Origin of the sequence: Shinella sumterensis (assembly GCF_004514425.2) — a bacterium.
Classification (GTDB): Bacteria; Pseudomonadota; Alphaproteobacteria; order Rhizobiales; family Rhizobiaceae; genus Shinella; species Shinella sumterensis.
This window is the reverse complement of the sequence record NZ_MYFN02000007.1, coordinates 221,681-332,937: the sequence shown is the minus strand read 5'-3', so window position 1 is coordinate 332,937 and position 111,257 is coordinate 221,681. Positions and strand designations below refer to the sequence as shown.

General features: G+C 66.0%; 109 protein-coding genes and 3 tRNA genes (1 of these 112 cut by a window edge). 53 read left to right on the top strand and 59 right to left on the bottom strand.

The features are described 5' to 3' along the window. Positions 1-170: 170 nt before the first annotated feature. From B5M41_RS15625 to B5M41_RS15610, 4 genes are all read left to right on the top strand, one after another. A tRNA-Met gene (locus B5M41_RS15625) sits at positions 171-247 on the top strand. Between the two features lie 181 nt (positions 248-428). Continuing rightward, entirely contained in the window at positions 429-1,829 is a 1,401-nt protein-coding gene (locus tag B5M41_RS15620; protein WP_134650501.1) for a DUF2793 domain-containing protein, read from the top strand. A gap of 73 nt (positions 1,830-1,902) precedes the next feature. Next, entirely contained in the window at positions 1,903-2,361 is a 459-nt protein-coding gene (locus B5M41_RS15615; RefSeq protein WP_134650500.1) for a YbaK/EbsC family protein, read from the top strand. Positions 2,362-2,625: 264 nt separating this feature from the next. Next, on the top strand, positions 2,626-3,918 hold the full coding sequence (locus B5M41_RS15610) for an NCS2 family permease (protein WP_134650499.1): 1,293 nt from the start codon (positions 2,626-2,628) through the stop codon (positions 3,916-3,918). 69 nt (positions 3,919-3,987) lie between these two features. Here the strand turns inward: B5M41_RS15610 and B5M41_RS15605 are convergent, their stop codons facing one another. Both B5M41_RS15605 and puuE read right to left on the bottom strand, forming a co-directional pair. Then, a complete protein-coding gene (locus tag B5M41_RS15605; RefSeq protein ID WP_134650498.1) occupies positions 3,988-4,473 on the bottom strand; it encodes an ureidoglycolate lyase in 486 nt (161 codons plus the stop codon). A gap of 112 nt (positions 4,474-4,585) precedes the next feature. Continuing rightward, the gene (gene puuE, locus B5M41_RS15600) at positions 4,586-6,004 is read right to left on the bottom strand and encodes an allantoinase PuuE (protein WP_134650497.1); all 1,419 of its coding nucleotides are present in this window, start codon (positions 6,002-6,004) and stop codon (positions 4,586-4,588) included. Positions 6,005-6,160: 156 nt separating this feature from the next. Between puuE and uraH the strand changes: the two genes are divergently transcribed. The 4 genes from uraH to xdhC are packed head-to-tail and all read left to right on the top strand — an operon-like array spanning position 6,161 to position 11,280. Beyond that, entirely contained in the window at positions 6,161-6,526 is a 366-nt protein-coding gene (uraH, locus tag B5M41_RS15595) for a hydroxyisourate hydrolase (RefSeq protein WP_134650496.1), read from the top strand. Between the two features lie 4 nt (positions 6,527-6,530). Beyond that, the gene (gene xdhA, locus B5M41_RS15590) at positions 6,531-8,015 is read left to right on the top strand and encodes a xanthine dehydrogenase small subunit (RefSeq protein WP_134650495.1); all 1,485 of its coding nucleotides are present in this window, start codon (positions 6,531-6,533) and stop codon (positions 8,013-8,015) included. A 4-nt stretch (positions 8,016-8,019) separates the two neighbouring features. Next, positions 8,020-10,386, top strand: a complete 2,367-nt coding sequence (gene xdhB, locus B5M41_RS15585) for a xanthine dehydrogenase molybdopterin binding subunit (protein ID WP_134650494.1) — start codon at positions 8,020-8,022, stop codon at positions 10,384-10,386. 12 nt (positions 10,387-10,398) lie between these two features. Next, positions 10,399-11,280 carry a xanthine dehydrogenase accessory protein XdhC gene (gene xdhC, locus B5M41_RS15580; protein WP_134650493.1) on the top strand — a complete coding sequence of 294 codons (882 nt, stop codon included), beginning with the start codon at positions 10,399-10,401 and terminating at the stop codon, positions 11,278-11,280. On the opposite strand, the gene B5M41_RS15575 is transcribed toward xdhC, so the two are convergent. Continuing rightward, positions 11,220-12,164, bottom strand: coding sequence for a LysR family transcriptional regulator (locus B5M41_RS15575; protein ID WP_134650492.1), 945 nt, complete (start codon positions 12,162-12,164; stop codon positions 11,220-11,222). The genes xdhC and B5M41_RS15575 overlap by 61 nt on opposite strands. Positions 12,165-12,304: 140 nt before the next feature. Between B5M41_RS15575 and B5M41_RS15570 the strand changes: the two genes are divergently transcribed. Together B5M41_RS15570 and guaD are read left to right on the top strand one after the other, a co-directional pair. Continuing rightward, complete coding sequence (locus tag B5M41_RS15570; protein ID WP_134650491.1) at positions 12,305-13,546, top strand: urate hydroxylase PuuD; 1,242 nt, start codon at positions 12,305-12,307, stop codon at positions 13,544-13,546. Beyond that, positions 13,543-14,877: a guanine deaminase gene (gene guaD, locus B5M41_RS15565; RefSeq protein ID WP_134650490.1), complete on the top strand. Its 1,335-nt coding sequence runs from the start codon at positions 13,543-13,545 to the stop codon at positions 14,875-14,877. The genes B5M41_RS15570 and guaD overlap by 4 nt, the downstream gene beginning before the upstream one ends. A 343-nt stretch (positions 14,878-15,220) precedes the next feature. Here the strand turns inward: guaD and bhcR are convergent, their stop codons facing one another. After that, positions 15,221-16,051, bottom strand: coding sequence for an HTH-type transcriptional regulator BhcR (gene bhcR / locus B5M41_RS15560; protein ID WP_134650489.1), 831 nt, complete (start codon positions 16,049-16,051; stop codon positions 15,221-15,223). 309 nt (positions 16,052-16,360) lie between these two features. Between bhcR and gcl the strand changes: the two genes are divergently transcribed. From gcl to B5M41_RS15540, 4 genes are all read left to right on the top strand, one after another. Further along, positions 16,361-18,148, top strand: a complete 1,788-nt coding sequence (gene gcl / locus B5M41_RS15555) for a glyoxylate carboligase (RefSeq protein ID WP_134650488.1) — start codon at positions 16,361-16,363, stop codon at positions 18,146-18,148. 34 nt (positions 18,149-18,182) lie between these two features. Then, a complete protein-coding gene (gene hyi, locus B5M41_RS15550) occupies positions 18,183-18,962 on the top strand; it encodes a hydroxypyruvate isomerase (RefSeq protein WP_134650487.1) in 780 nt (259 codons plus the stop codon). Positions 18,963-18,995: 33 nt separating this feature from the next. Next, positions 18,996-19,880 (top strand): 2-hydroxy-3-oxopropionate reductase, encoded by an 885-nt coding sequence (locus tag B5M41_RS15545; RefSeq protein WP_134650486.1) that lies wholly within the window; start codon positions 18,996-18,998, stop codon positions 19,878-19,880. Positions 19,881-20,254: 374 nt separating this feature from the next. After that, positions 20,255-21,523, top strand: a complete 1,269-nt coding sequence (locus tag B5M41_RS15540; protein WP_134650485.1) for a glycerate kinase type-2 family protein — start codon at positions 20,255-20,257, stop codon at positions 21,521-21,523. 61 nt (positions 21,524-21,584) lie between these two features. Here B5M41_RS15540 and B5M41_RS15535 read toward each other — a convergent pair whose 3' ends face one another. The 6 genes from B5M41_RS15535 to mepA all read right to left on the bottom strand — a co-directional run bounded on the left by B5M41_RS15535 (position 21,585) and on the right by mepA (position 27,628). After that, entirely contained in the window at positions 21,585-22,220 is a 636-nt protein-coding gene (locus tag B5M41_RS15535) for a 2,3-bisphosphoglycerate-dependent phosphoglycerate mutase (protein WP_134650484.1), read from the bottom strand. 64 nt (positions 22,221-22,284) lie between these two features. After that, positions 22,285-23,103 (bottom strand): 4-hydroxy-tetrahydrodipicolinate reductase, encoded by an 819-nt coding sequence (gene dapB, locus B5M41_RS15530; RefSeq protein ID WP_134650483.1) that lies wholly within the window; start codon positions 23,101-23,103, stop codon positions 22,285-22,287. Then, complete coding sequence (locus B5M41_RS15525; RefSeq protein WP_134650482.1) at positions 23,100-24,920, bottom strand: ABC transporter ATP-binding protein; 1,821 nt, start codon at positions 24,918-24,920, stop codon at positions 23,100-23,102. Before B5M41_RS15525 ends, dapB begins: the two co-directional genes overlap by 4 nt. A 120-nt stretch (positions 24,921-25,040) precedes the next feature. Next, on the bottom strand, positions 25,041-26,066 hold the full coding sequence (locus B5M41_RS15520; protein ID WP_134650481.1) for a glucokinase: 1,026 nt from the start codon (positions 26,064-26,066) through the stop codon (positions 25,041-25,043). Between the two features lie 60 nt (positions 26,067-26,126). Then, entirely contained in the window at positions 26,127-26,510 is a 384-nt protein-coding gene (locus tag B5M41_RS15515; protein ID WP_134650480.1) for a methylglyoxal synthase, read from the bottom strand. Between the two features lie 107 nt (positions 26,511-26,617). Beyond that, positions 26,618-27,628 (bottom strand): penicillin-insensitive murein endopeptidase, encoded by a 1,011-nt coding sequence (gene mepA, locus B5M41_RS15510; protein ID WP_230640117.1) that lies wholly within the window; start codon positions 27,626-27,628, stop codon positions 26,618-26,620. A gap of 224 nt (positions 27,629-27,852) precedes the next feature. Here mepA and B5M41_RS15505 point away from each other — a divergent pair, with 224 nt between their 5' ends. From B5M41_RS15505 to B5M41_RS15485, 5 genes are all read left to right on the top strand, one after another. Further along, positions 27,853-29,700: an extracellular solute-binding protein gene (locus B5M41_RS15505; protein ID WP_134650478.1), complete on the top strand. Its 1,848-nt coding sequence runs from the start codon at positions 27,853-27,855 to the stop codon at positions 29,698-29,700. 137 nt (positions 29,701-29,837) lie between these two features. After that, on the top strand, positions 29,838-30,914 hold the full coding sequence (locus tag B5M41_RS15500) for a microcin C ABC transporter permease YejB (RefSeq protein WP_134650477.1): 1,077 nt from the start codon (positions 29,838-29,840) through the stop codon (positions 30,912-30,914). Further along, positions 30,914-32,053 (top strand): ABC transporter permease, encoded by a 1,140-nt coding sequence (locus tag B5M41_RS15495; protein WP_134650476.1) that lies wholly within the window; start codon positions 30,914-30,916, stop codon positions 32,051-32,053. The genes B5M41_RS15500 and B5M41_RS15495 overlap by 1 nt, the downstream gene beginning before the upstream one ends. Next, the gene (locus B5M41_RS15490; protein WP_134650475.1) at positions 32,050-33,684 is read left to right on the top strand and encodes an ABC transporter ATP-binding protein; all 1,635 of its coding nucleotides are present in this window, start codon (positions 32,050-32,052) and stop codon (positions 33,682-33,684) included. Before B5M41_RS15495 ends, B5M41_RS15490 begins: the two co-directional genes overlap by 4 nt. 22 nt (positions 33,685-33,706) lie before the next feature. Beyond that, positions 33,707-34,666, top strand: coding sequence for a 2-hydroxyacid dehydrogenase (locus B5M41_RS15485; RefSeq protein WP_134650474.1), 960 nt, complete (start codon positions 33,707-33,709; stop codon positions 34,664-34,666). Between the two features lie 13 nt (positions 34,667-34,679). Here B5M41_RS15485 and B5M41_RS15480 read toward each other — a convergent pair whose 3' ends face one another. The 3 genes from B5M41_RS15480 to B5M41_RS15470 all read right to left on the bottom strand — a co-directional run bounded on the left by B5M41_RS15480 (position 34,680) and on the right by B5M41_RS15470 (position 37,362). Beyond that, on the bottom strand, positions 34,680-35,534 hold the full coding sequence (locus B5M41_RS15480; RefSeq protein ID WP_134650473.1) for a C40 family peptidase: 855 nt from the start codon (positions 35,532-35,534) through the stop codon (positions 34,680-34,682). Between the two features lie 7 nt (positions 35,535-35,541). After that, complete coding sequence (locus B5M41_RS15475; protein ID WP_134650472.1) at positions 35,542-35,892, bottom strand: MarR family transcriptional regulator; 351 nt, start codon at positions 35,890-35,892, stop codon at positions 35,542-35,544. Positions 35,893-35,970: 78 nt separating this feature from the next. After that, positions 35,971-37,362: a leucyl aminopeptidase family protein gene (locus tag B5M41_RS15470; RefSeq protein WP_134650471.1), complete on the bottom strand. Its 1,392-nt coding sequence runs from the start codon at positions 37,360-37,362 to the stop codon at positions 35,971-35,973. A 136-nt stretch (positions 37,363-37,498) separates the two neighbouring features. Here B5M41_RS15470 and B5M41_RS15465 point away from each other — a divergent pair, with 136 nt between their 5' ends. Further along, positions 37,499-38,314 carry a tetratricopeptide repeat protein gene (locus B5M41_RS15465; RefSeq protein ID WP_134650470.1) on the top strand — a complete coding sequence of 272 codons (816 nt, stop codon included), beginning with the start codon at positions 37,499-37,501 and terminating at the stop codon, positions 38,312-38,314. 80 nt (positions 38,315-38,394) lie between these two features. On the opposite strand, the gene B5M41_RS15460 is transcribed toward B5M41_RS15465, so the two are convergent. From B5M41_RS15460 to B5M41_RS15420, 9 genes are all read right to left on the bottom strand, one after another. Beyond that, positions 38,395-39,369 (bottom strand): type II secretion system F family protein, encoded by a 975-nt coding sequence (locus B5M41_RS15460; RefSeq protein WP_134650469.1) that lies wholly within the window; start codon positions 39,367-39,369, stop codon positions 38,395-38,397. Between the two features lie 11 nt (positions 39,370-39,380). Beyond that, positions 39,381-40,391: a type II secretion system F family protein gene (locus tag B5M41_RS15455; protein WP_134650468.1), complete on the bottom strand. Its 1,011-nt coding sequence runs from the start codon at positions 40,389-40,391 to the stop codon at positions 39,381-39,383. A 16-nt stretch (positions 40,392-40,407) separates the two neighbouring features. Further along, the gene (locus B5M41_RS15450; RefSeq protein ID WP_134650467.1) at positions 40,408-41,886 is read right to left on the bottom strand and encodes a CpaF family protein; all 1,479 of its coding nucleotides are present in this window, start codon (positions 41,884-41,886) and stop codon (positions 40,408-40,410) included. 37 nt (positions 41,887-41,923) lie between these two features. Continuing rightward, positions 41,924-43,207 (bottom strand): AAA family ATPase, encoded by a 1,284-nt coding sequence (locus B5M41_RS15445; RefSeq protein WP_134650466.1) that lies wholly within the window; start codon positions 43,205-43,207, stop codon positions 41,924-41,926. Between the two features lie 31 nt (positions 43,208-43,238). After that, positions 43,239-43,943: a CpaD family pilus assembly protein gene (locus tag B5M41_RS15440; RefSeq protein ID WP_230640108.1), complete on the bottom strand. Its 705-nt coding sequence runs from the start codon at positions 43,941-43,943 to the stop codon at positions 43,239-43,241. 35 nt (positions 43,944-43,978) lie between these two features. Beyond that, complete coding sequence (locus B5M41_RS15435; RefSeq protein ID WP_134650465.1) at positions 43,979-45,454, bottom strand: type II and III secretion system protein family protein; 1,476 nt, start codon at positions 45,452-45,454, stop codon at positions 43,979-43,981. Between the two features lie 18 nt (positions 45,455-45,472). Continuing rightward, positions 45,473-46,282: a Flp pilus assembly protein CpaB gene (gene cpaB, locus B5M41_RS15430; RefSeq protein ID WP_134650464.1), complete on the bottom strand. Its 810-nt coding sequence runs from the start codon at positions 46,280-46,282 to the stop codon at positions 45,473-45,475. Between the two features lie 117 nt (positions 46,283-46,399). Beyond that, positions 46,400-46,906, bottom strand: coding sequence for an A24 family peptidase (locus B5M41_RS15425; protein WP_134650463.1), 507 nt, complete (start codon positions 46,904-46,906; stop codon positions 46,400-46,402). 113 nt (positions 46,907-47,019) lie between these two features. Further along, positions 47,020-47,208 (bottom strand): Flp family type IVb pilin, encoded by a 189-nt coding sequence (locus B5M41_RS15420; protein ID WP_134650462.1) that lies wholly within the window; start codon positions 47,206-47,208, stop codon positions 47,020-47,022. 364 nt (positions 47,209-47,572) lie between these two features. Here B5M41_RS15420 and B5M41_RS15415 point away from each other — a divergent pair, with 364 nt between their 5' ends. The 7 genes from B5M41_RS15415 (at position 47,573) to B5M41_RS15385 (ending at position 52,937) form a co-directional block, all read left to right on the top strand. After that, positions 47,573-47,944, top strand: coding sequence for a pilus assembly protein N-terminal domain-containing protein (locus B5M41_RS15415; RefSeq protein ID WP_134650504.1), 372 nt, complete (start codon positions 47,573-47,575; stop codon positions 47,942-47,944). Between the two features lie 122 nt (positions 47,945-48,066). Next, entirely contained in the window at positions 48,067-48,654 is a 588-nt protein-coding gene (locus tag B5M41_RS15410; protein WP_134650461.1) for a TadE/TadG family type IV pilus assembly protein, read from the top strand. Beyond that, complete coding sequence (locus tag B5M41_RS15405) at positions 48,654-49,259, top strand: TadE/TadG family type IV pilus assembly protein (RefSeq protein WP_134650460.1); 606 nt, start codon at positions 48,654-48,656, stop codon at positions 49,257-49,259. The genes B5M41_RS15410 and B5M41_RS15405 overlap by 1 nt, the downstream gene beginning before the upstream one ends. Before the next feature lie 86 nt (positions 49,260-49,345). Further along, positions 49,346-50,575, top strand: a complete 1,230-nt coding sequence (locus tag B5M41_RS15400; protein WP_134650459.1) for a phosphopentomutase — start codon at positions 49,346-49,348, stop codon at positions 50,573-50,575. Between the two features lie 8 nt (positions 50,576-50,583). Further along, complete coding sequence (locus B5M41_RS15395; RefSeq protein ID WP_268998356.1) at positions 50,584-51,540, top strand: adenosine deaminase; 957 nt, start codon at positions 50,584-50,586, stop codon at positions 51,538-51,540. A 103-nt stretch (positions 51,541-51,643) separates the two neighbouring features. Continuing rightward, positions 51,644-52,273: a uracil phosphoribosyltransferase gene (gene upp, locus B5M41_RS15390; RefSeq protein ID WP_134650457.1), complete on the top strand. Its 630-nt coding sequence runs from the start codon at positions 51,644-51,646 to the stop codon at positions 52,271-52,273. A 124-nt stretch (positions 52,274-52,397) separates the two neighbouring features. Next, on the top strand, positions 52,398-52,937 hold the full coding sequence (locus B5M41_RS15385) for a TIGR02281 family clan AA aspartic protease (RefSeq protein WP_134650456.1): 540 nt from the start codon (positions 52,398-52,400) through the stop codon (positions 52,935-52,937). Here the strand turns inward: B5M41_RS15385 and deoA are convergent. From deoA to B5M41_RS15355, 6 genes are read right to left on the bottom strand one after another with little or no spacing between them, the layout of a single operon-like run. Further along, positions 52,927-54,240, bottom strand: coding sequence for a thymidine phosphorylase (gene deoA, locus B5M41_RS15380; RefSeq protein ID WP_134650455.1), 1,314 nt, complete (start codon positions 54,238-54,240; stop codon positions 52,927-52,929). The two genes, B5M41_RS15385 and deoA, sit on opposite strands and share 11 nt — an antisense overlap. Position 54,241: 1 nt before the next feature. After that, positions 54,242-55,042: a purine-nucleoside phosphorylase gene (locus B5M41_RS15375; RefSeq protein WP_134650454.1), complete on the bottom strand. Its 801-nt coding sequence runs from the start codon at positions 55,040-55,042 to the stop codon at positions 54,242-54,244. Beyond that, positions 55,039-55,431 carry a cytidine deaminase gene (locus B5M41_RS15370; RefSeq protein ID WP_134650453.1) on the bottom strand — a complete coding sequence of 131 codons (393 nt, stop codon included), beginning with the start codon at positions 55,429-55,431 and terminating at the stop codon, positions 55,039-55,041. Before B5M41_RS15370 ends, B5M41_RS15375 begins: the two co-directional genes overlap by 4 nt. Position 55,432: 1 nt before the next feature. Next, a complete protein-coding gene (locus B5M41_RS15365) occupies positions 55,433-56,404 on the bottom strand; it encodes an ABC transporter permease (RefSeq protein WP_134650452.1) in 972 nt (323 codons plus the stop codon). Position 56,405: 1 nt separating this feature from the next. Next, positions 56,406-57,539 (bottom strand): ABC transporter permease, encoded by a 1,134-nt coding sequence (locus B5M41_RS15360; protein ID WP_134650451.1) that lies wholly within the window; start codon positions 57,537-57,539, stop codon positions 56,406-56,408. After that, positions 57,536-59,071, bottom strand: coding sequence for an ABC transporter ATP-binding protein (locus tag B5M41_RS15355; protein WP_134650450.1), 1,536 nt, complete (start codon positions 59,069-59,071; stop codon positions 57,536-57,538). Before B5M41_RS15355 ends, B5M41_RS15360 begins: the two co-directional genes overlap by 4 nt. A gap of 158 nt (positions 59,072-59,229) precedes the next feature. On the opposite strand from B5M41_RS15355, the gene B5M41_RS15350 reads away from it, so the two are divergent. Beyond that, a complete protein-coding gene (locus tag B5M41_RS15350; protein ID WP_134650449.1) occupies positions 59,230-59,454 on the top strand; it encodes a SlyX family protein in 225 nt (74 codons plus the stop codon). A 92-nt stretch (positions 59,455-59,546) separates the two neighbouring features. On the opposite strand, the gene B5M41_RS15345 is transcribed toward B5M41_RS15350, so the two are convergent. The 3 genes from B5M41_RS15345 to B5M41_RS15335 form a co-directional block, all read right to left on the bottom strand. Further along, complete coding sequence (locus B5M41_RS15345; RefSeq protein WP_134650448.1) at positions 59,547-60,539, bottom strand: BMP family lipoprotein; 993 nt, start codon at positions 60,537-60,539, stop codon at positions 59,547-59,549. A 227-nt stretch (positions 60,540-60,766) separates the two neighbouring features. Next, the gene (gene msrA / locus B5M41_RS15340; RefSeq protein WP_134650447.1) at positions 60,767-61,417 is read right to left on the bottom strand and encodes a peptide-methionine (S)-S-oxide reductase MsrA; all 651 of its coding nucleotides are present in this window, start codon (positions 61,415-61,417) and stop codon (positions 60,767-60,769) included. Between the two features lie 42 nt (positions 61,418-61,459). Then, complete coding sequence (locus tag B5M41_RS15335) at positions 61,460-61,780, bottom strand: hypothetical protein (protein ID WP_202402406.1); 321 nt, start codon at positions 61,778-61,780, stop codon at positions 61,460-61,462. 220 nt (positions 61,781-62,000) lie between these two features. On the opposite strand from B5M41_RS15335, the gene B5M41_RS15330 reads away from it, so the two are divergent. Beyond that, positions 62,001-62,090 (top strand) — tRNA-Ser (locus B5M41_RS15330). Positions 62,091-62,201: 111 nt separating this feature from the next. Here the strand turns inward: B5M41_RS15330 and B5M41_RS15325 are convergent. After that, positions 62,202-63,104, bottom strand: coding sequence for a hypothetical protein (locus B5M41_RS15325; protein WP_134650446.1), 903 nt, complete (start codon positions 63,102-63,104; stop codon positions 62,202-62,204). Positions 63,105-63,334: 230 nt separating this feature from the next. Between B5M41_RS15325 and B5M41_RS15320 the strand changes: the two genes are divergently transcribed. Next, positions 63,335-63,799 (top strand): DUF3597 domain-containing protein, encoded by a 465-nt coding sequence (locus B5M41_RS15320; protein WP_134650445.1) that lies wholly within the window; start codon positions 63,335-63,337, stop codon positions 63,797-63,799. A 133-nt stretch (positions 63,800-63,932) separates the two neighbouring features. Here B5M41_RS15320 and B5M41_RS15315 read toward each other — a convergent pair whose 3' ends face one another. Beyond that, positions 63,933-64,136 carry a CsbD family protein gene (locus tag B5M41_RS15315; RefSeq protein ID WP_134650444.1) on the bottom strand — a complete coding sequence of 68 codons (204 nt, stop codon included), beginning with the start codon at positions 64,134-64,136 and terminating at the stop codon, positions 63,933-63,935. Positions 64,137-64,314: 178 nt separating this feature from the next. On the opposite strand from B5M41_RS15315, the gene B5M41_RS15310 reads away from it, so the two are divergent. Further along, entirely contained in the window at positions 64,315-65,484 is a 1,170-nt protein-coding gene (locus B5M41_RS15310; RefSeq protein ID WP_134650443.1) for a nucleotide sugar dehydrogenase, read from the top strand. 49 nt (positions 65,485-65,533) lie between these two features. Here the strand turns inward: B5M41_RS15310 and B5M41_RS15305 are convergent, their stop codons facing one another. Further along, positions 65,534-67,051 carry an aldehyde dehydrogenase (NADP(+)) gene (locus B5M41_RS15305; protein ID WP_134650442.1) on the bottom strand — a complete coding sequence of 506 codons (1,518 nt, stop codon included), beginning with the start codon at positions 67,049-67,051 and terminating at the stop codon, positions 65,534-65,536. 142 nt (positions 67,052-67,193) lie between these two features. Here B5M41_RS15305 and B5M41_RS15300 point away from each other — a divergent pair, with 142 nt between their 5' ends. After that, positions 67,194-68,231, top strand: a complete 1,038-nt coding sequence (locus B5M41_RS15300; protein ID WP_134650441.1) for an Ldh family oxidoreductase — start codon at positions 67,194-67,196, stop codon at positions 68,229-68,231. 108 nt (positions 68,232-68,339) lie between these two features. Here the strand turns inward: B5M41_RS15300 and B5M41_RS15295 are convergent, their stop codons facing one another. Both B5M41_RS15295 and B5M41_RS15290 read right to left on the bottom strand, forming a co-directional pair. Further along, positions 68,340-69,302 (bottom strand): dihydrodipicolinate synthase family protein, encoded by a 963-nt coding sequence (locus B5M41_RS15295; protein ID WP_134650440.1) that lies wholly within the window; start codon positions 69,300-69,302, stop codon positions 68,340-68,342. 116 nt (positions 69,303-69,418) lie between these two features. Beyond that, positions 69,419-70,111, bottom strand: coding sequence for a GntR family transcriptional regulator (locus tag B5M41_RS15290; protein ID WP_134650439.1), 693 nt, complete (start codon positions 70,109-70,111; stop codon positions 69,419-69,421). Between the two features lie 336 nt (positions 70,112-70,447). On the opposite strand from B5M41_RS15290, the gene B5M41_RS15285 reads away from it, so the two are divergent. Both B5M41_RS15285 and B5M41_RS15280 read left to right on the top strand, forming a co-directional pair. Then, complete coding sequence (locus B5M41_RS15285) at positions 70,448-71,116, top strand: FadR/GntR family transcriptional regulator (RefSeq protein WP_134650438.1); 669 nt, start codon at positions 70,448-70,450, stop codon at positions 71,114-71,116. Beyond that, positions 71,113-72,366, top strand: a complete 1,254-nt coding sequence (locus tag B5M41_RS15280; protein ID WP_134650437.1) for a CynX/NimT family MFS transporter — start codon at positions 71,113-71,115, stop codon at positions 72,364-72,366. Before B5M41_RS15285 ends, B5M41_RS15280 begins: the two co-directional genes overlap by 4 nt. Here B5M41_RS15280 and B5M41_RS15275 read toward each other — a convergent pair. Further along, positions 72,336-73,034: a 5-formyltetrahydrofolate cyclo-ligase gene (locus tag B5M41_RS15275; protein ID WP_134650436.1), complete on the bottom strand. Its 699-nt coding sequence runs from the start codon at positions 73,032-73,034 to the stop codon at positions 72,336-72,338. The genes B5M41_RS15280 and B5M41_RS15275 overlap by 31 nt on opposite strands. A 393-nt stretch (positions 73,035-73,427) precedes the next feature. On the opposite strand from B5M41_RS15275, the gene rnk reads away from it, so the two are divergent. Both rnk and B5M41_RS15265 read left to right on the top strand, forming a co-directional pair. Then, positions 73,428-73,850: a nucleoside diphosphate kinase regulator gene (gene rnk, locus B5M41_RS15270; RefSeq protein ID WP_134650435.1), complete on the top strand. Its 423-nt coding sequence runs from the start codon at positions 73,428-73,430 to the stop codon at positions 73,848-73,850. 158 nt (positions 73,851-74,008) lie between these two features. Further along, positions 74,009-74,518, top strand: coding sequence for a hypothetical protein (locus B5M41_RS15265; RefSeq protein WP_134650434.1), 510 nt, complete (start codon positions 74,009-74,011; stop codon positions 74,516-74,518). A 14-nt stretch (positions 74,519-74,532) separates the two neighbouring features. Here the strand turns inward: B5M41_RS15265 and gdhA are convergent, their stop codons facing one another. The 4 genes from gdhA to B5M41_RS15245 form a co-directional block, all read right to left on the bottom strand. Beyond that, positions 74,533-75,885, bottom strand: a complete 1,353-nt coding sequence (gene gdhA, locus B5M41_RS15260) for an NADP-specific glutamate dehydrogenase (protein ID WP_134650433.1) — start codon at positions 75,883-75,885, stop codon at positions 74,533-74,535. 84 nt (positions 75,886-75,969) lie between these two features. Further along, positions 75,970-77,121: an HPP family protein gene (locus tag B5M41_RS15255; RefSeq protein WP_413713174.1), complete on the bottom strand. Its 1,152-nt coding sequence runs from the start codon at positions 77,119-77,121 to the stop codon at positions 75,970-75,972. A 218-nt stretch (positions 77,122-77,339) separates the two neighbouring features. Then, positions 77,340-77,426 (bottom strand) — tRNA-Leu (locus tag B5M41_RS15250). Between the two features lie 106 nt (positions 77,427-77,532). Beyond that, positions 77,533-78,963, bottom strand: coding sequence for a phosphomannomutase (locus B5M41_RS15245; RefSeq protein ID WP_134650432.1), 1,431 nt, complete (start codon positions 78,961-78,963; stop codon positions 77,533-77,535). A gap of 143 nt (positions 78,964-79,106) precedes the next feature. Between B5M41_RS15245 and B5M41_RS15240 the strand changes: the two genes are divergently transcribed. Then, complete coding sequence (locus tag B5M41_RS15240) at positions 79,107-79,484, top strand: BA14K family protein (protein WP_134650431.1); 378 nt, start codon at positions 79,107-79,109, stop codon at positions 79,482-79,484. A gap of 50 nt (positions 79,485-79,534) precedes the next feature. Here B5M41_RS15240 and B5M41_RS15235 read toward each other — a convergent pair whose 3' ends face one another. After that, the gene (locus B5M41_RS15235; protein ID WP_134650430.1) at positions 79,535-79,834 is read right to left on the bottom strand and encodes an Rdx family protein; all 300 of its coding nucleotides are present in this window, start codon (positions 79,832-79,834) and stop codon (positions 79,535-79,537) included. Positions 79,835-80,013: 179 nt separating this feature from the next. Here B5M41_RS15235 and B5M41_RS15230 point away from each other — a divergent pair, with 179 nt between their 5' ends. Next, positions 80,014-80,463 (top strand): DoxX family protein, encoded by a 450-nt coding sequence (locus B5M41_RS15230; protein ID WP_134650429.1) that lies wholly within the window; start codon positions 80,014-80,016, stop codon positions 80,461-80,463. On the opposite strand, the gene B5M41_RS15225 is transcribed toward B5M41_RS15230, so the two are convergent. Beyond that, positions 80,454-80,852: a hypothetical protein gene (locus B5M41_RS15225; RefSeq protein ID WP_134650428.1), complete on the bottom strand. Its 399-nt coding sequence runs from the start codon at positions 80,850-80,852 to the stop codon at positions 80,454-80,456. The genes B5M41_RS15230 and B5M41_RS15225 overlap by 10 nt on opposite strands. A gap of 169 nt (positions 80,853-81,021) precedes the next feature. Between B5M41_RS15225 and B5M41_RS15220 the strand changes: the two genes are divergently transcribed. Then, the gene (locus B5M41_RS15220; protein ID WP_134650427.1) at positions 81,022-81,783 is read left to right on the top strand and encodes a Crp/Fnr family transcriptional regulator; all 762 of its coding nucleotides are present in this window, start codon (positions 81,022-81,024) and stop codon (positions 81,781-81,783) included. A gap of 9 nt (positions 81,784-81,792) precedes the next feature. On the opposite strand, the gene pyrC is transcribed toward B5M41_RS15220, so the two are convergent. The 5 genes from pyrC to B5M41_RS15195 form a co-directional block, all read right to left on the bottom strand. Beyond that, on the bottom strand, positions 81,793-82,833 hold the full coding sequence (gene pyrC / locus B5M41_RS15215) for a dihydroorotase (RefSeq protein ID WP_134650426.1): 1,041 nt from the start codon (positions 82,831-82,833) through the stop codon (positions 81,793-81,795). A 58-nt stretch (positions 82,834-82,891) separates the two neighbouring features. Then, positions 82,892-83,515 (bottom strand): nucleoside triphosphate hydrolase, encoded by a 624-nt coding sequence (locus tag B5M41_RS15210; RefSeq protein ID WP_134650425.1) that lies wholly within the window; start codon positions 83,513-83,515, stop codon positions 82,892-82,894. Continuing rightward, complete coding sequence (locus B5M41_RS15205; protein ID WP_134650424.1) at positions 83,512-84,291, bottom strand: ATP-binding cassette domain-containing protein; 780 nt, start codon at positions 84,289-84,291, stop codon at positions 83,512-83,514. Before B5M41_RS15205 ends, B5M41_RS15210 begins: the two co-directional genes overlap by 4 nt. Further along, positions 84,291-85,391 carry an ABC transporter permease gene (locus B5M41_RS15200; RefSeq protein WP_134650423.1) on the bottom strand — a complete coding sequence of 367 codons (1,101 nt, stop codon included), beginning with the start codon at positions 85,389-85,391 and terminating at the stop codon, positions 84,291-84,293. Before B5M41_RS15200 ends, B5M41_RS15205 begins: the two co-directional genes overlap by 1 nt. A 257-nt stretch (positions 85,392-85,648) precedes the next feature. Further along, on the bottom strand, positions 85,649-86,674 hold the full coding sequence (locus B5M41_RS15195; RefSeq protein ID WP_134650422.1) for a sugar ABC transporter substrate-binding protein: 1,026 nt from the start codon (positions 86,672-86,674) through the stop codon (positions 85,649-85,651). A 284-nt stretch (positions 86,675-86,958) separates the two neighbouring features. Between B5M41_RS15195 and B5M41_RS15190 the strand changes: the two genes are divergently transcribed. From B5M41_RS15190 to B5M41_RS15180, 3 genes are all read left to right on the top strand, one after another. Continuing rightward, positions 86,959-88,188 carry an ROK family transcriptional regulator gene (locus B5M41_RS15190; protein WP_134650421.1) on the top strand — a complete coding sequence of 410 codons (1,230 nt, stop codon included), beginning with the start codon at positions 86,959-86,961 and terminating at the stop codon, positions 88,186-88,188. Beyond that, complete coding sequence (locus B5M41_RS15185; RefSeq protein WP_134650420.1) at positions 88,189-88,617, top strand: RbsD/FucU family protein; 429 nt, start codon at positions 88,189-88,191, stop codon at positions 88,615-88,617. A 97-nt stretch (positions 88,618-88,714) separates the two neighbouring features. Further along, positions 88,715-89,440: a type 1 glutamine amidotransferase gene (locus tag B5M41_RS15180; protein ID WP_134650419.1), complete on the top strand. Its 726-nt coding sequence runs from the start codon at positions 88,715-88,717 to the stop codon at positions 89,438-89,440. Here B5M41_RS15180 and pdxR read toward each other — a convergent pair. Continuing rightward, positions 89,437-90,870, bottom strand: a complete 1,434-nt coding sequence (gene pdxR, locus B5M41_RS15175; protein ID WP_134650418.1) for a MocR-like pyridoxine biosynthesis transcription factor PdxR — start codon at positions 90,868-90,870, stop codon at positions 89,437-89,439. The genes B5M41_RS15180 and pdxR overlap by 4 nt on opposite strands. A gap of 40 nt (positions 90,871-90,910) precedes the next feature. Between pdxR and B5M41_RS15170 the strand changes: the two genes are divergently transcribed. Continuing rightward, positions 90,911-91,684: a pyridoxamine 5'-phosphate oxidase family protein gene (locus B5M41_RS15170; RefSeq protein WP_230640104.1), complete on the top strand. Its 774-nt coding sequence runs from the start codon at positions 90,911-90,913 to the stop codon at positions 91,682-91,684. A gap of 824 nt (positions 91,685-92,508) precedes the next feature. Here the strand turns inward: B5M41_RS15170 and B5M41_RS15165 are convergent. After that, positions 92,509-93,036, bottom strand: coding sequence for a GNAT family N-acetyltransferase (locus B5M41_RS15165; RefSeq protein ID WP_134648206.1), 528 nt, complete (start codon positions 93,034-93,036; stop codon positions 92,509-92,511). A 7-nt stretch (positions 93,037-93,043) separates the two neighbouring features. Next, on the bottom strand, positions 93,044-93,628 hold the full coding sequence (locus B5M41_RS15160) for a helix-turn-helix domain-containing protein (protein WP_413713171.1): 585 nt from the start codon (positions 93,626-93,628) through the stop codon (positions 93,044-93,046). Positions 93,629-93,764: 136 nt separating this feature from the next. Between B5M41_RS15160 and B5M41_RS15155 the strand changes: the two genes are divergently transcribed. Together B5M41_RS15155 and lepA are read left to right on the top strand one after the other, a co-directional pair. Beyond that, positions 93,765-95,015: an MFS transporter gene (locus B5M41_RS15155; RefSeq protein WP_134648204.1), complete on the top strand. Its 1,251-nt coding sequence runs from the start codon at positions 93,765-93,767 to the stop codon at positions 95,013-95,015. 61 nt (positions 95,016-95,076) lie between these two features. Continuing rightward, positions 95,077-96,909: a translation elongation factor 4 gene (lepA, locus tag B5M41_RS15150; protein WP_134648202.1), complete on the top strand. Its 1,833-nt coding sequence runs from the start codon at positions 95,077-95,079 to the stop codon at positions 96,907-96,909. A 91-nt stretch (positions 96,910-97,000) separates the two neighbouring features. Here the strand turns inward: lepA and B5M41_RS15145 are convergent, their stop codons facing one another. After that, positions 97,001-97,987, bottom strand: coding sequence for a Gfo/Idh/MocA family protein (locus tag B5M41_RS15145; RefSeq protein WP_134648200.1), 987 nt, complete (start codon positions 97,985-97,987; stop codon positions 97,001-97,003). Between the two features lie 144 nt (positions 97,988-98,131). Between B5M41_RS15145 and B5M41_RS15140 the strand changes: the two genes are divergently transcribed. Then, the gene (locus tag B5M41_RS15140) at positions 98,132-99,082 is read left to right on the top strand and encodes an aldo/keto reductase (protein ID WP_134648198.1); all 951 of its coding nucleotides are present in this window, start codon (positions 98,132-98,134) and stop codon (positions 99,080-99,082) included. After that, entirely contained in the window at positions 99,079-99,528 is a 450-nt protein-coding gene (locus B5M41_RS15135; protein WP_230640102.1) for a GNAT family N-acetyltransferase, read from the top strand. Before B5M41_RS15140 ends, B5M41_RS15135 begins: the two co-directional genes overlap by 4 nt. A 43-nt stretch (positions 99,529-99,571) precedes the next feature. Here B5M41_RS15135 and B5M41_RS15130 read toward each other — a convergent pair whose 3' ends face one another. Both B5M41_RS15130 and B5M41_RS15125 read right to left on the bottom strand, forming a co-directional pair. Beyond that, the gene (locus tag B5M41_RS15130) at positions 99,572-100,597 is read right to left on the bottom strand and encodes a histone deacetylase family protein (RefSeq protein ID WP_134648196.1); all 1,026 of its coding nucleotides are present in this window, start codon (positions 100,595-100,597) and stop codon (positions 99,572-99,574) included. Positions 100,598-100,707: 110 nt separating this feature from the next. After that, positions 100,708-101,118, bottom strand: a complete 411-nt coding sequence (locus B5M41_RS15125) for a hypothetical protein (protein ID WP_134648194.1) — start codon at positions 101,116-101,118, stop codon at positions 100,708-100,710. A 123-nt stretch (positions 101,119-101,241) separates the two neighbouring features. On the opposite strand from B5M41_RS15125, the gene B5M41_RS15120 reads away from it, so the two are divergent. Beyond that, the gene (locus tag B5M41_RS15120) at positions 101,242-102,042 is read left to right on the top strand and encodes a helix-turn-helix domain-containing protein (RefSeq protein ID WP_134648192.1); all 801 of its coding nucleotides are present in this window, start codon (positions 101,242-101,244) and stop codon (positions 102,040-102,042) included. Here B5M41_RS15120 and B5M41_RS15115 read toward each other — a convergent pair. Then, a complete protein-coding gene (locus tag B5M41_RS15115) occupies positions 102,000-102,389 on the bottom strand; it encodes a GtrA family protein (protein ID WP_134648190.1) in 390 nt (129 codons plus the stop codon). The genes B5M41_RS15120 and B5M41_RS15115 overlap by 43 nt on opposite strands. After that, the gene (locus B5M41_RS15110) at positions 102,386-103,384 is read right to left on the bottom strand and encodes a glycosyltransferase (RefSeq protein WP_134648188.1); all 999 of its coding nucleotides are present in this window, start codon (positions 103,382-103,384) and stop codon (positions 102,386-102,388) included. The genes B5M41_RS15115 and B5M41_RS15110 overlap by 4 nt, the downstream gene beginning before the upstream one ends. A 178-nt stretch (positions 103,385-103,562) precedes the next feature. Here B5M41_RS15110 and B5M41_RS15105 point away from each other — a divergent pair, with 178 nt between their 5' ends. The 3 genes from B5M41_RS15105 (at position 103,563) to B5M41_RS15095 (ending at position 107,601) form a co-directional block, all read left to right on the top strand. Beyond that, positions 103,563-105,329, top strand: coding sequence for a hypothetical protein (locus tag B5M41_RS15105; RefSeq protein WP_413713173.1), 1,767 nt, complete (start codon positions 103,563-103,565; stop codon positions 105,327-105,329). A gap of 69 nt (positions 105,330-105,398) precedes the next feature. Beyond that, entirely contained in the window at positions 105,399-107,003 is a 1,605-nt protein-coding gene (xseA, locus tag B5M41_RS15100; RefSeq protein WP_134648184.1) for an exodeoxyribonuclease VII large subunit, read from the top strand. Between the two features lie 7 nt (positions 107,004-107,010). After that, a complete protein-coding gene (locus B5M41_RS15095) occupies positions 107,011-107,601 on the top strand; it encodes an NAD(P)H-dependent oxidoreductase (protein WP_134648182.1) in 591 nt (196 codons plus the stop codon). Here the strand turns inward: B5M41_RS15095 and B5M41_RS15090 are convergent, their stop codons facing one another. Further along, positions 107,602-108,084, bottom strand: a complete 483-nt coding sequence (locus B5M41_RS15090) for a MarR family winged helix-turn-helix transcriptional regulator (RefSeq protein WP_134648180.1) — start codon at positions 108,082-108,084, stop codon at positions 107,602-107,604. Positions 108,085-108,169: 85 nt separating this feature from the next. Here B5M41_RS15090 and B5M41_RS15085 point away from each other — a divergent pair, with 85 nt between their 5' ends. Next, on the top strand, positions 108,170-109,054 hold the full coding sequence (locus B5M41_RS15085; protein ID WP_134648178.1) for an EamA family transporter: 885 nt from the start codon (positions 108,170-108,172) through the stop codon (positions 109,052-109,054). Positions 109,055-109,102: 48 nt separating this feature from the next. Here B5M41_RS15085 and B5M41_RS15080 read toward each other — a convergent pair whose 3' ends face one another. Together B5M41_RS15080 and ybaK are read right to left on the bottom strand one after the other, a co-directional pair. Continuing rightward, on the bottom strand, positions 109,103-110,347 hold the full coding sequence (locus B5M41_RS15080; protein WP_134648176.1) for an aminopeptidase: 1,245 nt from the start codon (positions 110,345-110,347) through the stop codon (positions 109,103-109,105). A gap of 82 nt (positions 110,348-110,429) precedes the next feature. After that, positions 110,430-110,903 carry a Cys-tRNA(Pro) deacylase gene (ybaK, locus tag B5M41_RS15075; protein WP_134648174.1) on the bottom strand — a complete coding sequence of 158 codons (474 nt, stop codon included), beginning with the start codon at positions 110,901-110,903 and terminating at the stop codon, positions 110,430-110,432. A gap of 145 nt (positions 110,904-111,048) precedes the next feature. Between ybaK and B5M41_RS15070 the strand changes: the two genes are divergently transcribed. Next, positions 111,049-111,257: the 5' end (the start) of a sulfite oxidase-like oxidoreductase gene (locus tag B5M41_RS15070; protein WP_134648172.1), read on the top strand. It continues 445 nt past the right edge of the window; the window shows 209 of its 654 coding nt (coding positions 1-209); it begins with the start codon at positions 111,049-111,051; its stop codon lies beyond the right edge, outside the window.

The window sequence follows — 111,257 nt, the reverse complement described above, 5'->3', positions numbered from 1 at the left end:
TGCCGAAACCAAAGGGCCGCTTCAAGCGGCCTTTATGCTTTCCAGGCAGCGGATGTGTGGTTGCTGAAATACAACGGTATTTTGCCTCCGGCAAAAACCGGACCGGAAATACGATCTTTGCCTCCGGCAAAAATCGGTCGGTATTTTGCCTAACGGCAAAAACCGGGTAACGCGGGGTGGAGCAGCCCGGTAGCTCGTCAGGCTCATAACCTGAAGGCCGCAGGTTCAAATCCTGCCCCCGCAACCAAATCAAAAAACCCCGCACGGAGAAATCCTGCGGGGTTTTGTCGTTTTGGGCCGGAAAGCGCCCACGCATGTCGCCACCAGGCAAGGCAGCCGTTTCTTTCCTGTAACGTAAAAAGCCCCGTATCGTCCCCGTGTTCGGCAGCAGCCCCATAATCGTCCTCCCCGAAACAGGAACCGACGACATGGACAAAACCGATAACCTCAACCTCCCCTATATCCTGCCCTCCCAGGCACAGAAACACGTAACGCATAACGAGGCGATCCGCGCGCTCGACGCCATGCTGCATCTGGCGGTGCTGAGCCGCGCCGTTACGGCCCCGCCTGAAAACCCTACCGGCGGGGACCGCTACATTGTGCCCGCAGGTGCGACGGGTGTCTGGAGCGGAAAGGAGACCCAAGTGGCGGCGTGGCAGGACGACGCCTGGGCCTTCTATGCGCCGCGCGAGGGCTGGCTCGCCCATGTCCTTGACGAGAACCGCATGCTCGTCTTCAAGGCGGGCGGCTGGATGGTGGCCGCCTTTGCCGTCGCCATTCCCGACCAGGTCGGCATCAACACGTCTGCGGACGCGACCAACCGGCTGGCCGTCGCCGCGCCCGCCTCCCTCTTCACCAATACCGGCGCAGGACACCAGCTCAAGATCAACAAGGCGGCGGTCGGCGACACGGCCTCGCTTCTCTATCAGACCGCCTGGTCCGGCCGCGCCGAGATGGGCCTGGCCGGCAACGATGCCTTCAGCATCAAGGTCAGCGCCGACGGCGCCACGTTCCGCCAGGCGATCGTCATCGATCCCGCGACGGGACGGCCTGCCTTCCCGTCCGGCGCGCAGGGCCTGCGCGAGCAGCTGACGGCCGACCGCACCTACCACGTCGCACCGGCCGGCAGCGACGGCAATGACGGCCTGTCGACCAGCGCGCCCTTCGCCACGCTGCAGAAGGCGATCGACACCGCGCTGGCGCTCGATTGCGCCCGCCATGACGTGACGATCCAGCTGGCGGACGGCACCCATGCGGGCGCGAGCGTTTCCCGCCCGCTTCTCGGCAACGGCCGGCTGACGATCCGGGGGAACGAGACGACGCCCGCTTCCGTCGTGCTGACAGGCGGCCTGTCCTTCGCCAATGGTGTCCATGCCAAGGTCTCGGGCCTCAGGATCACCATCACCACGGATCTCATCCATGCGCTTTCCGTGGGCAATGGCGTGACGCTGCGCATCGGCAGGATGGAGTTCGGCGCCGTCGGCGCCAATGCCGACCACATCTTCTGCGACAATCCCTGCAAGATCCTTCTGGAGGACAATTACACGATCACCGGCGGCGCGCGGCGTCACATGAATATCGGCGGCGGCGGTTCTCTCTCGGGTACGGGGCGCACCTTCACGCTGACGGGCACGCCCGCCTTCACCCAGTTCGCCGCCACGAGCCATTGCGGCACGATCGCGCTGTCGAGCGCCACCGTCGTCGGCAGCGCCACGGGAAGCCGGTACATCGCCGACACCAACGGGGTGATCAACACCTTCGGCAAGGCGACGACCTTTCTGCCGGGCTCGACCGCCGGCACGAACCCCGCGGGCGGCATTTATGCCTGATCCCGAAACATAGCCTGCACTGCAACCCGGCGGCCTCTTGCCTTGAGGCCGCCGGGCTGGCTATGAATTGGCCATGTCACTCGAATCCGTCCGCGCCTTCTTCGCCGAAAAAGCCCCCGATATCGCCGTCATCGTCACCGAGCAGAGTTCGGCGACCGTGGCGCTCGCCGCAGAGGCGCATGGCGTCGAGCCGGCGCAGATCGCCAAGACGATCTGTGCGCGGGTCGGCGAGGACATCGTGCTGATCGTCGCGGCGGGAACGGCGCGGCTCTCGAACCGGAAGTTCAAGGACCGCTTCGCCGCCAAGCCGCGCATGCTGGATGCCGAGCAGGTGGTGGCGGCGACCTCCCATCCGGTGGGCGGCGTGTGCCCCTTTGGCCTGCCGACGGACCTGCCCGTTTACTGCGACAGGTCGCTCAGCGCCTTCGCGGAGGTCGTGCCGGCCGCCGGCGCCACCAATGCGGCGGTGCGCATCGCGCCCGAGCGCATGGCCGCACTCGTCAACGCCGAATGGGTCGACGTTTGCGAGTGAAACGGCGCGGCCTTGCCGGCCGGCCGTGAAAGAGTTTCGCTCAAATCCGGGGAAATCGCCGGCTAGCATCGGGGCGCGGGACATCGCAATATGACACAATCGTGATCCTGGTGCCCGCCTTCGGCCGGACGCCGTTCACGGGCGCGGAATGGTCGCGCGCCCGGGCTGCGCTGTCGCGCGGCTTGGGCTGGAGCCGGGGTGCTGGAGGAGCTTGGACCCGGAAATGTTCTTACGGTGACGCCGGAGGCGTCAGGGGGAAACAGCATGTTTGAGAAGTTCTTCAAACTGAAAGAGCACGGGACGACCGTGCGCACAGAGGTGATCGCGGGTCTGACGACCTTCCTCACCATGTCCTATATCATCTTCGTTAACCCGGACATCCTGTCGACCACGGGCATGGACCGGGATGCCGTCTTCGTCGCGACCTGTCTGGCGGCGGCACTCGGCTCCATGGTCATGGCGCTCGTCGCCAACTGGCCGATCGGCATGGCGCCCGGCATGGGCCTCAACGCCTTCTTCGCCTTCACCGTGGTCGCAGCCCTGGGCTTCACCTGGCAGCAGGCGCTCGGCGCGGTCTTCATTTCCGGCATCATCTTCGTCATCCTGACGGTAACGGGCGTGCGCAGCTGGCTGATCGCCGGCATACCGCATTCGCTGCGCAGCGCCATCGCCGCCGGTATCGGCCTCTTCCTCGGCATCATCGCGCTGAAGAGCTCCGGCATCGTGGTCGACAATCCCGCGACGCTGGTCGGCCTCGGCGATCTCAAGCAGACCGGCCCGCTGCTGGCGATCTTCGGTTTCTTCGTCATCGCCGTCCTGGACGCGCTGCGCGTCAAGGGCGCAATCCTGATCGGCATCCTCGCGGTGACCGTGCTGTCCTGGATCTTCGGCGTCAGCGAATTCCGCGGCGTCGTCTCCGCCCCGCCGTCGATCATGCCGACCTTCCTGCAGCTCGATATCATGGGTGCGCTGCATGGCGGCCTGCTGCATGTCATCCTCGTCTTCGTGCTCGTCGAGGTGTTCGACGCCACGGGCACGCTGATCGGCGTCGCCAAGCGCGCCAATCTCATCCAGGAGGGCAAGCCGAACCGGCTTGGCCGCGCGCTTCTCGCCGACAGCACGGCGATCGTCGCCGGCTCGATGATCGGCACGAGCAGCACCACCGCCTATGTCGAAAGCGCCTCGGGCGTACAGGCCGGCGGCCGCACGGGTCTCACCGCCTTCGTCGTCGCCATCCTGTTCCTCGCCGCCCTCTTCATCTCGCCGCTCGCCGGTTCCGTGCCGACCTACGCGACGGCGCCGGCGCTGCTTTACGTGGCCGGCCTGATGATGCGCGAACTGACCGAGGTGGAATGGGAAGACCTGACGGAAGCGGCCCCGGCCGCGATCACCGCGCTCGTCATGCCCTTCACCTATTCCATCGCCAACGGCCTTGCCTTCGGCTTCATCAGCTATGCGGTGCTGAAGCTCTTCACCGGCAAGTGGCGGCAGATCCACCCGGCAACGGCCATCGTCGCCGTGCTCTTCATCATCCGCTTCGCCTTCTTCGCGGAGTAGGCGAACAGCCAAAATGAAAAGGGCCGCGTCATCGACGCGGCCCTTTTTCGTTTCCGGTTGGTGCCGATGTCAGCGGATGAGGAACGGCTCGGCGTAGAAATGCTCTTCCAGGTTCACGCCCTCGCCGCCGCGGTCGATGACGGCGAAATCGGAGACGGCGTCGAGCGGCGTCAGGATGCCGTGCCAGACATTGCGGCCGATATTGACGCCCTGTCCGGGCGCCGTGCGGAAGGCGATGGGATCGGCCGGGCCATGAACGGTTTCGTGCGCCACCACCACGAGGAAGGACGCATCGCCGAGCGGGATGAAGGCCTGGCTGCCGAGCGGATGGCGCTCGACCATGGCCAGCTCCAGCGGCAGCGGATAGGGTTCGCCACGCAGCAGGCTGATCATCGGGCGGGCCTTCTCGCCCGTCGTCTCGATATGGGCGAGGTCATGGTAGCGCGTGCACTTGCCCGCATTGATGGGGAACCGGTGCGCGCCCTGTTGCTCGATGACCTGCCCGAAGGGCGCGAAGGCCTCCCGGGTCAGCGGCTGGATATCGATGGTCTTCATGTTTTTCCTCCCACGGCGCAATGGCCAGATGCGGACGGGCACGATTGCCGTCCGGATGTGATGGCGACGGGGTGGGGAGGTGCCCCGTCGCCCTATGGATACCAGACCTTCGTCAGCCTGGCAGCAGGGCTTGCAGCCGCAGCAGCGCGATCCGCTCGACCTGTTTGCAGGCGGTGGCGAATTCGGTGTCGCGGTCGTTGGCGATGCGCTTTTCGAAGGCGGCGAGAATGCTCGCCTTGGTGTTGTCGCGCACGGCGATGATGAAGGGGAAGCCGAACTTCGCCACATAGGCATCGTTGAGCGCGGTGAAGCGGTCGCGCTCCGCATCGGTGAGCGCATCGAGCCCGGCGGAGGCCTGCTCCTCGGTCGAGCTTGCCGTCAGCCGCTTCGCCAGCGCCAGCTTGCCGGCGAGATCGGGATGCGCGACGAGCACGCCCAGCCGTTCCTCGTCGCTCGCGGCGCGGAACTGGAAGGTGAGGGCTGCGGCAAGGCCGATGGCCGTGTCGTTGGCCGGCGAAAGCTCACCGGCAAAGGCGCGGCGCGCGATCCACGGCGAATGCTCGAAAATATCGCCGAAACGCGCCACGAAGGTCGCCTCGTCCATGCGCGACGGACGCTCGGCCGCGGGCTGCGGCGGATGGGTCCTCGCCCAGTGCTCGGCGATATCCACGCGCCGGGCAATCCAGACCTTGTCGTGGCTCTGCACATAGTCGATGAAGCGGGCGAGCGCCATGACGCGGCCGGGGCGGCCGATCAGCCGGCAGTGCAGGCCGATCGACATCATCTTCGGGCTGCCGGCCGCGCCTTCGGCATAGAGCGCGTCGAAACTGTCCTTGAGATAGCTGAAGAACTGGTCGCCGCTGTTGAAACCCTGCGGCGTGGCAAACCGCATGTCGTTGGCATCGAGCGTATAGGGAATGATGAGCTGCTGGCGGCCGGCGTGCTCGTACCAGTAGGGCAGGTCGTCGGCATAGGTGTCGGAGATATAGTCGAAGCCGCCGGCCTCCGCGACGAGGTCGACGGTGTTGACCGAACAGCGGCCGGTATACCAGCCGCGCGGCCGCTCGCCCGTCACCAGCGTGTGCAGGCGGATCGCCTCGGCGATCGCCTGGCGCTCCTCGTCGGCCGGCATGTCCTTGTGCTCGACCCATTTCAGGCCGTGCGAGGCGATTTCCCAGCCCGCACCGAGCATGGCCGCGACCTGGGCCGGAGACCGCTGCAGGGCGGTTGCCACGCCGTAGACCGTGACGGGCACGTCCTTTTCCGTCAAAAGCCGGTGCAGGCGCCATAAGCCGGCGCGCGCGCCGTATTCGTAGATCGATTCCATGTTCCAGTGGCGCTGGCCGGGCCATTGCGCCGCGCCGACGATCTCCGACAGGAAGGCTTCCGAGGCCGCATCGCCATGCAGCACGCAGTTTTCGCCGCCTTCCTCGTAGTTCAGCACGAATTGCACGGCGATGCGCGCATCATTGGGCCATTGCGCTGCCGGCGGGGTCTCGCCGTGGCCATGCATGTCGCGGCAATATCGCATGAACGCTCCTCCAAGGTTGGTATGGCGCATGTCTAGCCGAAAACCGCGCGCGTAATTTCCCCGGAAATTTTGAAAGTCTCGAACGATCTCGCTGCTTTTCAGCGGATTGGGGCTGACAGATAGTGAATGCAGGCGCATTGTGTTCGGGAGGGTAACATGCAGTCTCATCGCCAAGGAGCCGGCCGGCTCACGACCCATGTTCTGGACACGGCGCGCGGCAGGCCGGCAGAGGGCCTGCGCATCGATCTCTATCGGGTGGACGGCGACGCGTTGCAGCTCATCGGCACGACGAAGACCAACGACGACGGGCGCTGCGATGCACCGCTGCTTTCGGGCGAGACGATGAAGGCCGGCACCTACGAACTGCGCTTCCATGCCGGCGATTATCTCGGCCGCAGCGCAGACGGGCCGCTGTTCCTCGACATCATCCCGATCCGTTTCGGGCTTGCCGACGAGGACGCACATTACCATGTCCCTCTTCTCGTTTCGCCTTTCAGCTATTCCACCTATCGCGGGAGCTAGAGCCATGACAGCCGCAACGATCCGCTCCGAACTGCGCTTCGTCCTCAACGGGCAGGATGTGACGCTGCGCGATGTCGCGCCCGACCAGACGCTGCTCGACTGGCTGCGCGTCTCGCGCCTGCTCAAGGGCACCAAGGAAGGCTGCGCGGAAGGCGATTGCGGCGCCTGCACGGTGCTGGTGGGACGGCTCACTCCCTCCGGCGGCCTCGTTTATGAGGGCGTCAATGCCTGCATCCGCTTCATGGGCTCGCTCGATGGCTGTCACGTCGTGACGGTGGAGCATGTCGCCGCCGGCGACGGCACGTTGCATCCCGTGCAGCAGGCCATGGTGGATTACCACGGTTCGCAATGCGGCTTCTGCACGCCGGGCTTCGTCATGTCGCTCTATGCGCTTTGGATGGAGGCGCCCAATCCGAGCGACCAGCAGATCGAGACGGCGCTGCAAGGCAATCTCTGTCGCTGCACCGGCTACGAGCCGATCCTGCGCGCCGCCCGCGCCATTTCCAGCTATGGCGGTACGGACAGGGATCCGCTGCTTGCCGAGCGCGCCGCGATGATCGAAAGGCTCAAGGCGTTGAAGGACGGCGCGCGTGTCGAGATGGGCGCCGGCCGGAACCGCTTCGTGGTGCCGGCAAACCTTGACGACTTCGCCGCCCTGCTGGCCGCCGAACCCACCGCGACCGTGGTCGCCGGCTCCACCGATGTCGGCCTGTGGGTGACGAAGCAGATGCGCGACATCACGCCCGTCGTGTTCATTGCCGGGCTCGACGAGCTCAGGTCGATCGCGGTGCAGGACGGCACGGTGTCGATCGGCGCCGGCGTCACCTACAGCGAGGCCTTCGAGACATTGTCCGCGCAGATCCCGGCACTCGGCCCGCTGATTGCGCGCATCGGCGGCCAGCAGGTGCGCAATATGGGCACGATCGGCGGCAACATCGCCAACGGCTCTCCCATCGGCGACACGCCGCCCGCGCTGATCGCGCTCGGCGCCACGCTGACCTTGCGCAGGGGTGCCGATCGGCGCACCATCCGCCTTGAAGATTACTTCATCGCCTATGGCAAACAGGACCGCCGGCCGGGCGAATTCGTCGAGGCCGTGCATGTGCCCGTGCCGAAGGCGGCGGAGCGGTTTGCCGTCTACAAGGTGACCAAGCGGCGCGACGAGGACATCACGGCCACGCTCGGGGCGTTCAGGCTTTCGCTCGCCGCCGATGGCACGGTCGAGGATATCTGTATCGCCTATGGCGGCATGGCGGCCACGCCGAAGCGCGCCTTCGCCGTGGAGACGGCGCTGACCGGCCAGCCGTGGAACGAGGCCACCGTCGAGGCAGCCATGGCGAAATATGCCGAGGACTACCAGCCGCTGACCGACATGCGCGCCACCGCCGAATACCGGGCGCTGGTCGCAAGGAACCTGCTGATGCGGTTCTTCCTAGAAACGACATCCGCCGCGGCGCCCGCCCAGGTGTCCAGATACGAGGCTGCGTGAGGCCATGAACAAGCACACCCCCGACCTCAAGGCTGAGAAGATCGATGGCGGCGTTCATGCGAGCGTACGCCACGATTCCGCACACAAGCATGTCGCCGGCAGTGCCGTCTATATCGACGACATCACCGAGCCCGCCGGTACGCTGCATGCCGGGCTTGGCCTTTCCACCGTCGCGCATGGCATAATCCGGTTGATCGATCTTTCGGCCGTGCGCGCCGCGCCCGGCGTCGTCGACGTGCTGACCCATGCGGACATTCCCGGCGAAAACGACATCTCGCCGTCGGGCATGCATGACGATCCCGTGCTCGCCGCCGGCAAGGTGCAGTTTCATGGCCAGCCGGTGTTCTGCGTGATCGCCGAGACGCGCGAACAGGCCCGCCGCGCCGCGCGCCTCGCGAAAATCGACTATGAGGAAATGCCTGCCGATATCGACATCTGGCATCTCGATGCCACGACCCATCCGCAGGTCTTCCCGCCGCTGACGCTGAAGCGCGGCGAGGCGGCCAGCGCGCTCGAAAGCGCCCCGCGCCGCATCAAGGGCCGCATGCGGCTCGGCGGGCAGGATCATTTCTACCTTGAAGGACAGGTGTCGCTCGCCGTGCCCGGCGAGGATGACGAGGTGCTCGTCTATTGCTCGACCCAGGGCCCGAGCGAGACGCAGCACATGGTCGCCCATGCGCTGGGCGTGCCGAGCCATGCCGTGACCATCGAAGTGCGCCGCATGGGCGGCGGCTTCGGCGGCAAGGAAACCCAGGCCAACCAGTGCGCGGCGCTCGCCGCCATCGCCGCCAAGCGCCTGAACCGCGCGGTAAAACTCCGGCTCGACCGCGACGAGGACATGGTGGCGACCGGCAAGCGGCACGACTTCGCCATCGACTACGATATCGGTTTCGACGAGGAGGGCCGCATCCACGCGGTCGACTACACGTTCGCGCTCAGGGCCGGCTTTTCGGCCGATCTCTCAGGCCCGGTCGGCGACCGCGCGCTGTTCCACTGCGACAACGCCTATTTCTTCCCCCATGTGCATGCCAAGACCGCGCTCTTGCGCACCAACACGGTTTCCAACACCGCGTTTCGCGGCTTCGGCGGCCCGCAGGGCATGGTGGGCGCGGAGCGTGTCATCGACGAGATCGCTTTTGCAACGGGCAAGGACCCGCTGGACATCCGCAAGCTGAATTTCTACGACGCGATGGGCGTGGAGGGGGAACGCAACCTCACGCCCTATCACCAGAAGGTCGAGGACTGCATCATCCAGCGCATCGTCGCGGAACTGGAGGAAAGCGCCGACTATGCCGGCCGCCGCAAGGCGATCGCCGAGTTCAACGCGACGAGCCGCATCGTCAAGCGCGGCATCGCGCTGACGCCGGTCAAGTTCGGCATATCCTTCACCAAGACGGAATCCAACCAGGCCGGCGCGCTGGTGCATGTCTATACGGATGGCTCCGTGCACATGAACCATGGCGGCACGGAAATGGGCCAGGGCCTGCACCTGAAGGTGGCGCAGGTGGTGGCCGAGGAGTTCCAGATCGATCTCGACCGGGTGAAGATCACGGCGACGACCACGGCCAAGGTGCCGAACACATCGCCGACCGCGGCCTCCTCGGGCGCGGACCTGAACGGCATGGCCGCGCAGGACGCGGCGCGCCAGATCAAGAACCGGTTGATCGATTTCGCCGCCGAAAGCCATCAGGTCCCGCGCGACCAGGTGGTGTTCCTGCCCAACCGGGTGCGCATCGGAAATGCGGAAATAGCCTTCAACGATCTCGTGAGGAAGGCCTACATCGCCCGCGTGCAGCTCTCGGCCGCCGGCTTCTACAAGACGCCGAAGATCCACTGGGACCGCTCCAAGGGGCGCGGCCACGCCTTCTATTACTACGCCTATGGCGCGGCCTGCTCGGAGGTCTCCGTCGATACGCTGACCGGCGAATATGTCGTCGAGCGCACCGATATCCTGCACGATACGGGCCGGTCGCTGAACCGGATCATCGATATCGGCCAGGTCGAAGGCGGCTTCATCCAGGGCATGGGCTGGCTGACGACGGAGGAACTGTGGTGGGACGGCAAGGGCCGGCTGCGCACGCATGCGCCCTCCACCTACAAGATCCCGCTCGCCTCCGATCGCCCGAAGATCTTCAACGTCGCGTTGACCGACTGGTCGGAGGCCTATGAGCCGACGATCCACCGCTCCAAGGCGGTGGGCGAGCCGCCGCTGCCGCTCGGCCTGTCCGTGCTGCATGCGCTGTCGGATGCCGTGGCGAGCGTCGCTGGCCACGCGATCTGCCCGCGCCTCGATGCGCCCGCCACGCCCGAGCGCGTGCTGATGGCCATCGAGCGGCTGAAGGCGGCGCGCGCGACGTCAGGAAACGTGTGAGGGGATAGGGCGATGACCGGCGCGCGCGAAGACATCCGCGATTTCCTGCGCCGCGTGCCCGCCGCCGTGCTGGTCGAGGTGACGGGGGCGGCGGGCTCGACCCCGCGTGACACCGATGCCTGGATGCTGGTGTCGGAACGGGCGATCTTCGCCACGATCGGCGGCGGCCAGCTCGAATATATGGCGATCGATCAGGCCCGCCGGGCCCTGCGCTCGGGGCTTGCCGCCGCGCCGATGACCGTGCCGCTCGGCCCCGAGATCGGCCAGTGCTGCGGCGGGCGCGTCGGCCTGTCCTTTGCTGCCGTCACGCCCGATCTTGCCGCGCGGCTGATCGCGCGCTGCGACCAAGAGATGGCGTCGCGCCCGCATGTCTATGTCTTCGGTGCCGGCCATGTCGGCGATGCGCTGGCGCTGGCGCTGTCGCTCGCGCCGCTGCGCGTCGTGCTGGTGGATACCCGCGAGGATGCGCTGGAGGCATCGACCGTTCCGCGCATCGAGACCTGCCTGACGCCCATGCCCGAGGCCGTGGTGCGCGATGCGCCCGCTGGCAGCAGCTTCGTCATCCTCACCCACGATCACGCGCTGGATTTCCTGATCGCCGCCGAGGCGTTGAAACGGCCGGACGCCGCCTATGTCGGCATGATCGGATCGAAAACCAAGCGCGCCACCTTCCGCAACTGGCTGTCGCGCGAAAGCGGAAACCCCGCGCTCAGCGAAAATCTCGTCTGTCCCATCGGCGGTACCACGATCAAGGACAAGCGCCCCGCCGTCATCGCCACCCTCGCCGCCGCGGAAATCCTGACAGCGGCGCTGGCGTGGCGGGCGCGAAGCCCTCAATCCGTTGCAGATACGCTGGCCGGCTCCTCGCCGAGCAGCTTGCCGATCAGGCGCTGACAGCGTTCGGCCATGAAGTCGATCATCAGGCGGACCTTGGGGTCCTGGAAGCGCTTGTGCGGGTAGATGGCGGCGAGCTGGGCGGAGGCGGGCGGGGCGTCCTTGAGGATCTCCACCAGCCGGCCTTCCGCAAGATGCGCCTTCACCTCGAAGAGCGGCTTGTTGATGATGCCGCGGCCCTCCAGCGCCCATTGCGTCAGCACGTCGCCGTCGTCGCTGTCATAGGGCCCGGCCACCTCGAACTTGCGCGGACCCTCCGCCGTCACCAGCGTCCAGTAATATTCCTTCGAGCCGGGATAGCGCAGCAGAAGACAGTCATGCTTGTCGGAAATCAGCGCATCGGCGTTCGCCGGCGTGCCGCGGCGCGCAAGGTATTCGGGCGCGGCGCACAGCACGCGCTCGCATTTGAGGATGCCGCGCATGCGCAGGTTGGAATCCTCGAGCACGCCGAGCTTGAAGGCGATATCGACGCCTTCCGCGAGGATATCGACATTGTGGTCGGACAGGCGCAGGCGCACCTCGATATCGGGATACTTGTCGTGGAATTCGGGAATGCCCGGCGCGATGAGGCGGCGGCCGATGCCGAGCGGCGCGGTGATCCTCAGCGAGCCCTTGGGGTTGCGCGACAGGTCGGCGATGGCGCCTTCGGCCTCGTTCACCGCCTCGATGATCTTGACCGCACCGTCGTAGAAGACGCGGCCGTGCTCGGTGGGCGAGAGCTTGCGCGTCGTGCGGTTGAACAGCCGCACGCCGAGATGGCGCTCCAGTTCCTTGATGCGATTGCTGGCGACGGCCGGGGTCACGCGCTGGTCGCGCCCTGCCGCCGAGAGCGTACCGAGTTCGACCACGCGAACGAAGACGCGCACATTATCGAGATAGGACATGCGTCTTTCTACCACATCGGCGTGCAGTGCAAAGAGCTGTCCATCTTATAGATTTTTTTGAAAGTGTTCGGGACTTCCCGGGATTTCCGCGAAAATCACTTGATGGCACACAAGCCGGTGAAGATCGGGAGGAGGCCCCCATGTACGAATACGCCATCGCCTGGGACTGGCTGATGTTCGCCGTCCGCTGGCTGCATGTCATCACCGCCATCGCCTGGATCGGCTCGTCGTTCTACTTCGTCGCGCTCGATCTCGGCCTGAAGAAGCATCCGGCACTGCCGCCGGGCGCGCATGGCGAGGAGTGGCAGGTGCATGGCGGCGGCTTCTACCACATCCAGAAATACCTGGTGGCGCCGGCCAACATGCCCGAGCACCTCGTCTGGTTCAAATGGGAGAGCTACGTCACCTGGCTGTCCGGCTTCGGCATGCTCTGTCTGGTCTACTATGCCGGCGCGGACCTCTATCTGATCGATCCGAACGTGCTCGACGTCTCCAAGCCCGTGGCCATCGCCATCTCGCTGGCCTCGCTCGGCATTGGCTGGATCCTCTACGACCTCATCTGCAAGTCGCCCTTCGGCAACGACAACACACGGCTGATGGTGGCGCTCTATTTCATCCTCGTCTTCGTGGCCTGGGGCTACACGCAGCTGTTCACCGGGCGTGCCGCGCTGCTGCATCTCGGTGCCTTCACGGCCACCATCATGTCGGCCAACGTGTTCTTCATCATCATCCCCAACCAGAAGATCGTCGTCGCCGACCTCATTGCCGGCCGCACGCCCGATCCGAAATACGGCAAGATCGCCAAGCAGCGTTCCACGCACAACAACTACCTGACGCTGCCCGTGCTCTTCCTGATGCTGTCCAATCATTATCCGCTGGCCTTCGGCACGGAATTCAACTGGATCATCGCCTCGCTGGTCTTCCTGATGGGCGTCACCATCCGCCACTATTTCAACACCCGCCACGCGGATGCCGGCAACCCGACCTGGACCTGGTTGGTCACCGCGCTTCTCTTCGTCGCCATCATGTGGCTCTCCACGGTGCCGAAGGTGCTGACGGGCGCGGCCGAGGACGCCAGGGTATCCGCCGCCCAGCAACCCTTCGTGACGGCGGAAGCCTTCCCCAGGGTGCGCGACACGGTGCTGGGGCGCTGCGCCATGTGCCATGCGAAGGAGCCGGGCTGGGAGGGCATGGTCGCGCCGCCCAAGGGCGTGGTGCTGGAAACCGACGGCGAGATCGCCGCCCATGCCCGCGAAATCTACCTGCAGGCCGGCCGCTCGCATGCCATGCCGCCCGCCAATGTGACCCAGGTATCCGACGAGGAGCGCCGCCTCTTCGTCGCCTGGTATGAAAGCGCCGTGAACGGGGAGAAGACCCAATGACCGAACGTCTCATTCGTGGCCGCGTGCTGAGCTTCGTGGCCGAACCGCAGGGCATCGACGACACCGCTTCCTATCGCTACTTCGAGGACGGTGCCGTTCTGGTGCGCGATGGACGGATCGTCGAGACGGGCGATCATGCGGATGTGCGCCGGCGCGCCGGCGCGGATGTCGAGATTTGCGATCACCGGCCGAACCTCGTCCTGCCGGGGCTGATCGACACGCACCTGCATTTTCCGCAGACGCAGGCCATCGCGTCTTATGGCGCGCAGCTTCTCGAATGGCTGAACACCTATATCTTCGTCGAGGAGCAGAAATTCGCCGAAGCGGCCCATGCAGGGGCGGTGGCGGATCGCTTCATGGACGAGCTTTTGTCGAACGGCACGACGACGGCCGTCGCCTATTGCTCGGTGCATCCCGAAAGCGTCGACGCCTATTTCACGGCCGCCGAGGCGCGCGGCATGCGCATGATCGGCGGCAAGGTGATGATGGACCGCAACGCGCCGGACGCGCTGCGCGACACGCCGCAGCAGGGTTATGACGAGACGGCGGCGCTGATTGGAAAATGGCATGACCGCGGCCGCACGCGGTACGCGATCAGCCCGCGCTTCGCCATCACCTCGACGCCGGAGCAGATGGAGATGAGCCAGGCGCTCGTCGCGGAAAATCCGACCTGCTACGTCCAGACCCATCTTTCGGAAAACCACGACGAGATCGCGTTCGCCACCTCGCTTTATCCGGATGCGAAGGACTACACGGACATCTATGCGCGCTACGGCCTGCTCAACGAGCGCTTGCTGCTTGGCCATTGCATCCATCTGAGCGACCGGGAGATCGGAGTGCTGGCGGAAACCCGCAGCGTCGCGGTGTTCTGCCCCACGTCGAACCTCTTCCTCGGTTCGGGACTGTTCGACCGCGACCGCTTCGACAAGGCGGGCGTCCGCTGGTCGGTGGCGACCGATGTCGGCGCCGGCACCAGCTTCTCCATGCTGGAAACGATGGACGAGGCCTACAAGGTTCTGCATCTCAACGGCCAGAAGCTGACACCGTTCAATTCCTTCTACCGCATGACGCTGGGCAATGCCCGGGCGCTCCGGCTGGAAAAGGAGATCGGCACCCTCGATGCCGGCACCGAAGCCGATATCGTCGTGCTCGATTCCCGCGCCAAGTCGGCGATGGAATACCGCATGCGCACGGCGAAATCGCTCGCCGAGGAACTGTTCATTCTCCAGACCATGGGCGACGACCGCTGCGTGGCGCAGGTCTATGTCGCGGGCCGGCCGATGAAGGGCACGGCGGGAGCTGTGAAGCCGCGGGCGCTGGAAGCGGCTTGAGGTGAAAAGTACCTGAAACCTTTCTCAAAAAGGGTAAGGGATCTCCACGACGGCACTGCTTGCCCTTCTCCCCGCGGGGAGAAGGTGGCCCGAAAGGTCGGATGAGGGGGCTTGCACGACCGCTGACATTAGCGCCACCCCCTCATCCCGCTGCCGCGACCTTCTCCCCGTTGGGGAGAAGGGGGGTGTCGCCCCGGTTTCCTGCGATCCGCACCGCCCCGCCGCGTCTTGCACACGTCTGCCGCGTCTCCTTCTCCCCTAGGGGGAGCGGCATACCTCTTCTCCCGTTTGGGGAGAGGCAGGCTGGAGTAACCTTCCGATTCATGATGTGACGACGCGGTTGCTATTCCGGTTTTGTCACCCGCCCGCCCATCGCCTTCGTCAATCCCTCCGCCGCCGCCCGCACGACCGGGCCGAAGGCGTCGATCTTGCTGTCGGGCAGGCGCACGGCCGGGCCGGAGACGGAGATGCCGGCGACGGCCTCGCCATATTCGTCGAAGATCGGCGCGGCCACGCAACGCATGCCGAGCGTGTGCTCCTCGTCGTCGATCGACCAGCCGCGCGCGCGGATCGCCGCGATGTCCTCCAAGAGCGTCGGGATCGTGTCGCGGGTCTTTTCCGTGAAGTGCTGCAGCGCGCGGCCGGACAGCAGCGCCTCGATGCGGGCATCCGGCCAGGTCGAGAGGATCGCCTTGCCGATACCCGAGGCATGGATCGGCCCGCGCCGGCCGGGCCGGAAGAAGGCGCGCATCGGCGCGTGGCTTTCCACCTGCGAGATGAACACCACGTCGCCGTCGTCCTCGATGGCGATGTTGGCCGTCTCGCCGCAACCTTCCATCAGCTGTTTCAGGAAGGGCCGGCTGATCGTGCCGAGCTTGCGGAAGCGCAGATAGGCGGTGCCGATCTCGAAGGCCTTCACGCCGATCGTCCAGGCGCCCGTCTCCGCATCATGGGCGACCATGCCGTGCTGGGCAAGCGAGGTCAAAAGCCGGTGCACGGTCGATGGCGCCATGCCGGACTGGTCGGCAAGGTCGCTGAGGCCGGCGCCGTCCGCCTGCGCCACGAGGTCGAGCAGCTTCAGGCTCCGGTCCAGCACCTGCACGGAGGAGGGTGCGGCATCCGCCGCCGGTTTGCGGCCCGGCCGCCCGCGTGTCTTTTCCGGATGTTCCGCCATGCCCCGTTCCCATCTCGTCGTCGTCGCCAACCCCTCATCCGCCTGCCGGCACCTTCTCCCCGTGGGGGAGAAGGACGAGAGCCGCAACGTTTCCTCCCCTTCTCCCCCACGGGGAGAAGGTGGCGCGGAGGGCCGGGGCTTGCGCCGCCCGCCATCCATCCCATTCCGCATCATTCCATATCCGGCCTGAGGGGATTGTTCCAGATTCGTTGAAAATGTTTATTTCCATATAGTGGGATTGATTTCCATTTTATGATTGCGCGGATCGGCGGATGCGATACCTTTGTCGTCAGAGACGGAGGAAATCCCATGGCGAAAATGCGTGCTGTCGATGCAGCGGTGCTGGTTCTGGAAAAGGAAGGCGTCGATTGCGCCTTCGGCGTTCCGGGTGCCGCGATCAATCCCTTCTACGCGGCGCTGAAGGCGCGGGGCTCCGTGCGGCATATCCTGGCCCGGCACGTCGAGGGTGCAAGCCACATGGCCGAGGGCTATACGAGGGCGCGCGCCGGCAATATCGGCCTGTGCATCGGCACGTCCGGCCCGGCCGGCACCGACATGATCACCGGCCTCTATTCGGCATCCGCCGATTCGATCCCGATCCTCTGCATCACCGGGCAGGCGCCGCGCGCCCGCCTCGACAAGGAGGATTTCCAGGCGGTGGATATCGCCAAGATCGCGGCCCCCGTCACCAAATGGGCCGTCACGGTCATGGAGCCGGGCCTCGTGCCCTATGTCTTCCAGAAGGCGTTCCACACCATGCGGTCCGGCCGTCCCGGCCCGGTCCTGATCGACCTGCCGATCGACGTGCAGCTTGCCGAAATCGAATTCGACATCGACGCCTATGCGCCCCTTGAGCCCTACAAGCCGGCGGCGACCCGCGCCCAGGCGGAAAAGGCGCTCGCCATGCTGAACGCGGCCGAGCGGCCGCTGATCGTGGCCGGCGGCGGCATCATCAATGCGGATGCCTCGGACCTGCTGGTGGAATTCGCCGAGATCGTCGGCGTGCCCGTCATCCCGACCCTGATGGGCTGGGGCGTCATCCCGGACGATCATCGCCTGATGGCCGGCATGTGCGGCCTGCAAACCTCGCATCGCTACGGCAATGCCACGCTGCTCGCCTCGGACTTCGTGCTCGGCATCGGCAACCGCTGGGCCAACCGCCACACCGGCAACATCGCCACCTATACGGAAGGCCGGACATTCGTGCATGTCGATATCGAGCCGACCCAGATCGGCCGCGTCTTCACGCCGGATTTCGGCATCGTCTCGGATGCCGGAGCGGCCCTGAAGGTGTTCCTCGACGTCGCCACCGAATGGAAGGTCGCGGGCAAGCTGCGCGACTGGTCCGCCTGGGGCGACGAATGCCGCGCGCGCAAGCGCACCATGCTGCGCAAGACCCATTTCAACCAGACCCCGCTCAAGCCGCAGCGCGTCTACGAGGAGATGAACAAGGCGTTCGACCGCGACACCTGCTACGTCTCGACCATCGGCCTTTCCCAGATCGCCGGTGCGCAGTTCCTGCATGTCTACAAGCCGCGCAACTGGATCAACTGCGGCCAGGCCGGCCCGCTCGGCTGGACGCTGCCGGCAGCGCTCGGTGTGCGTGCGGCCGATCCCGACAGGCCGATCGTCGCATTGTCGGGAGACTATGACTTCCAGTTCCTGATCGAGGAACTGGCCGTCGGCGCCCAGCACAAGCTGCCCTACCTGCATGTGGTCGTGAACAATTCCTATCTGGGACTGATCCGCCAGGCCCAGCGTGGCTTCAACATGGATTTCGAAGTGTCGCTCGCCTTCGACAACATCAACGCCACGGCCGATTCGGAAGCCGGCTATGGGGTCGACCATGTCGCGGTCGCCGAAGGCCTCGGGTGCAAGGCGCTTCGGGTGCGCAGCCCGAACGAATTCCAGGAAGCCTTCGCCACCGCGCAGCGGCTGATGAAGGAGCATCAGGTGCCCGTCGTCATCGAGTTCATCCTCGAGCGCGTCACCAACATCGCCATGGGCGCCGACATCAATGCCGTGGTCGAGTTCGAGGAACTGGCCGAGCGCGGCGAGGATGCGCCGACGGCGACACTTGCGGCCCTGCTGGATTAAGTGTGGGTCGGACTGAATTCCGGGAGACGATGACATGCCGAAATTTGCGGCCAACCTGACCATGCTGTTCAACGAAGTGCCCTTCATGGAGCGCTTCGCGCTTGCCGCCAAGGCCGGCTTCGAGGGGGTGGAATATCTCTTCCCCTACGATTTCGACCGCGAGGCGCTGCGCGCGGCGCTCGATCTGCACGGCCTGACGCAGGTGTTGCACAACCTGCCGGCCGGCAATTGGGCCGGCGGCGAGCGCGGCATCGCCGTGCTGCCCGACCGGATCGACGAGTTCCGCCGCGGCGTCGCGACGGCCATCGAATACGCCACCGCGCTGGGCTGCAAGCAGGTCAACTGCCTGTCCGGCATCGCGCCGGTCGGCGTGTCCGACGATGTGCTGCGCACCACGTTCGTTTCGAACCTGAAGCTTGCGGCGGAGGAATTCGAAAAACACGGAATCCGGCTTCTGATCGAGCCGATCAACCGGTTCGATATTCCGGGCTTCTACCTCAACACGCCGGATCAGGCCGCCTCCGTCATCGCCGAAGTCGGCTCGGACAACCTGTTCATCCAGTACGACCTCTACCACCAGCAGCGCACCGGGGGCGAGCTGATCGGCACGTTCCAGAAGCATCAGGCGAAGATCGCCCATGTCCAGCTGGCCGACAATCCCGGCCGCAACGAGCCGGGCACCGGCGAGATCGCCTGGCCCTTCGTGTTCCGCACGCTGGATGCGCTGGGTTACGACGGCTGGATCGGCTGCGAATACAAGCCGCGCACCACCACCGCCGAAGGCCTCGGCTGGCTGACGGATATCGGCCGCTGAGCCGGCAAAGAGTTTCAGGATCGGGAGTTCATCATGGCACATATCGGTTTCATCGGCCTCGGCATCATGGGCACGCCCATGGCGCGCCATCTTCAGGATGCCGGACACACGGTCGTCACGTCGCGGCATATCGTGCCGCCGCGCCAGGAGCTGGTCGACAACGGCCTTGAGGTGGTCGACAGCCCGAAGGCGCTGGCCGAAAGCGTCGACACGATCATCCTGATGCTGCCCGACACGCCGGAGGTGAAGGACGTGCTGTTCGGCGAGAACGGCGTGGCATTCGGCCTGTCCGCCGGCAAGCTGGTCATCGACATGAGCTCGATCTCGCCGATCGAGACGAAGGAATTCGCAAAAAAGGTCCGCGAGACGGGGGCTGAATATGTTGATGCGCCGGTCTCCGGCGGTGAGGTCGGCGCGCGCAACGCCTCGCTCTCCATCATGGCGGGCGGATCGCAGGAAAGCTTCGACCGCGCGCTGGCGCTGTTGCAGCTGATGGGCAAGAACATCACGCTGGTCGGCGATTGCGGCGATGGGCAGGTGACGAAGGTCGCCAACCAGATCATCGTGGCGTTGACCATCGAGGCCGTCGCCGAGGCGCTGGTCTTCGCCTCCAAGGCCGGTGCCGATCCGGCCCGCGTGCGCGCGGCGTTGATGGGCGGTTTCGCCTCCTCGCGCATTCTGGAAGTGCATGGCGAGCGCATGGTCAAGCGCACCTTCGATCCCGGCTTCCGCATCGCGCTGCACCAGAAGGATCTCAATCTCGCGCTGCAGGGCGCCAGGGCGCTTGGCATCTCGCTGCCCAACACGGCGGCCACGCAGGAGCTGTTCAACCAGTGCGCCGCGCATGGCGATGCCGGTCTCGATCACTCAGGTCTCGTCACGGCGCTTGAGCGCATGGCGAACCACGCCGTCGCCTGACGACGGCCTGGCCGGGCGGGGAGGGGAGCCCCGCCCGGCACCCTTTGGGGTATCGCATAGGCATGAAGACGAGGTTTGCCATTCTCCCTTCTCCCCCACGGGGAGAAGGTGCCCGAAGGGCGGATGAGGGGGCTGGCACGACGTCGATGTCTGCGCCACCCCCTCATCCCGCTGCCGCGACCTTCTCCCCCACGGGGGAGAAGGGGAGGTGGCTTGCTTCATTTTCAAACGCGACCGTCCCATCTGCATGCGATGGCCCTTCGCCAGCGAACCATAGCCTTCGTCCCGCCGCTTCGTTGCCATCCGGGAGGCGACGCCGGCTTGCGGATGAGGGCTTATGTTTTATAAGTGCAGCGCAGACCCGGAGGAGCCAGATGCCCGTAATCGCAGACCCGCGTGCCTTTCTCGAAAATCTGTTCTCCGTCGCGGTCGCCGCCGCCGATCCCGAGAAGGTGCTGGCTGCCAATCTGCCGGAAAAGCCGAAGGGCCGCACGGTGGTGATCGGCGCCGGCAAGGGCGCGGCGCAGATGGCGCGCGCCTTCGAGCGTCTGTGGGATGCGCCGCTTTCCGGCGTCGTCGTCACGCGCTACGGCTATGCCGTCGCCTGCGAGCGCATCGAGGTCCTTGAAGCCGCCCATCCGGTGCCGGACGAGAGCGGGCTGACCGCCTCCGGCCGGCTGATGGCCGCCGTGCGCGATCTGACCGCCGACGATCTCGTCGTCGCGCTGATCTGCGGCGGCGGCTCGGCGCTGCTGCCGGCGCCGGCCGGTGACCTGACGCTGGCCGACGAGATCGCCGTCAACAAGGCGCTGCTCGCCTCCGGCGCGCCGATCAGCGCCATGAACGCCGTGCGCAAGCAGGTCTCGCGCATCAAGGGTGGCCGGCTGGCCGAACTGGCTTATCCCGCCCGCGTCGTCTCGCTCGTCGTGTCGGATATTCCCGGCGACAATCCCGCCCTCGTGGCCTCGGGCCCGACCATTGCCGACGAGACCACCCGCGCCGACGCGCTGCGCCTCATCGAACGCTACCGTCTCGATCTGCCAGACATCGTGATGCGCCATATCGAGGCCGGCCTGGACGAGCCGCCGCTGCCGGGCGACGCCTGCTTTGCCCGCAACGCGGTGAAGCTGGTCGCATCGGCCGCCGTCTCGCTGGACGCTGCGGCGGATGCGGCCCGCAAGGCCGGCGTCGAGGCCGTCATCCTGTCCGATGCCATCGAGGGCGAGGCGGCCGAGGTGGGCCGCGTTCATGCCGCCATCGCCGCCGAGGTCGTGCGCCGCGACCGGCCGTTCCGCAAACCCGTCGTCATCCTGTCCGGCGGCGAGACGACCGTCACGATCCGGGGCAAGGGCAAGGGTGGCCGCAACGGCGAATTCCTGCTCTCCTTCGCCTGCGCCACGGATGGTCTGAAGGGCCTTTCCGCGCTTGCCGCCGATACGGATGGCATCGACGGTTCCGAAGACAATGCCGGCGCCTTCGCCGACGGCACCACCGTCGCGCGCCTTGCCGACAAGGGCAAGGACGCCGCCGAATTCCTGGCGCGCAACGACAGCTGGACGGCCTTCGACGCGCTCGGCGATCTCTTCGTGCCCGGCCCGACCGGCACGAATGTCAACGACTTCCGCGCCATCCTTATCCAGTAGGCAAAACAAAACCCCGCCGGAAGCGGCGGGGTTTTGTTTTGAGATCCGTCGTGAGCGCGGCTCAGTGCGCGCCGGACATGTCGCCGAGCACGTCCTTCGACTTCACCGTGGAATCGGCGTTCAGCACGTAGACCATCGGCACGCCGGTCGCGAGGTTGAGCTTGAGGATTTCCTCCTTGCTCAGCTTGTCCAGCACCATCACCAGCGAGCGCAGCGAATTGCCGTGCGCGGCGACCAGCACCTTCTCGCCGCGCAGCACGCGCGGCAGGATTTCCGTGAGATAATAGGGCCAGACGCGGGCGCCGGTGTCGCGCAGGCTCTCGCCGCCCGGCGGCGGAACGTCGTAGGAGCGGCGCCAGATATGGACCTGCTCCTCGCCCCACTTGGCGCGGGCATCGTCCTTGTTGAGGCCGGAGAGATCCCCATAGTCGCGCTCGTTCAGCGCCTGGTCACGGATCGTCTCGAGGCCTGGCTGGCCGATCTCGTCGAGGATGATCTTCAGCGTCTTCTGGGCGCGCGACAGGTCCGACGTGTAGGCGATGTCGAATTTGATGCCGGTCTCGGCCAGCGCCTTGCCGCCCGTCTTGGCTTCCTCGACGCCGAGCGCGGTGAGGTCAGGATCGCGCCAGCCGGTGAAGAGGTTCTTCAGGTTCCACTCGCTCTGGCCGTGGCGAACGAGGACAAGGGTTCCGCTCATAAGGTTGTCTCCCGAGGTTGCGGCACCGTCCCGAAAACGGTGCGAAATGCGTGTTGTCGATGGATCAGCCGAGCCCGAGCACGTCGAGCATCGAATAGAGGCCGGGCTTCCTGTCGCGCGCCCACAGCGCCGCCTGGACCGCGCCGCGTGCGAAGATCGAGCGGTCCGTGGCGCTGTGCGACAGCGTGACCATCTCGCCTTCGCCGGCAAGCAGGACGGAGTGTTCGCCGATGACGGAGCCGCCGCGCAGCGTGGCAAAGCCGATCGTGCCGGCGGCGCGCGGGCCGGTATGGCCATCGCGCACGCGCACCGAATGCTCGGCAAGCGAAATGCCGCGGCCCTTCGCGGCGGCCTGGCCGAGCAGCAGCGCGGTGCCCGAGGGCGCGTCCACCTTGTGCCTGTGGTGCATCTCCAGCACCTCGATATCCCAGTTCTCGGGCCCGAGCGCGCGCGCGGCGGTCTCGGTCAGCACGCCGAGCAGGTTGACGCCGAGGCTCATATTGCCCGACTTGACGATGCGGGCGTGGCGCGCCGCAGCCTTGATCTTCTCGTCGTCTACAGCCGAGCAGCCCGTGGTGCCGACGACATGCACGATGCGGGCCTGTGCGGCGAGGCCGGCGAATTCGACGGTGGCGGCCGGCGCGGTGAAGTCGAGCACGCCTTCGGCCGCGACGAAGGCTTCGAGCGGCTTGTCGGTGACGGCGACGCCGATCGGGCCGAGGCCGGCAAGTTCGCCCGCGTCACGCCCGACGAAGGGCGAGCCCTCGCGCTCGACGGCGGCGAAGAGTTCCGCCCCCTCGATGGCGTTGATGGCGCGGATCAGCGTCTGGCCCATGCGGCCGGCTGCGCCCACGACGACCAGCTTCATTGCGTTGCCGCTCATATCCCGGCTCCCGTATCCTGTGATGTCTGCACGGCGCTCGCCGAGGGCGCCTGAAGGTTGTTGAGGCGAGCGTAGAGCCCGTTTTCACGCGCCGCAAGCGCCGTATGCGTGCCTTCCTCGACGACCTGGCCGGCCTGCATGACGATGATCTTGTCGGCGCGCACGACGGTCGACAGCCGGTGCGCGATGACGACGACCGTGCGCCCGCTCATCGCCTCGTCCAGCGCCTTCTGCACCGCCTGTTCCGATTCCGTGTCGAGCGCGGACGTGGCCTCGTCGAGCAGCAGGATCGGCGCGTTGCGCACGAGCGCACGGGCAATCGACAGCCGCTGGCGCTGGCCGCCGGAGAGCGTCACGCCGTTTTCGCCGACCGGGGTGTCGTAGCCGAGCGGCTGGGCGAGGATGAAATCGTGCGCATAGGCATGGCGTGCGGCTTCCTCGATCTCGGCATCGGTGGCGTCCGGCCGGCCATAGCGGATGTTGTCGCGGATCGTGCCTTCGAACAGGTAGGGCTGCTGGGACACATAGGCGATGGCGTTGCGCAGCGACTGTTTCGTGACATGGGCGATGTCCTGCCCGTCGATCAGGATCTCGCCGGCCGCCGGATCGTAGAAGCGGGGAATGAGGCTGATCACGGTGGACTTGCCGGCACCCGAAGGACCGACAAGCGCCGTCGTCCTGCCCCCCTCCGCCGTGAAGGACACGTCTTTCAGGATGGTGTCGCTGTCCGTATAGCCGAAGCGCACATTGCGGAAGGTGATCGTCGCGTCGCTGATCGCCAGCGGCTTGGCGTCGGCGCGGTCGGCCTGGCGCGGCTGGATGTCGAGGATCTCGTAGATCATGCGCGCGTTGACCGCGGCGCGTTCGAGCGAGACCTGGAGGCGGGCGAGACGCCGCGCCGGATCGTAGGCCATCAGCAGGGCCGTGACGAAGGAGAAGAACGCGCCCGGCATCACGCCGTCATAGATGGAGCGATAGGCGGCATAGGCGAGAACGCCGGAGATCGCGAAGCCCGCAAAGGTCTCGGTCATCGGCGCGGTGCGCTCGGTCAGCCGCGCGATGCGGTTGGAGCGGCTTTCGGCCTGGCCGATGATGGCCTCCACCTTGTCCTTGAGCTGCGCCTCCATGGTGAAGGCCTTGACGATGGTGATGCCCTGCACCGTCTCCTGCATGGCGCCCAGCACGTGGCTGTTGAGTTCCACGGCGTCGCGCGTCGCGCTGCGCAGGCGCTTCGACACATAGCGCAGGCCAAGCAGCAGCGGCGGCGCGACGACGAAGACGAGCAGCGTCAGCAGCCAGTCCTTGGAAATCATCACGCCGATCAGCGCCACGAGCGTCAGCACATCGCGGGCAAGCGACGTCACCGTCATGTTCAGCACATCGCGGATGCCGGTGACGTTCTGGCTGATCTGCGCCGCCAGATAGGCCGAGCGCGATTCGTTGTAGTAGCCGACGCTGAGCGCCATCAGATGCGAATAGAGGCGGCGCTGGTAGCGCGCGACGATGTTGTTGCCGATCTTCGAAAGGATGACGGCTTCGAAATAGGTGGCGAAGCCGCGCAGGATGAAGGCGACGAAGATCGCGCCGCAGATGATCATGACGAGGTCGGCGCGCTTGTTGGCGAAGGCCTCGTTGACGACCGATTCCATGATCCAGGCGGTGAAGGCCGTGGTGAGGGCGACGACCACGAGGCAGCCGATCGCCATGGCATAGCCGCGCACGTGGTCACGGCCGTTTTCGGCAATCACACGCTTGAGCACGGTGGCGACGGTGTCGGAACTGATGGATTTGCGCTCGGTTCGACTCTGATCGGCCAATGACTTGCTTCCTGAACGGTCTCGACGGCGGGCGACACAAAAACCGCCCTGCTGGCCGCTCTATAGGGGCTCGATCCCCCTTTGGCTACTCTGCCGGGCTGTCCGGCGTGGCGTGGGACGTCACCTTTTCCAGCGGCGTCCCTCGGTTGCAACACCAAAACGGTCCGGCATGCGCGCGAAGGCGGCAAGCCCCGCGAGTGCTGCGACGGGATGGGTGACCACATAGGTCGGGATGGTCTTGAGCAGCGCACCGTGCGGCGCCTTGTCCTCGAAACCGGCGCGGAACTCCGGTCCGCGCAGGGCCGGCAGGATCTTCTGCGAGATGCCGCCGGCGAGGAAGACGCCGCCCTTGGCCATGAAGATCATCGCCATGTCGCCGGCCACGCGGCCGAGATAGGTGGAAAACAGCGCGATGGTCTCGATGGCTGCGCGGTCGTCCTGCGCGAGCGCCCGGGCCGAGACGTCGGACGGTTTCTGCAACGGCGCATCCACGCCGTCGGCGGCGCAGACGGCGCGGTAGATATTCATGATGCCGCGGCCGCACAGCAACTGCTCGGCGGAGATGCGTCCCTCGATAGGCTCCAGGAAGGGCCAGATGTGATAGTCGCGCTCGCTGCGCGGGCCGACATCGATATGGCCGCCTTCGCCCGGCACCGGGATCCAGCTGTGGCGGGCATAGACCAGGCCTGCGACGCCAAGGCCGGTGCCCGGACCCAGCACGGCGCGCGAGGCGGTCTGGCGCTCCGTGCCGGGGCCGATCTTCTCGCGGTTGGCCTCATCGAGCGAGGCCACGGCCAGTGCCTGCGCCTCGAAATCGTTGACCAGCAAGACATCCTCGAAGCCGAGATTGGCGATCATGTCGCGCGGCCTGACGATCCAGGGGCAATTGGTCAGCGGCACCTCGTCGCCTTCGATGGGGCCGGCCAGCGCCAGAATGGCCGAGCGCGGCTGAACCGAGCTCTTGTCGAGGATGCACTGCTGCAGCGCCTCGTCGATATTGGCGAAATCGGCGGTCTGGACGATCGGGAACTGTTTCGGCTCGGCGAAGGCGTCGAGCAGAAGCGAGAAGCGCGCATTGGTGCCGCCGATATCGCCAACGAGGATGGGGAAGGGGTAATTCGCGTCGTAATCGGCCGGCCGTGCCATCGAGCTGTTCCGTTCTGCTGGTGGGGTCCGCTTTTTCGCTATCGTCGCAGAGGGATGCCGTCAACCGGTCGTCGCGGCGGCAAGCAGCTCTTCGGCCGTCGCGCGGTTCAGCGCCATCGGGATGTCGTAGACGATCGCGAGCCGCATCAGCGCCTTCACGTCCACGTCATGCGGCATGGGCGTCAGCGGATCGACGAAGAAGATGAGGAGATCGACCTCGCCGGTGGCGATGAGGGCGCCGATCTGCTGGTCGCCGCCGAGCGGGCCGCTTTTGAGCCGCGTCACGTCGAGGCCCGGGCAGGCCTCCAGCACCCGTCCGCCCGTCGTGCCGGTGGCGACGATCCGCGCCTGCGACAGCATCTTTTCGTGCCGCGCCGCAAAGGCCGCCATGTCGTCCTTTTTCTCGTCATGCGCGATGAGCGCGATGCATTTCTGGCGAGACATGGACGTTTCTCCGGGATCGGCGGGGAAATTTAAATCGATTTGATCGCCTTATACAAAAGCGGCGGGAGCTTGAAAAGCCCCGTACGGGGCCCTTGCTTCGATGTCGTTTAGTGGAACGGCCGTGGGATCGGGATCGGCACGATGGCCGGCAGGGTCGTGTCGGCGTTGATGATGGCCTCGACCGCCCCGCCCGCGCTCTGGTCGCCGCCCGAGAAGGCGAGCGCCGTTGCCGCGCTGCCGCCGCGATAGGTCACTTCCTGCTCCGAGGCGGGCGACGCGCCGGCGAGCACGGTGCTGCACGCCTTCGGCAGGTCCGACAACATGACATAGCGCGGCTTGACCGGCTTTGCGCCGGGGTTCGGCTTCGCCTTGGCCCACGGCTCCTTGGTGAACCACCAGGCGAGCGACGCGTCGCAGCCGTCGCCGGGCGGCACCTTCGCCTGCGGCTTGCAGCCCGGCGCGCCCTCCGGGCACTTGATGCGGATATGGAAATGCTCGTCGTGACCGTAGATCGGCCGCACCTTGCCAAGCAGCGCGCGATCGCCCTGCCAGGTCTCGCAAAGCTTCTTCTTGATCGCCGGATTGACGAAGACGCGGTCGACCTGCGGATAGCTCGCCGCCTTCATGACGAGACGGGCATGCGTCGAGGTCCAGCGCTTCGAATCGACCGTCAGGAACTTGCTCTTGTCGAGCATGGAGGTGAAGGGCAGCTTCTCGCGCTCCTCGGCCGAAAGCCGGTGGTCGGGCATCGGCGTGAACCAGATGTCGGCATCGAGGCCGACCTGGTGCGAGGCGTGGCCCGACAGCATCGGTCCGCCGCGCGGCTGCGAGATATCGCCGAGCAACAGGCCCGGCCAGCCGAGCTGCTGGGCGTCCTGCGAGAACTGCTCCAGAAGCGCGATCATGTCGGGATGGCCCCAGCGCCGGTTGCGCGAAAGCCGCATCGCCTGCCAGCCCGGCCCGTCCGTGGGAATGGCCACCGCGCCGGCAATGCAGCCCTTGGCGTAGGAGCCGTAGGGCGCCGTCACCATCTTGGCCGGCAGGCGCTTGGCGCCGAACAGCTCCTTGGCGGGGCGTTCCTCCGCGGAAAGCGGCGAGGCGAGCGCGGTCAGCGCCATGCCGGCGGCGATCAGGCAGGTGGTCAGTCGGGCAAGCATGGGCACGGGTCCGTCTCGATGCGTCATCGTTGCGAAAGGCTAAAGGATCATCCTTTCGCAGAAGTGAATCGTCGCGCCGGATAGGGATGGCAAAAATCGCCGCTTTCATGGCAGGCCTGTCATTTGCCCGGATTTTGCCTATTCTCTGCGGCAAGCTTCGGCAAACATCATGAAAGGGTAGACGCATGAAGGTAGCCTTCGGGAGAACATTGGTCACGGCGGCGCTGGCTCTGGCGCTCACGGCCTCGGCCGGCGCGGCGCAGGATGCGGCAAGTCCCGTCTGGCGCACCGGCATCTCCACGATCGGCGACCTGAAGCACCCCGACGGGTTCGAGCGCTTCGACTATGTCAACCCGGACGCGCCGAAGGGCGGCGAGCTGAAGCTCTCCGAAACCGGCACCTTCGACACGTTCAACCCGATCCTCGCAAAGGGCGAGGCGGCGACCGGCGTGACGTCGCTCGTCTTCGACACGCTCCTGAAATCCGCCGAGGACGAGATCACGGCCTCCTACGGCCTGCTCGCCGAGGGCGTCTCCTATCCCGACGACTTCTCCAGCGCGACCTTCCGGCTGCGCGCGGAGGCGAAGTGGGCGGACGGCCAGCCGGTGACGCCGGAGGACGTGATCTTCTCCTTTGACAAGTCCAAGGAGCACAATCCGCTTCTCGCCAACTACTATCGCCACGTCGTTTCGGCGGAAAAGACCGGCGAGCGCGACGTGACCTTCCGCTTCGACGAGAAGAACAACCGCGAACTGCCCAACATTCTCGGCCAGTTCCCCGTCGTGCCGAAGCACTGGTGGGAAGGCACGGACGCCAAGGGCAACAAGCGCGACATCGGTCGCACCACGCTGGAGCCGGTCATGGGCTCGGGTCCCTACAAGATCGCGTCTTTCCAGGCCGGCGGTTCGATCCGCTTCGAACTGCGCGACGACTATTGGGGCAAGGACCTCAACGTGAATGTCGGCCAGAACAATTTCCGCGTCATCAGCTACACGTTCTTCGGCGACAAGAACGTGGAATTCGAGGCCTTTCGCGCCGGCAATGTCTCGTTCTATCAGGACAACAGCGCCAGCCACTGGGCGACGGCCTATGACTTCCCGGCCGCGAAGGACGGCCGCGTCGTGCGCGAGGAGATCGAAAACCCGTTGCGGGCGGCCGGCATCATGCAGGCCTTCGTGCCGAACATGCGGCGCGACAAGTTCAAGGACCAGCGGGTGCGCGAGGCGCTGAACTACGCCTTCGACTTCGAGGATCTCAACCGCAGCCTCGCCTACAACGCCTATCAGCGCGTCGACAGCTATTTCTGGGGCACCGAGCTTGCCGCCTCCGGCCTGCCCGAGGGACGCGAGAAGGAAATCCTGGAAGAGCTGAAGGACAAGGTGCCGGCGTCCGTCTTCACCACGCCCTATACCAATCCCGTCAACGGCGATCCGAAGAAGGTGCGTGAAAACCTGCTCAAGGCGCTCGCGCTCCTGAAGGAGGCGGGATACGAACTCAAGGGCAACAGCCTCGTCGATACGAAGACCGGCAACCCCTTCGCCTTCGAGATCCTGTTGCCCAGCGCCTCCTTCGAGCGCACGGTCTCGCCCTTCGTCAACAGCCTGAAGAAGATCGGCATCGCCGCCACCATGCGCACGGTCGACGCTTCGCAATACACCAACCGCGTGCGCAGCTTCGACTATGACATGATCTACGGCATCTGGGCGCAGTCGCTTGTTCCCGGCAACGAGCAGAGCGACTACTGGGGCTCGGCCTCCGTCGACAAGGAAGGCTCGAAGAACTATGCCGGCATCGCCGATCCCGCCATCGACGAGCTCATCCGCAAGATCGTCTTCGCGCCGAACCGCGAGGAACTCATCGCGACGACGCACGCGCTCGACCGGGTGCTGCTGGCGCACAATTATGTGATCCCGCTGTTCTATTCGAAGGCACAGCGCATCGCCTACTGGAACAGCCTCGCCCGCCCGCAGGAGCTGCCCTATTACAGCCTCGGCTTCCCGGGCGTCTGGTGGTCGAAAGACGCGGCGAACTGAGGCGGGGGTTGCGCCGGCCCGCCGGCTGGGCTCCATATAGCGATGACGAATCACCGCCTGGACGGCGGCGGAAGAACGGAAGGATCGGGCTTGAGCGGCTTGACATCGACGCGGTGCATTCCGGAGGGTGATCGCTGATGGGCGCCTATATCCTGCGCCGCATCCTGCTGATGATTCCGACGATCTTCGGCATCATGGCCATTTCCTTCGCGATCGTGCAGTTCGCCCCCGGCGGACCGGTCGAGCAGGTCATTTCCGACCTGACCAGCCAGGGCGGCGGCGACCGGCTTTCGGGCGGCGGCAGCATGGTGCAGGAGGTCGGCCAGGACAGCGCCTATCGCGGCGCCCGCGGGCTCGATCCCGAATTCATCGCCAAGCTCGAAAAGCAGTTCGGCTTCGACAAGCCGCCGCTCGAGCGGTTCTTCACGATGATGTGGGACTATATCCGCTTCGATTTCGGCGAGAGCTTCTTCCGCAACACCTCCGTGATCGACCTCATCGCGCAGAAGATACCGGTCTCCATCTCGCTCGGCGTGTGGATCCTCATCTTCTCCTATGCCATCTCCATTCCGCTCGGCATCAAGAAGGCGGTCAAGGACGGGTCGACCTTCGATGTCTGGACATCCGGCGTCGTCGTCGTCGGCTATGCGGTGCCGAGCTTCCTGTTCGGCATCCTGCTGATCGTGGTGTTCGCCGGCAATTCGTTCTTCAACTGGTTTCCGCTGCGCGGCATCGTTTCCGACAATTTCGACAGCCTGACCTGGTGGCAGAAGCCGCTCGACTACATGTGGCACATGACGCTGCCGCTGATCACGCTGCTGCTCTCGGCCTTCGCCACGACGACGCTGCTCACCAAGAATTCGTTCATCGACGAGATCAAGAAGCAGTATGTCACCACGGCGCGCGCCAAGGGCCTGACCGAACGGCAGGTGCTGTACGGCCACGTCTTCCGCAACGCCATGCTGATCATCATCGCCGGCTTCCCGGGCGCCTTCATCTCGGCCTTCTTCACCGGCTCGCTGCTCATCGAATACATCTTCTCGCTCGATGGCCTCGGCCGCCTGGGCTATGATTCCATCGTGCGGCGCGACTATCCCATCGTCTTCGCCACGCTCTTCATCTTCTCCCTCATGGGCCTCGTCGTCAGCCTCATCTCCGATCTCATCTACACCTGGGTCGATCCGCGCATCGATTTCGACCGGAGGGATGTGTGATGAGCGCCGTTGCCGATACGCCACCCGTCGCCCCGCCGCGCAAGGGTCTTCTGAGCCCGACGAACCTGCGCCGCTGGGAGAACTTCAAGGCGAACCGCCGCGGCTACTGGTCGCTCTGGATCTTCCTCGTCATCTTCGTTTTGAGCCTGTGCGCCGAGCTGATCGCCAACGACCGGCCGATCATCGCCTCCTACAAGGGCGAGATCCTGTTTCCGGTCGTGGTCGACTATCCGGAAGAAAAGTTCGGCGGCTTTCTCGCGACGACGGATTACCGTTCCGATTTCATCGCCGAGGAGATCGAGGCCAATGGCTGGATGATCTGGCCGCCGATCCGCTATTCCTACGGCACCACGAATTCGAACATTCCGCATTCCGCGCCGACCGCGCCGTTCTGGCTGATGTCGAAGGAGGAGCGCTGCGCCGGTTATCCCGGCGGCGCGGCGGACCCGAACTGCAATCTCAGCAATCTCAACTGGCTCGGCACCGACGACCAGGCGCGCGACGTGCTCGCCCGTGTCATCTACGGCTTCCGCATTTCCGTGCTGTTCGGTCTTGCCCTGACGATCTGCTCGGCCGTGGTCGGCGTTACCGCCGGTGCCGTGCAGGGCTATTTCGGCGGCTGGACGGATCTTCTGATGCAGCGCTTCATCGAGATATGGTCCTCGATGCCGGTGCTCTACATCCTGCTCATCATCGCGTCCATCCTGCCGCCCGGCTTCTGGATCCTGCTCGGCATCATGCTGCTGTTCTCCTGGGTCGGCTTCGTCGGCGTGGTGCGTGCGGAATTCCTGCGCGCGCGCAATTTCGAATATGTGCGGGCGGCCCGCGCGCTCGGTGTCGGCAACGCCACGATCATGTACCGGCACCTCCTGCCCAATGCGATGGTCGCCACGCTCACCTTCCTGCCCTTCATCCTGTCCGGCTCGATCACCACGCTGACCTCGCTCGATTTCCTCGGCTTCGGCATGCCGCCGGGGTCGCCGTCGCTGGGCGAGCTGATCGCGCAGGGCAAGGAGAACCTCCAGGCGCCATGGCTCGGCCTCACCGCCTTCGTCGTCATGTCCCTCATGCTGTCGCTGCTGATCTTCGTCGGCGAAGCGACGCGTGATGCCTTCGATCCGAGGAAGACCTTCCGGTGAGCGCTCCCGAAACCATTCTGTCCGTCCGCGATCTGTCGGTTGCCTTCCACCAGGGCGGCAACACGACGCTTGCCGTCGATCGCGTCTCCTTCGACATCCGGCGCGGCGAGGTCGTGGCGCTGGTCGGCGAATCCGGCTCAGGCAAGTCGGTGACGGCCAATTCCGTGCTGCGCCTGCTTCCCTATCCCGCCGCCAGCCACCCTTCGGGCGAGATCCTGTTCAAGGGCCAGGACCTGCTGAAGGCGTCGGACGCCGCGCTGCGCGACGTGCGCGGCAACGACATCACCATGATCTTCCAGGAGCCGATGACCTCGCTCAACCCGCTGCACTCCATCGAGCGGCAGATCGGCGAGATCCTCAAGCTGCACCAGGATATCGAGGGCACGGCCGCGCGCGCGAAAATCCTGGAACTGCTGAACCAGGTCGGCATCCGCGAGCCGGAAAAGCGCCTTGCCGCCTATCCGCACGAGCTTTCGGGCGGCCAGCGCCAGCGCGTGATGATCGCCATGGCGCTCGCCAACCGGCCGGAACTGCTGATCGCCGACGAACCCACGACGGCGCTCGACGTGACCGTGCAGGCGCAGATCCTCGAGCTTCTGAAGAACCTCAAGGAAGAGCACGGCATGTCCATGCTCTTCATCACTCATGATCTCGGCATCGTGCGCAAATTCGCCGACCGGGTCTGCGTGATGACCAAGGGCAGGATCGTCGAGACGGGCCCGGTGGAGGAGATCTTCACCAATCCGCAGCATTCCTATACGCGCCACCTGCTCGCTTCCGAGCCGAAGGGCGCGCCGCGCCCGGCCGATGACAGCCAGCCCGTCATCATGCAGGCCGAGGACGTGAAGGTGTGGTTCCCGATCAAGGCGGGCTTCCTGCGCCGCGTGGTCGACAATGTGAAGGCGGTCGATGGGATCGACCTGACCCTGCGGGCCGGCCATACGCTCGGCGTCGTCGGCGAATCCGGCTCCGGCAAGACGACGCTCGGTCTCGCGCTGACGCGGCTCATCGCCTCGAAGGGCCGCATCGCCTTTGTCGGGCAGGACATTGCCGGGCACACCTTCGCCGAGATGCGGCCGCTGCGCCGGCGCATGCAGATCGTCTTCCAGGATCCCTTCGGCTCGCTGTCGCCGCGCATGTCGGTCGCCGATATCGTCGCCGAGGGCCTGAAGATCCACGAGCCCTCGCTGTCTGAGGGCGAGCGGGACCGGCGCGTCGCGGCCGCCCTTGAGGAAACCGGCCTCGATCCGGCCACCCGCTGGCGTTATCCGCACGAATTTTCCGGCGGCCAGCGGCAGCGCATCGCGATTGCCCGCGCCATGGTGCTGAAGCCGGAATTTGTCATGCTCGACGAGCCGACCTCCGCGCTCGACATGAGCGTGCAGGCGCAGGTGGTGGAACTGCTGCGCGACCTGCAGGCGAAGCACAATCTCGCCTATCTCTTCATCAGCCACGATCTCAAGGTCGTGCGGGCGCTCGCCAACGACATTATCGTCATGCGCAGCGGCCGCGTGGTGGAGAAGGGTCCGGCGAAGGACATCATCGAGCGGCCGACGGAAGCCTATACCAAGGCCCTGATGGCCGCCGCCTTCAACCTCGAAGCCATCCGCAGCGAGGCAATCAGCCAGTAGCAGGCATAAAGCAGGACACAGCATGCACACGAAAAGCCCTGTCATCATCGATCTGAAATTCGATCAGGAGCAGGTCGCAGCCGCGCTGAAAGGGGCGTTTCCCGACCGCGAGGTCATCAACCTCCTGCATCCGGCGAGCCGCAAGCGCGATCTTTCTGGTGTCGAGTACGCCGTGGTCTGGCGGCCGGGCGCCGATCTTTTCGAACGGGCGAAGGATCTGAAGGTCGTGTTTTCCGGCGGTGCCGGCGTCGACCATGTGCTGAACCTGCCCGGCCTGCCGGATGTGCCGCTGGTGCGCTTCGTCGACGAGACGCTGACGACGCGCATGAGCGAATGGGTCGTCATGCAGTGCCTCCTGCACCTGCGCCAGCATGCCGCCTACGAGGCGCTGCGGCGCGAGCGCGTCTGGCGCGAGCTCGACCAGCCGGAGGCGGGCGACATGACCGTCGGCATCATGGGCTTCGGCGTCTTGGGGCAGGACGCGGCGCGCAAGCTGAAGACGCTCGGCTTCAACGTCATCGGCTGGTCGAAGAGCGGCCGCGCGGTCAAGGGGTTCGAGGTCTTCGACGAGGCCGGGCTCAACACCTTCCTGGCGAAAACCGACGTTCTCGTCGGCCTCCTGCCGCTGACGCCGGATACGAAGGGCATCTTCAACACCGGCCTGTTTACCCGGCTTTCCCGCAAGGGGCCGTTCGGCGCGCCCGTCTTCATCAATGCCGGGCGCGGCGGCAGCCAGGTCGAGGCCGATATCGTCGCCTCCATCAATGACGGCACGCTGCGTGGCGCCTCGCTCGACGTGTTCGAGCAGGAGCCGCTGCCGCTCGAAAGCCCGTTCTGGGCGATGGACAAGGTGTTCCTGACGCCGCATGCGGCGGCGGCCTCGGATGTCGGCGCGCTGTTCGATCACGTCGCCATCCAGATCGCACGCTACGAGAGCGGCAAGCCGCTGGAGCATCTGGTCGACCGCAGCGCCGGCTATTGAACGGCTGACGCCGTCAGGGCCGGCGGTAGCCCGTCGGCTGCTGGTAGAGCCAGCCGATCCGCTCGATCGCCGCATCCAGCCCCTCGCGCGCCACGCTCATCGTGTGGCCGTTGGCATGCAGGATGGTCTTGTCATCCTCCATGATGGCGACATGGCCCTTCCAGAACACGAGATCGCCGCGTCGCAGGTCTGCGCGGTCGATGGGTCTGCCGAGGCCGGCGGCCTGCATGTCGGAATCGCGCGGCGCCGTGCGGCCCACCATCATCATGGAGAGCTGCACCAGGGCCGAGCAGTCGAGCCCGAAGCCGGAGCGCCCGCCCCACAGATAGGGCGTTTCGAGAAAGCGCGCGGCCACGCCGACATAGTCGTTGCCGGCGGTGGCGTCGATGTCGAGGCAATGGCCCGCCACGACGGATTGCCCGCCCTCCAGCGTGAGATAGCGCGTGCCGCGCGTCTCGCTCTCGCCGATAACCGTTAGCCGGCTTCCGATGGAGAGCGCGAATGCGGCGGGCGTGCGCAGGTCCGCGCCCGTATAGGCGAAGGTGCGTGGGACGGCGACACGATGGGTCGCCGCACCGCCGCCCGCGTCCAGCGCCGTCTCCGCGACGTAACCGACATAGCCGTCGAAATCCGATTTCACCCAGGCCCAGCCGTCCGCCCGGTCGAGCACGCGCACCGTTTCGCCGAACAGCCCTTCGGTATCGATACCCGCGGCAAGGTCAGGGCGCGGTCGCAGTGCCGCGACGGGTGCGGCGATACGCGCCGGCGTGCCGGTGACATAGCGTTCGGCGGGCACCGTGCCGCGCAAGGCCTCCTCGGCGAGGTCGGGGCGATAGGCGTTGAGGCGGCGGTCGGGCAGGGTGGTCATGGCAGTCTCACAGCGGCTGTGCGCGCCCCTTGGCGATGATGAGGTCGCCCAGGCGTTCGAGATAGAGCGCACCGTCGACGGTGCGCTTGATGATGACATTGCGGCGGTCCCGCTCGTCGCGGACCCGCGTGACGAGGCCGAGCTCGCCCATCGTGTCGAGCGCGCGGGTGATGACCGGCTTGGTGACGCCGAGCTTGGCCGCCAGCCCCCGCACCGTATGCGGCGGCGGCACGAGATAGATTTCGAGCAGGATGGCAAGCTGGCGCAGCGTCAGGTCGCGCCCGTCCCCCTGCACCTGCTGCAGCGTCACGGCATGCCAGAGGCCGAGCGCCTGCGATGGGGTGAGATCTACCGGCAAGGGGCCTCCGGGGCGAATGCGATTTCGTTACGCTACCGTATCGTTCGCGCCGTGACAATCGCCTGCCGGTCGCCCGCCTCAGGCCGCGAGGCGGCGCATATGGTGGTAGAGCGCACGGATCGCCTGCGCCTCGCCGCCGATGGGCGAATGCGGGCGCTCGCTCTGCGCCCAGGCGAAGATGTCGAAATGCGCCCAGTGGCGGTTGCGCGTCACGAAACGCTTGAGGAACAGGGCGGCCGTGATGGCGCCCGCCATGCCGCCGGCCGGCGCATTGGTGAGGTCGGCGATACGTGCGGAGACGTCCTTGTCGTAGCCCATATAGAGCGGCATGCGCCACATCGGATCGTCGACCGAAAGGCTCGCGTCGGCAAGGTCCTGGGCGAGATCGTCGTCGTCGGTGAAGAACGGCGGCAGGTCCGGCCCGAGCGCGACGCGGGCCGCACCCGTCAGCGTCGCCATGTCGATGATGAGATCGGCCTCTTCCTCGTCCGCATAGGCGAGCGCATCGGCGAGGATCAGCCGACCTTCGGCGTCGGTATTATCGATCTGCACGGTCAGGCCCTTGCGGCTCCTGTAGATATCGCCGGGACGGAAGGCATTGCCGGAAATGGAGTTTTCCACGACAGGAACCAGAACGCGCAGGTCCACCTTCAGCTTGGCGTCCATGATCATCAGGGCAAGGCCCATCACATTGGCCGCGCCGCCCATGTCCTTCTTCATCAGCAGCATCGAGGAGGCCGGCTTGATGTCGAGGCCGCCGGTATCGAAGCACACGCCCTTGCCTACCAGCGTCACGCGCTTGTGGCCCTTCTTGCCCCAGCGCAGTTCCAGCAGGCGCGGGGCCTGTTCGGAGGCGCGGCCGACCGTGTGGACGAGCGGGAAGTTCTCCTTCAGAAGGTCGTCGCCGGCGATGACGGAGACCTTGGCCTTGTAATGCGCGCCGAGCGCCCGGAACACGTCTTCCAGCGCATCCGGCCCCATGTCGTTGGTCGGCGTGTTGATGAGGTCGCGCGCCAGGAAGACGCCGGCGAGCTGGCGCTTGATATCGGCAGCGTCGGCATCGGCGGGAATGAGCAGGGTCGGCGCGTCGGCGGCGGATGCCTTGTAGCGCTCGAAGCGATAGCTGCCGAGCCCGTAGCCGAGCGCAAGCCGGTTGGCGGTCAGCGGTGCGGTCTCGATATGCCAGTCGCCCGCGGGCAGCGTGCGGGCGAGCTTTCCGGTGAGATAGGGCGCGTCGGAGGGGTTCTTGCCCAGGCCGAACAGCGCGCCGCCGAGATGGCCGTCCGCCGTCGGCACCATCAGCAGGCCGCCGGATTCCGCCTTGAAACCGGCCTTCTTCGCCCAGTCCAGCGCAACCGGATCGATGGTCCCCGTCTCGATATGCGCGGGCGTGATCGCGAAGATCGGCAGCGTCTTTCCGTTCTTCGTGTTGAAGGGAGAGGGCCGGTCGATGAACTGGAAGGGGGCCATGGCGGAACCTTTGGAAGAGCCTTGAGAATCGCTGCAATTAACACTCTGTTAGGGTTAACAGATTATTGCTGGAGCGGAGATTGCGGCGTGATTCCTTAACCGCCGCGACATGGGGAAACCGCTTCGGGGACTGATCATGGCTGTATGCCGCCTGCCTTCGTCACTTCGACCGGCGCTTTTGACGGGCGCGGCACTCCTGGTCATCGGCGTCGGGCTGGCAGGCTGCGCCGGAAAGAGCAACCTGACCACCGGCTCCGTCCGCCCGTCGTCAGCCGCCAGCGGCACGATGAACACGACGGACCTGCGCGGCGCCGTCGACAGCATCGGCCGAGCCTACGAAAAGAACCCCAGGGATGCGGCGACCGGCATCAACTATGCCAGCGCGCTGCGCATGAACGGCCGCAATGCGCAGGCGCTCGCCGTCATGCAGCAGGTCGCCATCAGCAATCCGAACAACCGCGAGGTCCTCGCCGCCTACGGCAAGGCGCAGGCCGCCGCCGGACAGCTCGAGCAGGCGCTGAACACCATCCTGCGCGCCCAGACGCCTGACAGACCGGACTGGCGGCTGAAATCGGCCGAAGGCGCAATCCTCGATCAGCTCGGTCGCTCGAACGAGGCACGCCAGCGCTATCGCGAAGCCCTCGATATCCAGCCCGACGAGCCGTCGGTGCTCTCCAATCTCGGCATGTCCTATCTTCTGGCGAAGGACCTCAAGACCGCGGAAACCTATATGCGCGCTGCCGCCAGGCAGCCGGGCGCCGACAGCAGCGTGCGGCAGAACCTCGCGCTCACCGTCGGCCTGCAGGGCCGCTTCCAGGAAGCGGAAACCATCGCAAGGCAGGAGCTGACCTCGGGGCAGGCGGAAGCCAACGTCGCCTATCTGCGCTCCATGCTGGCCCAGCAGAACGCCTGGAAGACGCTTGCCGCCAACGACACCGGCAACACCAATTAAACCAATCGTCCTCCCAGGACCAAACGAAGAAGCCCCGGTCGATACTTTCGCCGGGGCTTCTTTCTTTTGTCTTCGAGCGGTCAGAAGCGGTCGGAGACCTGGATGCCGGCCGGGCCGAGAATGACGGCCACCAGCACCGGCAGGAAAAACAGGATCATCGGCACGGTCAGTTTCGGCGGCAGGGCGGCGGCCTTCTTTTCCGCCTCGTTCATGCGCTGGTCGCGGCATTCCTGCGCCAGAACGCGCAGCGCCTGGGCGAGCGGCGTGCCGTAGCGCTCGGCCTGAATGAGCGCCTGCGTCACGGATTTCACCGTGTCGAGGCCGATGCGCGTGCCAAGGTTCTCATAGGCCTGGCGGCGTTCCTGAAGAAAGGAAAGCTCCGCGGTGGTCAGCACGAGTTCCTCGGCCAGTTCCGGCGAGGCCATGGCGATCTCGTCGGCCACGCGCTTGAAGGCGACCTCGATCGAAATGCCCGATTCCACGCAGATCAGCATCAGGTCGAGCGCATCCGGCCAGGCGCGGCGGATCGACTGCTGGCGCTTCGAGACCTTGTTGGAAATGAAGATGTTGGGCGCGTAGAAGCCGAGATAGGCGATGCCCAGCGTCGCCAGGATGCGAATCGAGAACGGCTTGTCGCCGAGGAAGCCGAGATAGAAGATGTAGAAGGCCGCGACCGCGAGGAACAGGAAGGGCAGGGTGAAGCGGGCGAAGAGGAAGATGTTGAGCGCGTTCTGCGAACGATAGCCGGCCTGCCGCAGGCGGTTCATCGTGTTGGCGTCGACAAGGGCCTCGCGCAGGTTCAGCCGCTCCACCACATTGCGCACGGAAGTATTGTGCTGCGCCCTGAGCGACGCCTTGTTCTGGACCGTTTCGGCCGAGAGCCGCGCCCGCTCGCGCGCCCGCATCTGCTCGCGTTCCAGCGCGACGCTCTTCATGCGTTTGTCGAGATCGCCCCGTTCGAAATAGGGCATCGCCAGCGTGTAGAACGTGGCGAGCACGGCGATCACCACGAAGGCGGGCAGCAGAACCGCGGGATCGGTGAGCATCGCGATCATGATCTCAGGTCCTAGATGTCGAAGTTGATCATGTTGCGCATCACGAGAATGCCGATGGACATCCAGACGCCCGATATGCCGAGAATGAGATGGCCGCGCGAATCCTGGAACAGCACCATGATGTATTCCGGCGATGTCAGGTAGACGAGCAGCGTGACGATGAAGGGCAGCGCCCCGATGATCGCCGCCGACGCCTTGGCTTCCATCGACAGCGCGCCGACCTTGGCGCGCATCTTGCGCCGCTCGCGCAGCACGCGCGACAGGTTGCCCAGCGCTTCGGAGAGGTTGCCGCCGGCCTGGCTCTGGATGGCGATGACGATGGCGAAGAAATTGACTTCCTGAAGCGGAATGCTGGTGAACATGCGCGCGCAGGCATCCGGGACGCTGAGGCCGACCTGCTGGCTTTCGACGATCTTGCGGAACTCGGTCCGGACCGGCTCCTGTCCCTCGGCGGCGATCAGCCGCAGCGCGTCCGTCAGCGGCAGGCCGGACTTGATGGAGCGCACCATCACGTCGAGCGCGTTGGGAAACTCCTCGAGGAACTTGTTCTGCCGGCGCTTGACGAGAAAGCCGACGAACCAGCGCGGAAGGCCGGCCCCGGCGATGAAGGCGATGCCGAGCGCGACCAGCGGCCCCATGCCGCCGATGAGCGCGACGACGAAGGCGAAGATGCCGAAGATCGCGCTGAACACGTAGAACCTGGTCTCGGTGATCGAAAGGCCCGCCTGGGAGAGCTTGGCCTTCAGCGTCGCGGCGACGCGCTTGGACTGCTCCTGCTGCTTCTTTTCGAGGTCCTTCAGCGAATCCTGCACCGAGCGGCGGCGTTTGGAGAGCTCCTGCACGCGGTCGCGCGCGGCCTTCGCCCGCGACTGGTCCGTCTCTGCCGACTGGACGCGGCGCATGCGGCTTTCGGTCTTCTTCTCCGTCTCGATGCGCGAGAAAAGCAGGCCATAGGCGAGGCCGGCGGTGGAGAGCGCCGCCAGCGCGAAGATCGCCACGATGGTGATATCCATTCCGAACATCGCGTCTACCCGCCCCTTACGGCTTCTCCATCGCGTCGAGCGTTGCCGCCAGGCGCTTGTCCTCGTTGAAGTAGCGGGCCCGATCCCAGAAATGCGGCTTGCCGATGCCGGTGCCGGTGTGCTTGCCGATGAGCCGCCCGTTGGCGTCCTCGCCCTGGATCTCGAAGCGCATCAGGTCCTGGGTCACGATGACGTCGCCTTCCATGCCCACCACTTCGGTGATGTGGGTGATGCGGCGCGAGCCGTCGCGCAGGCGCGAGGCCTGGATGATGACGTCGATGGAACCGGCGATGATCTCGCGCACCGTCTTGGCGGGCAGGGTATAGCCGCCCATGGCGATCATCGATTCCATACGCGAAAGGCATTCGCGCGGCGTGTTGGCGTGGATCGTGCCCATCGAGCCGTCGTGGCCGGTGTTCATCGCCTGGAGAAGGTCGAAAACCTCCGGTCCGCGCACTTCGCCGACGATGATGCGTTCGGGGCGCATGCGCAGGCAGTTCTTGATGAGATCGCGCATGGTGATCTCGCCCTCGCCCTCGATATTCGGCGGGCGGGTTTCGAGACGCACGACATGCGGCTGCTGGAGCTGCAGTTCGGCCGAGTCCTCGCAGGTGATGACGCGCTCGTCGCGGTCGATGTAGTTCGTCAGGCAGTTGAGCAGCGTCGTCTTGCCCGAGCCCGTACCGCCGGAAATGACGAGGTTGCAGCGCACGCGGCCGATGATCTGGAGAAGCGCCGCACCCTCGGGCGTGATCGAGCCGAAGCGGACCAGCTGGTCGAGCGTCAGCTTGTCCTTCTTGAATTTACGGATGGTGAGCGCGGTGCCGTCGATGGCGAGCGGCGGGGCAATCACGTTGACGCGCGAGCCGTCGGGCAGGCGCGCGTCGCAGATCGGGCTCGATTCGTCGACGCGGCGGCCGACCTGGCTGACGATGCGCTGGCAGATGGAGAGGAGCTGGGCATTGTCGCGGAAGCGGATCTCCGATTCCTGCACCTTGCCGCCCACTTCGATATAGGTCTTGCCGGCGCCGTTGACCATGATGTCGGCGATGTCGTCGCGCGCCAGAAGCGGCTCCAGCGGGCCGTAGCCGAGAACGTCGTTGCAGATGTCGTCGAGCAGTTCCTCCTGCTCGGAGATCGACATCGCGAAGTTCTTGATCGTGATGATGTCGTTGACGATGTCGCGGATTTCCTCGCGCGCGCTCTCGGTGTCGAGCTTGGCGAGCTGCGACAGGTCGATCGTGTCGATCAGCGCGGAGAAGACCTGGCTTTTCGTATCGTAATAGTCCTCGGTGCGCGGCGTGCGGCGGCGCACCGCCGCGGCGGGCGCGGGGCTGGGTGCGGCGTGCGGCACCGGCTCTGCGACGGGTTGCACGACAGCGGCGGCGGCCGGCCGTTCCGCCGTCACGGTCGCGCCGGAGGCGACGCCGGCATGGGCCGCCTGGCCCGCCGTGCCGCTCTTGCCGAAGCCTTCATTTCCGCGTTTGCCGAACATTTCCACTCATCCAGTCTGTTGCATCGCCCGTCGGGGCTTACTTGCGCCCGAGGAGACCCAGCATCTTGCCGATCCCGGCCTTCTTGGGCTTCTTCATCGTCGCGCGCCCGGTCACGAGGTGGGCGATCTGCGAAAAGGTTTCCGCCGTCGGCGACTTTCGATCCATTTCCGCAATCATGCGTCCGCTGTTGGAGGCCGCGCCGAAGAGCTGGGCATCGAAGGGGATGATGGCCACGGGCTCCACGCCGAGCGGCTCGCAGAAGTCGGATGGCGAGATCTCCGGCCGTTTCGGCAGACCGACCTGGTTGAGGATCAGGTGCGGGGGCTTGTCGTTGGGCCTCAGCTTCTTCAGCGCGTCGAGCATGTTCTTGGCGTTACGAAGGTTGGCGAGATCCGGAACGGCGGTAATCACCAGCTCGTCCACCTCGGAAAGCAGCGTACGCGTCCATTCCGACCAGGCATGCGGCACATCGAGCACGGTGATCGGCGCGCTGCGCTGGAGCACTTCGAGGATGGGCTGGAACGAACCGCGCTCCAGATCGTAGCCGCGGTCGAGCATGGAGGGCGCGGCCAGCAGGGAGAGGTGCTGCGAGCACTTGGCAAGCAGGCGATCCAGGAAGACCTCGTCGAGGCGGTCGGGCGCATAGATCGCCTCGGAGATGCCCTGCGGCGGATCCTGGTCGAAGTCGATATTGGCGGTGCCGTAGGGCAGGTCGAGATCCGCCAGGATGACTTCGGTCTGGAAGAGGTTCGAAATGTCGAAGGCGCAATTGTGCGCGATCGTCGAGGAGCCGCATCCGCCCTTGGCGCCGATGAAGGCGAGGCTGCGGCCGAGGGGCTCGGCATCGGGATCGACGAAGATCGCCGACATGGCGGCCAGCACGTCGGTCATGCCGACAGGCCCCACCATGTATTCGGAGATGCCGTTGCGGATCAGCTCGCGGTAAAGCGGGATATCGTTGTAGCGGCCGACGATGACGACCTTGGTGCTGGGATCGCAGACCTCGGCGAGCGGCGCCAGCTCCTCCATGATATCGCCGGGCTGCGCGGACGTTTCCAGGATCAGCAGGTTCGGCGTCGGCGCGGAGGCGAACATGTTGGCCGCCGCCGCGATGCTGGCGCTCGATATCTTCAGGCTCACCTTGGCCAGGCGCCGGTCCTGGGCGCAGCGTTCCATGGTGCGCAGCATCGCCTCGCTCTCGCAGAAGGCGTGGACCGAGATGCGCGGCAGCGGGCGCATGGCTTCCAGCTCCGCCGGACGGATCGCGTCGTCCGCCTCGTCCGCGGCATCGTTCTTGAAAGTGTAATCGACCGTGCTCATGGCGTTACCTGGCTTGGAGACGCAAGCGGCGTCAGTTCATATCTTGCAGTTCGGTGTAGGAATCACGATAGCGCTGCATGGCGTTGCCGCGCTGGGTCGCATCCGCCGGGGTCATGCGGCGCGGGCCGAGCAGGTCGTTCGGATCGGCGATCTGGGCCGCGAGGTTGTTCTGCTGGGCGCAACCGAAGTTGTGATAGTTCTTGTTTCCGTAGGTGTTGATCAACAAATCCTCCGGCCACTGGCCGCAGGCCGGCGTGGAAGCCGTGATGGCGAAGTAGCTCAGCCGGATCGGCGCGGCCTCCGCCGGGTCGGCGGCGGCATAGCTCTCGATGATCACCTTGCTTGCCGGAATGCCCTGCCGCGCGACGACCTTGCGGATGTGCCGGCTCGTCACGGCGGTGGCCGCGTCATTGCGCGCGCCGTGCGGCACGATGATCCGGAACGTGCCCGACGTGCTGGACTTGTAGCCGTCGGCGAAGCCGGCGATCACTTCGGCCTGGCCGCGCGTCAACTGGCTGGCGCCGGTCGCGATCGGGATATCGATGACCTTTTCCTGCTCGCCGACGACGATCGGGTGGCGCGTGCGGTAGTCGTCCGGCAGCGAGCCGGTCGTCGTGGCGTCCCGGTTGGCGCAACCGGAGGCGACAGCGACCAGCGCCGCCATCGCAAACAGGGTGACGGCGCGTCCGGCGTTAAATCGCCCGGTGCGGTTCGTGGAGTGCATTTCGTTTGCCATCGGCTGGGCCCGTCCCTTTTTCACGTCGCACCCGTTCATTTGTAGATGAAGCCAACGCTGCCTTCGTAGCGCTGGGCGGGCAGGTTGCTCTTCCTGCCGTAGATCTGGTTGACCTGGCCGAGGAAGACGCTCGCCGCGTCATTGGCCGGGTTGAAGTTGTCATCCGGCCGCGCCAGCGCGTTGCGGTTCACCGGCTTGACGAGATAGGGCGTGGCGATGATCACCAGCTCGGTCTCGTTGCGCTCGATGGATTTCTGACGGAACAGCGCGCCGAAGATCGGAACCTTGGAGGCGACGGGCGTGCCGTTCATGCTCTGCTGCACGTCGTCGCGGATCAGGCCGGCGAGCGCGATGGAACCGCCCGAGGGCAATTCGACGACGGTTTCGGCATCGCGGCGGCGGTATTCGGCGCCGCTCGCGCCGGCAACCGGTTCGGAAACCTTGGTCTGGATGCGCAGGCTGATGCGTCCCGAAGACAGGACCGTCGGCGTGAAGCCGAGCGAAATACCATACTGATAGGTCGTCGTCGTGTATCCGCCATTGCCGTCGGAGACCGCATAAAGGCGCTCGCCACCCGAATTGAACGTTGCGGCCTGTCCGGAGATGGCCGTCAGCGTCGGCTCGGCCAGCGTGCGGATCGCCTTGGCCTGCTCCAGCGCGTTCACGACGGACTCGATGCCGAGCTTTCCGACATTGCCGGCGACCGTTCCGCTCAAGCCGCTCGCCGCCGTATTGAAGGAGAGAACGTCGAGATTGGAGCCGGACGCGCCGGCGATCCGGCTGAACGTGTTGTCGAAGCCGAGCTGCTTGAGAACCTCGCGGCGGATTTCCGCCACGGTGACTTTCAGCGTCACCTGGTCCTCGCCCTGGACCTGGAGCATGTTGACGACCTGCGATGCCTGACGGCCTTCACCGAAGATCGCCGCGTCGCCGTTGTTGCCCTGGGAAACGATCGTGCGTGTCGTCGCCTCGCCGCCCTTGAGGAAGATCTGCGCGAGGTTGACGGCCTGCGTGGCATCCTGCGGCGTGCGCACGCTGCCGCTCAGAACGATATTGTCCGAGATGATCTCGACCTGGATATCGGAATCCGGGATGAAGCGCCGCAGGTTCGCCTGGAGGCTGGAGACGTCGCGCTCGACATTGAGGTCGATACTGACGATTTCCTCGCCGCCGGGGCCGAAGACGAAGATGTTGGTCTGTCCGACTTCCTTGCCGAAGAGATAGATGCGGCGCGACGTGCGCGTCACCGCATCCGCCTTCACCGGGTCGGCCACGAGAATGTCATGCGCGTCGGAGGGCAGGTCGATGACGACCGCCTTGTTGAGGCCGAGGCTGATCGTCTTGCGCGCGCCCGGGCCGGCATTCTGGATGCGGATGATCGACGCGCTGGCCGCCTCGGCCGTGGCGATGACCTTGCCCGTGACGATGGCGGCAGGCAGGCCCGAAAAGGCCAGGCAGAACGTCAGTCCGCCGGCGACAGAAGCCCGAAAAGTCTTTGAGAGTGCGAACACGGGTCAGCTCCTGATCATTTACTGCGCTTCGGACGCATTGCCGTCGACGATCTTGCCGGTCTTGATCACCTGCACCTGCGGCACGCCATCGGCGCCGCTGAGCAGATAGTCCGCCGCGCCCGTATCGGGCTCCTGGGCATCGGCGACGCTGCGCAGCGCAAGCGACAGCCGTTCGGCCATCTGCTGGGCGACGCTCATCACCTTCGCCTGGTCCGGCGTGAGTTCGAGTGTGGCGGTGGTGCCCAGCACGGTCTTGGAGCCGTCCGGGTTTTCCTGGATCTGCTGGTCGATGGCCAGCACGCGCACGTTGGACAGAACGTTCTCCGTCAGGAAGGCGCCGGTGCTGCTCTTGCGCACCATGATGACGTCGACGCGGTCGTTCGGCAGGATGAAGCCGCCGGCGCCGGTTGCCACCGTGATCTCGGTTGCGACCGCGCGTTTGCCCGCGGGCAGCAGCGACGACATGATGCGACTGGAGGAATCGACGATCTTTTCCTGGCGAACCGGCTCGCCGTTGAAGATCGGCATGCGGGCGATGGCGCCCTCGAGCGCCTGGATCGCGTCCGGCCGGCCCTGCTCGGTGATGAAGCCGTCGACGACGGAGCCTTTCGGCCAGTCGGCCCAGGCGACGGAGTTCGCATTGAGGCGCGTGCCGACGGGCAGGCTTTCGGTCGCGACCAGAACCTTGACGGTCGGCTCGCGCTCGAGGACCGTCTGGGTCTCGACGACGGACACACCACCCTTGCGCGCGACCTGCAGCGCAAGAAAACCTGCGACGCCTGCCGACACGACGGCCACTGCCAGAATGATGATTCGCGCCGGTTTCATGTGGTTTCCCTGAGCTGCGGACTCTTCTATCCGCCGACATTGCCCGGGAAAGGTATAATTATGGTTAATAGTCGCCTTACGCTTATGGTTAACGACCGGTTGACGGCGTTGCGACCTTTAGTTGCCGAGCGCGGCGAGCATGAGCGGCGAGGACGGGTAGGCCATGAACGCGCCAACACCGATGGCAATGCCGTAGGGAATCTTCTTCGCCATGACGAGCGAATCCGGCACGGGAAGACCGCTTGCCAGGATCGTATTCGTGTGCGCGCGCACCGACAGGATCAACAGCGTCAGGACGCCGCCGAGGAACGAGACATAGACCAGGAACTCGAACAGCGAGAAGGTCAGGCCGAACCACACCGCGCTCGCGGTCAGAAGCTTCGCGTCACCGCCGCCCATCACATTGAAGGCGAAGAGCGCAAAGCATACGGAAAAGACGATGGCACCAGCCGCAAGATGTGTCGCGATCTCCGTCAGACCCAGCCCGGCAAGTGGCGCCACGATGAAGAACGACACGAGAAGAATGGCGGAAACGCGGTTGGGTATGAGCATCGTCAGGAAATCTGAACAGGCAGCAACCGCAAGACAAAGTGGGAAAACTACAAAGATGATTGCTTGGGTCACAGTGACCTCCACCTTACGAAGAGTGCGCTTAATTAGTTTCTAAAAGAAGAAAATCAAAAGCAAAAAGCCGCCTTTGAACGAAAGGCGGCTTCAGGGATCAAAAAAGATATTGATCAGTTGCTGGTGCCGTCAGCATTCATCTTCAGCTGCTTCGAAAGTCCCGTGAACTGGTTGTTCAGCGAGCCGCCGAGTGCGGTGGCGCCGGTGATGAGGGCGACGGAAATCAGGGCGGCGATCAGGCCGTATTCGATGGCGGTTGCACCCGATTCGTCCTTCATAAGGCGAGCGAAAATCTTGGTCATGGTATTCTCCTAGCTCCACGATGTTGGTTCAGCACGTCCGCCAACTGTTTCCGTTGTTCGGATGACTGCAACCTACAGGTCTGCCATTTCCATCGGCTTAAGGAAGTGCGTTAATATTTCCTTGCTTCTGCCCTGTCGGAATTATGGTAAAAAATGGTTTATGCAGATTCTGACAGAGTTTTTGGCGCCTAATGGCCTGGTAAAGTACGTAAAAGCGAAAAAGCGCGGAAGTTGAGTAGGTTCAACACGCACGATACTTAAACCTTCATTTACCATTCCCGGCGATGCTATCCCTGACTTGTCTTCGGGATGACTGTTTATGGGACGCCACCGCACCTTCGCCGTTCACGCTGCAACGCTCGTGATGGCTGCTTTTCTCCTGCTTTCGGCCGGCGCCTCCGCCATGGCCCAGGAGCAGTTGATGCGCGTCTATATGGATCACGCCCGCGTGCTGAGGCTCGATCGGCCGGTCAGCAAGGTCATCATCGGCAATGCCCAAGTGGCTGATGCCACCGTGGCCGACGCCAAGACGATCGTCATCACGGGCCGCAGCTTCGGCACCACCAATCTCGTTCTGCTGGATGCCGACGGCAACGCCATTGTCGACGAACGCATCCTGGTCTCCATCGATGAGGGCAACACGGTGCGGGTCTTCCGCCAGACGGAGCGCTCGGTCCTCTCCTGCACGCCGAATTGCGAGGAGCATGCCTCCCGCGACAAGGCCTCCGGCAACTGACGATCGTCGTCGCGCCGGCGTGCGAAACCGGGAAACCGTTCAAGTCTTCGCTGCCGCACACACGAAAAATAAACGGTCGGCCTTCTATCCTGGCATGATCTGGGATTTGGGAACGGATCGCGATGTCGCTCGATCAGGATGTGTCCAGCCGCCGACAGCCTATGAAGGGGCTGTTGAAGCGCTTCTATCGTCGCCGTGACGGCGCGACGGCAATCGAGTTCGCCATTCTCGCCATTCCGTTCTTCGTCATGATCTTCGCGTCGCTCGAAACCTTCGTGGCATTCACCGGCGAACAGCTTCTTGCCAATGCGACCGAAAACATGGCGCGCAAGATCCGCACCGGCCAGATCAAATCCGACTACTCCGTAAGGGACTTCCGGAAGGAGTTCTGCGAAGAAATCAGCATCCTCATGCCCTGCTCGGCCAAGGAAATCGATACGCCCGACAAGCTGCTGATCGATGTCCGCAGCTTCGATAAATTCACGGATATCCCGCAGGCCGTTCCTCTTGTCGATTCCGACCTCGACACGAAATCTTTCAAGTTCGCACCGGGCGGCAAGAAGTCGATCAACATCGTCCGCGCCTATTACCGGTGGGACGTCATCACCGATCTCGTGCGTCCGCTGCTCTCGAACGTCAAGTCGGCGAACGGCTCGCAGAACTATCTCATGATCGCGACGGCTGTCGTCCAGAACGAGGATTATCCGTAATGGCCGGGTATGTGTCACGAGCCCGCAAGGACGATGTCCGGCCAGCGAAAGGCTTCCTTTCGCGTTTGCGCCGCTTCATCGACGATCGCCGGGGCGTCGGTGCCATCGAATTCGCGATCGTCACGCCGATGCTGATCATCACCTATATCGGTGCCTTCGAGATTTCCGTCGCCGTCTCCATGTCGCGCAAGATCAGCCGTGCCTCCAGCACCGTGTCGGATCTCTTGACCCGCAACGAGAGCACGACGAAGGCGGTGCTCGACAGCATGAAGGATGTCACGAGCAACGTCATCACGCCGTTCAAGCAGGATGGTTACACCCTGAAGATCACGGGTGTCGCCATCGATGCCGCCGGCAGCGCCAAGGTGGCGTGGTCGCGCGATCAGAATGGCGGAACGCCCTATACCAAGGGCAGCACGGTCACCTTGCCGCCGGATGTGGCGGTAAAGGATGCCTTCATCGTGCGCACGGAATATACCGTGCCACATAAGATCCTGCTGATGGCGCCCGGATTGAGCTCGCATATCAACAACATCACGCTCGGCAAGACGAGCTACTTCCGCAAGCGTATGGGCGAGACGATCATCACCTGCTCCGATTGCTGACGACATCCGTTTAAGGCGCGATTTCGCTTGAACCTGCTGTCATCGCCGTGTCATGTCACCCGAATGCGGACGGATAGCGGGTGACCATGGCAAGAGCCTTTCTCTTTGTTCTCGATTCCTTCGGCATCGGCGGTGGCCCGGATGCGGCCGCGTTCGGTGATCTCGGTGCCGATACGCTCGGCCATATCGCGGAATTCTGCGCCGCCGGCGCCGCCGACCGGCAGGGGCTGCGGCAGGGTCCGCTGAAGCTTCCCAACATGTCGGCGCTTGGTCTGCTGCATGCCGCGCGCGCGGCGACGGGTCGTTTTCCGATCGGCATGGAGGTGCCGCAACGCGTCTTCGGTTATCACGGCGCCGCCAGCGAGGTCTCGAACGGCAAGGACACGCCGTCGGGCCATTGGGAAATCGCCGGCACGCCCGTCACCTTCGACTGGGGCTATTTTCCCGCCGAAGGCGAGGCGTTCGAACCGGACCTGGTCGCGGCCATCCGCGTGGCGGGCAAGGTGCCCGGCATTCTCGGCAATTGCCACGCGTCGGGCACGGATATCATCGCCCGCGACGGGCTCGAGCACATGCGCACCGGCAAGCCCATCTGCTACACCTCGACGGATTCCGTCTTCCAGGTTGCCGCGCACGAGCGGACCTTCGGGCTGGAGCGCCTGCTCGCCTTCTGCGAAACCGTGCGGGCGATCCTCGACGAGCGGCCGGGCGGGCGCATCGGGCGGGTCATTGCGCGCCCCTTCGTCGGCGAAAGCCCGGAGACGTTCCGGCGCACCGGAAACCGGCGCGATTATTCCGTCCCGCCGCCGGAACTGACCCTGCTCGACCGGCTGACGGAGGCCGGCCGCACGGTGCACGCCGTCGGCAAGATCGGCGATATCTTCGCCCATAAGGGCATCGGCACGCTGACCAAGGCCGATGGCAACATGGCGCTGCTCGACGCGACGCTGCGCGTGATGGACGAAGCGAAGGACGGTGATCTCGTCTTCACCAACTTCGTCGATTTCGACATGCTCTATGGCCATCGCCGTGACGTCGCCGGCTATGCAGCGGCGCTGGAGGCCTTCGATCGCCGCCTGCCGGAGGTGGATCGCAAGCTGAAGCCGGGCGATCTCGTCATCCTGACGGCCGATCACGGCTGCGACCCCACCTGGCGCGGCACCGACCACACGCGCGAGCGCGTGCCGATCCTGAGCTTCGGGCCCGGCATCCGTTCCCGGCTGATCGAGACCCGGTCCACCTTCGCCGATATCGGCGAAAGCGTTGCCCGCCATCTCGGCATCGCGCCCGGCAAGCATGGACGGAGTTTCCTGTGACGACATCCATGCCCAAGGCGGAACTGCACTGCCATATCGAAGGCGCCACGCCGCCGGCGCTCGCGCTGTCGCAGGCCGCGCGCTACGGCATCGATACGTCCGCCTTCATCCGCGACGGTGCCTATGCCTGGCAGGATTTCACGAGCTTCGTGCAGAGCTACGACGCGACCGCCAACCTCTTCCGCACGGAGCAGGATTATGCGCTGCTCGCCGAAACCTACCTGACGGAGATCGCGCAGGCCGGCGCCGTCTATAGTGAACTGATCGTCTCGCCCGACCAGGGCGATGCGGTCGGAATCGGCGCGGACGCCTATATCGCCGGGCTTGCCGAGGGCGCCGAGCGGGCGAAAACGAAAACCGGCATCGAGACGCGGTTCATCATCGTCGGCATCCGGCATTTCGGGCCGGAGCGCGTGGTGAAGGCCGCGGAATATGCCGCGCGCCGGCCCCATCCGCTGATAACGGGCTTCAACCTCGCCGGCGAGGAGCGCATGCACCGCGTGGCGGATTTTGTGCGCGCCTTCGATATCGCCCGTGATGCGGGCCTCGGCATCACGATCCATGCCGGCGAACTCTCCGGTGCCTTCAGCGTGCGCGATGCGCTCGATCATGTCCGCCCGTCGCGCATCAGCCACGGCGTGCGCGCCATCGAGGATGCCGATCTCGTGCGCCGGCTGGCCGACGAGGGCGTGGTGCTGGAAGTCTGCCCGGGCTCCAATGTGGCGCTCGGTGTCTTTCCGGATTTCGAAAGCCATCCGCTGCGCGCCCTGCACGCGGCCGGCGTGCGGGTCACGCTCAACGCGGATGATCCGCCCTTCTTCCATACGTCGCTGGCGCGTGAATACGAACTTGCCGCCACCGCCATGGGCTTCAGCGACGCCGACATCCGCGGCATGACGCGGACGGCCATCGAGGCGGCCTTTGTCGACGAGCCGACGCGGCAGAGGCTTCTGGCGGCGCTTTGAGGCAAGCCGGCTGGGGATGGTGCCGGCCTCCTGCTCTCTTCACTTGCGGCCCCGCGCCGTTCCGTGGAAAAAGAAGCGTTCAGATATTTTCGGAAGGTTGGCCATGGACGGCGTCACAGTCATCGATCACCCGCTCGTGCAGCACAAGCTGACCATCATGCGCAAGGAGGAGACGTCGACGGGCAGTTTCCGCCGCCTGCTGCGCGAAATCTCCACGCTGCTCTGCTATGAGGTCACGCGCGACCTGGAACTGACGACCGCCCGCATCAAGACGCCGCTCGAGGAAATCGATGCGCCGGTGCTGGAAGGCAAGAAGCTCGTCTTCGCTTCCATCCTGCGCGCCGGCAACGGCCTGCTGGAAGGCATGCTGGAGCTGGTGCCCTCGGCCCGCGTCTCCCATATTGGCGTTTACCGCGATCACGAGACGCTGGAGGCGGTCGAATATTTCTTCAAGGCGCCCGACAGCATCGACGAACGCCTCGTCATCGTCGTCGATCCGATGCTGGCGACCGGCAATTCGGCCATTGCCGCCATCGATACGCTGAAGAGCCGCGGCGCGACGAATATCCGCTTCCTCTGCCTGCTGGCGGCGCCCGAGGGCATCAGGAGCTTCCGGGCGCATCACCCCGACGTGCCGGTCTATACGGCGTCCATCGACCGCCAGCTCAACGAGAAGGGCTACATCGTGCCCGGCCTCGGCGATGCCGGCGACCGCATGTATGGCACGAAGTAGCCGTTAACCGCCGCTTTACCAAGTCGAGCGAAGATCGTGGAGAGGGGCGCCGTCCGGCGCCCCTTTTTGCCGTCCGTTAGCCGGTGCTGTGCTAGTTCGGGACAGATTGTTCCGGAGACCGGCCATGTTCGTTCGAAGCCTCGTCCTTCTCGTCGGCGGCGTTCTTGCCGCCGCGGCCTTCGTGCCAGACCTCGCCAGCCGTTATGTCGGCGAAAAACAGAGCCCGACCGCCGAAGCCAGGGTGGAGACGGCGTCCGTGCAGCCGGGGCAGGATGCGGCGCGTTACACCGGCAACCGCAGCGCCACGATCGATGCGGACGCGGGCGGGCATTTCACCGGTCTCTTCGCCATCAATGGCCGCAAGGAACAGGGCATGATCGATACGGGCGCCAGCATGGTGGCCATCAATGTCTCGACTGCCCAGCGCATCGGCATCGACAGGGCGGATCTCGATTTCCGCTATGCCGTGGATACCGCCAACGGCAAGGCGCGCGCCGCCTATATCCGTCTCGACAAGATCGAGATCGGCCCGGTGCGCATGGACAATGTCGGCGCCATGGTGCTCGACGACAAGGCACTCTCCGGCACGCTGATCGGCATGAGCTTCCTCAAGGGCCTTTCGTCCTACAAGGTCGAAGGCGGCAGGCTGCACCTTACCCGCTGATGCGAGACAGGATCTCGGCTGCCGGGGCCGGCGCCTCCGGGTTGATCCTGTAGAGCGCCGTCAGCCGTTCGGCGGCACGCTCCGCATCCGCGGCGCTGACCGCGTGAACGTGAGCGATCGTGTCGCCCTTTTCCACTTTCGTGCCAAGCGGCAGCAGGCCGTCGAAGCCCACGCGGTGATCGATGGCGTCATCCGGCCGGCTGCGCCCGCCGCCAAGCGCGATGACGGCAAGGCCGATGCCACGCGTGTCGCAGGCGGCGAGATAGCCGGCCTGCGGCGCCGTCACCGGCCGGATGACGGGCGCCGCTCCGAGATACCGGTCCGCCCTGTCCAGGAGATCGGCGGGTCCGCCGAGCGCGTGCACCATGCGGGCGAAGGTCTCGGCCGCCGCACCGCTCGCCAGCGCACCGGCCGCCTTCGCGGTTGCAGCTTCGACATCCGTTTCCAGGCCCGCTGAAACCAGCATCTCCGCCGCGAAGGCGAGCACGATGCGTTCTAGCCGCCTGCCGGCCTTCTCCCCCTTCAGAAAGGCGATGCAGTTGGCAATTTCCAGCGCGTTGCCGGCGGCGTCCGCCAGCGGCTGGTTCATGTCGGTGATGAGTGCGGTGGTGCGCACGCCCGCGCCGTTCGCCACCTCGACCAGCGCGCGCGCCAGGCTTTCCGCCTCGCTGGCGTCTGTCATGAAGGCGCCGTTGCCGACCTTCACGTCGAGCACGAGGGACTGGAGCCCTGCCGCCAGTTTCTTGGACAGGATGGAGGCGGTGATGAGCGGTACGGAATCCACCGTCGCCGTCACGTCGCGGATGGCATAGACGCGCTTGTCGGCAGGCGCGAGGTCGCCGGTCTGGCCGATGATCGCGCAGCCGATATCCCTCACCGTGCGGCGAAAATGTTCCGCCGAGGGCATGATTGTGTAGCCCGGGATCGATTCCAGCTTGTCGAGCGTGCCGCCGGTATGGCCGAGCCCGCGCCCCGAGATCATCGGCACGGCAAGCCCGCAGGCGGCGGCAATCGGCGCCAGCATCAGCGAGACATTGTCGCCGACGCCGCCCGTCGAATGCTTGTCGGCGATCGGCCGGCCGATGCCGGGCCAGTCGAGCACATCGCCCGAATCGCGCATGGCAAGCGTCAGCGCGACCGTCTCGTCGCGCGTCATGCCGTTGAACCAGACCGCCATGGCGAGCGCGGCGACCTGCCCCTCGGAGACGCTGCCATCCGTCACGCCGGCAATGAAGGCGGCGATCTCTTCTCGGGAGAGCGCATCGCCGTTGCGCTTGCGGCGGATCGTCTCCTGCGGCAGCATCTCAGCCGCCGCCGGCGATCATTTCGGCGAGGATGGCGGCAAGCCGCTTGCCGCCGACGGGGGCCATGTCCTTGGTCTCGTGGTGGCTGAGCTCGTTGCCCGTCATGCCGGCCCCGAAATTGGTGATGACGGAGGCGGCGGCGACCTTCAGGCCGAGATGGCGCGCGATCAGCACCTCCGGCACGGTCGACATGCCCACCGCATCCGCGCCCAGCACCCGCGCCATGCGGATTTCGGCCGGCGTCTCGAAGCTCGGGCCGGAGAACCACATATAGACGCCGCTCGAGAGCGGGATATCGAGCGTCCGTGCGGCCGCCTCCATGCGGGCGGCGAGGCCGGCGTCATAGGCATTGGTCATGCCGACGAAGCGGTCGTCGCCGTCGAGGCCGACAAGCGGGTTGGTGCCGGAGAAGTTGATGTGGTCGGAAATCCGCATCACGGAGCCCGGCGGCATGTCCTCGCGCAGCGATCCGGCCGAGTTGGTGAGGATGAGCTCGGTGACGCCGAGCCCTTTCAGCACCTCGATCGGCGCGCGCATGGCATTGGCATCGCCGCGCTCGTAATAGTGCACGCGGCCGGACAGCATGATGACGGGCACGGCACCGAGAGAACCGATGACCATCTCGCCGGCATGGCCGGATACGGAACTGACCGGGAAGCTCGGCAGGTCCGCATAGGGAATGCGGATGGCGTTCTCCACGGCATCCACCAGCGAGCCGAGGCCCGAGCCGAGAACGATGCCGGTGCGCGGTGCGACGCCGCCGAGGCGGGCAAGCAGAAGGTCTGTCGCCGCGCCGCTCATCCGATGACATCCGTGCTGAAGCCGTGCGGCAGGAGTTCTTCCATGGTCATGGTCTTCTTCACGCCCGTCTCGTCGCACAGATAGATCGGCGTCGTCGCGCTTGCGAACTCCGCGATCTTCTGACGGCAGCCGCCGCAGGGCGGGCACAGCGGCAGCTTTTCGGCGATCACCGCCATCTCCACGATCTTCTTTGCGCCGCCCATGATCATCTGGCTGATGGCGGTCGGTTCGGCGCACCAGCCCTGCGGGAAGGACAGGTTCTCGATATTGGCGCCGGCATAGATCTTGCCGTCCTCGGCGCGGATCGCTGCGCCGACGGGGAACTTGGAATAGGGGGCATGCGCGAAGGCCATCGCCGCGCGTGCCGCCTCGAACAGCTCATGGGACATTCTAGCGCTCCTTCACATAGGGCACGCCGCCGGCCTTCGGCGGAATGGCCTTGCCGATGAAGCCTGCAAGCAGGATCACGGTGAGGATATAGGGCAGCGCCTGCATCAGCTGTACAGGCACCTTGCCGATCAGCGGGAAGGCATAGCCCTGGTAGCGGATGGCGAAGGCATCGAGGAAGCCGAAGAGCAGGCAGGCGAAGAGGATGTTCTTCGGCCGCCACTTGGCGAAGATCAGCGCGGCCAGCGCGATATAGCCCTTGCCGGCCGTCATGCCCTTGGTGAAGCCCGCGCCGGCGGCAAGCGACAGATAGGCGCCTGCGATGCCGCACAGGATGCCGCAGCAGATGACGCCGCGGTAGCGCAGCCAGATTACCGAAATGCCGGCCGTATCGACGGCACCCGGATTTTCGCCCACGGCGCGCAGTCGAAGGCCGAAGCGTGTGCGGTAGAGGATCCACCAGCTGGCCGGCACCATCAGGAAGGCGAGATAGGTGAGCGGCGAATGGCCGGAGAGCAGGCCGGAATAAAGTGGCCCGAGAACCGGCACGTCGCGCACGGCATCCGCAAACGGCAGGGTGACCGTGCCGAAGCGGCCATCCGCCGAAAGGGCGGGCGTGCGCCCGCCCTGCCGGAACCAGGCCTCGCCCAGGATGACGGTGGAGCCGGCCACGACGAAGTTGATGGCGACGCCCGAGACGATCTGGCTGCCGCGCTGGGTGATCGAGGCATAGCCGTGCACCAGCGAGAGCAGAACCGAGACGAGCACGGCGGCGAGCAGGCCCATATAGACCGACTGGCTGATATAGGCGACGCAGCCGGCGGCAAAGGCCGCGCCCAGCATCTTGCCTTCCAGCCCGATGTCGAAGATGCCGGCACGCTCGGTGAAGAGGCCGGCGAGCGCCGCCAGGATCAGCGGCGTGGAGAGGCGCACGGTCGATTGCGCCAGTTCGATGAAGACCTGAAAGACATCCATATCAGGCTCCCTTCGTCACGGCGGCGTCGCGCGTCTTCGGCGACAGGCCGAGGATGACGCGGGTGATGGCCGGGCGGAACATGTGCTCCAGCGCGCCGGCAAACAGGATCACCAGGCCCTGGATGATGACGATCATGTCGCGCGAGATCGAGGGCATCTCGAAGGAGATTTCCGCCCCGCCCTGATAGAGCATGCCGAACAGCAGGGCTGCCGGAATGATGCCGGCCGGATGCGAGCGGCCCATCAGCGCCACCGCGATGCCGACGAAGCCCGCGCCCTGCACGAAATCCAGCTGCATGCGGAACTGCTCGCCCATGATCGGGTTCAGCGCCATCATGCCGGCAAGGCCGCCCGAGATCATCATGGCGATGACGATGATCTTCGCCTCCTTGATGCCGGCATAGCGGGCCGCGGCGGGGCTGTGGCCCATCGTGCGCATCTCGTAGCCGAGCCGCGTGCGCCAGATCAGCACCCACACGCCGAAGGCGGCGAGAAGGGCAAGCAGGAAGGAGATGTTGAACGGCGCGGAGCCGACCGAAAGCCCGAAGATCGACATCAGCCAGTCGAGCTTCGGCAGCTGCCCGCCGGCATCGAAGGTGCGGGTCTCCAGCGACATCGAGCCCATCGGCTTGAACACCCGGTTGAGCAGGTAGTTCATCAGGCTCGCGGCGATGAAGTTGAACATGATCGTGGTGATGACGATATGGCTGCCGCGCTTGGCCTGCAGCCAGCCCGGGATCATCGCCCAGAGCGCCCCGAAGAAGGCCGCGCCGACGATGGCGATCGGGAAGACGAGATACCAGGGCAGCGTGCGGTCGAAGGCAAGGCACGCCAGCACCACGCCGATGCCGCCGATATAGGCCTGGCCTTCCCCGCCGATATTGAACAGCCCGCAGTGGAAGGCGACCGCGACGGCAAGGCCGGTGAAGATGAAGGTCGTCGTGTAGTAGAGCGTGAAACCGATATATTCGCCGCGGCCGAAGGCGCCGTTCACCATGTGATAGGCGGCCTCCAGCGGGCTTTCGCCGACGATCAGCACGACAAGGCCGGAAATCAGGAAGGCGACGGCGAGGTTCACCAGCGGGATCAGGCCATATTCGGCCCAACCGGGCAGCTTCGCATAGGGAACACTCATTCCGCGGCCTCCTTGCGGCCTTCCACGCCGGCCATCAGCAGGCCGAGTTCACCCTCGGTCGCGTCGGGCGCGCGCTCGCCCACCACCCGGCCGGCAAACATCACGAGGATACGGTCCGACAGCGCGCGGATCTCGTCCAGTTCGACGGAGACGAGCAGCACGGCCTTGCCCTGGTCGCGCATCTCGATGATGCGCTTGTGAATGAATTCGATGGCGCCGACATCCACGCCGCGCGTCGGCTGGCCGATGATCAGCACATCGGGATTGCGCTCCATCTCGCGCGCCAGCACGATCTTCTGCTGGTTGCCGCCCGAGAAGTTGGCGGTCTTCAGCCGCGGGTTCGGCGGGCGGATGTCGTAGGCGGCGATCTTCGCCTCGGCATCGGCGCGGATGGCGTCGACATCGAGCAGCATGCCCCTGCGGTATTTCGCATCGTCGTGATAACCGAGAATGGCGTTCTCGCTTTCCTCGAATTTCAGCACGAGCCCGACATGGTGCCGGTCCTCCGGCACATGGGCCAGGCCGCGCCGGCGCAGGTCCGCCGGGTCGGCATTGCCCGTCACGTCGATTTCCCTGCCGTTCAGCAGGACGGTGCCCGACGTCGCGCGGCGGATGCCGGAAATCGCCTCCAGCAGTTCGGACTGGCCGTTGCCGGCCACACCCGCGATGCCGACGATCTCGCCCGCGCGGATGTCGAAGGACACGTCCTCCACCATCGTCACGCCGCGGCTGTCGCGCACCGTCAGGTTCTTTACCGAAAGCTTGACGTCGGCGGGCTTGGCCTCGCCCTTCTCGACGCGCAGCAGAACCCGGCGGCCGACCATCAGCTCGGCCAGTTCCTCGACGGAGGTCTCCTTCGTCGTGCGCGTCGCCACCATCTCGCCGCGGCGCATGACGGACACCTCGTCGGTGATCGCCATGATCTCGCGCAGCTTGTGCGTGATGAGCAGGACGGTCTTCCCTTCGTCCTTCAGCTGGCCGAGGATACGGAACAGATGATCGGCTTCGGCCGGCGTCAGCACGCCGGTCGGCTCGTCCAGGATGAGGATATCGGCCTTGCGGTAGAGCGCCTTCAGGATCTCCACGCGCTGCTGGATGCCGACGGGCAGTTCCTCGATCACCGCATCGGGATCGACCTCCAGCGCATATTCCTTTTCCAGCCGCTTCAGCTCGGCGCGCGCCTTGGTGATGCCGGCATTGAGGATCTGGCTTTCCTCGGCGCCGAGCATGATGTTTTCCAGCACCGTGAAGTTCTCCACCAGCATGAAATGCTGGTGCACCATGCCGATGCCGGCGGCGATCGCCGCATTGGGGTCACGGATCTTGATCGTCTTGCCGTCGATGACGATGTCGCCGCGGTCGGCCTGGTAGAAGCCGTAGAGGATCGACATGAGGGTGGATTTGCCGGCGCCGTTTTCACCGATGATCCCGTGAATGGTGCCTTTGCGGACCTTCAGGTTGATGTTCCGGTTGGCATGGACGAGGCCGAAGCTCTTGTCGATGCCCTTCAGTTCGATTGCCAGTTCGCTCATTGACGATCCACTCTGACGGGGATTTCAGGCCGGCGGGCCGTTGTTCGGCCTGCCGTGTCGCAGTCTTGTTGCTTCCGCAGCGCTTGTCCAGTGCGATTGCGGCGCGGTGGCCTGCCCGCTATAGCTCGTGCCGGCCGCATGAAGCCGAGAGGACAGCCATGACCGATCTTTCCGACGACACCGCCGATGCACGCATCGCCCGCCTGGAAGAGCATGTCGCCCACCAGGCCCATACGATCGAGGAACTCTCCGACCAGCTCGCCGAGCAATGGCGTGTGGTCGAGCAGATCCGGACGAAGCTCGACCGCCTGACGGAGCGCTTTCTCATGCTGGAGGAAGGGTCGCGCGAGGCCCCGGCCATCACCCGCCCGCCGCATTACTGAGCGGGCAGCGCCGCAGGCGGTTTTCGCAGGAAGGGTCATGCCCGGAAACGGAATCGGCCCGTCTGCTTGGCGCAAACGGGCCGTCCGATACCTTAGTAGGGGCAGGTCTCGTCCGACATGTAGTCGTGGACCTTCACCGTGCCGGCGATGATGTCGGCGCGCGCCTTGTCGATGGCGGCCTTCATTTCCGGGGTGACGAGCGAGGCGTTGTTGTCGTCCAGGGCCACGTCGACGCCGTTCTCCTTCAGGCCGAGCACGTTGATGCCGGGCTGGAACTTGTCGTCCTTGGCCGACATGAAGGCGTCGTAGACGGCGACGTCCACGCGCTTGACCATCGAGGTCAGCACCTTGCCCGGATGCAGGCCGTTCTGGTTGGAATCCACGCCGATGCCGAGCTTGCCCGCGTCGGCCGCAGCCTGCAGGACGCCCACGCCCGTGCCGCCGGCGGCGTGGTAGACCACGTCGGAGCCCTGGTCGAACTGCGACTTGGCGATTTCACCGCCCTTGACCGGGTCGTTCCAGGCGTCCGGCGTCGTGCCGGTATAGGCTTCGAGCACGTTGTAGTCGGCGCCCAGCGACTTGGCGCCGCCGATATAGCCGCAGGCGAACTTGTGGATCAGCGGAATGTCCATGCCGCCGACGAAGGAGACGGTCTTCGACTTGGAGGCCATGCCCGCCATGATGCCGGCGAGCCACGAGCCTTCCTCTTCCTTGAAGACGACGGAGCGCACGTTCGGCTTGTCGACGACCATGTCGATGATGGCGAACTTGGTGTCGGGATACTCGGCTGCGACCTTCTCAAGCTGCGCGGCCCAGGAGAAACCGGCCATCACGATCGGATTGTTGCCGTCGCCGGCGAAGCGGCGAAGCGCCTGCTCGCGCTGGGCGTCGTTGGCGATTTCGAATTCGCGGTATTCGATGCCGGTCTCGGTCTTGAACTTTTCCGCGCCGTTATAGGCCGCTTCGTTGAAGGATTTGTCGAACTTGCCGCCGAGATCGTAGATGATCGCGGGCTTGATGTCTGCGGCAAGCGCGCTCGCCGACATGGCAGCGGTGGCAAGAAGGGTGAGAAGGGTTTTTTTCATTGTGCAGCCCTGTTCGCTATTGATCTTATAGGGATCTTCCGGGCTGCGCCTCACGCAGCGCGCACCGAAGTCACCGACCCTTTCCCTTGGGTCAGGCTGGCGGCATCCTTGCACGGCGTTTGGAAAAATTCACCAGAAATTTTTCAGTTGGTAAAAATATCGTCCGCCGCCAACAGGGGTTTCGACCCGTTGGCGGCGGCGTGTGGAGAGGTCAGGTCTGGCGGCTCTCAACCGATGGCGCAGGCCACCCCGGTGCCGCGCAGGCCGCAATAACCGCCCGGATTCTTGGCGAGATACTGCTGGTGCTCCTCCTCCGCGAAGTAGAGCGGCCCTGCCTTGGCGATCTCGGTCGTGATGCGGTCGCGCCGCCCGGCGGCGTCGAGCGCCTTCTGGTAGGCGTCGCGGGCCTGGCGCGCGATGGCGAGATCCGCCTCGTCGTCGAGATAGATCGCCGAGCGGTAGGTCGTGCCGACATCGTTGCCCTGGCGCATGCCCTGGGTGGGATCGTGCGCCTCGAAGAACGCCTTCAGGAGGGGCTGGAGCGAGACTTCCGCGGGGTCGTAGACGACGAGCACCACTTCCGTATGCCCGGTCAGGCCCGTCGTGGTCTCGCGATAGGTCGGGTTGGGCGTGAAACCGCCGGCATAGCCGACGGCGGTCACCCATACGCCGGGAATCTGCCAGAGCAGGCGTTCCGCGCCCCAGAAGCAGCCCATGCCGAGCAGCACGGTCTTGTATCCCGCGGGATAGGGCCCCTTGAGCGGCCGTCCGTTGACGAAATGGGTCGCGGCTGTGGGAATGGCGTTCTCGCGGCCGGGCAGGGCTGCCTCCGGCGCGGGCATGACGGTCTTCTTGCTGAACATGTCGATATTGAACATGGTGGCCTCCTGGCCGGGCCGCTTTCGTCGCGGCGGTTGGTGTCAGGCGGTGAAGCGGCCGGCAATCGGCGGCCGCCTGTAGGCGATGATCCAGAAGAACAGCGACACGGCGAGCAGCACGGCAAAGGCCGGCTGCGACAGCACCCACATCGCCGCCGGATCCCAGACATAGGGATGGAGATGGCGCATGATGCCATCGGCGACAAGGGCGATCGTATCGGGGCTCGCGGTGCTCCAGGCAACGGCGAGCGGCGTCAGCACGGGTTCGGAGGCCGACACGGACTGGATCGCATCGATCGTGCCCGCCATGACGGCAACCACGAGGGCAAACAGGCTGATCGCCTTGAGGATGAACCGTATCATCGACCTTCTCCGCGCGCGGTTTGCGCACCGCTTCTCCGGCTTCCATAGATAAGAAGGCGACGGGCCCTGCGCAATCCCTCGGGCTTTGGCGAAGAACCTTCAAAAATCTGTCAGAAAGCGGTTGATCCCTCGTCAAACCTCGGTATATATCGCGCCGTCTCGCAGAGCTTGAAAAGGCCGAAGCGACCCGCGCCGGACTGACCGTCGGCGACGAGCGGACGGACAGGTGGCCGAGTGGTTGAAGGCGCACGCCTGGAACGCGTGTATAGGGGAAACTCTATCGAGGGTTCGAATCCCTCTCTGTCCGCCATTTTCCGTCCATAGCCCTCTTTACTGCGATCGTAGCCGCCCCCGCTGACCGGGTGCGAAAGCAAGCGCGTCGTGCGCGCCTCTCCAGGTCCGGCGGGATGGGCGCGGTCGTTCAGGCGAGGGCGGCCCGGACGATGGCGCGATCCCTCTGGCGTTCCGTCGCCGTCAAGCGAAAGGCACGTTGCATCCGCAACGGTTCCGTATCCTCGATCCTGCGGGCCAAGGCCCGATCTTCCCGGTCGGCCCAAGCCCACAGGCGCATCAGCCGGCCGTCGGTCACGATCCGCCGAAGAGCGTCCAGTGCGAGCCGGTCCAAGGCGCCGATACCGTTGCGCAGCAGGGGTTCGTCGGTGGCATCGTCCAGAACGTAGTAGGCGGCTTCGTCAACGAGATGCTCGTGGATCGTGAGATCGACCAGGACGGCCCGCGCCCGGGTCGAGTTCGCTCGTGCCAACCAGGAAAACAGAACGAAGGGGTCGACCCTGAGCATCAGGAGCGCTTCGACGATGCGTGCGGAAATATAGCTGTCCATGTCCCGGCCCGACTTGCGCGTGACACGTTCAAACGGAACGGGATCGCCGCCATCAAACCAGTTCGACGCGACGCTGCAGAACAGGGCGCGCAGGCCATCCTGTTCCTCCTTCGGCCAGCGCCAGAGCCCCAGCCGCATGGCGCCTTCCATCGGAAAATAATCATTCTCAAAGTTCAGGAATGTCAATTCCAGCCCGCGGGGCAGCCAATGCAGGAACGTGTCGCGGCCACCGGAGCAGTTCGGATGTTCGAAGTAGATCTGCGCGAAGCTTTCGAGGGTGGCGCGACGCGGATCGCCCGCATCTCGCGTTCGCGCCTCCTCCTCGGGCGTAAAACATTGGCGGCACCAGCCCCAGTTGGGACGGTATCGGGAGAAAATCTCGTAGAGGTGCGAGAGGCAGCGACCGGCATCGGGAGGATTGCGATCGAAGCGATACAGGGTTTGCTCGACCCGGCGTTCTGATGGCAGTTGAAGATGCTTCAAGGAGCGGGCGTCCCGAGCGCACGATGGATCACGGCATAAGGCGATGAAACGTTCATTTGTTCTCCGCACAGACGCATCGCCTGCTTTCTGCCGATGATCGCTCAAAAGCGGATTGATCGCAAACCAACCATGAAATCCATCGCCTGCGACCTGACGCCTTGTCGCGGATGGGTGACCGCTATACTTCTTTCAAACGCCTCATGAGGAGGTCGAAGACGGAAGGAACCGCCATGGGAATTTTCAGCTCCATCAAGGAAAAGCTTTTCGGCAAGGCAGCACAGCCGGCCGCAGTCGAAACCGCATCGACGACGACGATCGGGGGCGCCGGCGTGGCGCCGGCGACCGCGGATGTTTCGGCCACGCCTTCTTTGAAGGACGACGCCACCGGCACGCTCGGGGGCACGCCCGCGGCCACGCCCCAATCGGTCCAGGCGGGCAATGTCGACGTGGCCGCCATTCTCGATGATGCGGTCGCCAAGAATGGCCAGAAGCTGGATTGGCGCCGCTCGATCGTCGATCTGATGAAGGCGCTCGGCATGGACGCGAGCCTCGCCGAGCGCAAGGAGCTCGCCGACGAACTCGGCTACACCGGCGACAAGGGCGACTCGGCCGCGATGAACATGTGGCTCCACAAGGCGCTCTTGAAGGCGCTCGCCGACAACGGCGGCAAGGTGCCCGCCGAACTGCTCGACTGAGACGCGTACGCATCAGCCACTCGCCCCCTAGGGCGGGTGGTGTCGGACAAAACGATGTCCGCTCCGCCGACGGCAAAAAACCGCTCACCCCTTGGGTGAGCGGTCAAATGTGCTGAACATGATCGGAACGGGATTACCAGGTCTGGCGACCGTACCAGTCGTCGATGTCCTTCTTGGTCTGATCCTTGGCGTAGCCGTAACGCTCCTGGATCTTGCCTTCCAGCTGGTCGCGCTTGCCGTCGATGACGTCGAGATCGTCGTCCGTGAGCTTGCCCCACTGTTCCTTGATCTTGCCCTTGACCTGCTTCCAGTTACCTTCGACGCGATTCCAGTCCATTTTTCTCTCCCTTTTAGGATCGTGATGGGAAGGAAATGCGCGGGACGCGATTTTGATCCATCGTGCCGATGCGATCTGCCATCTGGCTGTAATCATCGCCGTCTATATCCCGCCCATGGCAGCCGCGCCGCCTTTCCGGTGGCCCGCTTGCTCAACGGTCGCGCCGACGGGATAGCCCATGGTCAATATTGCGGTCGCCGGCATCGGTTATGTCGGTCTTTCCAACGCCGTGCTGCTGGCGCAGCACAATGGCGTGGTCGCCTATGACATCACCGGCGAGCGGGTCGACAGCGTGAATGCCGGCATCTCGCCGGTGGCGGACGCCGAGATCGAGGATTACCTGCGGACGAAGCCTCTCCACCTGCGCGCCACCACGGACAAGATGGATGCGTTTGCCGAGGCGGATTTCGTCGTCGTCGCAACGCCCACCAATTACGACCCCGACTATAACCACTTCGATACGACGAGCGTCGAGGCCGTCATCGAGGATGTCAGGCAGGTGAACACGCAGGCCACCATCGTCATCAAGTCGACCATCCCCGTCGGCTATACACAATGGCTGCGCGCGGCCCGCGGCGATGAGAAAATCCTGTTTTCACCGGAATTCCTGCGCGAGGGCAGGGCGCTCTACGACAACCTGCATCCCTCGCGCATCGTCGTGGGCGCGGATACGCCGGAGGCGCACCAGTTTGCCGGGCTGCTACGGCAGGGCGCCGTGCGGGACGATGTCCCGGTGCTGTTTACCGGCCCGGGCGAGGCCGAGGCGATCAAGCTTTTCGCCAACACTTACCTTGCCATGCGCGTCGCCTATTTCAACGAGCTCGATTCCTACGCCATGACGCATGGCATCGACACGCGCGCGATCATCGAGGGCGTTGGGCTCGATCCCCGCATCGGCCAGCACTACAACAATCCCTCCTTCGGCTATGGCGGTTACTGCCTGCCCAAGGATACGCGCCAGCTGCTCTCCAACTTCAGCAATGTGCCGCAGAACCTGATCCGCGCCATCGTGGATGCCAATGCGACACGCAAGGATTTCCTTGCCGACGACATCGCCGCCCGCGACCCTGATGTGGTCGGCGTCTACCGGCTGGCGATGAAGACGGGATCGGACAATTTCCGCGAATCCTCGGTCCAGGGCGTCATGCAGCGCCTCACGGCGCGCGGCATTCCCGTGATCGTCTATGAGCCGGATTTTCCAGGCGAAACGGTCTTCCGCCACGAGATCGTGCGTGACCTGGAGGCCTTCAAGCAGCGCGCCGATATCATCATTGCCAACCGCCACGCCGACGATCTCGGTGATGTCGCCGGCAAGGTCTATACCCGCGACGTCTTCGGCCGCGACTGACCGACCGGACGCACGGGCCGCGAGGACCCGTGCGTTATGACGAAATTCCTTAGCCGGCGAAATCTTCCGGCAGCAGGCCTTCGGGCATGTTCTGGTAGGAAACCGGGCGTAGGAAGCGGCGGATCGACATCGTGCCGACGCTGGTCGCGCCGAAATTGGTCGACGCCGGATACGGCCCGCCATGCACCATGGAATCCACCACCTCGACGCCGGTCGGGAAGCCGTTGACAAGCACACGGCCGGCCTTGCGCTCGAGGATCGGGCGCAGGCGCCTGGCATCGTCGAGATCGCCGGCATCCATATGGATGGTCGCCGTCAGCTGGCCCTCGAACTTGCGCGCCAGCGTCTCCATCTCGTCGACCGAGCCGACGCGCACGACGAGACCGAGCGGGCCGAACACCTCTTCGGAGAGCGCGTGGTCGGCCAGGAAATGGTCGCCGGAGATTTCGAACAGGTTCGGCAGCGCCTCACGGCCGGTGGACTCGGTCGTCAGCAGCGGCTTCACCGTGTTGCGGCTTTCGAAACGCGCCTGGCCGTCGTGATAGGCCTTGGCGATGCCGTCCGTCAGCATGGTCTGCGCGCCGACCTTCGAAAGGGCCTCGACGGCGGCGGCGGTGAAGCGGTCGGCATCGGGGCCGTCGGTGACGACGGCGATGCCCGGATTGGTGCAGAACTGGCCCGCACCCATGGTGAGCGAGCCCGCCCAGCCCTGGCCGAGCCCTTCCGCCCGCGCCTTGAGCGCTTCGGGCAGCAGGAACATCGGGTTGACGGAGCCGAGCTCGCCGAAGAAGGGGATCGGCTCGGGGCGCGCGGCGCACAGGTTGAACAGCGCGCGGCCGCCGGCAAGCGAGCCGGTGAAGCCGACGGCCTTGATGAGCGGGTGCTGTACCACGGCCTCGCCGACCTGGCGGTTGCCGCCCTGGATCAGCGAGAAGACGCCCGGATGAACGCCGGTCTTCCGGATGGCGGCCAGCACGGCCTCCGCGACGATCTCGCCGGTGCCGGGATGGGCCGAATGACCCTTGACCACGACGGGGCAACCGGCGGCCAGCGCGGCCGCGGTGTCGCCGCCGGCGGTGGAGAAGGCGAGCGGGAAGTTCGAGGCGCCGAACACCGCCACCGGGCCGATCGGCCGCTGGATCAGGCGGATTTCGGGACGCGGCGCCGGCTGGCGATCGGGCAGGGCGGCGTCGAAGCGGCGGTCGAGATAATCGCCCTTCTCGATGTGATCGGCAAAGAGCCGCAGCTGGCCGGTCGTGCGGCCGCGTTCACCCTGCAGGCGCGCCACCGGCAGGCCGGTTTCCTGCGTGCCGATCTCGGTGATGGCATCCGCGCGCGCCTCGATCTCGTCGGCGATGGCGCGCAGGAAGGCGGCGCGCGTGGCGCGCGAGGAATAGCCGTAGCTGAGGAACGCCTCTTCGGCGGCCTCGGCGGCGCGGTTCACCAGCTCGACCGTGCCCACGGCGAAATCGTAGGAGGGGCCATGCGCCGGTGTGGAGGCGAAGGTGCCGTTGCCGTCGAGCCATTGTCCGGCCACGAGGTGTTTGCCGTTGGGAGTGAAAGCCATTTCAGGAACCTTTCTCACGGGAAGGGGATAGCCGTCGCAAAACCGCGCGGGGCGAATTGAACTTGTCGGGGGGTTCTATACGCTGTGGGTACAAATGTTCAATCGCTTACCCGTCGTAATAGCCAGCCTTGAAGAGATGATGATGACACAAGACACCCACCTGACGATCGCCGCCCTGCATGCCCGCGTGGAAGCCATCTTCCGCCGCGCGGGCCTCAACGAGCGGCAGGCGGGGGCGCTTTCCCGTGTCATCGTGGCCGGCGAGCGGGATGCCTGCAAGTCCCACGGCATCTACCGCATCGAAGGCGCGCTGCGCACCGTCAAGGCCGGCAAGGTCAAGCCGGATGCCGTGCCGGTCCTCGATGCCAACGAGGGGTCGGCCATCGTGAAGGTCAACGCCGACGGCGGCTTCGCCAACACCGCCTTCGAACTGGGCCTGCCGGTTCTCGCCGAGCGCACCCGCGCGCTCGGCATTGCAGCACTTGTCATCAACGACTGCACGCATTTCTCGGCACTCTGGCCGGAGGTCGAGGCCGTGACGAAGGAGGGGCTTGCCGCGCTCGTCATGTGCCCGAGCTATGCCACGGTCGCGCCGACGGGCGGCACCAGGCCGCTGCTCGGCACCAATCCCTTCGCCTTCGGCTGGCCGCGCAAGAATGCGCCGCCCTATGTCTTCGACTTCGCGACATCGGTGGCCGCCCGCGGTGAGATCGAGCTGCACCGGCGCGCCGGCAAAAAGCTGCCCGAAGGCTGGGCGATCGATGCCGACGGCAATCCGACGACCGATCCCGAAGCCGCGCTCGCCGGCGCCATGCTGCCCTTCGGCGGCCACAAGGGTTCGGCCATCGGCACGATGATCGAGCTTCTCGGCGCCATCATGATCGGCGATCTCACCAGCCCGGAAGTGCTCGATTATCTCGGCACGACGACGCTCGCGCCCTTTCACGGCGAGCTCATCATCGCCATGTCGCCGGAAGCCTTCGCCAAGGGCCGGCCCGGTGATCCCTTCGCCCGCGCCGAACAGCTCTTCGAAGCCATTGTCGGCGGCGGCGCCCGCCTGCCGTCGCAACGCCGTTTCGCCGCCCGGAAGGTCTCCGAAACCGATGGCATCAAGCTCACCGCCGCCGAAACCGAACAGCTCGACCGTCTGCTGGACAAGGGACTGGACGTCGTCGCGTGATGAAACCGCAACTTCGTTAGCCGGCGAAGGATAACGGAACGCCCAAGGTGAGATTACCAACAAAAAAGCCCTCCACGCGGAGGGCTTTTCGGTCATGCGGTTTGCGTCTCAGACCTTGTAGCTCTGCACGGCGCCCGGCAGCTGGCTCCAGGCGGCGTACCAGGTGTCGAACAGTTTCAGCTGGCTTTCGACATAGCCGCGCTGGCTTTCCGAGAGCGCGTCGGTCTCGTTGAAGTGCAGCGTGTATTCGGCGTCGCCCTTCAACACCATCATGTGCTTGAAATAGAGCACGAGATCGGGGCCTTCGTCGAAGGAGGAGAGCACGGCAAGCGCCGATTCCAGCTCCAGCGCACGCTGGCGCGCGTCCGGGTCGCCCTTGGCCGCGCCCTGGGCGAGGCTGCACAGGTGCAGCACTTCCTTGGGCAGCACGCAGCCGATGCCGGTGATCGCGCCGACGGCGCCGCAATTGACGAAGCCGTGGAACACGCAGGTATCGACGCCGATCATCAGCGACACGTCGTCGTCGCGGCTGGTGATCGTCTCGGCCGCATAGCGCATGTCGGCCGCGCCGCCGAATTCCTTGAAGCCCACGAGGTTCTTGTGCTCCTCGCGCAGCGCGAAGAACAGGTCGGCGCGGGTGGCGAAGCCGTAATACGGGCTGTTGTAGATGACGGCAGGCAGATCCGGCGCGGCACTCAGGATGGCCTTGAAGTGGTTCTTCTGCGCGGCGATGACGGAACCGCGCGACAGCACGCGGGGGATGACCATCAGGCCCTGTGCGCCGACCTTCTGCGCATGGGCGGCATGCGCCACGGCCGAGGCGGTGTTGACGGCGCCCGTGCCGACGATGACGGGAATGCCGGCCTTCACCAGTCGCTCCACGCCTTCCATGCGCTGCGCGTCGGTGAGCAGCGGCCAGTCACCCATCGAGCCGCAATAGACCACGGCCGACATGCCCTTGCCGATCAGCTCCTTGCCCTTGCGCACCAGCGCGTCGAAATCCGGCGTGCGGTCGTCCTTGCAGGGCGTCATCAGGGCGGGGATCACGCCGGAAAAAATCTGCGCCTTCATGTCGGTCTCCTCTGGGGCTTTGGGAATGTCGGCAGCGTCCGCGCCGCCAATCATCGTTCTGCAGCGTGATATATCAGTTTGTATTCTATTTGTCGACAGAAAAGATTCGAGCGTGTTTAAAGCGGGATATCGAGCCTGTCGTTGCGGCTGAACAGCGCCTGCACCTGCGCGACGATCGCCTCCGCATGGGTCTTGCCCAGCCGGTCGGCCGCGTCGAGGTCGCGCGCCTCGATGGCGGCGATGATGTCGGCGTGCTCGTCGACGAAGCGTTGCGGGAACTGCTCCTCGTAGGAGCGGTAATAGAGGTGCAGCATGCGTCGCGACTCATCGAGCAGCCGGCTGAACAGGCCGGTGAAATAGGGGTTGCGGCCCGCCTCCGCGATGGCGGCGTGGAAAGCGGCGTTGGTGGCGATCATCGCTGACGTGTCGCGCGCGGCCACAGTGGCCGCGTATTCGGCATGCAGGCGGTGAAGGGCCGGAAGGTCCTCGGCGCGGTGGTTCTGCGCGGCCAGCCGCGTCGTCACGCGGTACATCAGCACCAGCGCGTCGAAGAGCGGGCTGAGATTCAGGAAGTCGATGGCCGATACCATGGTCGAGCGGTTCGGCAGCGTCTCGATCAGCCCCTCGCCGGAAAGCCGTACCAGCGCCTCGCGGATCGGCGTGCGCGACATGCCGAAGCGCTCGGCAAGCTGCACCTCGTCGATCGGGCTGCCCGGCGCGAGCTTCAGGTCGAGAATCTCGTCGCGCAGGAGGTCATAGACCATCCTGGCGCCGGAGCCGCGCTTGCGTTCGGAGAGGGTGTCGCTCATCGGGGATATCCTGTTGTCGACAAGACAAATACAGCGTCTGGACGATGCCATCAATCGCCGGGGTGCACGAAGCCGCGCGCCGTCGACCGACACGGAGGCGTCACCGCTGGTCGCATGCAATAAGAGCGATCGTTCGTCGCTTGCCACGCAGGGAAGAGAGAGAGATTTCCCTGCCGGTTATCCTACTCAGTTGCTGGTCGGCGCGGTCCGTATCGCGATGGTTCCAATATGCCGCTGAAGAGTGCCGCGTGCATAAACGTGCCCGACACCAAAGCCACTTGGCATCACCGTCAAAACCCTCTACTGCAAGTCATCTGATGATTTTATGAGTTGACGATGCAGACGATCAGCAAGACGTCTCTCGCGGAGACCGCCGCGCAGGCGATCCGCGCCGAAATCCTCTCCCGTCGCTGGGCGGTGGGCGAAAAGCTTCCCAACGAGGCGACGTTGTGCGCCATGCTGTCCGTCAGCCGCGGCACGGTGCGCGAGGCGGTGCGTGTTCTGGTCTCGCAAGGCTATCTCGAAACGCGGCAGGGCTCGGGCACCTATGTCCTGTCCGTCGCCGATGCCGCGGGCCCGCTGGTCATGGCGCGGCGCGCCGGCCTGCGTGACCAGTTCGAGACGCGGCTTGCGCTCGATACGGAGGCGGCTCGCCTCGCCGCGATCAGGCACGATGCCGCCGATATCGCAAAGCTGCGGGTGCTGCTGGCTGCCCGCGGCCCCTCTGATGGCGCCGACTTCATCGCGCGCGACCTCGCCTTCCATCGCGCCGTCGTCGCGGCCTCGCGCAATAGCGTGCTGATTGGCATGTACGATTTCTTCGCCACGCTGATTGCCGAGACCATCGCGGCGACGCTCGGCGCGGACCTGCCGGAGCCTGATGCGGCGGCCCACGCTGCCATCATCGATGCCATTGCGGCCGGCAGCCCTGATGCGGCGGATGCCGCCGTGCGCGCGCTCACGGCGCCCGTGCTTTCCGCCCTCGACCGGCTGCTGCTGTCATGACCGCGCGCCCCGATCCCGGTTCCATCGAGCGCATGGAAGCCGAAGAAGGAAGCGTGCCGCACCGGCCGAAAAGCGGTCTCGCGCGCTTCCTGCTCGGCCTGAGCCTCATGCTCATCGCCTTCAACCTGCGGCCGCTGTTTTCCAGCGCGTCGGCGCTCCTGCCGGAAATCCGCGAAGTGCTCGGCCTGTCGGCCACCGGGGCCAGCCTGCTGACGACGCTGCCCGTCGTCTGCCTCGGCCTCTTCTCGCCGCTTGCGCCGCGTCTTGCCCAGCGAATCGGCACGGAGCGCACGCTGCTGGGCGTGGTCGTGCTGCTGGCGCTCGGCACGGGCATGCGCGGTCTCTCCTCCATTCCTCTGCTCTTCCTCGGCACCGCACTTGCCGGCGCCTGCATCGCGGTCGGCAATGTGCTGCTGCCCGGCCTGGTCAAGCGCGATTTTCCCGACAAGGCCGCGCTGATGACGGGCCTCTACACCATGACCATGTGCGCCGGTGCGGCCGGCGCCGCCGGGCTGACGCTGCCGATCGAACACGTGCTCGGCGGCTCGCTTCCCGCCGCGCTGGCGGTGTGGGCGCTGCCGGCCCTCGTCGTCAGCCTGCTCTGGCTGCCGCAGGTGGTGATGAGCCGCGGCCAGGTCCGCCGCGTGGCCGTGCGTGTCGAAGGCCTGTGGCGTGATCGTCTCGCCTGGCACGTCACGCTGTTCATGGGCCTGCAATCCGCGCTTGCCTATTGCGTCTTCGGCTGGCTGGTGCCGATCCTGCGCGAACGCGGCCTCGATGGCGTGACGGCCGGTGCCGTCGTCTCGGTCTCCGTCATGGTGCAGGCCGTCGCCTGCCTCGTGGCGCCGCATCTGGCGGTGCGCGGCCGCGACCAGCGGCTGATCAATGTCGCGCTGTGTGCCGTCGCCGTCGTCGCGCTGATCGGCCTGCTTTTCGCGCCGCTGTGGTCCGTCTGGTTCTGGGCGGCGCTGCAGGGCATCGGGCAGGGCGGGCTGATCGCGGTGGCGCTCACCGTCATCGTTCTGCGCTCGCCCGAACCCATCGTCGCCGCGCATCTCTCCGGCATGGCGCAATGCGTCGGCTATCTGCTCGCGGCCATCGGCCCGCTCGTCGTCGGCCTCATTCGCGGCTGGACGGGCAGCTTTGCCTGGAGCGCCGCGCTCTTCGTGCTGCTGGGCCTGGGCGCGTCCGTCAACGGCTGGTTTGCCGGGCGCGCGCTCTACGTCAAGACGCGGGTGGTGGAGGCATAGGGCCGCACGACCCCGTTTTCCGTCACGATCACGTCCATCGCAATGTCGTGCGGCTGTGGATGGATCGTCGCGCACCGCGCGCCGCTGTAGCCGACACCGATAGCGCGCGGCCTGCGCGGCAGGGCGGCGAGTGTGCGGTCGAAGAAGCCGCCGCCATAGCCCAGCCGGTAGCAGGCCGGGTCATAGCCGACGACGGGCGCGAGCACGATATCGGGAATGACGGGCGCATGCGCGGCGGGGATCGGGATGTTCCACACGCCCCGTTCAAGCGGATCGCCCGGCCGCCAGGCATGAAATTCCAGCGGCTGGCCCTTGGCGATCACCACCGGCAGCGCGGTTCGCGCGCCCGAGCCGGCGAGGTTTTGCAGGAGCGGGCGCAGGTCCGGTTCGCCGCGAAACGGCCAGTAGCCGCTGACCACGAGCCCCGCGGCCGCACCGATCTCCGCCAGCACCTGTTCGGCGATCGAGGCCCCGAACGCCGCCCGTGTCTCGGCCGGCACGGCAAGACGCGCGGCGATCAGCCGGTCCCGCTCGGCCTTGCGCCAGCGGTTGACCTGCGGCCAGTCACGCGGGGCGGCGGGGTTAGGCAGGCCGGCATAGGCGGGGTCGACCTCGTGCAGGAAGCAGGCCGGCGAGGCGAGGGAAGCGGGCTTGTTATCGTCATCCATGATCCATCCCCTTGCGAGAACGCCATCGGGCCCATGCGAGAACACCGTCGGGCGAGGATTGCGCGCTTTCGCCCCTTCAGCAAACGAATTCAGCGCTGGCGGCTCCGGATCCGGTTGGCGACAACCACCTCTGCCGCCTTCGACTTGACTTTGCGCCCCTGCTCACCCCATCATATGGGCATGATGACGACGCCTTCCATTGCCCGGTTCCTGAAACGGTTGTTTCCTCTCGCAGGACACTAGCCCCTCGGCTCGGTCGCGTCGCGCCCCGGCCGCGGGGCATTGCGGTTCTGTGAATTTGCAGACACCGCACCGGTAAAGCGCGACATCATCCCCCTGTTTCAGATTTCCGTGTGCCCGCTGGGCCGCGAAGTACCGTGTCGTGAGGTTTCCATGACCGCAAAGACCAAGGGCACCCGCCTGCCCGCCATCACCATCGCGCGTTCCGAACATGCGCGCCTGTCCAATCTCGCCGACATGCTGGCCGAGCGCGATCCGCATTCGGCCGAGCAGCTGGCGACCGAGCTCGACCGCGCCAGGGTCATCGATGATGCGCGCATGGCGCCCGGCATCGTGCGCATGGGCTCCGTCGTCGAATTCCGGATCGACGAGGAGCCGCCGCAGACGGCCGAGCTTGTCTTTCCCAAGGATGCCGATATCGCCCGCAAGCGCATCTCCGTGCTGACATCGGTCGGCGCTGCGCTCATCGGCATGTCGGCCGGTCATGGGATCGAATGGGCCGCGCGGGACGGTAAACCGCGCCGCCTCGCGGTCATCGCCGTGCATGACGGCGTGCCGGACGCCCACGCGTCTTAGGATCGCGAAGAACGCCATGAAATTCCTGACTTTTCCCGCATCCGGGCGCATCGGAGGCTGCCTCGTCGCAGGATCGTGACCCCCTGTGCCGTGCACGGCCAGGGGGGCTCTCCACCATGGATATCTGGAACCCGCCCTCCGGGCGGATGGAGAACACGATGAAACGCGAACCGGGAATGCTAGTGGCGCGCGACGCCTATGTGCTGGAAAAGATGGCGCGCGGCCGCCCGCCGCTGACACGGGAATGGCAGGCGCTGCTCGACCGCAAGCTTGCCAGCGCCCGCCTGCCGGAATGTGGCTCCGTGCCCTCTGGGCTTGCAATGATCGATGCGCGCGTGACCTTCCACTGCGCAAGCGGGCTCACCGATACGCGCACGCTCTGCCTTCCCGGCACCTACGTGCCCGGTGGCGCCTTCCTGCCGATCACCACCTTTTACGGCCTTGCGCTGCTAGGGCTTCGCGAAGGCGAGAGGATCGCCTTTGCCCGCCCCGAGGGCCGGCGCGACTGGCTCGTGCTGGATCGCGTGCATTTCCAGCCGTCGGCGGATGACGCCGCGCCGGAGCAAAGGCCGGCCTTCCGCCTCGTCTCGGGCGGGCTGGAAGACCGCAGTTTCGTTCCCGCCAACGAAAACGGCCCGGGAGAAGGTCCCGGGCCGTCGGCTGCCTGAAAGGGGCGAAGCGATCAGATCACGCCCTGCGCGCGCATGGCTTCCGCCACGCGGATGAAGCCCGCGATATTGGCGCCGAGCACATAGTTGCCCTTGGCGCCATATTCGTCCGCCGTCTCGGCGCAACGGTCGTGAATGCCCTGCATGATCTGGCCGAGGCGTTCGCGGGCCTGTTCGAAGCTCCAGCTGTCGCGGCTGGCATTCTGCTGCATTTCGAGCGCCGACGTGGCGACGCCGCCGGCATTGGCCGCCTTGCCCGGGCCGAACAGCACGCCCGATTCCTGGAAGGCGCGCACGGCTTCCGGCGTGGACGGCATGTTGGCGCCTTCCGCAACCGCGATGACGCCGTTGGCGATCAGCGTCTTGGCGTCCTTGCCGGTCAGCTCGTTCTGCGTGGCGCAGGGCAGCGCCACGTCGCAGGTCACGTCCCAGATCGAACCCTTGCCGGTCGGAATGAAATGCGCCGATTTCTTCACCCGCACATAGTCCGACATGCGCTCGCGGCGCACTTCCTTGATGTCCTTGACGAGGTCGAGGTCGATGCCGTCTGCGTCATGCACATAGCCGCTGCTGTCGGAGCAGGCGACGACGGTCGCGCCATACTTGATCGCCTGTTCCATGGCGTAGACGGCGACATTGCCGGAGCCGGAGACCGTGACCTTCTTGCGCTCGAAATCCGTACCGCGGCTTTCGAGCATGGCGCGGGTGAAGTAGACCGCGCCGTAGCCGGTCGCCTCCTTGCGCACCAGCGAGCCGCCATAGCTCAGGCCCTTGCCGGTGAAGACGCCGGCCTCGAAGCGGTTGGTGAGGCGCTTGTACTGGCCGAACATCCAGCCGATCTCGCGGCCGCTCACGCCGATGTCGCCGGCCGGCACGTCCGTGTGCTCGCCGAGATGGCGGTGCAGTTCGGTCATGAAGGACTGGCAGAAGCGCATGATCTCGCCTTCCGAGCGCCCCTTCGGGTCGAAGTCCGAGCCGCCCTTGCCGCCGCCGATCGGCAGGCCCGTCAGCGCGTTCTTGAAGATCTGCTCGAAGCCGAGGAACTTGATGATGCCGAGATTGACGGAGGGGTGGAAGCGCAGGCCGCCCTTGTAGGGACCGAGCGCCGAGTTGAACTGCACGCGGAAGCCGCGGTTGATGTGCACCTGTCCCTTGTCGTCCACCCACGGCACGCGGAAGATGATCTGGCGCTCCGGCTCGCAGATGCGCTCGATCAGCGCATCCTTCAGGTAGTCCGGATGCTTCGTCACGACGAGCCCCAGGCTCTCCAGCACTTCGCGCGCTGCCTGGTGGAATTCCGGTTCGGCCGGGTTGCGCTGTAGAACCTGGGCGAGGATCGGTTCAAGCTTTTCATCGACGGTCGGCATCGCGACGCTCCTTCGTTTCATATTCGCAGTTCTTGGCGGGGCCGGTCCGTCAGGACAGGCCCCGGTGACATCGCTCGGGCATGATCAGATACCCTGTCCGTGGCCGGCCATCAGGCCGGTGCGTGCGGTGTGGGAGAGGCTTCTGGCCAGGGTGGCGAGAAGATCGGTCTGGGAGACGATGCCGATGACACGCTCCGCATCGTCGATGACGACCACCGCGTGGATCGTGCCGTCCGTCAGGCGCGGCAGGAGGCTAACCGCCGGGTCGGAGGAACGCGCGGTCGCGGCCGCGGTCACGGGAAGCACCGCCCCGGGCCCTGCCGTCGCCAGTTCGCGAAGGCCGATGGTGCCGGCAAGGCGGCTTTCGCCGTCGAGCACAGGCAGGGTGCGGATATCGTGGTCGAGAAGCTTGCGCCGCGCTTCATCCGGCGTGGCGTCGGCATGCACCGTCACCACGTCGCGCGACATGATGTCATCCACGGTCAATTCGCCGTGGCGCCGCGCCAGCGCCTGCCGTTCCACCTCGCGCAGCAGCGCGTCGATATCCGCGCGGCTGACATCGAGCGTCTCGTCGAGGCGCGCGATGGCCGCGTCGATATCGTCGGCCGTGAAGCCGGCCCGCAAAGCCGCGGGCGGGTCTGCCGTTCCATGCGTGTTGACCGGCGTGGCGGCCGGCCGGTGCGGATATTGCCGCCCCGCCAGCCGATGGAACGCCATGCCGATGAGAACGAGGATCAGCGAATTGAGCGCGATCGGAACGAGCGGAAACCAGAAGCCGGCGCGGGTGACCGCCGCGCCCCCGATGACGGCCGTCAGCGCGGCCGCACCACCCGGTGGGTGCAGCGAGCGCGTCAGCGACATCACGAGAATGGCAAGGGCCACCGCAAGCCCGATGGCGAGCGCGGGATCGGAAACGAGCGAGGCGATGGCAACGCCCGCGAAGGCGGAGATCGTGTTGCCGCCGACAATCGGCCAGGGCTGGGCGAGCGGGCTGGCGGGCACGGCAAAAAGCAGCACGGCGGATGCGCCGATGGGCGCGACGATCAGGGGCAGGTGCGGGCCGTTGCCCATCGCCATGCCGCAGACGAGGCCGGTCACGCAGATACCCAGAAGCGCGCCGAGGCAGCCGATCAGCCTTTCCTTCAGCGTGGCGCCGGCCAGAATCGGAGAAAAAAGCCGGATTTTGGACAGAATGCCCGACTTATGGGCATCGTCATGGGGTTTGGCCACGATGATCCTGATCTTTAAAAGGCATATGATTATTTTATAGGCTTATGTGCCTAACGAGGCGGCGATGCAAGCCGGCAATGGCAAGATTCTGCATGGCTGGAAACGGGTGCGCCAAAGTGTCCGCAAGCCCGCCGGCAGCGCTTGCCGCAAAAGCAAAAGGCCCCCGCGAAGCAGGGGCCTTTTTGATGTTTCCGATTGCCGTCAAGGCAACTGAAACAGGGGATTGGTGCCCAGAAGAGGACTCGAACCTCCACACCCTTTCGAGTACCAGCACCTGAAGCTGGCGCGTCTACCAATTCCGCCATCTGGGCGACGGAGAGCGATGTAGAAGGACCGCCCTCCGGTGTCAACAGGCTTTTTGAAGTTTTCGCAACAGCTTGGCGAAAAGCCTGTTTTCCCCTGCCGCCGTGCCGGCCTCTAGCGCGCCGCGGCCCAGTCGCGGATGCGCGCCAGCCCCGCCTCAAGCAGCCGGGCGGCGGCCGCGTCGTCGCGGGCTTCCACATAGCAGCGCATTTCCGGCGCATTGCCGGACGGGCGCAGGTGGATGATCTTTGCGTCCGCGAGCGTCACCCGCAGCCCGTCGATATCGCTGACGCCGGCGGGCACGCCGATCGGGGCGAGGAAGGCCGCAAGCGCCTCGCCACCGCTGCGCAGCGTCGTCATCAGGGCCGCACTGGTTTCCACGGGGAAGTTTTCCAGCCGGTCGCTGGCCGCGGCGGGAAGCGAAAAGCCGGTCGCAACGGCCGAGAGCGGCTGGCGGCGGCTCTTTGCCAGCGCCAGCACGGCCAGCACCGGCATCAGGCTGTCGCGGGTCGGCAGCGGCGTCAGCGTACGGCCGTTCACGGTGAAGGGCGTCGCGGTCAGCGTGCCGCCATTGGCCTCGAAACCGACGACGGCGGTTTCGCCCGCCGCCACCGCCTCGTTCATCGCGGCAATGACGAAGGGCGAGCCGACGCGGGTGCGCAGCACGCGCCCGCCGGTTGCGGCCTCGATGCCGGAGTTGGAGGTGACCGGCGTGGCCACGACCGTCGCGCCGAGAAAGCGGCTGGCGATCAGGCCGACGAGATCGCCGCGCAGCGGCGTCCCCGTCTCGTCGGTGATAAGCGGCCGGTCGCCGTCGCCATCGGCGGAGACGATGGCGTCGAGGCCGTGCTGCGCCGCCCAGCCCCGCAAAAGGGCGATGGTGTCGGTCGACACCGCTTCGGTATCCACGGGAATGAAAGTCTCGGAGCGCCCGAGCGCCACGACATCGGCGCCATGATGCGCCAGCACCGAAACGAAGAGGTCGCGCGCCACCGTCGAGTGCTGGTAGACGCCGATCCTGAGGCCCGAAAGGCTGCCCTCGGGCAGGAGCGCGCGGTTGCGCGCGCCGTAGAGCGCCATGGCGGCGTCATGTGCGTCCGGCGCTGCCTCCTGCGCTGCATCGACGATCGCGCCTTCGGCCCCGAGCGCCTCGGCGGCGGCGTTGATCGCGGCTTCGTCCGCCTTGTCGATCTCGCCGTCCGGCCGGTAGAACTTGATGCCGTTGCGGTCGGCGGGAATGTGCGAGCCCGTCACCATGAGGCTCGCCGCGCCGCGCTCAAGGCCGAGGAGGGCGAGCGCCGGTGTCGGCAGCGTGCCGCAGTCGTAGGGCGCAAGCCCCGCCTTGCGCAGTGCCGCGATGGCGATGGCCGAGACCGCGGGGCTGGAGGCCCGGAAATCCCGCCCGACGAGGATTTCGTTGCCCGGTTTGGCGATCCCGGATCCCAGGAGGTGGCGGGCAAAGGCGGTGGCATAAAGCGCCGTCGCGGGACCTTCCAGATCGACGGAAAGGCCGCGCAGGCCGCTGGTGCCGAATTTCAGGCTCATTGCTTACCCCTCCACTTGCGGATCGCGATTGTCGCGATACATCTCGTCATGCCCGCGCGATCACGAATAAAACAAAATGCGTGGCCGTAATGCTAGGCAGGGACGTGACAGGGAAATATCCCGCAAGGATAGTGAGGATCAACATGTCGAAGATTCGAAATATCATTTTCGGTTGCGCGATGGGTCTCGCCTCGGCAATCGCTCCGCTTGGAACGGCCCAGGCCGCTCCGCTTGCCGTGCCCGCGCTCAAGCTCCAGACCGCAAACGACGTCACGCAGGCGCAGTACTGCGTCGGCTACGGTTGCGAGCGGCGCTGGCATCGCCGTCACCATTATCGCCCGCATTACGGCTACGAGCGCCGCTATTATCGCCCGCGCTACGAGCGCCCGCGTTATTACGGCGGCGGACGCAATGCGCATGTGCGCTGGTGCATGAACCGCTACCGCACCTATGACCCCTATACCAACCGCTACCATGCCGGTAACGGCATCTACCGGGTCTGCTATTCTCCCTACCGTTAAGGCGGCCAGGCGAACCAAGGACGGCGGGCTTCAGGCCCGCCGTTTTCGTTTCAGGCGTCCGGAGCGGACACCCGGTCGGTATGGCCGAGGTCGCGCTCGGGCTCGATGATGTCGCGCACCCGCTGCTTCAGTTCCTTCGGCCCGGGAAAGCCGCCGTCGCGCTTGCGCTCCCAGACCAAGGCCTCGTTCACGCGGATCTCGAAATGGCCGCCCGTGCCGGGAATGAGCGCCACTTCGCCGAGCGAATCGGAAAAGGTCGACAGCAGCTCCTGCGCCATCCAGCCGGCACGCAGCAGCCAGTTGCACTGGGTGCAGTAGAGAATGGAAACACGCGGCTTCGCGTCGGACATGGCTGCCTCCTTTGCAATGTCGGCAAGCTATAACAGGCATGCCGGCGCCAAGGCGATGGCGCTTGCGGCCCTCACGGAAATGTCAACCGAATTCATCATGTTTTGTCGACGGACATCTTGTCGCAGCCGACTTCATGGTCGAGAGGACGTGCACTGCAACATGTCCAACGGAGCCCTGCATGACCGACGTTTCAACCGCCCGCCCGCGTCTCATCATCCCCAAGCTTGGCGGCCTTTATGCCGCACTGCATGAAAGCGCCGAGACGATCCTGCGCGTCGCCGCCGGCCTGCTGCTCGTCACGCACGGCTACGGCAAGATCATGAACCCCTTCGGCGCCGTCGGCATGGTGGAAAGCCTGGGCTTCTATCCGGGCGTCTTCTGGTCGCCGCTGCTGGCCGCCACCGAATTCTTCGGCGGCATCCTGGTTGCCATCGGCCTCTTCACGCGCCCGGCGGCCTTCGCCTCCATGATCGTGCTGGCCGTGACCGTCTACTTCCATGGCGTGGTGAAGGCCGAGGGCCTGATGGGTGCGGAGAAGTCCATCCTCTGGACGCTGATCTTCCTCTTCTTCGCGGTCCGCGGGTCCAACAGCCACTCCGTGGACGCCAAGCTCGGCCGTCAGTTCTGATCGGCGCCCTCGGCCGGCTGAGCCCCCCGGTGCAGCTGCGCCTTGACCATCGCCAGCAGCGTGTCGGCCTCGAAGGGTTTGGTGGCGACGGGCAGCGTCTTGAAGCCGGCGACGCCCCTCTGGTGCGCCTCGCTCACCGTCGTCAGAAGCAGCGGAACACCGGCATCGACAAACCGCTGGATTGCCGGCGCGATGCCGGACATGTCGAGCGGAACGTCGATCAGGCACAGATCCACATCCGCAAGTGCTGATGTGTTCCACTGGCCGAGCTGCTCGGGCCGCACGAGCGTGGTGCGGCAATCGATGGCCGAGCGGATGAGATATTCGGCGTCCAGGGCGATGAGAAACTCGTGCTCGGCGATCACGATATGGGGGAACGACTGGTCCATGGCGCGATACTCCTCGTCCATGCGAATCCGCCAGGAGGGGCGGTTTGGGAGGCGGAATGTGGGGCGGCGGCACCGATGTGTCATTTAAAAAAGACATAGTGCCGGTGCGATGGAACAAGTTCGCGCCTACCCCGTTTCGAAGGCCAGTCCGGTCAAAAAAGGGGGCAATATGGCGAGCGGAACCACGGCCAGGCAGCAAACCCGGTGGCAGACGCCATGCCAGCACTGTCCGCTCCGCGGGCTCGAGACCTTCCGCGATTTCACGCCCCGCGAACTGGATTTCGTCGCACAGTTCAAGACCGGCGAACTGTCGGTCGACCGCAGCTCGACCATCCTCGTCGAGGGCATGCACAGCGCCCATCTCTTTACCGTTCTGTCGGGCTGGGCCTTTCGCTACAAGCTCCTGCCGGACGGCCGCCGCCAGATCATGAACTATGTCATGCCGGGCGATCTCCTCGGCCTGCAGGGCAGCCTCATGGGCGAGATGGACCATTCGGTCGAGGCGCTGACGCCGGTCACGCTCTGCGTCTTCGAGCGCGCCAAGCTGGAACGCCTCTTCGAGCGTCATCCCTCGCTCGGCTACGACCTGACCTGGATCGCCGCGCTGGAGGAACGCATCCTCGACGAGCATCTGCTGTCGATCGGCCGGCGCACGGCGCTGGAGCGCACCGCTTACCTGCTCTCCTTCATCCAGCGACGCGCCCATACCGCCGGGCTGAATGGCGGGCGGCTGGTCATTCCCATCACGCAGCAGCATGTCGCCGATACGCTCGGCCTGTCGCTCGTCCACACCAACAAGACGTTGCGCAAGTTGTCAGAACGCCAGCTGATGCGCTGGCATGACCGGGGCTGCGAGATCCTCGATGCCGACGGGCTTCAGGCGCTCGCCGGCTGGGAAGGGTTGCAGCGCGGGCCGCGCCCCTTCATCTGAGGCGAAAGATCACGCCACGTCCCAGTAAAGCGGAAACATCGGGTCGAACACCGTCACCGGTCCCGCGCCCGTCTCGATCTTCGCCGGGAAGGCGACCGGCTCCGGGCGCCTGACGAGGCGGATCGTCTCCGCGTTTGCCGGCAGGCCGTACCAGGCTGGGCCGTTCAGCGAGGCGAAGGCCTCCAGCTTTTCCAGGGCCGCGTCCTCTTCGAAGACATGGGCGAGGCAGCTCATCGTGTTGATCGAGGTGTAGATGCCCGCGCAGCCGCAGGCGCATTCCTTCAGCGGATCGACATGCGGCGCCGAATCGGTGCCGAGGAAGAAGCGCCTGTCGCCCGAGGTCGCGGCGGCGCGCAATGCGAGGCGATGCTCCTCGCGCTTGGCGACGGGCAGGCAGTAATAATGCGGCTTGATCCCACCGACCAGGATGGCGTTGCGGTTGATGATCAGGTGATGCGTGGTGATCGAGCCGGCGAGGTTGGCCTTGGCGGCCTTGATGTAGTCGATGCCGTTCTTCGTGGTGACGTGTTCCATCGTCACGCGCAGGTCCGGCAGGCGGTTGCGTAGCGGGTCGAGCACCGTTTCGATGAAGACGGCCTCGCGGTCGAAGATATCGACCTCGGGCGTCGTGACCTCGCCGTGCACGCAGAGTGTCAGCCCGATCTTCGCCATGCGCTCCAGCACGGGCATCGCCTTGTCCATGTCGCGCACGCCGCCATGGGAATTGGTGGTGGCGCCGGCGGGGTAGAGTTTGACCGCACGGATCAGGCCGCTCCTGAAGCCTTCTTCCACGTCGCTGGGGTCGGTGTGCTCGGTGAGGTAGAGCGTCATCAGCGGCTGGAACCGGTCGCCCTTGGGAAGGGCTGCCAGAATGCGGTCGCGATAGGCGGCCGCATCGGCGGTCGTGACGACGGGTGGCACGAGGTTCGGCATGATGATCGCGCGGGCGAAGTGGCGGCTGGTGTCGCCGATCACGCCCTCCAGCATGGCGCCGTCGCGCAGATGCAGGTGCCAGTCGTCCGGCCGGCGGATGGTGAGTTCAGTGGTCATCGGCGTCTCTCCCGTCTTTGGCGTTGCGATAGCACTCGAAGGGTCGGACGACAATTCCTCAGAACAGGTCGATATGCAGGTCGGCGGGGCGGGAGTGTTCGAGGATGCGCTTTCCGTTCGGCAGGTCGTTGCCGTAGAGCTTCCAGCCGATCTGGTCTTCGGGCAGGTCATAGCTCATCCAGCGGCGGCGCAGGCGTTCTTCCAGAACGGCATAGGGCGGGCCGACGAAGATGGTGAAGTCGAAGACGCCGTCGAGCCGGTCCCAGGGCGCATCCTTGAACAGCAGGTAGTTGCCCTCGGCCAGAATGAAACGGGTTTCTTTCGGAATGGCGCGCGCGGCATTGATGGCAAGCTCGCGCGAGCGGTCGAAGACCGGCACGAGAACCTCGTCCTCGGCGCGCTTCAGCGCATGCACGATATCGATGAAACCGCGGCCGTCAAAGGTTTCGGCAATGCCCTTGCGCGGCAACAGGCCCCGTTCGGCCAGGATGCCGTTATCCAGGTGGAAGCCGTCCATGGGCAGGATTTCGGCGCTCTCGCCGCGCGCGAGAAGCCCCGCCCTCAGCGCCTCGGCGAGCGTCGACTTGCCGGCCGCCGGCGGACCCGCCAGCCCGACGAGAAAGCGGCGCGCGTCTCCCGCGCGCCGCTGGATGGCATCCACGATCGTGGCAGGCGATATCATGCCGCAATAGCCTCCGTCGGCACCTTGGCGCCCGTCATGAAGGCGACGGCGTCGGACATGGTGTAATCCTTCGGATTGATGACGGTCAATCGCCGGCCGAGGCGGTGGATGTGAATGCGGTCCGCAACCTCGAAGACATGCGGCATGTTGTGCGAGATGAGCACGATGGGAATGCCGCGACGGCGCACGTCGAGGATGAGTTCCAGCACGCGCCGGCTTTCCTTGACGCCGAGTGCGGCCGTCGGTTCGTCGAGGATGATGACCTTCGAGCCGAAGGCTGCGGCACGCGCCACCGCCACGCCCTGGCGCTGGCCGCCCGACAGCGTCTCCACCGCCTGGTTGATGTTCTGGATCGTCATCAGGCCGAGTTCCGAGAGCTTGTCGCGGGCGAATTTCTCCATCGCGCCGCGGTCGAGCTTGCGGAACACGCTGCCCATGACGCCGGGTTTGCGGATCTCGCGCCCGAGGAACATGTTGTCGGCAATCGACAGCGCCGGCGAGAGCGCGAGGTTCTGGTAGACGGTCTCTATCCCGGCCTTCTGGGCATCGATCGGCGAGCGGAAGCTGATGGGCTTTCCCTCCAGCCGGATCTCGCCCTCGTCGGGGGAGATGGCGCCGGAGATCGCCTTGATCATCGAGGACTTGCCCGCGCCGTTGTCGCCGATCACGGCGAGGATCTCGCCGGGATAGAGGTCGAAATCGGCATGGTCGAGGGCGGTGACGCGGCCATAGCGTTTGACGAGACCGCGGGCGGTGAGAATGGGTTCGAGAGCCATCAGCCTGCTACCTTTCTGATCCACTGGTCGATTGCCACTGCCGAGATGATGAGGACGCCGATCAGGAGATAGGTCCATTGCGGGTCCGTGCCGATCAGGCGTAGGCCGAGCGAGAACACGCCGACGATCAGCGCGCCGAAGATCATGCCGAGGATGGAGCCGCGCCCGCCGAAGAGCGAGAGCCCGCCGATCACCACGGCGGTGATCGATTCGATATTGGCGAACTGGCCGGCGGTCGGCGAGACCGAGCCGATGCGGCCGATGAGGGCCCAGCCGGCGAGTGCACAGATGAGGCCGGACAGCGTATAGACGGAGACGAGCATGCGCTTGACGTTGACGCCGGCCAGTTCCGCTGCGTCCGGGTCGTCACCGACGGCATAGACATGTCGGCCCCAGGCCGTCTGGTTCAGCACGTACCACAGCAGCGCCACGAGCAGCACCATGGCGATGACGCCGTAGGTGAAGACCGCGCCGCCAAGCCGGATATTGTTGCCGAAGAACTGCAGCAGCGGCGCCTGCGCGGCGAGGTCCTGCGAGCGGATCGTCTCGTTGGCGGAATAGAGGAAGTTGGAGGCGAGGATGATCTGCCACATGCCGAGCGTCACGATGAAGGGCGGCAGCTTCATGCGCGCGACGAGCAGGCCGTTGATATAGCCGCACAGCGCACCGCAGGCGAGGCCGCACAGCACCGCCACCGAGGGCGGCAGGCCGTAGCGGAAGGTGAACTGCCCCATCACGACGGAGGAGAGCACCATGATCGCGCCGACCGAAAGGTCGATGCCCGCGGTCAGGATCACCAGCGTCTGCGCCGCGCCGACGATGCCGACGATCGCCACCTGCTGGAGGATGAGCGTCAGCGTGAAGGCGGAGAAGAACTTGCCGCCGAGAACGATGCCGAAGACGGCAACCGAAAGCACCAGCACGATCAGCGGCACGGCAGAGGGATTGCCGTGCAGGAAGTGCTGGAATTTCTGCACGGCCGTCTTGTCGTTCGTATCGAAGGACGCGACCTGCGTTGCACTGCCGGACAGCACCTTCTCGAATTCCTGCGAAGGCTGCGACCCCTGAGCGGGTTGCGTCGCCGTCGTTGTCTCACTCATGATCCTTTTCCTCCCCTTCCGATGCCGACCGTCGCGGCAGTGCCGGATACATTGGGTGCGTGAACAACCGGTCGAGATGCTCGTGTGCACCGGCCGCCTTCTTCGGGCGGTCTCCTGCGCCAGCCGCATCATAAAGCGCGGCCGCTTGCAGGGGACGATGGTGCCCACGTCTTTTAGCGATTGTCAAAACAAGGGTGCGTTCACCCGGTCCGCCGTGGCGGATGGCCGGCCCGGTCTGACCGGGCCGGCATGAGGCATCAGCCCCAGCACTTTTCCTTGCCGGCCTTGGTATCGATCGAATCGATGCCAGCGGCCGGCTTGTCGGTGACGAGCGTCACGCCCGTGTCGAAGAAGTCCTTGCCTTCGGTGGCCTTCGGCTTCTCGCCGGTATCGGCGAACTTCTTGATGGCCTCGACGCCAAGCGCCGCCATCATCAGCGGATATTGCTGCGAAGTCGCGCCGATCACGCCGTCGGCGACGTTCTGCACGCCCGGGCAACCGCCGTCGACGGAAACGATGAGCACGTCCTTCTCGCGGCCGACGGCCTTCAGTGCTTCATAGGCGCCGGCAGCGGCCGGCTCGTTGATCGTGTGCACGACATTGATGGTCGGATCCTTCTGGAGAAGGTTTTCCATGGCGGTGCGGCCGCCTTCCTCGTTGCCGTTCGTCACGTCGTTGCCGACGATGCGCGGATCGTCCTCGTCGCCGATCTTGTTGATGTCCTTCACGTCGATGCCGAAGCCCTTCATGAAGCCCTGGTTGCGCAGGACGTCGACCGACGGCTGCGACGGCGTGAGGTTCAGGAAGGCGATCTTGGCATCCTTGGCGCCGTCGCCGAGGGTCGCGGCGGCCCACTTGCCGATGAGTTCGCCGGCCAGCAGGTTGTCGGTGGCGAAGGTCATGTCGGCGCTGTCGAGCGGCTCGAGCGGGGTGTCGAGCGCGATGACGAGCAGGCCGGCGTCGCGCGCCTTCTGCACGGAGGGAACGATGCCCTTGGTGTCGGAAGCGGCGATCAGGATGCCCTTGGCGCCATCGGCGATGCAGGTCTCGATGGCGGCGACCTGGCTTTCGGAATCGCCGTCGATCTTGCCGGCATAGGACTTCAGCGTCACGCCGAGCTCGGCGGCCTTGGCGGTCGCGCCTTCCTTCATCTTGACGAAGAAGGGATTGGTGTCGGTCTTGGTGATCAGGCAGGCGGTGGTGTCTGCCGCGGCGGCCGGCGTGGAAAAGGCCACGCCAAGCGCCAGCGCGCCGAGAGCGGCGGAAATGATGGATGTCTTCATGTAATCCTCCCAAGGACAAAACGGGATGCGCCCCTCTCCCGGGGCCATCCGGTCGCGGGTGGACAGGGTTCCTGCTGTCCGACCGGCTTCCGACGGTCAAGAGAACACCAAAAGAAATGCCTGTCAATAAATAAATCGAATTGAATTATTAATCCGATGTGGCATGCTCCGCTCAACGGTGGGCGACGGCCCCGGCTGTAACGTTTCCGGTGGAAGAGCGGAGCGCCAGCCGATAAGAGGACCGGAACGGGCGTCTTGCGCCAGGGCCGGCACGGGAGGACACGATGATCAAAGATGCCGCGTCGGCGATGGCCGCGCCGGCCGATATCCTCGATCCCAGCGGGGGAGCGAACCAGGTGCGCGTGCGCGCCTATAACGAGCGCCTCGTCATGTCGCTGGTGCGCCGGCACGGCAGCCTCTCCAAGGCCGAGATCGCGCGGCGCAGCGGCCTGTCCGCCCAGACGGTGACGGTCATCATGCGCGCGCTGGAGGCCGAAGGCCTGCTGATCCGCGGCGAACCCCTGCGCGGCAAGGTCGGCCAGCCCTCCGTGCCGATGCGGCTCAACCCGGAGGCGGTCTATTCGCTCGGCATGAAGATCGGCCGGCGCAGCGCCGATATCGTGCTGATGGATTTCGTCGGCGGCATTCGCCGGCAGGTGCGCTGCACCTTTCCCTATCCCATGCCCGGGCCGCTGCTGTCCTTCGTGGAGGAGGGGCTGGCCGAACTTCAGGCGTCGATGAGCCCGCAGGAGCGCGCCCGCATCGCCGGCTTCGGCGTCGCCGCGCCCTTCGAGCTGTGGAGCTGGGCAAGCGAGGTGGGCGCCCCGCAGGCCGAGATGGACCAGTGGCGCGGCGTCGATCTCGAGGCCGAGATCGCCAGGCGCGTGCCCTATCCCGTCACCTTGCAGAACGACGCCACCAGCGCCTGCGCCGCCGAGCTGGTCTTCGGCCGCGGCCCGCACTATCCCGATTTCCTCTATCTCTTCATCGGCTCCTTCATCGGCGGCGGCGTGGTGCTGAACTCCGCGCTGTTTACCGGCCGCACCGGAACGGCGGGCGCCGTCGGCCCGCTGCCCGTGCAGGGCCGCGACGGCGAGACCGTGCAGCTGCTCAAGATCGCCTCCATCTACCGGCTGGAAAACCTGCTGCGCGAAGCCGGCATCGACCCCATGCCGCTCTGGTATTCGCCCGACGGCTGGGTGGATTTCGGCGCGCCCCTGCAGCTGTGGATCGACGATGTGGCGGCGGCACTCGCCCAGGCCGTCATCGCCTCGGCCTCCGTCATCGACTTTGCCGCCGTCATCATCGACGGCGGTTTTCCCGACTGGGTGCGCGCGCGCGTCGTCGACGCGACCAAGGCCGCCGTCGCGCGGCTCGACCTGCAGGGCGTCACCATGCCCGAGATCGTGGAGGGCGCCGTCGGCAGCCATGCCCGCTCGATCGGCGGGGCAAGCCTGCCGCTGTTTTCCCGTTACCTTCCCGACCAGAACGTTCTCTTCAAGGAGCTTGGCTGAATGCTGAAGAATATCGATCCCATCCTGAGCCCGGAGCTGCTGTCGACGCTGCGTGCCATGGGCCACGGCGACGAGATCGCCATCGTCGACGGCAACTATCCCGGCGTCGAGCATGCCCGCCGGCTCATCCGCCTCGACGGCCTGCCGCTGGTGCCTGTGCTCAACGCCATCCTGTCCGTCATGCCCATCGACGACTTCGTCGAGGAGGCGATCTTCCGTTCGACCTACCGGCAGGAACGCGACCGGCTGGAGCCGGTGCACAGCGAGATCATCGACTGCTGCGCCCGCCACGAGCCGCAGCGCACCGTCGTGCCGCTCGTCGGCGCCGATTTCTACAATCGCGTGCGTGCCGCCCATACGCTGGTGCAGACCGGCGAGCCGCGGCTCTATGCGAATGTCATCCTGCGCAAGGGCGTCATCTATCCCTGAGCCGGCCCGCCGGCCCCGATCTCTTTCTGCCGGCCGGTCTTGAACGAACCCGCGGAGCATGGTTGTGTCGCCTCCTATCGAAAGGCAGGAGTATCGCATGCGGGTTCTGGTGGTGGAAAATGACAAGGTGACTTTGCTCGGCCAGATCGGCATCGCGCTTGAAGAAGCAGGCGCCGAGATCGACATCTGCCGCCCCCATGCCGGCGACGCCATCCCCGCCGATGACACCGCCCATGACGCCATCGTCGTGATGGGCGGTCCGCAGAATGCGCTCGACGACGAGAGCCACGCCTACCTGCCCGCGCTTGCCGCCCTGATGCGCCGCTTCGGCGATGCCGACAAATCGGTCCTGGGCGTGTGCCTCGGCAGCCAGCTTCTGGCCCGCGCCTATGGCGGCGACAACCTGATCGGCACGGCGCCGGAATTCGGCTGGTGCACGGTGTCGCTGACTGCGGAAGGCGCCGCCGACCCGGTGCTGTCAGCCGCCGCGTCCTCCTTCCCGATCTTCGAATGGCACAGCGACACCTTCACGCTGCCTAAGGGTGCCGCGCGCCTTGCCGGAAGCGACGCCGTGGCGAACCAGGCCTTCCGGCTCGGCAGGGCGGTCTACGGCACGCAGTTCCATTTCGAGGCGAGCCGCGCGGTGGTCGACGAATGGGTCGCCACCTTCCCGGATCTCATCGCCGGCATGGCGCCGGACTGGTATGCAAGGCGCACGGAACTGGCCGCCGAAAGCGGGCCGAGCGCCGATGCCACGGGCCTGGCGCTGGCGCGTGCCTGGGTGGCGACGGTGCGCGCCGCCGACCGCCGCCGCGTCGCTTAAAGGCCGACAAGCGCTGCCGCGAACCGCAACGCCGCGTCGCGCAGCACCTCCGGCGCGAAGCCGGAAAAGCCGATCACCAGGCCCTGCCGCGGCGGCTGCGTGACCGCCATGGCCGAGAGCGCCCGCACACCGAGCCCCGCCTTACGCGCCATCTCGACCGCCACCATATCGGGCACATCGTCCGGCAGGCCCGCGACGAGGTGCAGGCCCTGGTCCGGCACGGCGACGGCGAGGCCGGGTGCCGTGCGAAGCCCGTCCAGCAAACCATCGCGCGCCGCCTGCGCCTGCCGCCGGGCGCGGCGCAGATGGGCGGCGAAGTGGCCCTCGCGGATGAGGTCGGTCAGCGCCGCCTCGGCCAGCGTCGGCGGGCTGCGATCGCTGCGTGTCCTGAGCGCGACGATCCGGTCGACAAGCGGGTCGGGCAGGACGGCGTAGCCGAGGCGCAATCCGGGAAACAGCACCTTGGAGAAGGTGCCGAGATAGATCACGCGGCCGCTGTCATCCATGCCCTGCATGGCGGCGAGCGGCGGGCCGGCATAGCGGAACTCGCTGTCGTAATCGTCCTCGATGATCCAGCCACCGGTGTCCCGCGCCCAGTCGATCAGCGCGAGCCTCCGGCGCATCGTCATCGTCACGCCGAGCGGAAACTGGTGCGACGGCGTGACATAGACGGCGCGGACCTCCGGCACGGCCCGGGCGATATCCGCCCCCTCGCCATCGACCGGCAGGCCCGATACGGCAAGCCCGTTGCCGGAAAAGACGGCCCGGGCGCTGGGATAACACGGGTCCTCGATCATCACCCGCTCGCCCGGCGAAAACAGTGCGCGCGCCACGAGGTCGAGGCCCTGCTGCGTGCCCGAGGTGATGAGGATGGACTGCGCCGTGCAGCGCACGCCGCGTGCCTGCCGCAGATAGGCCGCGAGCGCCTGTCGCAACGCTTCGCCACCGCGCGGATCGCCGTAGTGGAAGTGCTCCGGTCCCGGGCGGGCGAGGTGGCGGTTGAGCAGGGTGCGGAAGAGCGAGAGCGTGCGGGCATCCGCCATGGCGACGCCGAGCGTGCCGGGCAGCGGCATCCGCACCGCGGCACCCTCCATCGTCGCGGGCGCGGCGGCCTGCCGGACCGTCGGCACCCGGTCGGCGACGAAGGTGCCGGCACCGGGACGGGCGACCGCGTAGCCCTCGGCGATCAGCATCTCGAAGGCCGCGACCACGCTGCCGCGCGCAATGCCCAGCCGGGCGGCGAGATCGCGCGAGGTCGGCAGCTTGCCGCCGGCGGGCAGGGTGCCCGCCTCGATCAGCCGGCGCAGTTCCCGGTAGAGCGCGGGCGTGCGCTTGCCGGCGGCCGGCAGCACGGGAACGAGCGCCGACCAGTCGGGCGAATTGGTCTTCTTTTTTCGCTCTGAATTGGTGCTTTTTCGATCCAATGCCATGGCGCACCATGGCGGCATCGTTTTCGAAAGGCAAGCTCGCATGACCGCCGATACCGCCGCCTATCCCGTCACCCCGCGCAACCGCGTCAAGCGCATGCATGAGCGCGCCAGCTATGACCGCGCCGCCGTGCATGCCGTTCTCGATGCGGCGATGCTCTGTCACGTCGCCTATGTCATCGACGGCCAGCCCTATGCCACGCCCACGCTGTTCTGGCGCAGGCAAGACACGCTCTACTGGCACGGCTCGTCGGCAAGCCGCATGCTGCGCCACCTGAAGGCCGGCACGCCGGCCTGCCTGACGGTCGCCCATCTCGATGGCCTCGTGCTCGCCCGCTCCGGTTTCAACCATTCGGCCAACTACCGCTCCGCCATGTGCTTCGGCACGGCCCGCCTCGTCGAGGATGCCGACGAGAAGATCGAGGCGATGCGCGACGTGGTGGACCGCTTCTATCCCGGACGCAGCGCGCTTCTGCGCCCGATCACGCAGCAGGAGGCCAAGGCCACGACGATCATCGCCATGGAGATCGAGGAGGCGGCCGCCAAGGTGCGCGCCAAGGGCGTGGGCGACGACGAGGCGGATTTCGCCCTGCCGGTCTGGGCGGGCGTCATTCCCGTGACGACGGTGCTCGGCGCGGTGCAAACCTGCCCCCGGCTGGTGGCGGGCGTCGAGCCGCCGGAGGGCCTGTCGATCTTTGCCGAGAACGGCCGCCTGGACGACGCGCTGCTGGCCGGACAGCGCCGCGGCGGTTTCGCCCGTGGTTTCAAAGAGCATTCGGACGGGGCGCCGGAAGCTGCCTCGACTGAGAATGAATAGGTGACACCTTCCGGCGCCCCGTTCGGCGGTTTTTGCCCGCGACTCCGGTCTCTCTGCAAGGATCGAAAAGGCGGTGTCCTTCGCCGGTTTCCGGAATGGCCAGTGCCGTTTGACAACCGTCGCGCACGCCTTGGCGCTCCGTGGAAGGTGTCTCCACCTCCCGGCCTTTCTCCATGCCGGCGGACGATGCCGACGCATCCGCCAATCCCGATCCCCTTGTGTGCCGCACAGGCACGCCCGGCGCGCCGTTCGGGGCTGAAACGACAGGATCGGTCCGACATCCCGCCATTTCCCCCGTGTCGCCGGAGGGAGACCATTTTCCGCAGGCCCGGTGCATGAGGTTTCGCGTCATCCCCCCAAGCCCCGCGCCGACCCCGCCTCGCCGCAACGCCTTGCGGTGTATCCGAGGGCGGGATGGGAGGATTGTAGGCATGGTTGAGGAAGGTGGGGAAATCGGCGCGGGATTTTGCAGGGAAATCAGAGGATGCGAAGGGTTTACGTCCCCGGATGAGGGGCGGCGAGGACGGCGGCGCATGCGGCTGTGGGTCCTCGGGTCAAGCCCGAGGATGACGCCAGAAGAGAAGTCGAGGGAAAAGCAGCGCACCGTCTGCCGTACCGTTACACGAGCGGGAAATCGACATCTCCCTTCCATGGCGGAAGAGAAGGGCAAGTTCAAAGCAACGCAGCCGCTTGCCGCAGCACATAGCATCGACGGGTAATCAGCACCTCCCCTCCGTCATCCTCGGGCTAGACCCGAGGATCCGCCGTCAGGCTCTTCGTTAGCCGGCTAATTTATTTGCTGTTCCCGTTCTCGACCCCAAGAGCTACGCCGTTGCCCCGATGCGCTTGTAGAAGAACGTCGTCGCGCAGTAGCGGCCGTCGGGATAGAGCGCGTAGTCGGGAATGACGCCGGCGCGCTGCCAGCCGAGGCGCTCGTAGACCGTCTCGGCGGGGCTGCCGGTCGCGGTGTCGAGCACCAGAACCGTCTTGCCGTATTGCGCGGCTTCGGCCTCCGCCGCCGTCATCAGCGCACGGGCAAGCCCGCGGCCGCGTTCGCTTTCCAGCACCAGCAGCTTCTTCACATCCGCCCGGTGCGGCTGGTTCGGCATCTGGCGGATACCGACCTGCACCGTGCCGACGATGCGGCCGTCGCGTTCCGCCACGAAAAGCAGCGTCGCCTGCTCGGCGACCGCCGCGATCACGCCCTGCCAGAACGGCGCGGCATCGGCGGGCCCATAGGGCGCCATGAAGCCGACGGAGGCGCCGCCCGTCACGCAATCGGCCAGGACATCGCAGAGTTCGCCGATTCGGGCTTGCGCTTCGGCGGGATCGAGCCTTCTGATATCGCTCATCGGTTCCTCAAGATCGGCCGCGGTCCAGCACCACGGCGTAATGGGCCGGCGTGTCGCCGGGATTTTCGAAGACATGGCCCTCGGTGATGCTCATGTAGAGGCAATCGCCGGGGCGAAGATCATGCACGGCGTCGCCGACCGTCATGCGCAGGCTGCCGGAAAACAGCCAGACATGCTGCGTCATGCCGGCCTTGGCCGTTTCCGGCGGATAGGCGATGCGCGCGCCGGCGGGAAACGTCACGTCGATGACCTCGACGCGCGACGGGGTGCCTTGCGGCGAGACGGCGCGGCGCTGATAGCCCGTCTCGGGATCGCGCCAGACCGTCTGAGCCTCGTGCCGCGAGACGGGATCGTCCGTGCCTTCGGAAAAGGCGAAGAAGGCCGAAAGCGTCAGATCGAGCGCGGCGCACAGCCGTGACAGAAGCTGCGCCGTCGGGCTCGCCTCGCCGCGCTCGATGCGCGAGATCATCGCCCGGCTGACGCCCGAGGCGCCGGCGAGATCGTCCAGCGTCATGGCGCGCGCGCCGCGCAGCAGCCGCAGCCGCTCGCCGATGGCGCTTTCCAGGGGATCGTTTCCGTTTTCCATTATCATGGAATAATCTTCCCGCATAATGGAGTCAACCAGCATCAACCCATCCCGAAATAATTCTCCGCCATGGCGCTAAGGCGACAATGCGACATGATCAGCGGCGCTAAGTTGCCTTGAGGGCAATGGAGGGGCGGCGCATATGACGGACGGGACACAGCGGGCATCGTCGCTCTTTTCCATCACGGCCATCGTCGTCTCGATGACGCTCGTCGCGATCGGCAACGGCATCATGCTCGCCTATGTGCCCTATGTGCTGTCGCGCGCCGACGCACCGTCCTGGACGCCGGGCGCCGCCGTCACGGCAATCGCCTTCGGCGGCCTGCTCGGCTGCATCCTGGCCGGGCCCGTCATTCGCCGCGTCGGCCATGCGCGGGCCTTTTCCTGTTCCATGGCGCTGGTGCTCATCGCCGCCTTCCTCATCGCGCTCGGCGTCCATCCCATCCTGTGGATCGTGGCGCGCGGCATCTACGGCGTGGCGGGCAATGCCAATTTCATCATCGCCCAGAGCTGGCTGAACCACGCGGCCGACAACCGCTGGCGCGGCAAGGCCATGTCGTTTTTCTACATGGCCTATGTGCTGGGGCTCGGTGTGGGAGCCTGGCTGTTCGGCCGCATGCCGGCCGATGGCAATCTCGCGCCGCTCTTCACCATCTTCGTCACCACGCTCGCCATCCTGCCGATCGGCCTGACCCGCCTGCCGACACCGCCGGCCCCCGCCCGCGTCAGCGTCGATTTCGCCATGGCCTGGCGCAATTCGCCCGTCGCGCTGATCGGCGTTCTCGCCGCCGGCGGGCTCTCCATGGTCGTGCAGGGCTTTACGCCGATCTATGCCGCGACCAACAAGGTCGGGCAGCAGGACGTGGCGCTGCTCATGCTCGTCATGCAGTTCGGCCTCATCTTCGTGCAATATCCGCTCGGCACGCTTTCGGACCGCATCGACCGCCGCGTCGTGCTGATCGTCACCTGCCTGCTCATCACGGGGGCGGCCGTCGCCGCGCTGTTCGTGTCCTTCCAGGCGCTTTTCGTGCTGATGCTGGTCTTCGCGCTGTGGGCGGGGGCGGTGGAGAGCGTCTATTCCATCGCAAACGCCCACGCCAACGACCGCACGGACCCCGACGATTTCGTGCCGCTCGCCTCCACGCTGCTGGTGGCCTGGTCGGTCTCCGCGACGCTCGTTCCGCTCGCCGTGACCGCGCTCACGCCGAGCTTCGGGCCGCAGACCTTCATCTATGCGGTGATCGCCGTCGCGCTCGCCTATATCGCCTTCGTGGCGCAGCGCCTGCGGCTGCGCGAGACCGTGCCGCCGCAGGCGCGCGAGGGTTTCGAGATCAGAAGCGCGCAGGTGCCCAATGCCGGCGCGCTGGTGGAAGGCGACAAAGCCCCGGAATAGCGGCGCTTGCCGTTCGGAAACCCTTCATTTACCGCTTTTCGCCATCCGTGCGCGCTGCTATATGGCGCGCATGAGCACCAATTCCTCCACGCCCCTCGACCATATCCGCAACTTCTCGATCGTGGCCCATATCGACCACGGCAAGTCGACCCTCGCCGACCGGCTGATCCAGTCGACCGGCGGCCTTGCCGAACGCGAGATGTCGGAGCAGGTCCTCGACAACATGGATATCGAGCGCGAGCGCGGCATCACCATCAAGGCCCAGACCGTGCGCCTGCACTACAAGGCCAATGACGGCGAGACCTATGTCCTGAACCTCATCGACACGCCCGGCCACGTCGACTTCGCCTACGAAGTCTCTCGCTCGCTGTCGGCCTGCGAGGGCTCGCTGCTGGTCGTCGACGCCTCGCAGGGCGTGGAAGCCCAGACGCTCGCCAATGTCTACCAGGCGATCGACAACAACCACGAGCTCGTGACCGTGCTCAACAAGATCGACCTGCCGGCCGCCGAGCCCGAGCGTATCAAGGAACAGATCGAGGAAGTCATCGGCATCGACGCGTCGGAGGCCGTGCTGATCTCGGCCAAGACGGGCCTCGGCATTCCCGACGTGCTGGAAGCCATCGTCAAGCGCCTGCCCGCGCCCAAGAGCGAGGGCGGCGACAAGGCGCCCCTGAAGGCGCTCCTGGTCGACAGCTGGTACGACACCTATCTCGGCGTCATGGTTCTCGTGCGCGTCATCGAGGGCCGGCTGACCAAGGGCCAGACCATCCGCATGATGGGCACGGATGCGAAATACACCGTCGAGCGCGTCGGCGTGCTCACGCCCAAGATGGTGGCGATGGACAGCCTCGGCCCGGGCGAGATCGGCTTCATCACCGCCTCCATCAAGGAAGTGGCCGATACGCGCGTCGGCGACACGATCACCGAGGACAAGCGCCCGACGGCCAAGGCCCTGCCGGGCTTCAAGCCGGCCCAGCCGGTGGTGTTCTGTGGCCTCTTCCCGGTCGATGCGGCCGATTTCGAGGACCTGCGCTCGGCGATGGGCAAGCTGCGCCTCAACGACGCCTCCTTCTCCTTCGAGATGGAATCGTCGGCGGCGCTGGGCTTCGGCTTCCGCTGCGGCTTCCTCGGCCTGCTTCACCTCGAAATCATCCAGGAGCGCCTGGAGCGCGAGTTCGACCTCGACCTGATCGCGACGGCGCCTTCGGTCGTCTACCAGCTCTACATGACCGACGGCACGATGCGCGAGCTGCACAACCCGGCCGATATGCCCGACGTCGTGAAGATTTCGGAGATCCACGAGCCGTGGATCCGCGCCACGATCCTCACACCCGACGATTATCTCGGCGGCATCCTGAAGCTCTGCCAGGACCGCCGCGGCATCCAGATCGAGCTGACCTATGTCGGCACGCGCGCCATGCTGACCTACGACCTGCCGCTCAACGAAGTCGTCTTCGACTTCTACGACCGCCTGAAGTCGATCTCCAAGGGCTACGCCTCCTTCGACTACCAGATCACCGACCACAAGGAAGGCCATCTGGTGAAGATGTCGATCCTCGTCAACGGCGAGCCGGTCGATGCGCTCTCGATGATGGTGCACCGCATGGCCGCCGAAAAGCGCGGCCGCGACATGTGCGAGAAGCTCAAGGAGCTGATCCCCAAGCACATGTTCAAGATCCCGATCCAGGCCGCCATCGGCGGCAACGTGATCGCCCGCGAGACCATCTCGGCGCTGCGCAAGGACGTGACCGCCAAGTGCTACGGCGGCGACGCCACCCGCAAGCGCAAGCTGCTCGACAAGCAGAAGGCCGGCAAGAAGCGCATGCGCCAGTTCGGCAAGGTGGAGATCCCCCAGGAAGCCTTCATCGCTGCCCTGAAGATGGGCGACGAGTAGAACGAAAAAGGGAGGCGATGCCTCCCTTTTTTATGCCGTTTCGATCCCGCCTGGCCTTGCGGCGCCTTCCCTTGATGGCGGGGCGGGCGGGTCAGACCGCCTCCCAGCCGTCCTTTTCGCTGGCGCGGTAGATGGCGTCGATGAGCTTCTGGTTGTTGACCGAGCTTTCCAGCGGCACGATCTCCTCGTTTTCGCCGCGCGCCGCCTTGCTGAAGGCCTCGACCTCGCGGCGGTACTGGCGGGCATCCTGGAAGCGGAAGATCTGGCTTTCGGCGTGATTCTGGTTGGTCAGTTCCAGCTCCTCGGCGCCGTAGCGGTCGGCGTTGAACGGCGATTTGACCTCGATGAAACCCTTGTCGCCGTGGAACACCATGACCTGGCGCTGGGCGAGCTGGGTGGAGACGTAGAAGGACAGTTCGAAATCGCCGAAATCGGCGCGCACGCTCGAATAGATGTCCGTGCCGAATTCCGGGTCGCGGTCGGTGGTGGCCTGCACGCGGACCGGCTCCTTGCCGGTGACGAAGCGGGTGGTGATCGTCGGATAGACGCCGATATCGGGCAGGCCGCCGCCGCCGAGTGCCGGCACGTTGCGCATGTTGCCGGGATCGCGGTTGAAATAGGTGAAGGCGCCCTGGACATGGCGCAGGCGGCCGATGGCGCCTTCCGACAAGAGCGCGCGCACCTTGCGCCAGACCGGGCTGTAGGTGACCATGTAGGCTTCGGAGATCAGCACCTTGTTGCGGTCGCGCGCGGCGATCAGCGCGTCGATCTCGCCGGCGTGAAGCGCGATCGGCTTTTCGCACAGCACATGCTTGCCGGCATCCGCCGCCTTGATCGACCACTCGACATGCTGCGCGGTCGGCAGAGGGATATAGACGGCGTCGATCGTGTCGGAGGCCAGCATCTCCTCGTAGGAGCCGAAGGCATGCGGCACGGAGAAGCGGTCGGCCATGGCGCGGGCCTTGGAAAGGTCGCGGCTCGCGATGGCGGTGACGACGCAGTTCTCCGCGTCCTGGATGGCGGGCACGACGAGTTCGCGGCCAATCTTGGCCGTCGAGAGGATTCCGAAACGCAGCATGATGTCACTCCCTGATTGCGGCGAGAGACTAGTCGCGCCGCCGTCCGCCTGCAAGTTCGGAAAAATCCGCCGCCCCGCGTGCAAAGCCCCGCGCGGCGTCCTATGTTCGGCGCAGCGATTTGCGCACGAACCCTGGAGGATCCCATGCAGTTTCGACCCCTCGGCAAGACCGGCCTGTCCATCGCACCGCTGGTTTTCGGCGGCAATGTCTTCGGCTGGACGGCCGGCGAGAAGACCTCGTTCGACCTCCTGGACGCCTTCACGGATGCCGGCTTCAACGCCATCGACACGGCCGACGTCTATTCGAGCTGGGTGCCGGGCAACAAGGGCGGCGAGTCCGAGACGATCATCGGCAAGTGGCTGAAGCGTACGGGCGTGGCGCGCGACAAGGTGGTGATCATCACCAAGGTCGGCTCCGATATGGGCCAGGGCCGGCGCGACCTGCGCAAGTCGTGGATCCTCGAGGAAGTCGAGGCCTCGCTGAAGCGCCTTCAGACCGACCATATCGACCTCTATCTCTCGCACTGGCCGGACGACGCGACGCCCTATGAGGAAACGCTGGAGGCGCATGCGAGCCTCGTCGCCGCCGGCAAGGTGCGTGCCTTCGGCGCCTCCAACCTCGATGCGAACCAGCTGCAGGCCTCGTTCGACGCCGCCGACAAGGCGGGTCTGCCGCGTTATGGGGTGCTGCAGCCGGAATACAATCTTTACGACCGCGACGGTTTCGAAGGCCCGCTCGCCGATCTCTGCCGCAAGGAGGATATCGGCGTCATCACCTATTTCAGCCTCGCCTCGGGCTTCCTGACCGGCAAGTACCGCAGCAAGGCGGACACGGAAGGCACGGCGCGCGGCGAGGCCGTGCAGCGTTACCTCGACGACAAGGGCCAGCGCATCCTCGCCGCCCTCGACCAGGTGGCCGCCGAGACCGGCGCGAAGCCCGCCGAAATCGCGCTCGCCTGGCTGATGGCGAAACCGGCCGTGACCGCACCGATTGCCAGCGCCACCAGCCTTTCGCAGCTGGCGAGCCTCACCCGGGCGGCATCGCTTTCGCTGTCGGCCGACCAGGTCGCGCTGCTCGACAGGGCAGGGGCGTGACCGCCGTCGTGGCGATCCGCGACGCGGTGGCGGGGGACGAGGCGGCGTGGCGGGCGCTCTGGGCCGGCTACCTCACCTTCTATGCGGCCGACGTGCCGGAGGAGGTGACGGCCTTCACCTGGGCCCGCATCCTCGATCCCTCCTCGCGCGTCACCATGCGCATTGCCGAGCAGGATGGTCGGCCCGTGGGCTTCGCCATCCACCACTATCACGACTGCACCTGGGATATCGCGCCGGAAGGCTATCTCGAGGATCTCTATGTCGACGAGACGGTGCGCGGCAAGGGCATCGGCCGGGCGCTGGTGGACGATCTCATCGCACTTGCGAAACGCCACGGCTGGCGCGGCATCTACTGGCACACCAACGGCGACAATGCCCGCGCCCGCAGGCTCTACGACAGCTATGCCCCGGCCGACGGCTATGTGCGCTACCGCCTGAAGACATAGACCGGCCCCGCATCGGGGCCGGTTTTAAGCCAATGCCGGCCGGTCAGCCGGCGATGCCCTTCAGCGTGTTGGCGACGTTGAGGCCGATTTCCGGCACGCCGTAACCGCCTTCCATGATGGTGACGACGGGCACGCCGCTGGCGGCGACCGCCCGGCCCATCGTCACGTAATCCGGCGACGTGAGCTTGAAGAAGGAGATGGGGTCCTTCTCGAAGGTATCGACGCCCAGCGACAGCACGATCGCCTCCGCGCCGAAGGCGGAAATGCGCTTCAGCGCGTCGTGCAGCGCCTGCTCCCACACGGCATAGGGCGTGCCCGGCGGCAGCGGATAGTTCTGCGTGGTGCCTTCGCCCGCGCCCTTTCCGGTCTCCTCCGCATAGCCGAGGAAATGCGGGAAGGCTTCCGCCGGGTCGCCGTGCAGCGAGGCGAAATAGACGTCGCCGCGTTCGTAGAAGATGTCCTGCGTGCCATTGCCGTGGTGGAAGTCGACATCGAGAACGGCCACCTTCTTCGCGCCCTTGTCGAGCAGCCGCTGGGCGGCCACGGCCGCATTGTTGATGAAGCAGTAGCCGCCGAACGAATCGATGCCGGCATGGTGGCCGGGCGGGCGGCAGAGCGCGAAGGCGGCCTTTGCGCCGGAGGCGAGGATATCGGTGGCCGTCAGCGCGGTGCGCATGGAGGAAAGCGCCGCCTCCCAGGTGCCCGGCGAGATCGCCGTCTCGGCGGCGTTGCAGTAGTAGCCGAGCAGGCCGTCGATCTGGGTGGGAATGCGCGGCGAGGTGCGGCGCACGGGGAAGGAAGTTGCGATGGCCTCGCCCCGGTAGCCGGCCGCCTTCCACTGGTCCCAGGCGGTTTCGAGGAAGGACAGGTAGCCGGCGTCATGCACCTTCAGCGCGGTTTCGAGACCATAGTCGTCAGGGGCGGCGATATCGGTGAAACCGCCGTCCTTGACGGCCGCGAGGATCCATTCCGCCCTGAACGGCGCCTCGAACGGCGCCACCAGCTCGCCGCCGTGAAGTTCGCTGCGGGCGTTCCTGAGCTTGTGGTCCTCGGAAAAGATAACGCGCATGAAGGGCTCCCCATTTTCATTCGGGCGCGACGGTAGTGCATTTTTTGCGCAAGGGGAATCGGCGGGATGAAGGGGACATGTTTTCTGTTTCCCCTTCATCCGCATCGCCTTCAGGCCACGGCGGCGCGCTGCTGCCTGATAAGGCCGATCTGCTTGAGAAGCAGGATATCCGCAACCGCGACGGCGGCCACGGCGACGAGGACGATGCCCGTGAGCGTGAGGCCGTCGCGGCCGGCGACGAGGACGGCGATGCTGCCGATGACCCACAGCCCGTCACCGGCGATGGCGAGGCGAACCGCGGCGGCCGAAGGCGGCACCTGCCGCCCGAGCGCGAGGTGGAACAGGCCCCACACCAGGAAGAAGGCCGCCAGTCCGTTGACGAGCGCGGGCGTGGCGAACGGTCCGACGAGCGCTCCGACCGGGCCTGGTATCGCGAAGAACAGGGCGGCGACGGCCAGCGAGAAGACGCCGTCGGCGAGGAGGACGGATTGCAGGAGATTGCGGTTGAGGGCGGCGAACATGATGGGCTCCTTCGTTGTCGATGGCGCCATCCTGCCGGCCATGGTGCAGCAAACCAATTACCTCGGAGGTAATGGAAATCACGCGCCACCTCCTGTTTACTGCGCGCCGGTCTGGAGGAAAGCATGGAATTCGGCGACCATCTCAGGGAATGGCGCGGCCACCGCCGCATGAGCCAGCTGGCGCTGGCAAGCGAGGCGGGCATTTCGGCGCGCCATCTGTCCTTTCTGGAAACCGGCCGCTCGCGCCCGTCGGAAGGCATGATCCTGCGGCTTTCGGCCGTGCTCGACATTCCCGCGCGCGACCAGGGCGCGCTGTTTTCCGCCGCCGGCTTCCGGCCGCGCTTCGCCACGACGCCGTCCGCCAGCCTCGCCGCCCTTCCGGCGGCGGTGGTCGAGGCCATCGGCCTCATCCTGGACCGGCACGATCCCTATCCGGGCGTGGTGTTCGACCACGAATACAACGTGCTGACGGCCAACCAGGCCTTCATGGGCCTTGCCGGCATGGCGGGGATTGCCGTTTCGCCCGGCGACAATTTTCTCGATGCCTATCTCGGCCCCACGCCGCTGCGCTCCATCGTCGTGAACTGGCCGCGCTCGGCCGCCGACCTCGTCAACCGCATCCGCGCGGAAGCCCGTCTCCAGGGGCCGCGCAGCCCGCTCGTCAAACGCATCGAGCGGCTGGCGGCGGCGGACGATGTCCGGGCCGCACTTGACGATTTTCCCGCCACCGAACGGCTTCCCGTGCTGCCGATCGAGATGCGGATCGGCGCGAAGCGCTTCAACTGGATCACCACGCTCACCTCCTTCGGCTCCGCGCAGGATGCGCTCGTGCAGGGCGTGCTCATCGAGAGCTTCTTTCCCGCGGACGCGCAGACGCGGGCTCATTTCGAGGGTGGAGCGGGGCCGAAGACGAAACGGGAATAGCCGAGGAAGGACCAGGCCATCGCGCAAAGCGAGGCCACGGCGACGGCAAGCACGGGGGGAAAGGTCGGGAAGGCGATGACGAGGGCGGAATAGAGCGCATAGTTCAGCATGGAGGCCGAGAGGCCGACCCCGCCATAGCGCGCGCCTTCCGCCACGAGGCCACGCGCGCTGCGACCGAAGGTAAAGGTGCGGTTCACCCAGAAGGTGAACAGCATGGCGAGCGCGATGGCGATGAGCCGTGCCGTGAGCGGCCCGAGCGGCGTGACCCACAACAGCAGCGCCAGCGTGCCGGCATCGACGAGGAAACCGGCAATGCCGGTGGCCGCGAAGAGCAGGAGACGCCTCATGCCGCGCGCGGCCGCTCCGCGGGATGCTGCGTTGCGGGGGCGCGATGGCGATGGCCGGCATGACCGGCCGGCAGGTTCATGTAGTGGATGCGCAGCTGTTCGGCCCGGGCGCGGGCCAGCGAATCGAGGATCATGCCGGCGGAGAAGACGAGGAAGGAAATGAGCATCAGCACGAGCGAGAAGACCCAGGTCGGCATGCGCTCGACGAGGCCGGTCTCGAAATAGGCGACCAGCACCGGCGCCATGAAGACCAGGCTTGCCAGAAGGAAGCCGCCGCTGATCGCGCCGAAGAAGGTGAAGGGCCGGGTTTCCTTCATCAGCATGGCGAACATCCACAGGATCTTTCCGCCGTCGCGGAAGGTGGAGAGCTTGGAATGCGAGCCGTCCGGGCGCCGGCCGTAATCCAGCTCCAGCTCGGCCACGGGCAGGCGCAGCCGCGAGGCATGCACCGACATCTCCGTCTCGATCTCGAAGCCGCCGGAAACGGCGGGGAAGCTCTTGGCGAAACGGCGCGAGAAGGCGCGGTAGCCGGAGAAGATGTCGGAGAAATCGTTGCCGAACAGCGAACGGTAGAGCGTGTTGAAGATCCGGTTGCCGAAGGCATGGCCCTGGCGGCCGGCATCGGCACGCACGCCGCGGCGCGTGCCCACCACCATGTCCGCACCCTCGGTGATCAGCGTGCGGATGAGTTCCGGCGCATCGGCAGCGGCATAGGTGCCGTCGCCGTCGGCCATGATGTAGATGTCGGCCTCGATGTCGGAGAACATGCGGCGCACCACATTGCCCTTGCCCTGGCGGCGCTCGCGCACGACGGTCGCGCCGGCAAGGGCGGCCCGCAGCGCGGTCGAATCGGTGGAATTGTTGTCGTAGACGTAGATGCGGGCCATCGGCAGCGTGGCGCGGAAGGCGGCGACCACGTCGCTTATCGTCTGGGCCTCGTTGTAGCAGGGCAGGAGCACGGCGATATCGAGGTCTTCCATCAGGGCTTCCGTCATGGGGTGCAATCTCCCGTCCACGCCGCCTCATGCGGGCGCCGTTTTACTATTTCTTGAGAAGGTTAAGGCTAGGTTTCGGGCGGCTTCGAACGCTGCACGAAAGGGTCAAGACATGCCGGAAACCACGCCCTCGGCCCTGCCGCTCGCAGCCGCCGCCGCGCCGCCGCGCCGCCAGGGCATGACCGCAGGCGTGCTGGCGCTCTACGCCGCCATCGCCATCGCGCTCCTGCTTGCCATCTCGCTGCCGTTTGCCACCGACTATGTCGGCGCCGACAACGACGACACGATGCGCCTCGTCATGGTGCGCGACCTCATGGCCGGCCAGGGCTGGTTCGACATGACGCAATACCGTCTCGGCCTCGACGGCGGCACCCTCATGCACTGGTCGCGGTTCATCGACCTGCCCATCGCCAACCTGATCGGCTTCTTCTCGCTTTTCGTCGAGCAGCCGCGCGCGGAAGCGCTGGCGCTGGCGGTCTGGCCGCTCATGCTGGTCGTGCCGGTGTTGTTCTTCATGGGATTGGCCGGCCACCGGCTGGGCGGCGCCGCCGCCATGCATGCGACGCTGATCCTGACGACGATCTTCGTCGTGGCGCTCAACCGCTTCCAGCCGGGCTCGATCGATCACCACAATGTGCAGCTCGCCATTATCGCCGGCATTGCCGCCATGCTGCTCGATCCGGGCCTGCGCGCGCGCGACCATGCGGCGGCCGGCGCGCTGGCGGGCTTCGCCATCGCCATCGGTGCCGAAACCACGCCGCTGGTCGGCGCGGTCTGCCTCGTCGTGGCGCTGCGCTGGCTCTGGCTGGGCCCGGCGTTCCGTGCGGCCGCCGCCGCCTTCGGGCTGGCGCTGGCGGCGACGGTGACGCTTGCCTTCTTCGCCACGGTCGCGCCCTCGCGCTACACGCAGGTGACCTGCGACAGCCTGTCCTACGGCTTCTATGCGCTCGCCACGTTCGGCGGCGCGATGCTGTTCCTGGTCGCATCCCTCACCAGCAACCGGGCCTTCGGCGGCCGGCTCGCCGCCCTCGCCATAGGCGGTGCGGTTATCGCAGGCGCGGTCCTCGTTATCGCGCCGGGCTGCCTCGCCAATCCGCTCGACACGCTCGATCCGCTGCTGAAGACCTTCTGGCTGTCGGGCGTCATCGAGGCGCAGTCGGCCGTCGCGCAGTTCCGGCTGGAGCCGGCCTCCATCGGGACCTATTACGCGCCGGCCCTGCTCGCGCTCGTCGTCTGCCTGTGGCGCATCCGCCGTGGCGAGGCCGTCGGCGGGCACCTGACGATGCTGGCGCTGATCGGCGTCGCCTTCGCCGTCTCGCTCATCCAGATCCGCGGCGCGATCTTCAGCAACCTGCTGTCGGCGCTGCCGCTCGGCCTTGCCATTGCCGACCTGCGCCGGGTCTCGAACGCCCATCCGAGAAACCTCGGGCTCGGCCTCGCCTTTGCCGGCCTGACGCTGGCCGCCGTGCCCGCCACATGGGCGCTTGCCGGCGCGCTTTTGCCCGGCCGCTCGCAGGAGCAATTGCAGGCTGGGCTTGCCGGCACCGCGAAGGTGCGCGCCGCCTGCACGGCGCAGGCCTCCATCGCGCCGCTGGCGAACGAACCGGCGGGCGTCGTGTCCGGGCCGTCCAATCTCGGCGTACAGATCCTGCGCTACACGCCGCACCGGGTGCTCTCCGCACCCTATCACCGCAACCAGGGCGGCATGCTGACGGAGCTGCATATCGGCCTGTCCAATCCACATCAGGCCGAGGCTTTCCTGCGCGGGGCGCATGTCACGCTGGTCGCCTTCTGCGCCGACGACACCCAGACCCGCGACCTCGCCAAGGCCGAACCCGAAGGCCTGTATGCCGATCTGCTGAGGGGGCGGGTGCCGGATTATCTGGAACCGATCGCGGGAACCGAGAACGCCGCCTTGCAGCTCTTCCGGGTCAGGCCGCAATAGCGGCACTGCGCTGGGGACACGGCCTGCACCGGCCTGTCATCTGCCGGCAAACGCACTAGACTTGGCGGCATGAGCTTCTTTTCGGACAATGATTCGCCCAGCAACCTTGCCGAATATTCGGTGTCGGAACTCTCCGGCTCCATCAAGCGCACGGTCGAGCAGGCCTTCGACCAGGTGCGCGTGCGCGGCGAGATTTCCGGCTATCGCGGCCCGCATTCCTCGGGGCATGCCTATTTTTCGCTGAAGGACGACCGGGCGCGCATCGACGCCGTCGTCTGGAAAGGCAGCTTCTCGCGCCTGCGCTTCAAGCCGGAAGAGGGCATGGAGGTGATCGCGACAGGCAAGATCACCACCTTCCCGGGCTCCTCGAAATACCAGATCGTCATCGAGACGCTGGAGCCGGCCGGCGCGGGCGCGCTGATGGCGCTTCTGGAGGAACGCCGCCGCAAGCTCGCCGCCGAAGGCCTGTTCGATGCGGAGCGCAAGAAGCCGCTGCCCTTCCTGCCGAAGGTGATCGGCGTCGTGACCTCGCCGACCGGGGCCGTCATCCGCGATATCCTGCACCGCATCGCCGACCGTTTCCCGGTTCATGTCGTGGTCTGGCCGGTCAAGGTGCAGGGCGAGGGGTCCGGCCAGGAGGTGGCCGCCGCCATCGAGGGCTTCAACGCGTTTGTCCCCGGCGGGCCGATCGCGCGGCCCGACGTGCTGATCGTCGCACGCGGCGGCGGCAGCCTGGAGGACCTCTGGAGCTTCAACGACGAGATCGTCGTCAGGGCCGCGGCGGCCTCGCGGATCCCGCTGATCGCGGCCGTCGGGCATGAAACGGACTGGACGCTGATCGACCACGCCGCCGACCGCCGCGCGCCCACCCCCACGGGGGCGGCGGAAATGGCGGTGCCCGTGAAGGCCGATCTTCAGGCCGAGATCGCCTCGCTTGCCGCACGGCTCGGCGGCGCGATGGCGCGCCAGATGGACAATCGCCGCCAGGGCGTGCGCGCGCTTGCCCGCGCGCTGCCCTCGCTCGACCAGCTTCTGGCCCTGCCGCGCCGCCGCTTCGATGAAGCCGCCGCCGGTCTCGGCCGCGGGCTGCACATGAACACGGTCAACAAGCGCCGCAGCTTCGAGCGGGCCGCCGCGCATCTGCGCCCCGACATGCTGGTGACACGCATCGCCGAGCGCCGCCAGCGCGTCGACGAGCGGCTGCTGCGGGCCGAGCGCGTGATCGAGCGCCGGCTCGACCAGCTGCGCGCGCGGCTTTCGGCTTTCGACGTGTCCCTGCGGGCGACACCCGCCCGCATCAGGACGCAGACCGAGCGGTCGCGCGACAGGCTCAAGGGCCTCGCGCTGCGGGGCGAAAGCGCGCTTGCCGGCGATCTGGCGCGCCGCCGCGCGCTCCTGCAGGCGCAGGATCGCGTGCTGCAATCGCTCTCCTACCGCAACGTGCTGAAGCGCGGCTATGCGCTGGTGCGCGACGAGGACGGCGCGCCGGTAAAGGGGGCGAGCGAACTCGGCCCCGGCCGCGCCATCGCCATCGAGTTCGCCGACGGCGTGGTCGATGCCGTCACGGGCCCTGTTACGGGTTCAGGCGGCGGCGGCGCGCCGCAGCGCAAAAAGCCGGCCAGACCGGAAACGGAGGCGGCAAAACCCGCGCCGCGCCAGGGCTCGCTGTTCTGAGGCCGCCATGCGCATCCTGCTCGTGCTCGCCCATCCGCTGGAAGACAGTTTCGCCGCAAGCATCGCGGAAACGGCGCGCAGGACGCTGACGGCAAACGGTCATACGGTGGACCTGCTGGACCTCTATCGCGAGGATTTCGATCCTCGGCTGAGCGAAAGCGAGCGGGCGCGCTATTTCGCGCCGGATTACGACCCCGCCGAGGCCGAACCCTTCGTCTCGCGCCTGAAGCAGGCGGACGGGATAATACTGGTCTTTCCGCAATGGTGGTTCAATTTCCCGGCCATCCTGAAGGGCTTCTTCGACCGGGTCTTCGTGCCCGGCGTCGCCTTCGAGAACGATCCTGCCGGCGGGCGCATCCGGCCGCGGCTCGGCAATATCCGCCTGTTCTGGGCCTTTACCACGACGGGCTCGCCCTGGTGGGTCGTCAACCTCTATATGGGCAACCCCGTCAAACGGCTGCTGAAGCGCGGCATCGCGGCCTTCTGCGCCAAAGGCCTCGATTTCCGCATGGTCAATCTCCACGACATGGACCGCGCGGACGAGGACAAGCGCAGGGCGCATGTCGCGCGCGTCGAAAAGCGCGTCGGCCGCATCTGATCATTCGAATTTCGCAAGGAAGGTCCGAAGCAGGCCGTCGAGCGCGTCGCGTTCGCCGGGGCTCAGCGCGGCGACCAGCCGGTGCTGGTTCTGCACATGGCTTTCGACCGCCGCATCGACCAGCGCCAGTCCCTTGTCCGTAAGCGCGATGATCACGCCGCGGCGATCTTCCGGATTGTGCGTGCGTTTTATGAGGCCCGCCTTTTCCAGCTGGTCGAGCCGGTTGGTCATGGTGCCGGAGCTGACCATGGTGGTGGCGAGGAGATCGCCCGGGGACAGCCTGTAGGGCGCGCCGGAACGGCGAAGCGTCGCCAGCACGTCGAAGGCCGCCATGTTGATGCCGTGCCCGGCGAAGACCTTTTCCGTCTCGCGGGCAAGGTGGTTGCGCAGGCGCGCGAGGCGGCCGAGCAGGCCCATCGGCCCGGTGTCGAGGTCCGGACGTTCGCGGTTCCATTGGGCGGTAATTCTGTCGACGTGATCCATGGCGCGACTAAAGAGATAAATTATCTTGACGTCAAGATAATCGCATATATCTTGACGTCAAGATTCTTTGTTTAGAGATAAATTCATGTCCCGCGCTTCCGACATCCTGTTGACGGCAACCGCCCCCGCCATCTGGGGCAGCACCTATATCGTGACCACGGAGCTGCTTCCCGCCGGCTATCCGCTGACGGTCGCCATGCTGCGGGCCCTGCCTGCCGGCCTTCTTCTGCTGCTCATCGTGCGCCAACTGCCGCGCGGGATCTGGTGGCCGCGCAGCTTCCTGCTCGGCGCGCTGAACTTCTCGTTCTTCTGGGCCATGCTCTTCGTCTCGGCCTATCGCCTGCCGGGCGGCGTGGCGGCGACGGTGGGTGCGATCCAGCCGCTCATCGTGCTCGCATTGTCGCGCGCGGTGATGGGCACGGCGGTCCGGCCGCTTGCGGTGCTCGCCGGCCTGGGCGGCATCGGCGGCGTTGCGCTGCTGGTGCTGACGCCGGCGGCAAGCCTCGACCCGATCGGCGTTCTCGCGGGCCTTGCAGGCGCGGTGTCGATGGCCTTCGGCACGGTGCTGTCGCGCCATTGGCAGCCGCCGGTGCCGCCGCTGACCTTCACCGCCTGGCAGCTCACGGCGGGCGGCCTGCTCCTGGTGCCCGTGGCGTTGCTCCTGGAGCCGGCCCTGCCGGTGCCGACGGCCGATAACCTCATCGGCTTCCTTTATCTCGGCGTGATCGGGGCGGCACTGACCTATATCGTCTGGTTCCGCGGCCTGTCGCGGCTCGGCCCGGCGGCGATCTCGCCGCTCGGCTTCCTGAGCCCGCTGGTGGCGGTGGTCCTCGGCTGGGCGCTGCTCGGGCAGGACCTGCGCCCGTTGCAGATTGCCGGAATGCTGGTGATCCTGGGAAGTGTCTGGCTCAGCCAGAAGGCACAGGCCGCGCCAGCGCCGTTGCCGCGCGCGACAAGCCCGGCGCTTTGAGGAAACGGCCGGCGTCATCAACGCCGGCCGTTTCGTATCCCGTCCGGGTCAGGCCCATTCGCCGGCGCGCATGACGGGCACGCGGCTTCCGTCGGCGCGCACGCCGTCGATATCGACCTTGTCGGAGCCGATCATCCAGTCGATGTGGATGAGGCTTTCATTGCCGCCCTGCGCGCGGATCTGCTCGGGCGTCAGGCTCGCGCCGTCGAGGAAGCACTTCGAATAGCACTGGCCGAGCGCGATGTGGCAGGAGGCGTTCTCGTCGAACAGCGTGTTGTAGAACAGGATGCCGCTCGCCGAGATCGGCGAGGAATGCGGCACCAGCGCCACTTCGCCGAGCCGGCGCGCGCCCTCGTCGGTATCCAGCACCTTGTTGAGCACCGCCTCGCCCTTCGACGCCTTCGCCTCGACGATGCGGCCGCCCTCGAAGCGCACCTGGATATCGTCGATCAGCGTGCCCTGGTGGGAGAGCGGCTTGGTGGAGGAGACATGGCCCTCGACGCGCAGGGCATGCGGCGTGGTGAAGACCTCCTCGGTCGGGATGTTCGGGTTGCAGGTGATGCCGTTCTTCGCCGTGGAGGCGCCGCCGTGCCATTCGTGGCCGTCGGCCAGCCCGACCGTCAGGTCGGTGCCCGGGCCGGTGAAGTGCAGGGCGGAGAAGCGCTCGCCGTTCAGCCAGGCGGAACGCTTGGCGAGGTTGGCATTGTGCGCGGCCCAGGCCGCGACCGGATCGGCGACATCGACGCGCGACGCGGCGAAGATGGCGTTGGCGAGCTTTTCGACCGCGACGTCTTCAGGGTCATCAGGGAAGACCTGCTTCGCCCAGGACGGGTTGGGATAGGACACGATGTTCCAGTTGATGTCGAAATTGGCGATCTTCTCCAGCGCCGGCTTGTAGGCCATGGAGTTCGCCTTGTTGGCGCGCGCCACCTTGGAAGGGTCTTCGTTGGCCAGCAGCATCGGGTTGTCGCCGGCAATGGCAAGCCGTGCGGCACCATTGGCATAGGCCTTGGCCATGCCCTCGTAGAGCCAGTCCGCGGCGCGGTCGAAGCTTTCGTCCGGCGCATGGCGGTAGCGGGCGAGCGTCGCCTCCTCGTCGGCATAGAAGGTGCTGACGAGCCCGGCGCCGGCCATGTAGGCGTGCTTCGTGATGAGCCGCACCAGCGGCAGGGCGGCGATCGGCGCCGTCATCACGAGGTCCTGCCCCTTCTGGAGCTGGAGGCCGACGCGCACGGCCACTTCGGCGAGCTTGTCGAGTTTGACGGGATCGACGGGGGAGGCGGGATGGGTCATGGCATGCCTGTCTGTTGCGAGGGATAGGGCAAACTTAGTGTGCCAAAGGGGCAATGAGAAGGAGGGGCGATGAGAAGGTGTCTCAGGCAATCACCGGCGCGGCGATGGCCTTGAGCGCCGCCATCGCGTCGCGCGGTGCAAGCCGCACCTGAAGGCCGCGCTGGCCGCCGTTGATATAGACGGCCTCATGCGCCAGCGCCTCTTCCTCGATGGCCGTCGGCACCTGTTTCTTCTGGCCGAACGGGCTGATGCCGCCCACCACGAAGCCGGTCAGCCGCTCGGCATCCGCCGGCTTCATCATCGCGGCCGACTTGCCCTTGAAGGCGCTGGCGAGCTTCTTCATGCTGACCTCGCGGTCGGAGGGCACGATCACGCAGACCGGCTTGCCGTCCACCTCGGCCATCAGCGTCTTCAGGACGCGCGACGGGTGCTCGCCGATCGCTTCCGCCGCCTGGAGGCCGACGCGGTCGGCATTGGGGTCGTAATCGTAGGTGTGGAGGGTGAAGGAAACGCCGGCCTTGGCGAGGGCCTGGGTGGCGCGCGTGGTCTTGGACATGGGGCTGCCGTCATCGAAGCGAAAAGAATGTCCGCCATGGGTGGCAGGTGGCGGGCCTGCCTGTCAATGCGCGGGCCGTCGCACCGCGTCATCTTGACAGCGTGCCGCGCATTCCCAACTCTCGGACGGACAACAGGAGAGCGCCATGAGCGACGACGACGAGAGCAAGCTCACCCGCACCAAGCGCCAGTGGGCGGACGAGGGCCGGTTCCTCACCGGGCGCATCACCCGCCCCGAGACCGACCGCCTGCCGCCCGGCCAGCATCTCGTGAAGAACTGGCCGGTGCTCGATCTCGGCCAGCAGCCGGTGATCCGGCCGGAAAGCTGGCGGCTGGACGTGAAGGGCGGCGCGGA

Bases quoted from the DNA above. Each gene is read 5' to 3' on its own strand.
- B5M41_RS15190 (WP_134650421.1), top strand. From the start codon at position 86,959: ATGATCAAAGATGCCGCGTCGGCGATGGCCGCGCCGGCCGATATCCTC.
- B5M41_RS15310 (WP_134650443.1), top strand. From the start codon at position 64,315: ATGGTCAATATTGCGGTCGCCGGCATCGGTTATGTCGGTCTTTCCAAC.
- B5M41_RS15180 (WP_134650419.1), top strand. From the start codon at position 88,715: ATGCGGGTTCTGGTGGTGGAAAATGACAAGGTGACTTTGCTCGGCCAG.
- B5M41_RS15465 (WP_134650470.1), top strand. From the start codon at position 37,499: ATGGCTGTATGCCGCCTGCCTTCGTCACTTCGACCGGCGCTTTTGACG.
- B5M41_RS15280 (WP_134650437.1), top strand. From the start codon at position 71,113: ATGACCGCGCGCCCCGATCCCGGTTCCATCGAGCGCATGGAAGCCGAA.
- B5M41_RS15535 (WP_134650484.1), bottom strand. From the start codon at position 22,220: ATGAGCGGAACCCTTGTCCTCGTTCGCCACGGCCAGAGCGAGTGGAAC.
- B5M41_RS15460 (WP_134650469.1), bottom strand. From the start codon at position 39,369: ATGATCGCGATGCTCACCGATCCCGCGGTTCTGCTGCCCGCCTTCGTG.
- B5M41_RS15185 (WP_134650420.1), top strand. From the start codon at position 88,189: ATGCTGAAGAATATCGATCCCATCCTGAGCCCGGAGCTGCTGTCGACG.
- B5M41_RS15370 (WP_134650453.1), bottom strand. From the start codon at position 55,431: ATGTCCCATGAGCTGTTCGAGGCGGCACGCGCGGCGATGGCCTTCGCG.
- B5M41_RS15615 (WP_134650500.1), top strand. From the start codon at position 1,903: ATGTCACTCGAATCCGTCCGCGCCTTCTTCGCCGAAAAAGCCCCCGAT.
- B5M41_RS15245 (WP_134650432.1), bottom strand. From the start codon at position 78,963: ATGAGCCTGAAATTCGGCACCAGCGGCCTGCGCGGCCTTTCCGTCGAT.
- xdhB (WP_134650494.1), top strand. From the start codon at position 8,020: ATGAACAAGCACACCCCCGACCTCAAGGCTGAGAAGATCGATGGCGGC.
- gcl (WP_134650488.1), top strand. From the start codon at position 16,361: ATGGCGAAAATGCGTGCTGTCGATGCAGCGGTGCTGGTTCTGGAAAAG.
- B5M41_RS15335 (WP_202402406.1), bottom strand. From the start codon at position 61,780: ATGATACGGTTCATCCTCAAGGCGATCAGCCTGTTTGCCCTCGTGGTT.
- gdhA (WP_134650433.1), bottom strand. From the start codon at position 75,885: ATGCCGACCGTCGATGAAAAGCTTGAACCGATCCTCGCCCAGGTTCTA.
- B5M41_RS15620 (WP_134650501.1), top strand. From the start codon at position 429: ATGGACAAAACCGATAACCTCAACCTCCCCTATATCCTGCCCTCCCAG.
- mepA (WP_230640117.1), bottom strand. From the start codon at position 27,628: ATGGCGCTGACCGCGCTCGCCTCGCCGCTTTCCGCGGAGGAACGCCCC.
- B5M41_RS15540 (WP_134650485.1), top strand. From the start codon at position 20,255: ATGCCCGTAATCGCAGACCCGCGTGCCTTTCTCGAAAATCTGTTCTCC.
- B5M41_RS15470 (WP_134650471.1), bottom strand. From the start codon at position 37,362: ATGGCCCCCTTCCAGTTCATCGACCGGCCCTCTCCCTTCAACACGAAG.
- xseA (WP_134648184.1), top strand. From the start codon at position 105,399: ATGAGCTTCTTTTCGGACAATGATTCGCCCAGCAACCTTGCCGAATAT.
- B5M41_RS15295 (WP_134650440.1), bottom strand. From the start codon at position 69,302: ATGAAGGCGCAGATTTTTTCCGGCGTGATCCCCGCCCTGATGACGCCC.
- B5M41_RS15080 (WP_134648176.1), bottom strand. From the start codon at position 110,347: ATGACCCATCCCGCCTCCCCCGTCGATCCCGTCAAACTCGACAAGCTC.
- B5M41_RS15120 (WP_134648192.1), top strand. From the start codon at position 101,242: ATGGAATTCGGCGACCATCTCAGGGAATGGCGCGGCCACCGCCGCATG.
- B5M41_RS15575 (WP_134650492.1), bottom strand. From the start codon at position 12,164: ATGTCCTATCTCGATAATGTGCGCGTCTTCGTTCGCGTGGTCGAACTC.
- B5M41_RS15210 (WP_134650425.1), bottom strand. From the start codon at position 83,515: ATGATATCGCCTGCCACGATCGTGGATGCCATCCAGCGGCGCGCGGGA.
- B5M41_RS15375 (WP_134650454.1), bottom strand. From the start codon at position 55,042: ATGAGCGGCGCGGCGACAGACCTTCTGCTTGCCCGCCTCGGCGGCGTC.
- B5M41_RS15200 (WP_134650423.1), bottom strand. From the start codon at position 85,391: ATGAGTGAGACAACGACGGCGACGCAACCCGCTCAGGGGTCGCAGCCT.
- B5M41_RS15125 (WP_134648194.1), bottom strand. From the start codon at position 101,118: ATGTTCGCCGCCCTCAACCGCAATCTCCTGCAATCCGTCCTCCTCGCC.
- B5M41_RS15400 (WP_134650459.1), top strand. From the start codon at position 49,346: ATGGCAAGAGCCTTTCTCTTTGTTCTCGATTCCTTCGGCATCGGCGGT.
- B5M41_RS15360 (WP_134650451.1), bottom strand. From the start codon at position 57,539: ATGAGTGTTCCCTATGCGAAGCTGCCCGGTTGGGCCGAATATGGCCTG.
- B5M41_RS15220 (WP_134650427.1), top strand. From the start codon at position 81,022: ATGGCGAGCGGAACCACGGCCAGGCAGCAAACCCGGTGGCAGACGCCA.
- B5M41_RS15500 (WP_134650477.1), top strand. From the start codon at position 29,838: ATGGGCGCCTATATCCTGCGCCGCATCCTGCTGATGATTCCGACGATC.
- B5M41_RS15095 (WP_134648182.1), top strand. From the start codon at position 107,011: ATGCGCATCCTGCTCGTGCTCGCCCATCCGCTGGAAGACAGTTTCGCC.
- B5M41_RS15305 (WP_134650442.1), bottom strand. From the start codon at position 67,051: ATGGCTTTCACTCCCAACGGCAAACACCTCGTGGCCGGACAATGGCTC.
- B5M41_RS15275 (WP_134650436.1), bottom strand. From the start codon at position 73,034: ATGGATGACGATAACAAGCCCGCTTCCCTCGCCTCGCCGGCCTGCTTC.
- B5M41_RS15545 (WP_134650486.1), top strand. From the start codon at position 18,996: ATGGCACATATCGGTTTCATCGGCCTCGGCATCATGGGCACGCCCATG.
- deoA (WP_134650455.1), bottom strand. From the start codon at position 54,240: ATGCTGCCGCAGGAGACGATCCGCCGCAAGCGCAACGGCGATGCGCTC.
- B5M41_RS15605 (WP_134650498.1), bottom strand. From the start codon at position 4,473: ATGAAGACCATCGATATCCAGCCGCTGACCCGGGAGGCCTTCGCGCCC.
- B5M41_RS15610 (WP_134650499.1), top strand. From the start codon at position 2,626: ATGTTTGAGAAGTTCTTCAAACTGAAAGAGCACGGGACGACCGTGCGC.
- B5M41_RS15485 (WP_134650474.1), top strand. From the start codon at position 33,707: ATGCACACGAAAAGCCCTGTCATCATCGATCTGAAATTCGATCAGGAG.
- xdhC (WP_134650493.1), top strand. From the start codon at position 10,399: ATGACCGGCGCGCGCGAAGACATCCGCGATTTCCTGCGCCGCGTGCCC.
- B5M41_RS15285 (WP_134650438.1), top strand. From the start codon at position 70,448: ATGCAGACGATCAGCAAGACGTCTCTCGCGGAGACCGCCGCGCAGGCG.
- upp (WP_134650457.1), top strand. From the start codon at position 51,644: ATGGACGGCGTCACAGTCATCGATCACCCGCTCGTGCAGCACAAGCTG.
- xdhA (WP_134650495.1), top strand. From the start codon at position 6,531: ATGACAGCCGCAACGATCCGCTCCGAACTGCGCTTCGTCCTCAACGGG.
- guaD (WP_134650490.1), top strand. From the start codon at position 13,543: ATGACCGAACGTCTCATTCGTGGCCGCGTGCTGAGCTTCGTGGCCGAA.
- B5M41_RS15480 (WP_134650473.1), bottom strand. From the start codon at position 35,534: ATGACCACCCTGCCCGACCGCCGCCTCAACGCCTATCGCCCCGACCTC.
- puuE (WP_134650497.1), bottom strand. From the start codon at position 6,004: ATGCGATATTGCCGCGACATGCATGGCCACGGCGAGACCCCGCCGGCA.
- rnk (WP_134650435.1), top strand. From the start codon at position 73,428: ATGACCGCAAAGACCAAGGGCACCCGCCTGCCCGCCATCACCATCGCG.
- B5M41_RS15495 (WP_134650476.1), top strand. From the start codon at position 30,914: ATGAGCGCCGTTGCCGATACGCCACCCGTCGCCCCGCCGCGCAAGGGT.
- B5M41_RS15195 (WP_134650422.1), bottom strand. From the start codon at position 86,674: ATGAAGACATCCATCATTTCCGCCGCTCTCGGCGCGCTGGCGCTTGGC.
- B5M41_RS15290 (WP_134650439.1), bottom strand. From the start codon at position 70,111: ATGAGCGACACCCTCTCCGAACGCAAGCGCGGCTCCGGCGCCAGGATG.
- B5M41_RS15350 (WP_134650449.1), top strand. From the start codon at position 59,230: ATGACCGATCTTTCCGACGACACCGCCGATGCACGCATCGCCCGCCTG.
- B5M41_RS15385 (WP_134650456.1), top strand. From the start codon at position 52,398: ATGTTCGTTCGAAGCCTCGTCCTTCTCGTCGGCGGCGTTCTTGCCGCC.
- B5M41_RS15450 (WP_134650467.1), bottom strand. From the start codon at position 41,886: ATGTTCGGCAAACGCGGAAATGAAGGCTTCGGCAAGAGCGGCACGGCG.
- B5M41_RS15160 (WP_413713171.1), bottom strand. From the start codon at position 93,628: ATGATAATGGAAAACGGAAACGATCCCCTGGAAAGCGCCATCGGCGAG.
- lepA (WP_134648202.1), top strand. From the start codon at position 95,077: ATGGCGCGCATGAGCACCAATTCCTCCACGCCCCTCGACCATATCCGC.
- B5M41_RS15235 (WP_134650430.1), bottom strand. From the start codon at position 79,834: ATGTCCGACGCGAAGCCGCGTGTTTCCATTCTCTACTGCACCCAGTGC.
- B5M41_RS15365 (WP_134650452.1), bottom strand. From the start codon at position 56,404: ATGGATGTCTTTCAGGTCTTCATCGAACTGGCGCAATCGACCGTGCGC.
- B5M41_RS15115 (WP_134648190.1), bottom strand. From the start codon at position 102,389: ATGAGGCGTCTCCTGCTCTTCGCGGCCACCGGCATTGCCGGTTTCCTC.
- B5M41_RS15405 (WP_134650460.1), top strand. From the start codon at position 48,654: ATGGCCGGGTATGTGTCACGAGCCCGCAAGGACGATGTCCGGCCAGCG.
- B5M41_RS15130 (WP_134648196.1), bottom strand. From the start codon at position 100,597: ATGCGCGTTATCTTTTCCGAGGACCACAAGCTCAGGAACGCCCGCAGC.
- B5M41_RS15110 (WP_134648188.1), bottom strand. From the start codon at position 103,384: ATGACGGAAGCCCTGATGGAAGACCTCGATATCGCCGTGCTCCTGCCC.
- uraH (WP_134650496.1), top strand. From the start codon at position 6,161: ATGCAGTCTCATCGCCAAGGAGCCGGCCGGCTCACGACCCATGTTCTG.
- B5M41_RS15240 (WP_134650431.1), top strand. From the start codon at position 79,107: ATGTCGAAGATTCGAAATATCATTTTCGGTTGCGCGATGGGTCTCGCC.
- B5M41_RS15440 (WP_230640108.1), bottom strand. From the start codon at position 43,943: ATGGCAAACGAAATGCACTCCACGAACCGCACCGGGCGATTTAACGCC.
- ybaK (WP_134648174.1), bottom strand. From the start codon at position 110,903: ATGTCCAAGACCACGCGCGCCACCCAGGCCCTCGCCAAGGCCGGCGTT.
- B5M41_RS15410 (WP_134650461.1), top strand. From the start codon at position 48,067: ATGTCGCTCGATCAGGATGTGTCCAGCCGCCGACAGCCTATGAAGGGG.
- B5M41_RS15395 (WP_268998356.1), top strand. From the start codon at position 50,584: ATGCCCAAGGCGGAACTGCACTGCCATATCGAAGGCGCCACGCCGCCG.
- bhcR (WP_134650489.1), bottom strand. From the start codon at position 16,051: ATGGCGGAACATCCGGAAAAGACACGCGGGCGGCCGGGCCGCAAACCG.
- B5M41_RS15515 (WP_134650480.1), bottom strand. From the start codon at position 26,510: ATGTCTCGCCAGAAATGCATCGCGCTCATCGCGCATGACGAGAAAAAG.
- B5M41_RS15170 (WP_230640104.1), top strand. From the start codon at position 90,911: ATGACCGCCGATACCGCCGCCTATCCCGTCACCCCGCGCAACCGCGTC.
- B5M41_RS15090 (WP_134648180.1), bottom strand. From the start codon at position 108,084: ATGGATCACGTCGACAGAATTACCGCCCAATGGAACCGCGAACGTCCG.
- B5M41_RS15570 (WP_134650491.1), top strand. From the start codon at position 12,305: ATGTACGAATACGCCATCGCCTGGGACTGGCTGATGTTCGCCGTCCGC.
- B5M41_RS15315 (WP_134650444.1), bottom strand. From the start codon at position 64,136: ATGGACTGGAATCGCGTCGAAGGTAACTGGAAGCAGGTCAAGGGCAAG.
- B5M41_RS15345 (WP_134650448.1), bottom strand. From the start codon at position 60,539: ATGAAAAAAACCCTTCTCACCCTTCTTGCCACCGCTGCCATGTCGGCG.
- B5M41_RS15205 (WP_134650424.1), bottom strand. From the start codon at position 84,291: ATGGCTCTCGAACCCATTCTCACCGCCCGCGGTCTCGTCAAACGCTAT.
- B5M41_RS15455 (WP_134650468.1), bottom strand. From the start codon at position 40,391: ATGTTCGGAATGGATATCACCATCGTGGCGATCTTCGCGCTGGCGGCG.
- B5M41_RS15320 (WP_134650445.1), top strand. From the start codon at position 63,335: ATGGGAATTTTCAGCTCCATCAAGGAAAAGCTTTTCGGCAAGGCAGCA.
- cpaB (WP_134650464.1), bottom strand. From the start codon at position 46,282: ATGAAACCGGCGCGAATCATCATTCTGGCAGTGGCCGTCGTGTCGGCA.
- B5M41_RS15085 (WP_134648178.1), top strand. From the start codon at position 108,170: ATGTCCCGCGCTTCCGACATCCTGTTGACGGCAACCGCCCCCGCCATC.
- msrA (WP_134650447.1), bottom strand. From the start codon at position 61,417: ATGTTCAATATCGACATGTTCAGCAAGAAGACCGTCATGCCCGCGCCG.
- pyrC (WP_134650426.1), bottom strand. From the start codon at position 82,833: ATGACCACTGAACTCACCATCCGCCGGCCGGACGACTGGCACCTGCAT.
- B5M41_RS15415 (WP_134650504.1), top strand. From the start codon at position 47,573: ATGGCTGCTTTTCTCCTGCTTTCGGCCGGCGCCTCCGCCATGGCCCAG.
- B5M41_RS15265 (WP_134650434.1), top strand. From the start codon at position 74,009: ATGAAACGCGAACCGGGAATGCTAGTGGCGCGCGACGCCTATGTGCTG.
- B5M41_RS15155 (WP_134648204.1), top strand. From the start codon at position 93,765: ATGACGGACGGGACACAGCGGGCATCGTCGCTCTTTTCCATCACGGCC.
- B5M41_RS15445 (WP_134650466.1), bottom strand. From the start codon at position 43,207: ATGAGCACGGTCGATTACACTTTCAAGAACGATGCCGCGGACGAGGCG.
- B5M41_RS15300 (WP_134650441.1), top strand. From the start codon at position 67,194: ATGACACAAGACACCCACCTGACGATCGCCGCCCTGCATGCCCGCGTG.
- pdxR (WP_134650418.1), bottom strand. From the start codon at position 90,870: ATGGCATTGGATCGAAAAAGCACCAATTCAGAGCGAAAAAAGAAGACC.
- B5M41_RS15145 (WP_134648200.1), bottom strand. From the start codon at position 97,987: ATGCTGCGTTTCGGAATCCTCTCGACGGCCAAGATTGGCCGCGAACTC.
- dapB (WP_134650483.1), bottom strand. From the start codon at position 23,103: ATGAGCGGCAACGCAATGAAGCTGGTCGTCGTGGGCGCAGCCGGCCGC.
- B5M41_RS15230 (WP_134650429.1), top strand. From the start codon at position 80,014: ATGACCGACGTTTCAACCGCCCGCCCGCGTCTCATCATCCCCAAGCTT.
- B5M41_RS15105 (WP_413713173.1), top strand. From the start codon at position 103,563: ATGACCGCAGGCGTGCTGGCGCTCTACGCCGCCATCGCCATCGCGCTC.
- B5M41_RS15420 (WP_134650462.1), bottom strand. From the start codon at position 47,208: ATGACCAAGATTTTCGCTCGCCTTATGAAGGACGAATCGGGTGCAACC.
- hyi (WP_134650487.1), top strand. From the start codon at position 18,183: ATGCCGAAATTTGCGGCCAACCTGACCATGCTGTTCAACGAAGTGCCC.
- B5M41_RS15225 (WP_134650428.1), bottom strand. From the start codon at position 80,852: ATGGACCAGTCGTTCCCCCATATCGTGATCGCCGAGCACGAGTTTCTC.
- B5M41_RS15165 (WP_134648206.1), bottom strand. From the start codon at position 93,036: ATGAGCGATATCAGAAGGCTCGATCCCGCCGAAGCGCAAGCCCGAATC.
- B5M41_RS15505 (WP_134650478.1), top strand. From the start codon at position 27,853: ATGAAGGTAGCCTTCGGGAGAACATTGGTCACGGCGGCGCTGGCTCTG.
- B5M41_RS15520 (WP_134650481.1), bottom strand. From the start codon at position 26,066: ATGGCACGGCCGGCCGATTACGACGCGAATTACCCCTTCCCCATCCTC.
- B5M41_RS15355 (WP_134650450.1), bottom strand. From the start codon at position 59,071: ATGAGCGAACTGGCAATCGAACTGAAGGGCATCGACAAGAGCTTCGGC.
- B5M41_RS15140 (WP_134648198.1), top strand. From the start codon at position 98,132: ATGCAGTTTCGACCCCTCGGCAAGACCGGCCTGTCCATCGCACCGCTG.